Below are 87,061 nucleotides of genomic sequence, written 5' to 3'. Positions count from 1 at the left end.
GGGATGATGGGTTCGCCGATGTCCGTGATTGGGGTCGACCATGGCCATTGGCCGATCGTCCCTGTGTCGTGACGGATCTCCCGTGTCATGACGGATCCACGCGAATCATCGAAAGGTCATGTGACCCGACGGATTACGTGATCACAGCAGGTCGATGAGCCGCCGCGTCTGATCGTCGGTGGTCGCCCAGCTCGTGCAGATGCGCATCAGGGAACGTCCGTCAGCCAGGACCTCCATGAACCCCAGGCGGACCTGCGCGGTCAGGTGGGAGACGGTGGGACCGTCCAGCGCGACGAAGATCTGGTTCGTCGACGACGGGTGCATGATCTCATAGCCCTTGTCCGTCAGGGCCTTCCGGATCGTGTCGGCCTGCCGGTCGGCGTTCCCGGCGATGTCGAGATAGAGACCGTCGTCGAGCAGCACGTCGAACTGGGTTCCGAGGAGCCATCCCTTTGCCAGCAGAGCCCCGTGGCGTTTGATCAGCGCGGTCATGCGGTTCACGGGAGCACCGTGGGGGAATACTGCGGCTTCGCCGAACAGTGCCCCGACCTTCGTGCCGCCGATCGTGAAGGCGTCCGCGAGACGGGCGATGTCGGCTGCGGTCATGTCGCATCCGGTGGCGGCCAGCGCGTATCCCAGACGCGCGCCATCGACGACCAGCGGCAGATGATGGGTGCGGCAGACCCGTGACAGACGCTCCATCTCGTCCAGACCGTACAGGGTCCCGTATTCGGTGGACTGCGAGATGTAGACGCAGGACGGCACGGCCATATGCTCGTTGTTGTCGTCGGCGTCGAAGACGTCGCACAGCGACTCCAGATCGTCGGGGTCCATCTTTCCGTCATGCTCGGGCAGGGTGATGACCTTGTGGCCGGAGGCTTCGATGGCCCCCGCCTCATGGGTGTTGACATGCGCGCTGGCGACCGCCACGACAGCGCCGAAGGGCGGGGCGATGGCGTCGATGATGGTCTGGTTGGCCTGGGTGCCGCCCACGAGGAAGCGCACGTACGCATGGGGCTGTTCGATCCAGCGTCTGATGCGCTCCGTGGCCGAGCGGCACGTGTCATCCGTGCCATATCCGGTGCGCGGCATGAGATTGCCGGCGGACAGTGCCTCCAGAATGGCGGGATGGGCACCCTCGCCGTAGTCGTTCTCGAAGGAGAGGACGGATGTGGTGGGTGCGGGCATGCCCTCCGGGGTGCCTGAGGTGCCGGGGGTGTCTGAGGTGCCGGACGTGGTGGTGGTGGGAGCGGTCAATGGGAGCCTCCGGACGGGAATGGTCGCATATGGTGCGTGGGGCTCAATGGTACGAACCGCTGCACCGATGGTCCGAACCGTTGCGCTGGGCGAGAAACGCGTAGTGTCATAAGGCCTGCCATATCCCGTCGTTGTCCCGGCCACGATCAAGACCATGGTCATCGTCGTGGCGATCGCTGTTATATTGGCGCGCGTCCCGCAGCGACGAACGAAAGCGCATCATGCATCAGCATACCAATCCGGATCCGAATGCCCCCGCTCACGATCGGCAGCATGGCGACGGGGGAGCGGACGCCGTCGCGAAGAGAGTTCGCCGTCATCGATTCGCCAAAGCGGTCGCAGCGGTCGCCGGCATCCTGGTCGTGGTCCTGGTGGCTCAACTCGCCGTCGCGCAGTTCTACTATCGCGAGGATCCCTCATACACTCCCGCCGCCAGCACGATGCCGTTCCGGAACGCCCTGTCCGTCAGCCCCTTCTCCGACCGCGCCTTCGCGAACGGATACGAATACAAGGTGGGATCGCGGACGATCTCCAATCGGGAGGAGCTCGAGAAGGCCTTCATCGATGCCGGAGCGACGGAGATGTATACGCGCATCGCGACGAAACGGCATGTCACGTCCAGTGACATGGTCGATGGCGAATACGATTCGAACGCGAACGTCTACACTCTCGATCAGGGTCTGGCAACGGCCCGGCTGGCGGCCAAACTCGGCATCGACCTTAATCCCGAGATCATGACCGCCTACACCTATATGGACATGGACAGGCAGCAGGCTCCGGATTTCTCGCAGTATCCCTCAGTGGTCAAACTTCAGCATGGCAAATCGTGGAGCGAGCTGACGCTCGACGAGATGGACCGTCCTACGTGCATACGGTCGCTTCGTGGCCGGACGGATCCTGGACACCGGAGCGACAGTCAAGGTGTGGAACATCGGGAACGAGGCCAACTATGGGTTCGCCGGCGTCAGCGTCGGCCTGAAGACGGCGGTCAATCCTGCACTCGCCAAGGTACCGAGCTGGATGACCTATATGCTTCCCATTTTCGCGACGGACTGGCTCGCGAACAACGTGTGGAAATACAACGCCAAACAGATGCAGGCCGTGGCCGATGGAATCAGGGACGCCTACGCCGATCGTGGCAGGTCGAGCAGGGGACTGCAGTTCTCGACCCATATCGCGAGCGTCGTATCGACGGTGAGCGGCGCCGTGAAGTACTACCGCACGCTGCAGAAGAACGGTTTCGATGTCTCGGTGGCGGGAATCAGCTTCTATCCAAGCGCCCCGGCACTGTACCTCAACAAAATCACGATGTTCAAGAAGATGGTGGAACGCATCAATCAGGAGACCGGTCTGCGCGTGTTCGTGGCGGAATACTCCTATCCCTCGGGGAAGGCCTCCGGCCCGTATGCGGGATGGTCGCAGACGGTTAAGGGCTATCCGCATACGGAGAAGGGGCAGGCCACGCTCTACCACGATCTCGTCACGTGGGGCAAGTCGCATGGTCTGGCGGGGATTCGATACTGGGCCCCGGATTACCGGGGATGGGGGACCATGTCGATGTTCGACTATGGAAAGTATGGTGCGACGGCGAAGAAGATACTGACCGACCAGATTCGGTGACGGCCGCCGTTCCGGCCATGATGCCCCATGCGCATTCCGTTCCCTCATGCATACCCATGAGGGAACGGAATGCGCGGGAGGCGCCTGCAACCGTGGTCATGACCGAACATGTCATGGAAACATCGTGAAGAGCAAAGAAAAGACCCCCGGAAACCTAATGTTTCCAAGGGGTGAAGTGGGGTGGCTAACGCGGTTCGAACGCGCGACCTTCTGAACCACAATCAGATGCTCTACCTGCTGAGCTATAGCCACCATGCGGCCTGCCACTGCTGATGAGTGGCACGCAACAGATGGATACTATACCCGATTTGCCGATTCCTCGCGCCGGCGCGTCGCGTCATGGCCTTCTGACCGTATCGTCTTCGGGTTCTCGGGCATTCCGGCAGGACGGGACGCCGCCACCGTCTGCATGGAGGAAACGCGATGTCCGATCATCGGAGGGATGCGCGGTTCACGACATCACGGGAATGACGATTCGGCGTCGACGGTGGAGTGTCGTATGTCAGCATGTCCGGTGCCGTGCTATAATGGAAAGCTGTGTGTGCCGCAGGTGCGCCTTATGTGACAGGTGAATCCGCGGGATATCCCCGAATCCGATGAACGTCCGCAGCAATGCGTCATGGGAGGATGAGGGGCCATCGGGCCGGTGGACTGGGCTGCTTTCTTCCGAGGATGTTGTCGGGTGGAGCGCGGTGCGGCGGTTCCACGAATACAAAGAAAACAACGAATCGGAGAACCAGAGTTGCCTACTATAGAACAACTTGTCCGTAAAGGACGTCAGGCCAAGCCGAAGAAGTCCAAGACTTTGGCCCTTAAAGGAAGCCCGCTGCGCCGCGGCGTGTGCACCCGTGTCTACACCACCACCCCGAAGAAGCCGAATTCGGCATTGCGTAAGGTCGCCCGTGTGCGCCTGAGCTCCGGCATCGAGGTCACCGCCTACATCCCCGGTGAGGGACACAACCTGCAGGAGCACTCCATCGTGCTCGTCCGCGGTGGTCGTGTGAAGGATCTTCCCGGTGTCCGCTACCACATCGTGCGTGGCGCGCTCGATACCCAGGGAGTCAAGGACCGCAAGCAGGGTCGTTCCCTGTACGGCGCAAAGAAGGCGAAGTAGATACCATGTCACGTAAAGGACCTGCCAAGAAGCACCAGCTGCTGCCCGATCCGATCTATGGCTCGACCGTGGTGGCGCAGCTCATCAACAAGATCCTCCTCGATGGAAAGAAGTCCATCGCCGAGGACATCGTCTACTCCGCGCTCGATATGGTCAAGGAGAAGACCGACCAGGAGCCCGTCTCCGTGCTCAAGCGCGCTCTGGACAACATCCGTCCCAGCCTCGAGGTGCGTTCCCGTCGAGTCGGCGGCGCCACCTACCAGGTGCCCGTCGAGGTCAAGCCCGTCCGCGCGAACACGCTGTCGCTGCGCTGGCTGACCGACTTCTCCCGCGCCCGCCGCGAGAAGTCCATGGCCGAGCGTCTCGCCAACGAGATCCTCGACGCCTCCAATGGTCTCGGAGCCTCCGTCAAGCGGCGTGAGGACACTCACAAGATGGCTGAGGCGAACAAGGCCTTCGCCCATTACCGCTGGTAATTCCGAGAGTCGAAAGCGAAGGGACCTTTTATGGCACTAGACGTGCTCACGGATCTCAATGAGATCCGCAACATCGGCATCATGGCGCATATCGATGCCGGCAAGACCACGACCACGGAACGCATTCTGTTCTATACGGGCAAGAACTACAAAATCGGCGAGACCCATGATGGCGCCTCGACGATGGACTTCATGGCCCAGGAACAGGAGCGTGGAATCACCATCCAGTCCGCGGCCACCACATGCTTCTGGAACCGTCAGACCCACGACACCGATCAGAAGTTCCAGATCAACATCATCGACACCCCCGGCCACGTGGACTTCACGGCCGAGGTCGAGCGCTCGCTGCGCGTCCTCGACGGTGCCGTGGCGGTGTTCGACGGCAAGGAGGGCGTGGAGCCCCAGTCCGAGACTGTGTGGCGTCAGGCCGACAAGTACGGCGTGCCCCGCATCTGCTTCATCAACAAGATGGACAAGCTCGGCGCGGACTTCTACTTCTCCGTCGACACCATCAAGAAGAAGCTCGGCGTGACCCCGCTCGTCGTCCAGCTCCCCATCGGAGCCGAGAACGACTTCAAGGGCGTCGTCGACCTCATCCGCATGAAGGCGTATGTCTGGAACGACGTCTCCGGCGATCTTGGCGCCCACTACGACACCATCGACATCCCCGAGGATCTTCAAGACAAGGCCGAACAGTATCGTTCCGAGTTGCTTGACCAGGTCGCGGAGGCCGACGACGAGCTGGTAGAGAAGTATCTCGAATCCGGCGACCTGTCTGAGGCGGAGATTCGCAGCGGCATCCGAAAGCTCACCATCACCCGTCAGGCCTACCCGGTTCTGTGCGGATCCGCGTTCAAGGACAAGGGCGTTCAGCCCATGCTCGACGCGGTCGTGGACTACCTGCCCAGCCCCGAGGACGTTCCCTCGATCGTCGGATACAAGCCCGGCGACGAGTCCGTGGAGATCGATCGCAAGCCCACCGTCGACGACCCGTTCGCCGCGCTGGTCTTCAAGATCTCGACCCACCCCTTCTACGGCAAGCTCGTGTTCGTGCGCGTCTATTCGGGAAGCATCAAGCCCGGCGACAACGTGCTCGACTCCACGAAGGGCAAGAAGGAGCGCGTCGGGAAGATCTTCCAGATGCACGCCGACAAGGAGAACCCCGTCGACGCGGCCGAGGCCGGCAACATCTACACCTTCGTCGGTCTGAAGAACATCACCACCGGTGACACGCTGTGCGCCGAGAAGGCCCCGATCTCCCTGGAGTCCATGACCTTCCCCGATCCCGTGATCGAGGTCGCCGTGGAGCCCAAGACCAAAGCCGACCAGGAGAAGATGAGTCTGGCCCTCGCCAAGCTGTCCGACGAGGATCCGACCTTCCAGGTCAAGACGGACGAGGAGTCCGGCCAGACACTGATCTCCGGAATGGGCGAGCTTCAGCTCGACATCATTGTCGACCGCATGCGACGTGAGTTCAAGGTCGACTGCAACGTCGGCAAGCCTCAGGTCGCGTACCGCGAGACGATCCGCAAGGCTGTCATGAACCAGGAGTACACGCACAAGAAACAGACCGGTGGCTCCGGTCAGTTCGCGAAGGTTCTCATGAACTTCGAGCCGTTGGACACCGAGGCGGGCGAGACCTACGAGTTCGCCAACGAGGTCACCGGCGGCCACATCACCAAGGAGTTCATCCCCTCGATCGATGCGGGCGTGCGTGAGGCCATGGAATCCGGAATCCTCGCGGGATTCCCCGTGGTCGGAGTCAAGGCGACCGTCACCGACGGTCAGATTCACGACGTCGACTCCTCGGAGCTCGCCTTCAAGATCGCCGGCTCCATGTGCTTCAAGGAGGCCGCTCACAAGGCCAAGCCCGTGATCCTCGAGCCCATCATGGCCGTCGAGGTCCGTACTCCCGAGGAGTACATGGGCGACGGCATGGGAGATCTGAACTCCCGTCGAGGCAGCATCCAGTCGATGTCCGACGCCACCGGCGTCAAGGTCATCGACGCCAAGGTGCCGCTGAGCGAGATGTTCGGCTACATCGGCGACCTGCGTTCCAAGACGCAGGGGCGCGCCATGTTCACCATGCAGATGGACTCGTACGCGGAGGTTCCCAAGGCCATCGCCGACGAGATCATCAAGGCCCAGCGCGGCGAGTGACACACCCGTCGACTCACCGTTCCCGTGTCTCCGGTCGGCGTTATATTCTTAGCGCTGACTGGGTTCGGGCACGGTGAGTGGCAAACAACCCAGAAACCCAGTAATATGTAGCGAGTGCCCGGACCGCCGACGTACGGGCAGTCTACAAGACGTCCAGGAGGACAAAACACAATGGCAAAGGCAAAATACGAGCGCACCAAGCCGCACGTTAACATCGGCACCATCGGACACGTCGACCACGGCAAGACCACACTGACCGCGGCCATCTCCAAGGTGCTGCACGAGGAGTACCCGGATCTCAACCCTGAGTACGACTTCAATCAGATCGACGCCGCTCCCGAGGAGCAGCAGCGCGGCATCACGATTAACATCGCGCACATCGAGTACCAGACCGCCAAGCGCCACTACGCCCACGTGGACTGCCCCGGACACGCCGACTTCGTGAAGAACATGATCACCGGCGCCGCCCAGATGGATGGCGCGATCCTCGTCGTCGCCGCCACCGACGGCCCCATGGCCCAGACTCGCGAGCACGTTCTGCTCGCCCGTCAGGTCGGCGTCCCGAAGATTCTCGTCGCCCTCAACAAGTGCGACATGGTCGAGGACGAGGAGCTCATCGAGCTCGTCGAGGAAGAGGTCCGCGACCTTCTCGACGAGAATGGCTTCGACCGCGACTGCCCGGTTATCCGCACCTCCGCGTACGGCGCGCTGCACGATGACGCTCCGGACCATGAGAAGTGGGTCCAGACCATCAAGGATCTGATGGATGCCGTCGACGACTACATCCCGACCCCCGTGCACGATCTCGACAAGCCCTTCCTCATGCCCATCGAGGATGTCTTCACGATCTCCGGCCGCGGCACCGTGGTCACCGGTCGTGTCGAGCGTGGCCGTCTTCCCGTCAACTCCACCGTGGAGATCGTCGGAATCCGTCCCACCCAGACCACCACCGTCACCTCCATCGAGACCTTCCACAAGCAGATGGACGAGGCCGAGGCCGGCGACAACACCGGTCTGCTGCTCCGCGGCATCAACCGCGAGCAGGTCGAGCGTGGCCAGGTCGTGGCCGCCCCGAAGTCCGTGACTCCTCATGACAAGTTCGAGGGTGAGGTCTACGTCCTGACCAAGGACGAGGGCGGCCGCCACTCGCCGTTCTTCTCGAACTACCGCCCTCAGTTCTACTTCCGCACAACCGACGTCACCGGCGTTATCTCCCTGCCCGAGGGCGTCGAGATGGTCCAGCCCGGTGACCACGCCACCTTCACCGTCGAGCTGATCCAGCCCGTCGCCATGGAGGAGGGGCTGACCTTCGCAGTTCGCGAGGGTGGACACACCGTCGGCTCAGGCCGTGTGACCAAGGTTCTCGAGTAGTAGTCGGACAACCGACGCAACGTGGCGGCACCGTTCGCCACGGTCAGCCTAAGGCGCCGCATCGGTTCCTCACCATCATCCTCGATAGGGGACGGAGGAACCGTGCGGCGTCTTTCGCATCTATTCTCCACGCGTCGTGGCATAATGACCAAGGCGTTTTTCCGAGCGATACCGCTCGCAAGCAGACAACAAAAGGTGACTATACGTGGCACAGACTACCAATGACATCAAGAACGGTTCCGTCCTCAACCTCGATGGACAGCTGTGGGCCGTCATCAAGTTCCAGCATGTGAAGCCCGGCAAGGGGCCGGCCTTCGTCCGCACCACGATCAAGAACGTCCTGTCCGGAAAAATCGTCGATCGGACCTTCAACGCCGGAATGAAAATGGAGTTCGAGACCGTCGACAACCGCAACCTCCAATATTCCTACGAGGACGGCGAGAACTTCGTCTTCATGGATATGACCACCTACGATCAGATCTTCATACCGAAGACGCTGGTCGGAGATCAGAGCAAATACCTGCTTGATGGCACCGACTGCGTGGTGAGCTTCCATGATGGGACTCCGTTGAGCGTTGAGCTTCCGGCTTCCGTGATTCTCACGATCACGCACACCGAGCCCGGACTCCAGGGCAACCGGTCCAATGCGGGGACGAAGCCCGCGACAGTCGAGACGGGTGCCGAGATTCAGGTCCCACTCTTCGTCGGCGAGGGCGAGAAGGTCAAGGTGGACACGCGCGACGGATCCTACCTGGGCCGTGAGAACTGACGGGATTCGGCGATGGCACGGTCAACGGCCCGCAAAAGGGCTTTGAACACGTTGTACGAGGCCGATGAGAAGGGACAGGACATCCTGTCCCTTCTTTCGGAGAGGCTAGAGGTCCCGGGAGCGCAGACCCCTCTTCCCGATTACGCGGTCGAGATGATAACGGGAGTCGCGAAGAACATCAGGGACATCGACTCGCTTCTTAACGAGCATTCCACCGGTTGGAAGGTCGGCCGTATGGCGGTGGTCGACCGCAACATCCTGCGCATCGCGGTGTGGGAGATGGTGTATAACGACGAGGTCCCCGACGCTGTGGCCATTGACGAGGCCTTGGGCCTGGCTAAGACGTTGAGCGACGAGGACTCGCCAGCGTTCATCCATGGACTGCTGAGCGCGGTTGAGGCCGATTCCGAGGCGCGGGAGAGGGCGTTGGAGGATGCGAGGGCACGGGAGAGGGAAGCGCTTGCTCCCGCCGTCGCTGTGTCCGACGAGTCCGCAGCGAACCCCACGGGCGGAATCGACGCGGCCGATGGTACCGGCGAGCCCGATACATCGGACAAGGCGGACGAGGAGGCTTCGGCATCGCCGACCGCAGACACGTCGGATGATCTGAAGGAGTCCGGAGAATCCGCGGACGATACCGCCGCGGAGGCCGGTCAGGACGACTCCATCGACTTCGACGATCTTGTTCTCGAGGATCCCCTCGATATCCCCGCCGACGACTCGCGGGACGATGACGAGGAGGATGGCGACGAGAGCGGCCATGACGAGGGAATCGAGTCCTAACCGGCCGATACCCTAGGTGCGAATGACCCGACGGGAGGGATTGTGGCGAACGCACGCGACATCACGACGAATGACCCATCAGACGAGGAAGCCATTCTGGTCCTTGAGGACGGGACGGTGTACCGAGGCGGGGCATATGGCCGTCGTGGAAGGACAACCGGGGAGATAGTGTTCGCCACGGGAATGACCGGATATCAGGAGACGCTGACCGATCCCAGCTACGACCGACAGATAGTCGTGCAGACCTTTCCCCACATCGGCAACACGGGGGTCAATCATGAGGACTCCGAGTCGTCCCGCGTGTGGGTCGCGGGATACGTGGTGCGCGAGCCCAGTCCCATATCAAGCAACTGGCGCTCCACAGGATCCCTCGAAGCCGAGCTCGACGCACAGGGAATCGTGGGAATAAGCGGGATCGACACCCGAAGTCTGGTGAGGCACCTGCGCTCGGCCGGAGTCATGAGGGCCGGCATCTTCTCCGGTGAGGACATCGGCCCCGATGCCTCCGTCGATTCCCTGCTTGAAAGCGTTCGCGCGACTCCGGTGATGAAGGGCATGAGCCTGTACGACGAGGTGAGCACGGGGGAGACCTACACCGTGGAGCCCTGCGGCGACCATGAGGGTGTCGAACCGTTGTTCACTGTCGCGGCCGTGGATCTGGGTATCAAGTCCATGACTCCGCACAGGCTGGCCGAGCGGGGTTGCCGTGTCCATGTCGTGCCGTCGACGTCGAGCATCGAGGACATCGCGGCACTTAATCCCGATGGCGTGTTCTTCTCCAATGGCCCCGGGGATCCCGAGCAGGCGGCTCCCGAGGTCGACCTGCTGCGCAAGGTTCTTGACGCGGGCTATCCGTTCTTCGGCATCTGCTTCGGCAACCAGCTTTTGGGCCGTGCTTTGGGCTTCGGAACATACAAGCTCAAATTCGGCCATCGCGGCATCAATCAGCCTGTGAAGGATCTGACCACCGGCAAGGTGGAGGTCACCGCGCACAATCATGGATTCGCCGTGGACGCGCCCGTTGGCGATCCGGTCGCGTCACCCTACGGCGACGGGCAATACGGCCGAGTCATGGTCTCGCACATTGACCTCAACGACGACGTGGTCGAGGGACTCATGTGCCTCGACATTCCGGCCTTCTCCGTCCAGTATCATCCGGAGGCAGCCGCCGGGCCTCATGACGCCTCGTATCTTTTCGACCGTTTCGTGGATCTCATGCGCACGTCCAAGGAGGAGAGCCTCAATGCCTAAGCGCACCGACATCAAATCAGTGATGGTCATCGGTTCGGGGCCGATCGTCATCGGGCAGGCAGCCGAATTCGACTATTCGGGGACGCAGGCCTGCCGTGTCCTGCGCGAGGAGGGCATCCGGGTCATACTGGTGAACTCCAATCCCGCCACGATCATGACGGATCCCGAGATGGCGGACGCGACGTACATCGAGCCCATAGCCACCCCGATCCTTGAGAAGATCATCGCCAAGGAACGTCCTGACGCGCTTCTTCCGACGCTGGGCGGGCAGACCGCCCTCAACGCCGCGATGGATTTGGGACGGGCCGGAATCCTCGACAAGTATCATGTCGAGCTCATCGGGGCCTCCCTTGAGGCGATCGACAGGGGAGAGGACCGAGAGCTTTTCAAGAAGGTCGTCGAGGACGCCGGAGCCGAATCGGCGCGGTCGTTCATCGCGCATTCGCTCGACGAGGTGAACGCGATCGTCGAGGATTTGGGATATCCGGTCGTAGTTCGTCCGAGCTTCACCATGGGCGGACTGGGATCGGGGATCGCCCACAATCGTGAGGAGCTCGATCGCATAGCCGGTGCCGGACTGCACTATTCCCCGACGAATGAGGTCCTCGTCGAGGAGGGCATCGAGGGGTGGAAGGAGTATGAGCTTGAGCTCATGCGCGACCGCAACGACAACGTTGTGGTCGTATGCCCCATAGAGAACGTCGATCCCGTGGGCGTCCACACTGGTGATTCCGTGACGGTCGCGCCGATCTTCACCCTCACCGATCGTGAATATCAGCGCATGAGGGATATCGGCATCAAAATCATCCGTGGAGTCGGCGTCGACACCGGAGGATGCAACATCCAGTTCGCAGTCAATCCGCAGACCGGACGGATCATCGTCATCGAGATGAACCCCCGCGTCTCGCGCTCCTCGGCACTGGCGTCCAAGGCCACGGGTTTCCCCATCGCCAAGATCGCGACCAAGCTCGCCCTGGGATACACGCTGGACGAGATCCGCAACGACATCACACAGTCCACCCCCGCGAGCTTCGAACCCACCATCGATTATGTGGTCACGAAAGTTCCCCGGTTCGCCTTCGAAAAGTTCCCCGGAGCGGACCCCACTCTGACGACATCCATGAAATCCGTGGGCGAGGCCATGGCGCTGGGAGGCAACTTCCAGGAGTCGCTTGGCAAGGCGATGAGGTCGATCGACAAGCGGCATATGGGGTTCTCATGGGATGGCGACCGCCCCGATGAGGAGGAGACGAGCGCCCTTCTTGAGCGTATGCACACCCCGACCGAGCAGCGTTATCTTCAGCTTCAACGGGCGTTGTGGGGCGGGGCGACGGTCGAGCAGATATTCGCGGCCACCAAAATCGATCCATGGTTCCTTGAGCAGTTCGCGATGATCAACGAGATGGCGATGCGCGTGAGGTCGTCCGAAATCCTCACTCCAGCGCTGCTGCTCGCGGCGAAGAGGGTTGGACTGTCCGATGTGCAGATCGCCCATCTGCGTCATCTGGGCGACGCGGGAGAGGACACCATCCGCGAGCTGCGATGGAACTACGGCATCCGTCCCGTCTACAAGACGGTCGACACATGCGCGGCGGAATTCGACGCGGTCACACCCTATTACTACTCGTGCTACGCGGATGAGTCGGAGCTGCGGCCCCGCGACCGTGAGGCGGTCATCATCCTGGGATCCGGGCCGAACAGAATCGGTCAGGGCATTGAATTCGACTACACCTGCGTGCATGCCGTTCAGGAGCTGGGCAAGACCTATGACACGATTATGGTCAACTGCAACCCGGAGACGGTGTCCACGGATTACGACATGTCCGACAGGCTCTATTTCGAACCGCTGACCTTCGAGGACGTGCTGGAGATATATGAGGCCGAGCTTCGTATGGGACCGGTCAAAGGCGTGATCGTCCAGCTCGGTGGCCAGACGCCCCTGTCTCTCGCCGCGCGGTTGAAGGCCGCCGGGGTGCCGATTCTGGGGACGTCCCCCGAGGCCATCGATCTGGCGGAGAACCGCGAGTTGTTCGGCGATGTCCTGCGCGAGGAGCATATGAACGCTCCGCGCTACGGAACCGCTCTCAGCCTGGATGAGGCGCGCGAGGCGGCTCATTCCATCGGATATCCGGTGCTTGTCCGACCAAGCTACGTTCTTGGTGGCCGCGGCATGGAAATCGTCTACGATGACGACCAACTGCAGACGTATGTCAACAAGGCTCTGTCCCAAGCCAAGGACGACACTGTTGTGTCGGGGCGGTTGCCGTCGCCGCTGTTGATCGACAAGTTCCTGCAGGACGCCATCGAGGTCGACGTCGATGCCCTCTATGACGGGCAGGAGCTCTACATCGGCGGCATCATGGAACACGTTGAGGAGGCGGGAGTCCACTCCGGCGACGCCGCGTGCACGCTTCCCCCCAGCACGTTGTCGGACGATCAGATCCAGCGGCTTCGCGAGGGGACGCTGGCCATCGCCCGCGGGTGCCGTGTCCGGGGTCTTATCAATGTGCAGTACGCCTTCATGGCCAACACCCTGTACGTCATCGAGGCCAATCCCCGCGCGTCCCGCACCGTGCCCTTCGCGTCCAAGGCGACGGGGGTCGCGCTGGCCAAGGCGGCTGCCCGGATCATGGTCGGGGAGACGATATCCCAGCAACGCGCCAACGGTCTTCTTCTGCCCCAGGGAGACGGGGGAGTCATGCGTCCGGGGCAGCAGGTCGCCGTCAAGGAGTCCGTCCTCCCGTTCAAGCGTTTTCGCACGCCTGTCGGGCGCACGGTCGACATCCTGCTGGGGCCTGAGATGCGGTCCACGGGCGAGGTCATGGGATTCGACCGTGACTTCCCGCACGCGTTCGCCAAAAGCCAGCTCGCCGCATACGAGGGGGGACTTCCCACCAGCGGCAACGTCTTCCTGTCCGTCAACGATTCCGACAAGAAGCAGCTTCCCCTTATGGCCATCAGGCTGGTCGAGTTGGGATTCAGGATCTGGTCCACCGAGGGGACCGCGTCGGTTCTCAGACGATACGGCATCGAGTCGCACATCGTTGACAAGATCACCTCGCGTGTGGATTCCGAGGGAGAGCGTTCCATGGTGGTCGACCATGCGTCCGGAAGCGTGGGCAAGAACGTCGTCGAGCTCATCGAGGATGGAACCATCGATATGGTTCTCAACACGCCGAACTCCCGTGGTTCGCGATCCGACGGCTATTCGATCCGCGCCGCCGCCATCGCCGCCGATCTGCCGCACTTCACCACGATGACCGAGTTCTCGGCGGTGCTTATGGCGATCGAGGCGGTTAAACGCAACGATTATCAGATCATGAGCATCCAGGAGCACTCGCAGCAGCTTTTCGCGATGGAAGGCTGAGTGCCAGATGACGGCGAATCCCAAGGGCGCGACGGCGGGCGAGGATTTCGGGCAACGGCTCAGCCGGTCCATGGCGACGTATGGACCGCTGTGCATCGGGATCGACCCGCATAAGAACATCCTGTCCCAATGGGGTTACAACGTCGATGCGGAAGGTGCGGAGCTGTTTTCCATGCGCATGCTTCAGGCCGCCAATGGGCGTGCGGCGGCGGTGAAATTCCAGAGCTCCATGTTCGAACGGTACGGTTCGCGAGGATTCGCGGCTTTGGAGAGGGTTCTCTACGCCGCACGCCAGATGGGGGTGATCACCATCGTGGATTGTCTGCATGGTGGCCTTCCCACGACGATTTCGGCCATTGGGGATGCCTATTTCTATCCCGATTCGCCCATGCGTGCCGATGCGATCACCTTGCTTCCCTATTACGGAGCGAGGTCTCTCAGTGGTCTGATCGCCACTGCTTTGGACAACAACAGAGGGGTGTTCGTCGCGTCGTTGACGTCGAACCAGGAGGGTGCGAGCCTTCAGACGGCGATTCGTCAATCAGGGGACTACGCCGGACATACCGTGGCATACGGCATCGCAAAGAACGCGCAGAAATACAATGCCTCGTCCACGTCGATGGGATCGGTGGGACTGATCATCGGAGCCAACATCGGACAGTGGATGCAGGATGGAGGAGTCGATCCGGCGCAGTTCACCGGACCGATTCTTTCGCCGGGCTACGGATGGCAGGGCGCGGAGGCCGATGACCTGCGCACGGTTTTCAAAGGAACGAAAGGCAATGTGCTGGTGACCGTATCCCGATACATCGCGGCGCATGGACCGGATATATCCGCACTGGCTTCCGCGGCGGAGTCGATTGCGTTGGATGTTCGACAGGCACTGCTGGAGGTGATGGACGAATGAGTGGTGGGCAATCCCGGAGCGCCATGATGAATGTCCGTGATTGGAAAGGCCATGATATGACGGATGCTGACGGAAACGTCGGGGATGCGTCGCGGCGTCTCATCGTTCTGACGGGGCCGACGGCTGTGGGCAAGGGAACCGTCGAGGCTCGGCTGCGTGAGGACCATCCCCAGGTGTGGGTGTCCGTGTCTGCCACGACCCGCGCACCGCGACCCGGAGAAGTCGACGGTGTCAACTACTGGTTCCTCACGGAGAAGGAGTTCCTCGAAAGGGAGCGTGAGGGACTGTTTCTGGAGACTGCGGTGGTTCACGGCCTGGCTCACTATGGGACGCCGCTGCAACCGGTTCTCGAGCACCTTCGCAGTGGTGTGCCCACGATTTTGGAGATCGATCTGCAGGGAGCCCGTCGGGTCAAGGAAAGCTCCGCGCAGCTCGGACTGGAAGTGGTGTATGTTTTTCTCGCGCCGCCCAGTTTCGACGATTTGGCGACTCGTCTTCGCAAACGTGGGACCGAGACGGAGAGCGAGCGCTTGCGTCGGCTGGAGACGGCGAAGGTCGAGCTCGCGGCGGAATCCGAGTTTGATGTCACGATAGTCAACGACGATGTGTCTCATGCGGCCGACGAGCTGTGGGCTGTCATCGCGAAGGAGTATGAACTGCCGCGACAGAACTGATCGGCGGCAGAAACGGCAGAAACCGATACGATGCAGTGACTATGGGACATAAGGCGATGCCCTGCATCTCAGCCCGGGGGGAGAGGGCTGAGATGCAGGGCATCGCCTGAATGGTTATCCACAAGAACTATTTTTGGGCGGGAGCGGACTCGGTGGACGTCGACAGGGTAGTCGCGGCAAGAATCACCACGACCACAGAGAGAATCCATGTCCACCAGGCACCGCTGCCTGTGGAGAATCCGCCGAACCACGGAGTGAAGAATGTGAAGGCGGACATAATGATCTGCACCCACTCGGAAGTCTTAGAGCTTGCCGTAGCTAGCGCCCATAGTGCGACGACCGCGATGATGATGCCCATGACAATCGCCCAAGTCGATCCCTGGGTGAATTCGGCGAACAGGGGTGTGAGCGCCAGCAGCACGCCCAGCACCAGATTCGTCCAGTCCTGCCAGGTTTTCCAATTGCGATTATCGGATGTTTCTGAGGACATGGCCTCTCTCTCCTTTCGAAGTGCTACGAAAATTCGTATCGATACGAAAAATCGTAGCGCAAAAGTGGAAAAAGTCAACCTATGAAGCGCCCCATCACCGATATGCGACGGTGCTCATGAGATGACGGGTGATGGGTCATAAAAGCGTGTCATCGAGGAGAAACGGCGGGCAGGACGAGGCATGGTGGAGAAAGGAGGCGCACGGGCAGGCGCAAAGAACTCAGCTCATTCCGTCGGATTATGCCGCCACCGGGAATCATCGGGAATCTGCGTTGGAGGCGGCGAGGGCACGCCACAGAATGCGTGCCTCCCTGTCCGCCCAGGGGGACGGGTCCTCTCCGCGAGAGGCGCCCACAATCAGGGATCCGAGGATGTTGTCCATGACGGCGGTGACATCGGTGTCCGAACGAAACACGCCAGTGTCGACGCCTCTGCGGACGAAGGCCTCGGCCGCCCGTCTTGTTGGGGACACCAATGAGGATTTAAGTTGTGTGACCAAAGGGTTATCCGACGCGATGATCAGGCCAAGAAGCCGTATATCGATATGTCGGTCAAGTGAATGGGCGAATCGAGACAGGAGAACGGTCAGATTGTCTCGCGAGGGTTCCAGATCGAGCGACAAAGGGATGAGTTCCGACATCATCGTGGACATCCCATCGACAAGTTCGGAGCTGTTGCGGTACCGGCGATAAATCGTCGTCTTGGCCACTCCCGAAGTGTCGGACACCGACTGGATACTGACGGGCCGTGTCCCGGCGGCCGCAAGACGCAGAACGGCGTCGGCCAGTCTTCTGTCCACATCCTCGCTACGCTGACTCCGCGTCCCCATCATTCCCACCCTTTCTGACACGTCTGCCGACATCCGATGAATGCGTCGGCTTACGGGCGCAGAACGGCCCCCTTCGCATCCATCCTTAGAGTAGTGCGAAGAGGGCCGTCCTGCGTGTTATGAAGCGGTGAAAGGCGAAGGCAGAGAGAAGTGTCCCCGCCGTAAACCGCCTATCGTCACCGTAGTCCTGATAGCTTGTCTATCAGTTCGGGATCCCTAGTGGCCCCTTTGTCGGCCGAGCGAGCGAAGGCCGCATAGGCCTTCAGCGCCTGGGACACGTGGCGGTCGCGATGGGCGACATAGCCGTCGCCCTCCTCGAGCTCGCGCCGACGCTGTGCCATCTGATCCTCCGTCAGTTCCACGTTGATGGTGCGATTGGGGATGTCGATGTCGATGAAATCTCCATTGTGGATGAGCGCTATCGGGCCCTTGTTGGCTGCTTCGGGAGCGACATGGCCGATGGCGAGTCCCGAGGATCCTCCCGAATACCGCCCATCGGTAATCAGGGCCACATCGCGGCCGATTCCCTTGCCCTTGACGAACGAGGTCGGGTAGAGCATCTCCTGCATACCCGGTCCGCCCTTGGGCCCCTCATAACGAATCACCAGCGCCTGCCCCGGCTTGAGCGTGTTGTCGAGGATGACCTTGATGGCCTCTTCCTGAGATTCGACGATCAGCGCGGGACCATGGAACTTCCAGATCTCCTTCGGCACTCCGGCCGTTTTCACCACGCAGCCGTCGGGGGCCAGGTTGCCGCGGAGGATGGCCAATCCGCCCTCCTCGACGGCGGGATGATCGATGTCATGGATGGCGCCGTTGACCCGGTCCGTGTCCAACGAATCGAAAAGGGTCTCGTGGGTCCAGGGTTCGGGCGAGACGATGTGTCCGGGGGCGGCGCGGAAGAATTGCCGCACCTCGTCTCCGCATGTGTCGCGCATGATGTCCCAATCGTCAAGCTTCGCCTCAAGGCTGGGATAGTCGATGGAATGCGTGTCCCTGTGGAGCTTGCCCGCTCGATCGAGTTCTCCGAGGATTCCCGGTATGCCGCCAGCGCGATGGACGTCGGATATCTCCCACTGACCGGATGGCGATGCCTTGCAGATGCAGGGGACGGTGTGCGAAATGCGTTCGATGTCGTCGAGCGTGAAGTCCACGTCGGCGCTCTGGGCGGCGGCGAGGATGTGCAGGACGGTGTTCGTGGAGCCTCCCATGGCGACGTCCATCGTCATGGCGTTGTCGAACGCGTGCTTGGTGGCGATGTTGCGGGGGAGGACGGAATCGTCGTCATCCTGGTAGTAGCGGTTCGCGAGGGTCACGATCATCTCGCCGGCCTTCTCGAACAGCTTCTTGCGGTATGCGTGGGACGCCAGAGTGGTGCCGTTGCCGGGGAGGGCGAGGCCCAAGGCCTCGGTGAGGCAGTTCATCGAGTTTGCGGTGAACATTCCGGCACAGGATCCGCAGGTGGGGCAGACCGTCTTCTCATAGGCGAGGAGATCCTCGTCGGAGACGTTGTCGTCGGCGGTGGCGTACATCACGTCGATCAGATCGGTGCTTTTCTTCACAGTTCCGTCGGACAGCGTGGTCGATCCGGCTTCCATGGGGCCGCCGGACACGAAAATCGTGGGAATGTTCAACCTCAGCGCCGCCATGAGCATGCCGGGTGTGATCTTGTCGCAGTTCGAGATGCAGATCAGCGCGTCGGCGCAGTGCGCGTTCACCGAGTATTCGACCGAATCGGCGATGATGTCCCTGCTCGGGAGGGAGTACAGCATGCCGGTGTGTCCCATGGCGATGCCGTCGTCCACGGCGATGGTGTTGAACTCGCGTGGGATTCCGCCGGCCTTCTTCACGGCCTCGGACACCAGACGCCCTACCTTGTTCAGGTGGACGTGGCCAGGGACGAACTCGTCGAAGGAGTTCGCGATCGCCACAATGGGCTTGCCGAAGTCCTTTCCATCCACGCCGGCCGCACGATACAGGGCGCGTGCTCCGGCGAACACCCGTCCGTTCATCAGTTTTGCAGATCGCATTTCAGCCATGCCCCCCAGTTAAGTGCCTGAGCGCGACCGCGCCCGCATGGTGGCCGAATAGTGGAATCCACGATGCCAGACGGCGGGGAATCGCACTCATATGGATAAAATCCCCGTAGTGCACTAAAGTGAGAGGATTGACGGCGTTCATGGCAACGCGTCCATGCGCCTAGGAAGATTTGGAGAGCTACATGGCATTCGGCACCGAACCAACACCCACCGGGCTTGCGAGCCCGTCCATCGACAACCTTATGAAGCACGCTGACTCCCAGTACGCTTTGGCGATTTTCGCGGCCAAGCGCGCGCGTCAGATCAACGACTATTTCACGCAGCTCAATGAGGGTCTGCTGCAGAACGTGGGTCCTCTGGTGGAATACCAGAACCAGGAGAAGCCGTTGTCCATCGCCTTCCGCGAGATTGACGAGGGACTGCTTGAGGAGACGCTCGGCGAGGACGATCCGACCGAGGGCAACTGATTCTATGTGTGTCAGGTGTGGGGCGGTGTTCGCCGGTCCCACGCCGGCCGTCCTGCAGAGACATGCATATAAGGTCTAAAGATCCACGCGCGATCGGGAGCGCCATCGCCGCGGAGTCGCGCGTCGATCCGCGTCGGTGGCGCGTTCAGGTCAAGGTGAGGTGAGGTTGTATGGAGCGACGTTTGATTTCCGCGGAATCGGTCACGGAGGGGCACCCGGACAAGGTGTGCGACCAGATTTCCGATGCGATTCTGGATGATCTTCTCCGGCAGGACCCGCATTCGCACGTGGCGGTCGAAACGTCTGCGACGACGGGACAGTTCTTCATCTTCGGCGAGGTGACGAGCGAGGGTTACAGCGACGTGCAGTCCATCGTGCGTTCGGTGGTCCGCAACATCGGATACACCAGCTCCTCCATCGGACTCGATGCGGATTCCTGCGGTGTTCTGGTCGCATTGACGGCCCAGAGCGCAGAGATCAACCAAGGGGTGTCACGGCTGAACGCCAAGCAGGAGTCGACGGCCTCGCGCGAGGAGCGGTACGAGGCTCAGGGGGCCGGAGACCAAGGGGTGATGTTTGGATACGCCACCGATGAGACCGCGGCGTTGATGCCTCTCCCCATACATCTGGCGCACAGGCTCGCCTGGCGTCTTGCCGATGTCAGGAAGCGCGGGGTCGTGCCCCATCTTCGTCCGGATGGCAAAACGCAGGTCACTGTGGAATACGATGATTCCGGCGTGCCGGTTCGAATCGACACGGTTCTCGTTTCCACGCAGCATGACCCCGAGGTCACGCATGATTGGCTTCTTGACAGACTTACCGCTGAGGTCATCAATCCTGTTCTCGATGAGGTCTGCGGGGATTCCATACGGCACGACGACTTCCGCGTTCTGGTCAACCCGACCGGATCGTTCGTTTTGGGAGGGCCCGCCGCCGACGCCGGACTCACGGGGCGCAAGATCATCGTCGACACCTATGGGGGCGCCGCCCATCATGGAGGCGGTGCGTTCTCCGGCAAGGATCCCAGCAAGGTGGACCGGTCGGCGGCGTATGCCGCGCGGTGGGTCGCCAAGAACATCGTGGCCGCGGGTCTGGCCCGCCGCGTGGAGGTTCAGGTGGCTTACGCGATTGGTGTGGCGGATCCCGTGAGCGTGAACGTCGAGACCTTTGGCACGGAGCGTGAGGGATTGACCCGCGACGATATTCAGAGGGCCGTGCGCGAGGTGTTCGATCTGCGGCCGGCGGCGATTATCGATGAGCTTGATCTGTTGCGTCCGATTTATGGAAAGACGGCCGCATACGGGCATTTTGGACGCGACGACGAGGATTTCACCTGGGAGCGAACCGATAAGGTCCAATCCCTCCGTGACGCCTTGGAGCGATAGGGTGCAGATGACGGCATAAGCCATGCCGGCGTCGATGATGATCAAGGAGGTCATATGACGGCGATGTCAGTGGCGGATATGGCGGGTCTGTTCCTCAGACCGGGGGCGCCGATTCGGATCGAGGCCTTCGACGGATCGAGTCTGGGGTCGGCCGACGCCCCTGTGTGCATTCAGGTCCGCAATTCACGGGCCGTGTACTACATGGCTCAGCATCCGGGTGAGTTGGGGCTGGCCAGGGCCTATCTTCAGGGCGACATCGATTCCCCGCAACTGGTGCCGGGCGACCCCTATGAGGTGTTCAAAAACCTCACCGCCGTCAAACCTTATGTCCGCCGGCCGAATCCGTTGCACATCGCCCGAGCGCTGGCCGCCATCGCGTCGCATGGTGTGCGTGTTCCCCAGCCTCCGGCGATTGAAGGACCAGGACGGCTGAAGCGTCTCAGCGAGGGCCTTGTTCCTCACAGCAAGGCCGGTGACGCGGCGACGGTGAGCTATCACTACGACCAGTCCAATGAGTTCTACGCGCTGTTCCTTGGCCCCTCCATGACCTACACATGCGCGCTGTTCGACTCTCCTGAAACGTCCCTCGAGGACGCGCAGTGGGCCAAGCTCAACCTCGTCCTCGACAAGCTGGGACTCAAGCCTGGCGATCGCCTTCTCGACATCGGCTGCGGCTGGGGGTCCATGGAGATCCTCGCGGCCAAGAGGGGGATCCACGTTCTTGGAGTCACACTTTCGCAGGAGCAGGTGACGTGGGGACAGGAATGGATTCGTCGCGAGGGGCTTGAGGAGCTTGCGGAGATCCGGCTCATGGACTACCGGGATGTTCCAGAATCCGGCTTCGACGCCGTGTGCTCGCTGGGGATGATGGAGCATGTCGGAATCAAGCATTATCCGATGTACTTCCGGGAGATCTTCGACAAGCTCAAGCCCGGCGGCATGCTGCTCAACCACCAGATCACCAGAACAAACTCGTATGTCGGCAAGTCTGCTGGTCCGTTCATCGACCGGTACATCTTTCCCGATGGACAGCTGGCATCCCCCGGAGAGATCGAGACGAAGATCCACGACACAGGATTCGAGGTCGTCCATGAGGAGAATCTGCGCCAGCATTACGCGCTGACGCTGCATCATTGGAACGCCAACCTCCAGAAGCATTGGGACGAGGCCGTGCGGATGGTCGGGGAGCCCAAGGCGCGTCTGTGGGGTCTGTACATGGCGGGATGCGCGCTGAACTTCGAGCTCAACAACATACAGATCCATCAGTATCTCTGCGTGAGACCCGGGGATGATGGAACGGATTCGTATCCATTGAGACCATGGTGGGAAGCCCGCTGAGATCCGATTCTCCTGCTTCCGGAGGCGCGGAGCCGTCCGCCGATGACAGACCGGTCGCGGACCAGCCCGCGCTGGCCGGCTTGGCGCCGCGCCGCCGGAAGCGATCCGGACAATCCTTGAGACCTGCTGGTGTGGATCCTGTCGCGCATGTGGTTCTCGACGTCCAGGCGGTCCATCTTGGCGTGGATTTCGACTATCTGATACCCGAGCGGTTCAGCGAGTCGGCCGTTCCAGGAAGCCTTGTCCGCGTCCGTTTCGGAACGCAGCGCGTCAACGGCGTTATATGGAGCCGGTCGCGCGAAAGCCACCTTCCGCTGTCTGAGCTCAAACCCATCACACGGGTTCTCGCGCCGCGCCTTCTTCCCGCGGATTTCAGGTCCGACATTGAGGCCATCGCCGATGCGTATGGCGGAACGCGGTCCAACATCCTCAGGCTTGCCGTTCCTCCCCGCTCCGCTGCCGTAGATTCCCGATGGGGGGATTCCGCCGACCGGGGGCGCGCGCGGCCTACGGAGGTCGATGACACGATTCGACGGCAGGTCCAGGCGCAGAGGCTTGAGATGGCGGGTCTGTACGACAGAGCCGAAGAGATCCCGACCTCGTTGGATTCGAGGCGTTTCGCGGCTTTCGTCATGGATTCGGCGCCTGGGGTGGACCAGTGTGAGACGGCGGTCGCATGGATTGTGGGGGAGGCGATCGTCCGGGGTGTTCCGGCTGTCGTCGTGCTCCCCACCATGCGGAGCGTCGACCGTGTGGCGTGGATTTTGCGGGGATGGGGATTGACGGTTTTCGGTGCGGGTTCTGCGCCGTGTTTGGACGATGATGGATCGGACATCGTCGTCATGGCCGGCTCCATGCCTCCCGCGCATCGGTATCAGGCCTTCAGGCTGGCCGCCGATGGTCGTGCGCGATGCGTTCTTGGCCCCCGTGCCGCGATGTACGCGCCGGTGTCGGGACGGGCGCTTTTCGTCGTCATGGATGATTGCGCCTATCAGCAGGCGGACGGCATGATGCCCTACGCGCAGGCCCGGGGCGTTATGCGGTTGAGGGCTCACAGCCACGATGGCGTGTTCGTGTCGGTGTCTCGCACGAGAAGCGTGGCCGGTGAGTGGGAGTGCGGGAACGCATCCGGCGTAGGGGCGACTTGCCCGGTGGAGGGCCCCTCATCCGAGATACGCCCCACACGCCGGGCGATCGCGCGTTTCGAGCCGGCTTTTCGGTGGCTGAATCGGGAGAACCTCACCGCCTGGGGGGATCCGACGGTCGGAGCGAGGATACCGCGCACCGCGGCGCGTGTGCTTGAGAAATCGGCGCATCAGGGCCCCGTGCTGCTGTCCATTCCACAGGATATGGCGGTTCCGGTGTTGGGGTGCGTGTCGTGCCACAGGAGGGCCTTGTGCAACCGGTGCATGGGGCCGCTGGCCGAAACGGCGGGTGGCGCGCCTCGGTGTCTGTGGTGCGGCGCTTCGGCGTCGACGGGATGGGCGTGCCGCCATTGCGGTGGACGTCGGATGGCTCCCGTGCGTGTCGGCGCGGCGGGAACGGTTCGTCAGATCTCGGCCCTCTTTCCTGACGTTCCCATCGCGGTGTCCTCGCCGTCATCTCCGGATGGATTGCTTCCGTTGATTGACGACGCCCCCCGTGTCGTCGTGGCCGTCCCTGGATACGAGCCTCGCATCCGTTCCGCGACGGGCGGGGAGGGTGCATATGGAGCGGTCGCGATTCTTGATGCGTGGACGAGCCTGTACGCCCAGGGAATCGACGCGCGTTATGACGTCCTCATGAATTGGATGCGCGTGCTGTCCTACGCGGCCGGTGCGGCTGGGGGCGGCCGGGCCATGCTGATCGGCGAGACCGATCCGCTGCTGGTCAGGGCATTGGAATCGTGGGACGGTTCCCTGTTGGCCGCTCATGAGATGGACGAGCGCGCTCAGACGGGGCTTCCGCCGTCAGTGTGCGCGGCGTCGGTGTGGGGTGCCCGGCCTGCCGTCATGGGTGTGCTGAGACGAATGGGGGCCTGGGGAGGCGATATCGGGGAGCTGCGTCTGGCGGATGGATCCACCGTGCCCTCGGTTTTGGGGCCGGTTCCCATGCCACCCCCCAGAACCTTGGATGCGCGCGAGCTCGAGGAGACCCGCGACCGGGTCAAAGCCGTGGTCAGGGTGCCCCATCGTCTGCGCTCCGAACTGGCACGACGACTGCGTGAGCAGAGCGCATGGCATATGGCCAGACGGGAGCCCGGCGAGCTGAGATTCGCGGTGGATCCCAAGGACTTCCTGTAGATTGGGCGCATCGTCGTCTAGAATCATGTGACGTGTCGCCGGGCGGTCACGATCGCGTCGTGATGCCGTTCGTGATTGCTCCGTATGGCCGGTGAAAGGAAAGGTCGTTCATCATGCTCAAGCTTCTTTTTGCCGGGACTCCAGATGTCGCGGTTCCAGCCTTGAGGGTTTTGGCCCAGGATACCGAGAACTTCGATGTGGTGGCGGTGCTCACACGCCCGGATGCCCCAAGCGGCCGGGGACGCCGTCTGACTCCCAGTCCGGTCAAAGTCGCCTCTCAGGAGTTGGGGATTCCTGTTCTGGAATGCGATCCCACCGAACCGGCCTTTCTGTCCGAGCTTGCGGCCACGGGGGCTCAGGCGGCGGCGGTGGTCGCCTATGGGCGGATTCTGCGCTCCGATGTTCTTGAGGCGTTGCCGCAGGGATGGTACAACCTTCACTTCTCGCTTCTTCCGCAGTGGAGGGGCGCGGCTCCCGTGCAGCGGGCAATCTGGTCGGGGGACACCGTGACGGGCGCGACGGTTTTCCGTATAACCCCCGGATTGGATTCCGGTCCGATCCTCTCCCAGTCCACGGTGTCCATCGGTGCCCATGAGACGGCCGGAGACCTGTTGGACAGGCTCTCCCAGGATGGTGCCAGCCTTCTGCACGCCACGCTGCGGGCCATGGACGAACATGGAATCACGGCGGTGGATCAGCCAGCCGGATCGTATGACCGCGCAGAGAAGATCCGCACGGAGGACGCCCGTATCCGTTTTGATGTTCCCGTTTTCGCGGTCGACCGACAGATTAGGGCATGCACTCCCGAGCCCGGGGCTTGGTGCGTTCTTCACGCCACACATGACGGGGAGGACCGCTCGCAGAAGCTTCATGTGACCAAAGCCGTGCCGGCGCCCTCCGAGAATCCGGACGTTCCGGACTCGCTTGCTCCCGGTCGTGTGATGATAGGACGGCGCAGCGTGTGGATCGGAACATTGACCAGGCCCATAGAGATCCTCATGGTGAAACCCGAGGGACGGCGTGAGATGCCTGCGGCCGATTGGGCCCGTGGCGCGCGTCTCGATCCGGATCCGCGCTGCAACTGATGGCGCGGATTCAGCGCAGGTAGTCGAGCACCAGCCGCAGATCGCGTGTGGTGATGCGCTGTGGCGCGGCCTCCTGCACCGCCTCCTTTGCGCAGAAGGCTATGCCCAGACATGCCGCCTGAATCATGGGGATGTCATTGGCCCCGTCGCCGACGGCGACGGTCTGAGACATGGGAATCCCATCCTGCCTGGCCCAGGTTCTCAACGCGGAGAGCTTCGTGTCGCGTGTGACGATGTCTCCGCGAATCTCTCCGGTCAACATCCCATCCCGGACCTCCAGACCATTCGCCAACCAGTGGTCGACTCCGGCGTCATGCGCCAGCCTGTCCACGATCTCGTGGAAACCTCCCGACACCACCCCGACCTTCCATCCGTGGGAGTGCAGGGTTGCGATAAGGTCCAAGGCGCCTGTCGTGAAGTGGAGCCGATGGTAGACGTCATCGAGCATGACCGTGGGAAGTCCCCTGAGAAGGGACACACGCGCCCGAAGCGCCTGGCGGAAGTCCATTCCGCCCTCCATGGCCAGACGCGTCATGTCCGCGATTTTGGCACCCATTCCGACGGCGTCGCCCAACTCGTCTATCACCTCCTCGTCGATGAGGGTCGAGTCGACATCCATGACCAGCAATCCGGGGTCTGAGAGAAGAGGGGGCTCTGGGGTGGATGGTGTGCCGGCCATGTTGTGCTGGGCGTGGAAATCGTGGAAGGACATGTTGACGATTGTCGGAAAGCGTGGGGACAATGGCGGTATGCATCTTGTTCTCGCAGTGTCGACGGTTCCCCTATGTGGTACCGATGAGGGAGTCATCGGATCGATCACCAGCTGGTTGGTGTCGTTGATGGGGACGATCGGAGGAGTGGGCGTCGCTCTTGCCATCGTGCTTGAATCCGTGTTCCCGCCCATTCCCAGCGAGGTGGTTCTTCCCCTGGCGGGCTTCACGGCAGCCCAGGGCAGCATGGGCCTTGTCCAGGCAATCGTATGGGCCACGGTCGGGTCTCTTGTGGGAGCGTGGGTTCTGTACGGAATCTCCCGAGCGGTGGGGCTTCATCGCATTCACCGCGCGGCCGACGCTCTTCCCGGAGTTGGACGGGATGACGTCGAGAAGGCGACGATGTGGTTCTCGCGATACGGGACATGGTCGGTTCTGATCGGAAGGGTGATACCAGTGGTGCGATCCCTCATATCGATTCCTGCGGGGCTTGCGGGCATGTCCTTTATCCGTTTCTCCGTATGGACGCTTCTGGGGTCGGCGGTGTGGAACACGGTGCTTGTCGGGGCCGGGTACATGCTGGGGGACCAATGGTGTTCGATCCTTGGTGCTCTGGGGGTGTTCGAGGACGTCGTCATCGTTCTTTTCGCGGTTGCGCTGGTCGTCGCCGTTGGATTCCTCGTGCGGCGCATGATCAGGAACCGCCGTGGGACGGGAAGGGATGAGGATGGGATCTGACGCAATGAACATGCATGGCGATGACGGTGGCGTCACGGGGACGGGGGACGCCGCACTCCGGACGGTCGACGGTCTGGCCGAGGAGAACGACTCCCTGAGGTCGCGCAATCATGCTCTGGCTTCTGCGCTTCAACGCGCGGGGAAGGAGCTTGAGAAGGCGAAGGCCCGGCTCGACCAGGTCAATGAGCCTCCCATGACCATCGGAACCATGATGTCGGTCGACTCGGTGCGTTTCGATTCACAGGGAGTGCGGCATGCCACGGCCGAGGTCATGGTCGGTTCGCGTCGGTTGATCGTCGCGGTCTCGGCGGGCGTCGAGCTGTCGACGCTCTCTCGCGGCGATGCCGTGGCGTTGAACGACTCGATGGTGCTGGTGGCAGTCAGGAACGTGGACCGGTTGGGGCAGGTGCGCCGTGTCCAGCGCACTCTTGACGATGGACGCCTTATCGTCACCGACGGGTCGGGTGGCTCCTCCGTGCTCGATCGCGCCTCGTCGTTGTCGGATTCCCCTTTGACCGCTGATGATTCGGTCGTCGTCGATCCCACCGGGCGTTTTGCCGTGGAGGTCGTCAACGGCCATGACGACGCCGATCTGGTGCTGGAGGAGACCCCTGACGTGTCCTTCGACGACATCGGGGGTCTGGACTCGCAGATCGGGCGTATCCGCGACGCGGTGGAGCTTCCGTATCTGCACCGCGGACTGTTCGAACGGTACAATCTTCGCCCGCCCAAAGGGGTGCTCCTCTACGGTCCTCCGGGGAACGGGAAGACCCTGATAGCCAAGGCGGTAGCCAACTCGCTTGCGGGCATGTCCGGAGCGCGTGGGGTGTTCCTGTCCGTCAAGGGGCCCGAACTTCTCAACAAGTACGTGGGAGAGTCGGAGCGCCTGATTCGTGTGATCTTCCGCAGGGCGCGCGAGCGTGCCGCCGCCGGACGGCCGGTCATAGTCTTCATCGACGAGATGGATTCGTTGCTTCGCACGAGGGGAACGGGCGTGTCCAGCGACGTGGAGACGACGATCGTGCCCCAGTTCCTGTCGGAGATGGACGGCGTCGACTCCTTGGACAACGTCATCGTCATCGGCGCGTCCAACAGGGTCGACATGATCGACCCCGCGGTGCTGCGTCCCGGAAGGCTTGACGTCAAAATACGCGTGGACCGTCCACGTCGTTCCGAGGCCCAGGCGATTCTGGGACATTATCTGACGAACGACCTCCCCTTCGACGACGGCGTCCGCCCGGAGGAGCTTGTGGGGCTTCTCGCCTCCGACATCTACCGCGTCGACGAAAACCGGCATGTGTGCGACATCCGTGACGACCAGGGCCGATGGAATCCGGTGTGGTTCTCCGATCTCACATCGGGCGCCATGCTGCGCAACATCGTTGACCGGGCCAAAACCGACGCCGTCAAATCCTCCATAGTTTCCGGATCCGATGTGGCCATAGGGGTGTCCATGCTCGCCGCGGCCGTGCAGGAGGAGTTCGACCAGACTCGTGACGAGGTTCTTGACGCCGATCCCGTGCAGTGGGCCCGTGTCAATGGAATCGGGGATGGCCGGGTGAGCGCGATCAGAAGGCCGGGGGAGGCCGCGTTATGACGGTGCGCCGCATGATGGGCACGGAGACCGAATATGCGGTGTCGTGCGTGGGGGCGCCGCGGTTCGATCCGGTGGGATGGTCGTTCTCGGTGGTCAGGGGCGCAAGCGATCCCGCCACCTCGCATATTCGGTGGGATTACCGCGCGGAGGATCCGGTCAACGACGCCCGCGGACATCGTCTTCCGCGTTCGATGGCCAGGGCGGATATGCTCACCGACGAACCCCGGTCGGTGATGGTCAATACCGTGGTCCCCAATGGTGGAAGGGTGTATGTGGACCACGCCCATCCCGAGTATTCCGCTCCGGAGACGCGCGACCCCTTTGAGGCAGTCGTGTTCGATCATGCCGGGGACGCGATTATGCATGATGCGGCGGCCGAGGCTGGGCGGACAGTTGGACGGCCCATGCGTCTGCATCGCAACAACATCGATGGCAAGGGGGCGAGCTGGGGAACCCACGAGAACTATCTTATGCCGCGTTCCGTGCCTTTTGACCACGTCGTTCCCCTGATGACAGTCCATCTGGTGTCCCGACAGATATTCGTGGGATCGGGACGGGCCGGACTGGGGGAGAGATCCGAGGGTGCTGGGTATCAGCTGAGCCAGCGTTCGGACTACATACACACGCGAATCGGCCTCCAGACCACCTTCGACCGTCCGATCATCAACACAAGGGATGAATCCCATTCGACCGACGACTGGCGGCGGCTGCATGTAATCGTGGGAGACGCCAACCGCATGGATGTTCCCCAGGCGCTTAAGCTGGGAACGACGAGCCTGGTCCTATGGATGGTGGAGAACGGATCCTCCCATGGCGTCGATGTGGAATCGCTTGCGCAGGGGCTTCTTCCTGTCGATCCCGTTGCGGCGCTCCATACCGTCTCCCGCGATCTCACGCTCTCCGCACCCATACAGACGCAGGGTTGCGGGATGATGACAGCATGGCAGATGCAGACCAGGCTGCTGTCCACGGTTTACCGGATCGCCGCCGACGTCCATGGCGTCGATTCCACTGGCCGCCCCCTGTGGCCCGACGAGTCCACCTCCAGAATCGTGGATCTGTGGAGCCGAGCGTTAAGGGATGTGGCTGCGATCCGTCATAGCGACGATGACGCTCGGATGCGGATGGCCGACGAGGCCTCCCGTGTCGAATGGCTCCTGAAGTGGCAGCTTCTGCAGCGGTGGAGGCAGCGGGGGGGTCTGTTATGGACGGATCCGCGCGTGCAGGCGCTTGCGTTGTCATGGTCGGACATCGATCCGAAGTCGTCGGTGTTTTCCCGCCTTCGGGGGGCTGTGGAGAACATCGTCCCTGATGAGGGCCGGGCCGTTCTCGCAGCCGGCCATCATGCTCCGGAGGACACCCGGGCATGTGTGAGGGCACGGCTGCTGTCATTGTTCCCCGATCGTGTGGTGGCCGTGAGCTGGTCATCCGTCACGCTAAGGCTCGACGATGGTGGTCTGGCGAGTTTGGACATGTCGGATCCGAGCGAGGAGTGGTGCCGGTCACGGATGCGTCTTCTCGATGCGGACGCACGGGTGCGGGGAACGGACAGCGTGATTCGCGAACTGGTGTCCGGACGGTAGAATCGGTGGGGTGTGGACGTCCACGGCGTTCCATGCCGAGGATTGTGCGATGTCCCATGAGGGTGTTGCCGGTGGGACATGGAAAGCGGACACGGAGATAGACAATGGATTTACGCGAACTCGCCATGGACATGGCCAACGTCGTTCAGGAGGCCGGGCGCCACGCGCTTCAATATCAGATGACGCCCCACGACCTCGCCGTCGCCCCCCTCACTGTCGATGATGCGCAGTTCACTCCGGATGTGGACCGGAGGTTGATGAGGTACATCGAGGGAAGGATTTCCGAGAAGGCCTTCTACAACGGATTCTGGCGTGACCGGCCGCCGCAGTGCTCGCCGTGGCAAAGGTACTGGTGTGTGGGCGGGGTCGATGGAGGGGTCAACTTCATCCGCAATATGGCTGAATGGACGGTGACGGTCTCCTTGTTCGAATACAACGAGAACCTGTCCGCGCAGCCGATCATCGGAATCGTGCACGCTCCGGCTCTGGGACTGACCTACGTCGCGGCCCGTCAGCAGGGGGCGGTCCGCATACGGACCACTCCTCTGGGCGAGAAGAGGGACAAGGTCATGCCATCCATGGCGTCCTCCCTGAAGGGCTCGGTCGTCAGCTATGGTATGTCGATTTTTCCCAAGGAGTCTCTTCGTGCTTTGGACGTGGTGGCGGCCATCGCAGGGAAGCCGGCGGACATCAAAAGGGTGGGGCCGGTCTCGCTCGATCTGTGCCGTGTGGCCGATGGAACGTATGACGCGTATTTCGAGCCGAATCTGCACAGGTGGGACGTCCCCGCGGTGTCGGCGGGAACGGTCGTGGTGTGGGAGTCCCAGGGGAAGGTGCGTCAGTGGAATGATGACGAGATTCAATGGGGGATCGAAAACGACATCGTCGCATCCAATGGTCTGATCATCGAGGAGCTGAGTCCCTATCTGCAATAGCGGCGTCGTCGCGCGGTTGCTCGTCTGGTGAAAGACCATCGTGGATTGATGGGTGCGCGGCATGATGGATATGTGCGGGGTGTGGACAGGAAGAGAAAAGGGAGGTGCGTGATATGCCGGGAACGAGATCGCAGGAGAGACCACACAATCAGGATCATGATCGGCGTCAGGCCGAGGATGAGGAGACCCAGGACGTCATGGGGCGGACGGGCGACGCCGCCGATGTGGAGGATGTCGATCTGGATTCCGTGCTGGACGACATCTCCTCCGCTTTGGAGTCAAACGCCGAGGAATACGTATCCGGTTTCGTCCAGCAGGGCGGGCAGTGATGCCACAACTGCACGATAGCGGGAGCCGTCGGGTCGGGAATGCGGATAGAAGTCCTGAGTTTGAAGGATTCTCGCGGATATTCGGGATCGAAACCGAGTATGGGATCAGCGTTACCGGTGATTCCCATCATGATGATCCCAGTGCGGTCGCATTGGCGATGTACCGCCCGATCGTGTCGAGGTGCAGATCGACCAACACCTATCTGACGAACGGAGCCAGGTTGTATCTGGATGTGGGCTCCCACCCCGAATACGCGACGGCCGAATGCCGTGATCCGTATGATGCGCTGGTTCAGGATCGTGCCGGCGAGGAGGTCATGTCACGCCTTGCCGTGGATGCCCAGCGGCGCATGGCGGCGCAGTCCGGACGTGCGGTGAAGGTCCATCTTTTCAAGAACAATGTGGATTCGGCCGGTCATTCCTTCGGATGCCACGAGAACTATCTTCTTCGGCGTTTCGTTCCGTTGGATATGGTGGAGAGGGAATTGGTGCCGTTCCTGGTCACGCGGCAGATCTTCTCGGGCGCGGGGCGCGTGACAGCGGACGGGTTTGAGTTGTCCCAGCGCGCGGGATTCCTTGACGAGGCGGTCTCCTCAGCAACGACACGGGCCAGACCCATGGTGAACACCCGCGATGAGCCGCATGCCGATCCCGAGGAGTTCCGACGTCTGCACGTCATCATAGGGGATTCGAACCGTTCGCAGTATGCCACCCGGATGAAGCTTGCGACCACGCATCTGGTTCTGTGCGTGATGGAGGACGCTGCCCGTCATGGCGTGGCGTCGGGCTTTGAGGACTGTGGACTTGAGAGTCCGGGGAAGGCCAATCGCCGAGTCAGCGCGGGTGGCCCCTCGACCGTTGTCGAATTGCGTGATGGGCGTGGGCTTTCCAAGATACGTGACGGCGTCGGGACTCGGTCGAACACAGCGACGGCCGTGGATGTCCAGAGGCGTTATATTGCGATAGTCACGCGTTTCCTGGATTCCAAGGGGGAGAAGGTCGATGCCGGTCTGACGACATCAAGCGCAAGGTCCATAGTGGAGGAGTGGACGGAGCTTGTGGATGCGGCCGCTGCGGGGGACGTCCGCGCTCTGTCCAATCGTGTGGACTGGGCTGCCAAGAAGCGTCTGATTGCGAGATGGAGGGCTCGGGGAGTCACGGATTCACGGCGTTTTGCCGAGCTGGATCTCGACTATCACGATATCGTCAACGGCGCATCATACCCTGCGCTTTTGGCCCGTGGCCTCATGAGGGTGGAAGTCGGCGCGGACGTGGTCGATTCTGCAATCGAGAATCCCCCGTCGGATACAAGAGCGGCGTTGCGCGGACGGTTCATGAGGTCCGCTTTGCGATCGGCGCATCAGTGGAGCTGTGACTGGACACGCGTGGCGATCACCGGTGACGACAGGCATGAAGCCATGCTTATCGATCCATTCGACTCGGCGCCATCGGAGGGCTATCTGCGGGTTCTGGACATGCTTGATGCATTGACGGAAGACACGTCACCGGAGAGACGCTGAACAGCACGGTGAGCGGATAAGCAGAGGGGACGACACGGGCTCACCACGCTTGCGGGCTCGATGCGAAAAATGCGCATCCATACGAAAAACCGTCCGTTGCTGAAACGACTATGGTTCAACAGCGGACGGTTCTTGCGAACCTGGTGTGGGTGGATTCCGCGGAACGCTCCTTTGGAATCCACCCCCGGCGGTGCTACTTGGTCACGGCCTTCTTCAGCAGCGAGCCGGCGGAGATGCGGACACCATAGGATGCGGGAATCTCGATGGTCTCGCCAGTGCGGGGGTTGCGTCCCGTGCGGGCGGCACGCTTGACGCGCTCGGCCGAGAAAAGGCCTGTGAGCTTAAGTCCCTCTCCAGACTGCATCGCTTCGACGAAAACATCCTGGAAGGCGTTGACCGCGGCCTCGGCCTGGGCCTTGGTGAGGTTCGACTTCTGCGCGATCTTGGAGACGAGATCAGACTTGTTGTATGCCATGAAAGCATCCTTCTTGGTCAGGGGCCTTCTCTAAGTTCTCAGGCCACGTTCACCAACCGATGATACCGCAGTTTTCCGTATGGGACATACGATTTCGGGGGTTTCTCCATGTCGTCTTCCAGCATGGGGGACATTGTGCCCGACCGTGTCCCAGATGTCCAGGGCGAGTGCAGCGTTAGATCTCGTCATGGGCTGACAGCCATCTCATCGCTGCCGCGCCGGCCGGTATGCGAAGCCAGTAGAACACCACGCGGTAGAGAAGAGTGGCCGAGAGCGCGATGCCGGCGGGAACCCCGACGCCGCTGAACGACAGGGTGAGGGCCGCCTCCACCGCTCCCAGTCCGCCCGGCGTGGGCACCGCGGAGGCCAGTGTGTTGGCGAGAAGGAAGACGAAGGTGGTCTCCACAGGATTCGTCCACGTGCCGAATGCGGCAAGAGCCATCCAGAATCCCAGAGCCGTGGCCACGTTGAGGATGACGGCGCCAAGAAAACCCAGGACAAGGCGTTCGGGGCGGGCGAGAATATCAATGAAACGCCGTGCGTACACCGCGGCGAGGGGGAGGTACCGATCGGTGATGAGCTTGCGTATGGGTGTGATGATCATGGCGAGGCAAAACGCCAGCGTCACCGTGCCGATGACGATTATCAGCGTGTTCGTGGGAATCGCTCCGGACAGGGTGTTGCTACCCGTGAACAGCCCCACGAGGATGGTGAGCAGAATGGTGGTGAGGCCTTGGACGGCCCAGGTCGCGCTTGTTACCGCCGTCGCCTCGGCGTTGCGCAGGCCGCGGCGACGAAGATGCTGGAAGTTGATGAACGCGGGTCCGACCCCTGCCGGCATCGATACAGCTGTGAGACCTGAGGCGACCTGTGTGAGGAACAGGGCAGGCCAATTCCGCCGGTCCCTGTCGATGAGAACGCCCAGCGTCATGGCGGATCCCATCCAGGCGATGATGCTCAGAAGAACGCATAGGGCCGCGTAGATGGGCTTGGCGTTCGTCACCGCCGCGATGATGTCGTCGGGACGAAGCTGGGTGAAGACGACGGCGACCGCCACCACGGACAAGGCTATGGTGATGAATGATTTGAAACTGAATCGTGAGATGGTGACGGATTGCACGACGTCCGCGTCATCGGGAGCCAGATTCTGCAGCGATGACCTCAATGAGGAGATCAGTTGTCTGGTGCAATCGGGTAGCGAACGTGTTCCGACCGGAAGGGCGGCGCGCTGTATGAAGGGGGAGAGGGAGAGAAGGGTCTCGACGTTCCACACCCGCCGCGCGCAGGCGATGGCACGGTCTGTGCCGAAGCACGATGCGAGCAAGATGATCATCTGTGCCCTGTCGACCATGATGTTGGCGTTGGCGCTTGCGCAGTCGCCATTCTGCCAGCCTGCGATGATGGGGGTCCCGTCCGTGAGGATGGCCAACGACGATGGAGTTATATGACGATGCGTGTATCCGCGCCTATTGGCTGTGTCGAGATACGTCAGATACGCGACCGCCGAGTCCTCGTCAAGCGTGGAGATGTCCCGGGGACGTGGCGTGCCCTCGGCGGGGAACACCAGCAGGGAGGATTCTCCCGAATCCGCTGTTCCATAGACGTCGGGGGTCCGCAGTCCCGCGTGGGACAGCCCCAGAATCATGGAGAGATGATGGTGGTTCGCGTCGAACACGGAACGGTCGCGGCGCACGGGTATGCCGCTGAGCCGTATCCATTGCCAGAGCTGATTGAGGTATCCGGCGACATGGGCCTGGCTGTCCAGCACGGAGACGACGTAACGACCTCCGTCGCGGGTGGTCATGTCGTATAGCCGTGACCCGTCGATGAGGTCGTCATCCAGGACGGCGGTGGGAACGGCGTGGGTGTGCGCGTCGGCGTCTCGTCGTGTCAACGATTCGGGATCCAGTCCTATGGACCGCAGTGTTTGCACTATCTGGCGTCCCCAGATGCCTTGGTTCATCGTGCCTGAGGCGAATCGGAGAAGCGATCCGACGACGCGGCCGACAGTGAGGGACACAAGCGTTCCGGCCACCGAATACCAGAGAACCGCCACCAGAAGCACGGCCATGGCGAGAAGGGCGCTCCAGCCCCATTTAACCGACGACCGTGATCGCTGGGGGCCGGCCATGGTCAGAAAGGCTCCCAGTCCCGCGTAGATGTCGGGGAGAAGCAGTGTCCGTGGGCCGGCCTCCAATGAGTCCAGCGTCGACAGAAGGGAGGTGTCGCCTATTCGGAACAGCGCGAGGGACAATGCCCACGCCGCGCCGTACCCCACGAACAGGGCTATGACGGACATGGCGGACTGAAGCCATGCGCGTCCGATCAGAAGGTGGATGAGCACCGTCACCACTATCAGCACGGTGACCAGCTGCTGGAGCATGGATGCGGGAAGATTCACCAGCCAGTCGACGGATCGCACCGCGGTGTTCGCGTCTGATTCGACTCCGGAGGTGACGCCTTGGAGCGTTGATGCGGTCAGCAGAACGACCAGACCGCAGACCAGCGCGATTCCGGCATGAACGATGTCCCCAAGGCTTCTTGTCAGATGGGCTGGGGTATCGATGATGGTGACGCGGCCTTTACCGGTGTCTGACATCGGCCCGGTATGGGTTGGCATGACGCTGGTCATAAGCGGTCGAAGTCGACCAGCCTGTCCGCGCAGCCCGTGTATCCCGCTGGAGTCAGATGGCGCAGCCGGTCGGCTGTTTTCTCGTCGAAATCAAGGGAGTCGATGAATTTTTCGACGTCCTCGTGCGATATCTCGCGTCCCCGCATCAGCTCTTTCACCTGCTCGTAGGGCCTTTCCATCCCTGACCGTCCGGCGAGTTCCGCCGCGCGCATGGCCGTTTGAATCGGCTCTCCCAGCACCTCCCAGTTATCGTCAAGCTCCTTGTCCATCGCCGCCTCGTTCGGATGGATGGAGTGGAGACCGGCATCGAGGTTGCTTAGTGCGAGGACGGAATATCCTATCGCCGATCCGATGTTGCGCTGGGTGGTCGAATCTGTCAGATCACGCTGCCAGCGGCTTTCTGTGAGGGTCGCTGAAAGCGAGTCCAGCATCGCGCAGGAGATCTCCAGATTGGCCTCCGCATTCTCGAAGCGGATGGGGTTGATTTTGTGCGGCATGGTCGAGGAGCCGGTCGCGCCTTTGACGGGTTCCTGCGCGAACACTCCGCGGGAGATGTACATCCAGACGTCCACGGCGAGGTTGTGGAGGATGCGGTTGATATGGCTGATGGTTCCATAGAGCTCGGCCTGCCAGTCGTGGCTTTCGATCTGGGTGGTGAGGGGATTCCATGTCAGCCCCATCCGCTCCGTCACGAAGTATCGGGAGGCCTCTATCCAGTCAACCTCCGGGATGGCGGCCATATGCGCCCCAAAGGTGCCGGTGGCCCCGTTGATCTTTCCGAGGTACTCCTGCTCCCGCACATGGCGGAGCTGCCGTTCGAGACGGCGGACGTACACCGCCAGCTCCTTTCCCAGGGTCGTGGGAGTGGCGGGTTGGCCGTGAGTGAGGGAGAGCAGTGGCCGCGAGCGGTATCGGTGGGCCTTCTCGTCAAGCTCGTCGACGATGCTCTGGACATCCGGGAGCCATATGTGCTCGACGGCGTTCTTCACGCATCTGGCGATGGACAGGTTGTTGATGTCCTCGGACGTGCAGGCGAAATGGACCAGTGTTTTGAGATGGGGGAGCTGACTGTCGGCTGGAAGCGTGGACGAGGAGGAATCCAGAGCGTCGTCGATGGAGTATTCGACGGCTTTCACATCATGGTGGGTCACCGCTTCATGGGCCGCATGCCGCGCGATCGCCTCGGCGTCGAAATTGTCGGCGATGGAGCGCAGGAACCGGCATTCCTCGTCGGTCAGGGGATGGACCCCCGGGACCAACGGCGTGTTCCCGTTGCCCTTGTACCCGTTGGCCAGAAGAATCATCCATTCGACTTCGACTCGGATTCTCTCCCTGTTCAGGGCCGGCTCGCTGAGAAACTCGACGAGGGGCTGCGTCTGGCGGCGATAGCGTCCATCAAGAGGAGACAAGGCTATGGCGGGGGATATCTCAGTGAGGTTCATGACATACAGGATACTTCGAGCCGTGAACCGCGCCGGCATTCGGGGTCGGACCAGGAGACTCGTCGTATGGGACATGGAATGGCATGGCATGCGCTCGCTACCTCCCCATTCGGCCCTGCCAATATGTGGTGGAGACAAGACCGCCGGACAGAAGGCCGGACACGTTGCTTTCGTGTTCGAGAACCTGGGGTGATCCCCACGACAGGGCATCCGCATACGCGGCTTGATGGTAGTTAAGCCAATGGGTGATCTCTCCCGAGTGGGCCCCTTCCACCTGGGTTCCGGCATCTGTGGATCCTTTGATGGATCGGCCTCTTATGGTGATTTGATTGGAGCCGTTCGGATTCGATCTCCCGTCGAGGGACGCGACCAGCTCGTCCTCCATCTCGATGCCTGTTACCAGGGTTGATGAGGGGATTGGATGGTTGGCGATGGGAGATCCCGCCGTGATGATGTGGTCGATGGTGAACGAATTGGACATGTCCGCCGCCACTGAGGCCGCCACGATTCCTCCCTGGGAGTGTCCGGCGAGGATCACTGAATCCATTTTCTCGATTCCGGCCTGTCTCATCGCCTCAACCACCATCCGAACGCTGTCGGCGCGCGCACGCTGATCGCCGCTCGCGCTCATCGCCTCGAGGTTCTGCTCCCATCCGAAGGGCGAATCGGGCTGCCCGTCGGTTCCTGGTATCAGCACAAGCCAGGTTCTCTCTCCTGATGAGTTCACATATTGTTGGATCGCGATGGTCGCATAGGACAGACCGCTGTCGAGATCGGTGCGTCCGAGCCTCTCCTGAGAGAGTCGCCGCAGATTCTCCAGAACGTCGCTGATCGTTTCCGAGGGAAGAGCCACCTCCTGGGAAGGAGTGACCGATGTGAGCGTAAGGGTGTCGCCTTGTATCAGGTTGTTGATCCGCGATGTCAGCATGGCCAGCGATCGGGCGGCGGCGGACACCATGCCCAGGCCCGTCGATGCGGTTAGTATGCGTGTGCCCATGATGCTATCGGCGGCGGATGCCGTCGTGGCCTCGTGGAGTGCCGCGGAAGAGGACAGAAAATCGGTGGTGGTGATCTTCCCATCGGTCGCCAGTCCCCGAATCGCGCCGATTGTGGCCAAGCCGAGCGTCGCCGCAATCGGAGCGGTTGGATTCACCGCTCCCGCGATTCTGACCATGCGCGATAGCACTGTCCGTGTGGTTTCCTCGGCCTGTGAGTATAGGCCATGCGCCCGAGACACCTGATCACCGAGGAAGCTGAGCCGCTTCGCCAGTGACGCGCAGGATTCCGCGTATTGCAGGCAGAGTGCGGATTGTCTTGCGATGATGTGATCCCATGCCTGGCCATTCCCCGTCACGGCGTTCAGGGCCGCGAAGGATGCTCGGGTTCCGGCGACGGACATGCCCGTGCTCATCCACAGAAGCGCGAGACGTTCGAAGCGGCCGGCCTGCGCGTGGATGGCGCGGATAAGCCCGGTGAACTGTTCGGACCGGGCCGCGCTCATCGACCCTCCGGACACGGATGAGCTCACGCGCACATTCATGGCAGCAGCTCCGAACGCGTTCGTGACCAGTCGAGGCGGACGCTCTCCCTCAGGTCCATTCCCAAGCTCACGCAGCCGTTCAGCTCAGTGAGGAAACGCTCATGGGTCCGCCCTGTCCATGTGGCGGGAACCGCTGAGGTGAGAGCGCACAGATCATCGACGGCCGACTTCGTCATGTCCACAGGCAACGACATTGCCGTATCTACACGGGAACCGATTGTTGGGGGTGTGGTCAACGAGGGAAAGCTCATGTCGTCCATTCCATCGTCCATATCATGCCGGCGCCACATCCGCGACGTCTATGTGGTCGGATGGATGCGGTGGCTAATGGATGGCGGTGGCTACCACGGGCGCACCGAGGAGCTTGATGATCCTGTGGGCGATGATGTGGACGACGATGTGGAGGAGGCGCTGGGTGATGCCGCGGATTGAGATGCCAGCATCTCCTTGATTTTCTTGCGTTGCTCATCGGTGAGGCTTTGCGATGAGGATGACGTGGACGAGGATGATGACGACGAGGACGCCGACTGGCTCGCGCTTGATGAGGTGGTGCTCGAGGATTTCGACGACGCGAGCTCTTTGTCGATGAGCTTGGTGAGGCGACGTGATGTGGCCGCGTTCTTCTCGGCGGGTTCGCGCACCGAGGGAAGAAGCGCCGGGCTGAGCTTGAGCGTGTTGTCGAATCGGGAATCGTTGCGCTTCTGGAGGGCCAACAGCGTCGAAAGATCGACGTTGTTGGAGGCGGCCGAGCGCAGATTTGAAGAGAGCGTCGATGCCGCTTGGGATGACAGGTGGGAGCCGATGGCGTTGATTCCCGTGAACGCCGCGAATCCCATGAGCACAAGGCCAAGAACGATAAGACCCAGTCGTGCGGCCAGACCCGCGCGGGGACGCGGCGTGTCCGCCCGTGTCCCCCCTGTTTTCGCCGCGTGCGTTCTCCACGTCATAGAAGCCTCCTGCTGGTGCGGAGCCATGACAGCAGCTCCCAGAGGGTAAGGATGAGAAGAGCCGCCGCAATGGGCCATACGATGGGCGACTCCGTGGTCGCGGTGGTTTTCACCGTTCGTGTTCTCCAGGAACCGCCGGACGAGGATGCCTTGGCCTTCGCGGCTGTGGCGTTGGATGTCATCAGGACGTGCGTCCCTCCCATCTCATCGGCTATGGATTCCAATTCCGCGGAATCCATGCGGGATATTCCGGCCTTGCCGGTTGTCGGATCGATGACCCAGTCGTCGGTCGACGAGGATGGGCTTTCGTTTGTGGTGGTTCTGGGGATGTGCCCTCCGGTCGTCGAACCGACCCCCAGGACGAACGCGTCATCGAGATATGCCCGGAGCGAGGAGTAGGTGCGACGTGTTGTGGAACTGGTGTTCTCGCCGTCGGTTATCAGGTAAAGGAGTATCTGGTCTTGGGGATGCTGGTCATGAATTGATTTCAACGTTCTGAGCAGAAGATCCAAAGGGGTGTCGAGGCTTGATCCGGACGATGTCGACGTCGGCTCGACCGTCAGTCCTTGCGCCCACTCGCTGATGGCAAGCGTGTCCGGAGTCAGTGGGACGTCGACCGTCGCCGAGGAGCCGAAGCTGATTCCTGCGAAGCTTGAATCCGGGTACAGGCCCGTGATGTCCTTCACCGCGGATGAGGCGGCGGACAGTCTGCTGACGGTTGACGACGATCCGTAATGGGCGTCCGATACGGCCATTGAGCCCGTCACATCAACGGCGATAACGACATCCGTCGTTTTGACGGCCGAACTTGTGACGGTGACGCTCTGCAAGGGTGTGAGGGCTGCCAGCGCCACGGCAAGACAGATGAGTGAGCGCCGCGCGATGGAGCCCGCCGTCACATCCGTGGGGTGATTGCGCGATTTCCGCCACAGGACTATCTGGACAATCGCGAGGAGCACCATGACGGCGGCGATCGCGGAGCCGACGGGCCATCCCAGCGCCGGCGAGAACGTGACCGCGCTCATCGTCTCAGCCTCCATGCCGTGGCCATCCACAATGCGGTTATCACAGCGAGGGCCAGAGTCCACCATCCAGGCGAATCCGTCACGGTGGCGCGCGTGAGTTCCCTGTCTGCGCCGGACCGACGTTTTTCCAGCTCTCTGACGAGGCTCTGCACCGATGTCTCGGTTGTGGCGGACATGAACATTCCTCCGTGCTTCTCGATGAGGTTTTTCATGGAGGACGCCGCATCACCCGAGAGGCTGTCCTGCGGACCCGAGAACATGCCGTCAACCGTGATGGACGCCTGCGACGTGAGGGACAGCGCCTGCGCCAACGTGTATGTCGGGGTTCCGGCCGTCACGTTGTCGGTGGCGAGGAGGATCGAGGCGTTCCTCGTTGACCCGGTTCCGCCTGTGGACGATGACGCTGAGCTTCCGTAGACGAATCCCGGGAGCATGGACGCGCATCCCACCAGCCCGTCTCCGATGAGGGATGTCGAGTCCTTCTTGTTCTGCGTTCCATCGAGCCAATCCGAGATCTCCTGATAGTCCTCGTCGCTCATGTCGTCGATGTCGGCCTGCGACTGCACGACCTTCAAGGTCGAGCTCGCGGTGGATAGCTGGTTCTCCACAAGCTCGTAGTCGTCGGTCAGGGGGAAGACGGTGCGGGATGTGGAGTTGAAGATGCTCAGACCGATGCGCTCTCCTGACGCGTTCTTGGCAACATCCAGATAGGTGTCGATGACCTCGCGGTCGTAAGGCAGCGTGGATCCCGACACGTCAAGGCAGAGGATGATGTCCCTGTTGGACGAGTACTGGGTGGTGCTGTTGACCGTGCTGGGACGGGCGAGCAGGATGATGGAGAGGATGACCATCGAGGATAGGGCCACCAGCGCGACACGATTGAGCCTTTTCCATGTCGACAGCAGCGAGGCCCCCTCGTCGCTGTCCCATGCCTCGGATACGTCGAAAACAAGTGGATCGTCGGTGCGGTGTGTCCTACGGCGGTCCGCCAGAATCAACGCAATGACGATTGCAAGCGCGAGCGCCAGGGCCGATACGCCCACGATTGGCCAGCGGAAGGTGATCATCGTCGCCACCTGTCCACGAGGTTGAGAACCCATTCCGCGGCGTCATCCACTGTGGTGTCGGCGACAAGGGGATTGCGCCGCCGGGCGGAGAACTCGGCCGGATATATGGCGGCTATGGTGTGCCGGAGCATATCGATGCCATCGGTGTGCGATGTCGTGGAGCGGAGTTCTGAGATGTCGGACAAGGTGCGTGATCCCATGGGCGTTCCAGTGCTCTCCTCGGCGAATTCTCTGGCGATGCGTGCCAAAGCCGCATACGCCTCATCGTCGTCCATCGTCCCGCTGTGGTTTTTTCGCACGACATCCTCCACCCGTGATCTCCACGCGTTCTGGTGGGGTGATCTGCTATGGGCGCCTCTTGCGCGGGAGCTTGGCGGTGTCGGCACTGAAGGACGTGATAGGGCGCGCGCCGCTGCGAACAGGCATACGGCGATGGCGATCGCAGTGACGGCGAGGAGGATGAGGGTGGTCGCCGATCCGGTCTGCGCTACGGAGAGTGTGGAGACGTCGAGTGTCTGCGTCATGCCCGCCTCCATGAGGATGCCTCGGAGATCCCCTGCCGTCCTTGGGCCGGCGTCATGACTCTGGACATCTCATGCAGGAACCGGTCGAACATCGTTTCGCTGGAATCCGCACGCACATGGACGGCTCCGACTCGTGTCATGTCGCGGTCGAGCATGGCGGACACATACGCGCGGCGCGCGTCGATGTGCTCGGCCACGGAGGATCCGATCATGAACGAGGGGATCCTCCGTCCCCTTCGGTCGCTGAGACGGTATCCGTGGTCACGCAATGGATTGACTGTGGAGACCCTGATCAGGATAAGTGGGTGGGAGCGTGCGATGCCGGTGAGCATCGTGATGTGGTCGGTGGTGATGGAATGCTCCTCGGTGGCGACGACCACAAGTGAGTGGCGGTCACGGATGCGCGAGAGGTAGTCCAGCATGGAACGTGCGTCGCGTGGATGCCGTCCGGCGCGTTCCACGCCTGAGTCCACGATGGATTCGAACCGCGCGAGACTTCCATGGAATGGCGTTCTCACGATGCGGTGCGAGTCGGCGGTCACAAACGATATGTCGTCGAGGCGGCGAAGGCTCAGAGCGCCCACCATGCACAAGGCGTTCGCGGCGACATCGACGGCCCTTTCGCCGTTCGAGCAGATCCCCGTCATCTCCTCGCCGACATCGAGAATCATCCACACACGAGATGTCGCCATGCGCTCGCGGCTGACGACGACCGGGCGTCCGATGCGGGCGCTCGCCCTCCAATCGATCAGCCTGGCCTCATCCTCGATGGTGTATGGACGGATGTCGGTGACGTCGCCATCTCCCGAGGGGCGTCCGGAGGGATGTTCCCCTTCGAGCATCCCCAGCGCCCTACGCACGGTGGGCATGCTGAGTGACGATCCAAGCCGCTCGATCTTGCGCCGTACGGGATTATCCTGCTCTGCCGCGGGGATCATGGAACGGGAACCGCCTCGACGATCTGGTCGATGACCTTGTCGGCCGTCACCCCGTCGGCAAGCGCCTCAAAGGTCAGAATCAGGCGGTGTCGGAGAACATCGTGGGTGAATCGCCGCACGTCCTCCGGAATGACGTAGTCCCGGTCGGACAGCAGCGCTCCCGCCTGCGCCGTGCGCATAAGCGCTATCGACGCTCGGGGGCTCGCTCCGAGTCGGACGGTTCGCGACAATCCCTTGACGGGGTTGGGGCCGCCGCCACGCGAGGTCCAGGCGAGATTCACGGCGTAGGACATGATGGCCTCGGACACATGCACGCGGCGCGCTGCGGAGCGGAGGAACTGGACGTCCTTGATGCTGATCGGCTCGATCTGGGGTGCCGACGGGATGGCCGAATCGGATTCCCTCTCGGAAAGCATCGACAACATGGAGGTCTCGTCCTCGACGGTGGGATAGGTCATGATGGTCTTCATCATGAAACGGTCCATCTGGGCCTCGGGAAGCGCGAAGGTGCCCTCTTCCTCGATCGGGTTCTGCGTGGCTATCACCATGAAGGGGGAGGGAAGGGGAATGCGCTCCCCTCCGATGGTCGTGGCGCCCTCGGCCATCGCCTCAAGCATCGCCGATTGTGTTTTGGCGTTGGCCCTGTTGATCTCGTCAAGAAGGACGATGTTCGCGTGGATGGGTCCTATCTGCGTGACGAAGCGCTGGGACGCGAAGTCGAAGATCTGCGTTCCCACCAGATCCGATGGCATGAGGTCGGGTGTGCACTGGACCCTTTTGAAACTGCCGGAGACGGATGCCGCGAGCAGACGGGCCGCGGTGGTCTTGGCCAGTCCCGGAACCGATTCGATGAGTATGTGGCCACCCGCCGCAAGAGCGACGATCAGCGCCTCGCGCAGGTCGTCCTGACCTACGAGCGCGGTTGAGAACCGGTCGCGGATCCTGTCGGCGATCGACGTCGCGTATCGCAGGCCGTCCGGGGAGATCTGGGGGGAGCTTGCCGTTGTCGAGGCTCCGAACGGAGGCGTGGGAGCGGCCGCCCCGGCGAGCGGGGACGGGGTTTGTGGACGTGGAGGGGGAAGCGGCATGATGAGGTGCTCTCCTGACGGTTGACGGTGGACGGACAGTATTGTAGCGGCCGGCGCGGCCGGTGCGCTGAGAGCTATGAGGGGAGCTCCCAATCTATGGGGGTGGCGCCCATGTCAGTCAGCGCGCGATTGGTGCGGGAGAACGGTCGTGAACCGAAGAATCCGCGGGAGGCCGACAAAGGACTGGGATGAGGTGACTCGATGACCACCGCGTTCGTAAGCAAAGGGGTGAGGGACCTTGCGTTCCTGCCCCACAGAATGGCCACCAAAGGTCTGGGTCGGCCCTTGTCGTCCGTTCTGTCATTAAGCGCGCGGATGGCCGCCTGGGTGATCTCCTCCCATCCCTTGCCCTGATGGCTGTTGGGTCTGCCGACGCCGACAGTGAGGCATCTGTTGAGGAGCATCACCCCTTGGCGTGTCCATGGCGTCAGATCCCCGTTCGCGGGTCGCGGGACGTGAAGGTCGTCGCAGAGTTCCTGATAGATGTTCGACAGGCTTCGGGGGATGGGGGAGACGTCGGGCGCCACGCAGAAGCTCAGACCCACGGGATGGCCGGGTGTCGGATATGGATCCTGGCCGACGATCAGGACTTTAATCGAGTCGAAGGGTATGGTGAACGCTCGAAGCACCGACGAGGCCGGAGGAAGCCATCGACGTCCCTGGGCGTTTTCGGCCCGGAGAAAGGATCCCATGGCATGCACCTGGGGCTCCACGTCCGACAGGGCGCGGGCCCACCCGGGGTCGATAAGTTCGCTCAGAGGCTTTATGCGCGACGTGGTCATACGTCCACAGTATGTCCTGCCTCGCCCAAGTCGGTGGACGGTTACCATGGTCCTTAACCGCGGGATTTGGCTTTCGGCGCGATTTCGCGTGTATGTACGGTGGATGTGGTGGCGTCCGGGTTCCGGGTTGGTCGCCAAGCCGGTAGACTACGACTGGTAGCGCAGCGAAGGGAAGGCCATCATGGCGCGTAATGAACGCAATAACGGCGTAATCGTCGATAGGGACGCCTTCGACGATCCGCCGGCGGGTCCGGTTGGGACTCACCGTGGGAACAGGCCTTTTCTGGTCAGGCTGTCTCCCGTTCTGATTTCCGTCGTCGTGGCCGCGTTGGTCGGACTTCTCGTCTGGGCGGTCTATTCCGGGCAGATATCGCACGTGGGTTCGCTTTTCGGCTCATCCTCCTCGCAGGCGACCACCGCATCCTCGTCGGCCATGGCTTCGTCATCGTCGTCCGCGTCGGCCACGTCATCGTCCGCGTCGACATCTTCGTCGGCCACGTCATCCACAGCCACGTCGTCATCCACGGCGACGCAATCACAGACAGGAACAGTCGACAAGTCGACTTCCGTCCGCGTCGTCAATGCCACCGGAGTGGCGGGATATGCCGCGACCAAGGCGAGTGTGCTGGAGCAGGCAGGCTACACCAACGTCACCGCGGCCAACCCCACGGACTCCTCGACTCTTCCGGATCAGACGGTCGTCTGGTATCAGAGCTCCTCAGACGAGGCGACCGCGAAAAGCGTCGCGGACTCTTTGGGGATCACGTCGGTCCAGCAGGAGGACGGTCTTGTCTCTCCGATTGTGGTTGTGTTGATCAATTAGTGGGCGTGTCGGCGTTTTATGCGCGGGTGACGCTATAGTGAGTATGGCCGCGAGATGGTGAGCGCGAAATCAGTCGGACTCTTCTGTATATCTGTGCGGTGCTCTAACGAGGGATGATTGCTATGGCACAAGGTACCGTTAAATTTTTCAATGATCAGAAGGGTTATGGATTCATTACCCCTGATGATGGTTCAGAGGATGTGTTCGTTCACTACTCTGTGATTCAGGGAGAGGGACATCGTACGCTCCATGAGAACGACAAGGTGGAGTTTGAGTCCGAGTCGAGCTCGAAGGGTCTTCAGGCGACCACGGTGACGCGCATCTGAGCGTTTCGCTGATTCTGGCGGTGGGGTCCCGGCTATTAGCCGGGGCCCCACCGTTTTGCTGTTCATGCCGTAAGCGCAATCCCCGTGACGTGTGTTGGCACTCCGCCACGCTGAGTGCTAATCTCCCAGTTAGCACTCGAGATAGGTGAGTGATAAGACGGCAGCTGACGGCCGTCCGATGCTTGTCCGTCACGGGTGGAATACACACCCCAAGCCATATGTGGAGGAACAATGGCAAAAATCATTGCATACGACGAGGATGCTCGTCAGGGAATGCTCGCGGGCCTCGATAAGCTGGCCGATACCGTGAAGGTCACTCTGGGACCCAAGGGACGGAACGTCGTTCTTGACAAGTCCTATGGCGCTCCGACGATCACCAACGATGGCGTCTCCATCGCAAAGGAGATCGACCTCGAGGATCCATATGAGCGCATCGGCGCCGAGCTGGTGAAGGAGGTCGCCAAGAAGACCGACGATGTCGCCGGAGATGGAACCACCACCGCCACCGTGCTTGCTCAGTCCCTCGTCCATGAGGGACTCAAGAACGTCGTTGCCGGGTCCAATCCCATCGCTCTGCGTCGTGGAATTGAGAAGGCGTCGGATGAGATCGTCAAGGAGCTGGTCGCCAGCGCCAAGGACGTCGAGACCAAGGAGCAGATCGCCGCGACCGCGACTATCTCCGCCGCGGATCCCGAGGTCGGAGAGAAGATCGCCGAGGCTCTTGACAAGGTCGGTCAGGATGGCGTCGTCACCGTTGAGGACAACAACCGCTTCGGACTCGATCTCGAGTTCACCGAGGGCATGCGCTTCGACAAGGGCTACATCGCGCCGTATTTCGTGACCAACGCCGACGAGCAGACTGCGGTTCTTGAGGATCCGTACATCCTTCTGACCTCAGGAAAGCTGTCGAGCCAGCAGGATGTCGTGCACATCGCCGAGCTTGTCATGAAGACCGGCAAGCCGCTGCTGATCATCGCCGAGGATGTCGATGGAGAGGCTCTCCCCACCTTGATCCTCAACAAGATTCGTGGAACGTTCAACTCCTGCGCCGTCAAGGCTCCAGGATTTGGCGACCGCCGCAAGGCCATGCTTCAGGATATGGCCATTCTGACGGGCGCGCAGGTGGTGTCCGACGAGCTGGGCCTCAAGCTGGAGTCCGTCGACATGTCCGTTTTCGGAACCGCCAAGAAGGTCATCGTCTCGAAGGATGAGACCACCATTGTGTCCGGTGGCGGCTCCAAGGGCGATGTCGATGCCCGCGTCGCGCAGATTCGCGCCGAGATCGAGAACACCGACTCCGATTACGACCGCGAGAAGCTTCAGGAGCGTCTGGCGAAGCTTGCCGGAGGCGTTGCCGTGATCAAGGTCGGAGCCGCGACCGAGGTTGAGGCCAAGGAGCGCAAGCACCGCATCGAGGATGCCGTTCGCAACGCGAAGGCGGCCATCGAGGAGGGTCTGCTTCCCGGTGGTGGCGTCGCTCTCGTGCAGGCCGCGAAGAAGGCGGAGTCCTCCGCTACGATTACCTCGCTCGAGGGCGAGGAGGCCACTGGTGCGGCCATTGTGTTCCGCGCGGTCCAGGCCCCCATCAAGCAGATCGCCGAGAACTCGGGCGTTTCCGGGGATGTTGTTCTCAACAAGGTCCGTGAGCTTCCCGAGGGACAGGGATTCAACGCCGCGACCGACGTGTACGAGGACCTTCTTGCGGCCGGCGTCGCCGATCCCGTCAAGGTGACCCGCTCCGCGCTCCAGAACGCCGCGTCCATCGCGGGACTCTTCCTGACCACGGAGGCCGTTGTCGCCAACAAGCCGGAACCCGCACCCGCGGCTCCCGCTCCCAGTGCCGATATGGGCTACTGACACAGGGCGTGTGATACGGGAGGCGTCCCGGGCTGAAAACAGCCTGGGACGCCGCTTTTTGTTCCGCCGCCTCAACCTTTCAATTCCGTCGAGGCGTTTTCACTAAGATCGCGTGAACAGCATGGATGCCTGCGTCTCAGCCTGTTCATAGACATTGGACGCCTGGGCCAGTGCCTGCTGGATCGCCTCCAATGACTGCTCCATCTGCTGTTGGGCGCTTCTCCATTGATCTGCAACCGACGTGAACTGGGTGGCGGCGCCGCCTGTCCACACACTTTGGAGATCGGATAGATTGGTGTACATGCCAGTGACCGCGTCGCGAATCTGGGTGATGGATGCGTTGACCGCCGCGCTGGATGAGCGTATGCGCTCGGAGTCCACCTGATAGTGGGGCATGGTCGTCCTTTCGGGTTGATCTGATTGTTTCCTGTGGTGTTGCGGACGTCCTGACCGCTAAGGTGGACGATATGGTCAATAGGCGTTCGATGCGTACCCGGTCTGGCGATGTGGTCATACGCCTCGCCATCGTCCTTGTGATGCTGGTGACGATGCTGGCCGAGGCACTTGGCTCAGGATCCTATGCGGCCGGCGCGGAATCCAGCTCGTCCTCATCCTCCTCATCCCCATCGTCGTCCTCGTCTTCGTCGTCCTCATCGGACTCCATATCCATCAACGACTCGATCACCGACACCGAGAACCTTCTGGGATCTGATTTCTCGAAGGTGAGTGACGCTATCACGGAAACCAAAAAGACGACGGGCGTCAGCGTCCGACTTCTGTATCTGGCTCATTTCCCTGAAGGCAAGAAACCCGCCACGTGGGCCGCCAATTTGCTTAATTCCCTTGATCCCCCCGCCAATACGGTGATGCTTGCCGTGGGCTCTGACGATGGGAGCCTCGTCGTCGCGGTGTCGTCGAACTCCGAGGCGTGGCTGCGCCGCCAAAGCACTGTGGACTCGCTGTCGAGCGCCGCCACAAAGCCTTTGATGTCCTCAAGCGACCGTGATTGGGCGGCCTCCGCCCTGGCTTTGATGTCCGAGATATCCACGGTGAAACAGTCGTCCACGTCATCCACGGCGGCATGGGTGGGTGTCGGGATTCTTGCCGTCGTCCTCGTCGCCCTGGCCGTAGTGGCAATAGTGGTCACCAAGCGACGCCGAAAGCGGCATGCCGCGCCTCGTCGTTCCCATGTCAAGATGCCGCGATTGAAGTCGATGCGACGGCCTTCTAGGGGCAGGAAGGCTCCGCGGCACGGTGTCGCAACGTCGTCGTGGCCGCGGCATATTGTTCCGCGCCGATTAACAGTCAAGCAAAATCCAGAGGGTGTTCAGGAAACGTCCAGTGATGGGGGCAATTCTGAGTCACATGAGCAAACCGATTGAAGCATCCATTGTGGTCGTCGACGACGAACCGTCGATTCGTGAACTTCTTGTCGCTTCGCTGCATTTCTCGGGCTTTGAGGTTAATACCGCCGCGTCCGGTTCTGAGGCGATCAAAGTCATCGAGGAAACGCATCCCGATCTTATCGTTCTGGATGTGATGCTTCCGGACATCGATGGCTTCACCGTCACAAGGCGGATAAGGCAGGGCGGCATCGACGCGCCCGTCCTGTTCCTCACCGCCCGCGATGACACGCAGGACAAGGTGATGGGCCTCACGGTCGGAGGGGATGACTACGTCACCAAGCCCTTCAGCCTCGAGGAGGTCGTGGCCCGCATCCGCGCCATTCTCCGCCGAACGCACGGACAGGAGGAGGATGACCCCATCATCCGCGTCGGCGATTTGGAGATTAATGAGGATTCGCACGATGTCTCCCGCGCGGGACAGGCTATTGATCTGAGCCCGACCGAATACAAGCTTCTGCGTTATCTGATGGACAACGAAGGCAGAGTCCTATCCAAGGCCCAGATACTTGACCATGTCTGGCAATACGACTGGGGCGGCGATGCGGCGATCGTCGAATCGTACATCTCGTATCTGCGCAAGAAGGTCGATGGCATCGAAATCACCAATGATGACGGAACCGTCACCAAGGTCGATCCCCTGATCGAGACCAAGCGCGGAATCGGATACATGATCCGAGCGCCCCGGAGAAACTCCGCGCAGTGAAAACCCCGGACAAGACCGCCTTCCATCCGTGGGGAAGGAAAACCGGAAAGCCCAAGCGGAGGAACCCCGTCACACGGTTCCTTCTCACGCGTCTGGACGGTGTGCCTCTGGGCGTCAAGATCGTCGCCATGACGACCATCCTTCTGGTGATCGGCACGGTCAGCGTGTCCCTGTCCATCCGCCAGCTCGTGGGAAACTACCTTCTCAACAAAACCGACACGCAGCTCGTCCAGCAGGCCGAACTCGTCTACAACAACGTGGGTCTTCTCAGCAGCCGGGACAGCAGCCAGTCCACGGCGGGACCGACCGACTACTTCCTCCAGATGCGAAACACGTCGAATACCATCATCGCCACGCCGTTGGTTCCCGTCCTCAAAGGCGGCGTGGTGTCGGTGCCCACACTTCCGGCGAACGGCAGCATGGGCACCGTGCAGCTGGGCACTCCCTTCACGACGACGGCCAAGGTGACGACGTCATCAAGCTCGCAATCCGATCGGGACACGCTTCAGAAGGCCAAGGCGCCGTGGAGGGTTCTGGCGCTGCAGTGGATGAACAAAAGCCAGAGCGGCGAGAGCACTGTCGGAGGTGTCGTCTACATCGGGCTCTCGCTCAGCGACCAGATCGATACGGTCAACACGTTGACCAGATACACCTTGATGGTGGGCGCCGCGATCATCATGCTTAGCGTTATCATCGCCACCGTGCTCATACAACGCACCCTGGCTCCACTGAAGCGGATTGAGAAAACCGCTGCCAAAATCGCCGCAGGCGACCTGAGCGAACGGATTCCGCCGGCACCGGAAAACACCGAGGTCGGATCGCTGTCGGCATCGCTGAACACCATGCTTGCCCGGATCGAGTCGAGCTTCAGGGAGCAGGAGAAGACGACCGAGAAGATGAAACGCTTCGTGTCCGATGCCAGTCATGAGCTGAGGACGCCTTTGGCGGCCATACATGGATACGCGGAGCTGTACACGATGCAGAGGGATCTTCCCGGTGCCCTGGACAGGGCCGATTCTTCCATCCGCCATATCGAGGATTCCAGCACGCGCATGACCGTCCTCGTCGAGGATCTCCTGTCTCTGGCGCGTTTGGACGAGGGGCGGGGAATCGACATGACGAGCACTGTCGACCTCACCGCAGTCCTGCTCGACTCCTCGGATGATCTTCATGCTCTCGATCCCGAGCGATCCGTCGACACCGGAGTCGTAGATCTGTCCCCCGGATCCGGGGGCGTCGTATCGTTGGTCTTCTCCGCCGGCGCGCCTCCCGCCGTGTCCATCTCCGGGGATCCCTCCCGCATCCGACAAGTCATCACGAACATCGTCGGGAACATCCACCGGTACACGCCGGCCGATTCCAGCGTGCAGATGGGGCTTGGCGTGCTTCCGGCGGCCATGTCACCGGAGGAGCTGTCGGCGTTGCCTCCACATGAGCGCTCCCTTCGGCGCTTCCTCGACGCGGTTGAAGTCGGCCGGTCCATGAGGATAGGAACGACCTATGCCGTGATGCGGTTCATCGACCATGGTCCAGGCGTTCCTGACGAGGACAGGCCACAGATTTTCGAGCGCTTCTACACCGCCGATCCCTCTCGCGCACGAGAAAAGGGCGGAACCGGCCTAGGCATGGCCATCGTCCTGTCCGTGGTCAAGGCGCATAAGGGCTTGATCGTCGCGAGCGAATCGGACGGAGGTGGGCTGACCATCACCGTCATCCTGCCCATCGCACCAGTTGAGAGGGATTCCGCGGCGGATGGCGGTGATGCAGCGGTGGCCGTGACAGAGAAATCGAAGAGGTCGGAGAAATCCGATGCCACGGGGCCTCTGCGCTGGGGCGACAGGGAGCGGCGTCGTCACCAGAACGCAGGCGATTGAACGACCTCTGACAGGGAAGCGCAGCGGGCTGCACGGGACGATGCGCATGGTTCCGCCGAGACGACAAAGCCTGGCGCTGATTCCCCCAGCGGTGATGGCGTATGGAGTAGACTGTTCCACGGACAAGGAACATCAGACAGGGCGTCTGGTCGTATGTTGCGGAATGAGGTGTGCACGACTATGCCGAGTGGACGGGTTCGTTGGTATGACGCGGACAAGGGATATGGGTTCATCGCCGATGAGTCAGGGCATGATGTCTTCATGCCGGCCGCGTCCCTGACCGATGCGGGCACGCCTCCACGCAAGGGGTCGCGGGTGGAGTTCTCCGTGGTGGACGGGCGCAGGGGACCTCAGGCCCTTGATGTGAGGGTTTTGGGATCACGCCCCTCGATGGTCAGGGCGACGCGTCCGAAGCCTGACGATATGGTCGCGATTGTCGAGGACCTCATCAAACTGCTGGATGGGGCAGGCGCCGGGTTGAGGCGGCATCATTATCCCGCACCGGCGGAGAGCCGAAAGCTCGCATCCGTGCTCCGTGCGGTGGCTGACGATTTCGACGTGGAGGACTGATGACGACTCAGGAGACGGCTATGGATCCGCGCGACATCGCATTGTCGGCCGTCGTCGCGGCTGCCGAGGATCCCGGGCGCGTTGGCGGTCTGCTCGCGGTCCTGCAACTTGACGACGGTGTCACCGACTACCGTTTCGCCTGTCTGATGACCGGGTATGAGGGCTGGCAATGGTCGGCGACGTTGTTCCATGACACCGAGCGTGAACTGTGGACGGTGGATGAGTCCTCCCTTGTTCCGACGGACGATGCGGTTCTGTCTCCGTCATGGGTCCCATGGAAGGACAGGCTTGAGCCTTCGGACATCTCCGTCACTGATGTGATGGGCACGTCCACCGATGATGCGCGTTTGGAATCCGGATTGCCTCGGAATGCGGAATTGTCGCGGGATGGGGAGAAGGCGGATTCTACGCAGGAGGACTTGTCCTCCGGGGATGGATCTGAGAATGAATCCGAGGACCGCGATGAGGTGGTTGAGGAGTTCTCTCTCACCCGGAACCGGGTTCTCAGTCCCGAAGGGCGTTCGCAGACTGCGGAGAGGTGGTATCACGGATCGCGCGGCCCCCGGTCTCTGTCGACACGGGTGGCATCCGGCAACCCCTGCTCCACATGCGGTTTCCTCGTGCCGATCCGCGGGGATCTAGGTCTTCAGTTCGGTGTCTGCGCGAATATGTGGAGTCCAGATGACGGTAAGGTCGTGTCTCTTGACCATGGTTGTGGCGAGCATTCGCAGATCCAGCCCCCCGCTTCTCCTCATCTGTGGGTGCAATCCACTCCCGCGTATGATGACATTCATATTGATGTCATTGAGCAGAGGCCCCGCGAGGAGTCCGCGCAGATAGAGCTTATCGAGAGTGCGGAGGATGGGGACGGCCCGGTGGACGGCGGTGGCTCGGCGGTCGTTGACGATCCGGCGGCCGACTGACGGCTCAGTGGACGACGGTGACTGAGCATTCCGAGAGGTCTACGACCTGACGGGAGACCGATCCGAGGAATCTGGCATCCATACCGCTTAATCCACGCGTTCCCACGATGATGTGGGCCGCGTACCGCGACGCGTCGATCAACCCCTGCGCGGCGGGGATATGGAAGGCATAGGCCTGGATGTCCCCACCGGTGTGGGGCAACTCCTCATCGACGGTTCTCTCGACGATCTGCTGCGCGTACGACTGCGCCTGTGAGATGGGCGCGACGGCCCGCTCGTAACCTGGAACCGTTCCCAGATCGCGCAGCTGCCAACACATGATGACCCGTAGCGGACGGTGGCGGAGAGCCGCCATGTCTCTTGCGAAGCGCAGTGCCCGTCGTGATGTGGCTGAACCGTCGACACCCACGACGATGGGAGACTCCTCAGAGTCGTATGCGGGGAGAGAGTCGGCGCGACGACTGGAGAATGTCGCGTCGTCCCTTGACGGCGAGAGCGTGCGTGCGATCTGCTGGCGGACGGTCGATGCCTCGTCGGTTGGAGTCTTGACGATGGTCACGGGGACGCGCGCATCCTCGGCGAGCGACGAGGAGAGGGAGCCCGTGAGCCATCGTGTCATGCGTCCCACGCTCCGTCGTCCGACGACGATCTGCTGCGCGGCGGATCCCATGGTCATCAGAGCGCTCGCGCCCGAGGCGTGCACCGATGTGAGCGTCAGGTCGTTCCTGTCGAAATCCATCCCTTGGCAGGCCGTGTCGGCCCACTCGCGCAGCTTCGAGGAAATCCGTACTCTCGTTCTGTCCCATTCATCGTCATCCTGCGGTTCCGGGCCAAGACTCCAGGACCGGGTCCAGCCAAAAACGGCGTTGACGTGTCTGGAATCGAGGGATGCTTCCCGCAAGGCCCAGCGAAGCGCGGCGAAGGACTCCGGGGAGCCGTCGACGCCGACGACGATATCCTTTTTGACAGACCCATCCGAGGTGTCCTCCATAACGGTTTTCAGCGATCCGTCATCCAATGCGTGGCCACGATCCATCGTCAACCTCCCTGAGCGTCCCAACGGAACCAGCATATCCCGTCTTTGCGCAGTGAGCGCAATAGCGGAGGGGGTGGAAATAAAGGTCAGAGCGAATCGGTAGAGTGGGATGGACTGACAAGAGTGGAGGAACAAGCATGTTCGAACGGTTCACCGACCGGGCCAGGCGTGTAATCGTGCTGGCTCAGGAGGAGGCCCGCAACCTTCAGCACAATTACATCGGCACCGAGCACCTGCTGCTGGGGCTGATACGTGAGGGCGAAGGAGTCGCAGCCAAGGCACTGGCCGCCAAAGGGGTCACCCTCGAGGACACGCGCAAGCAGGTCGAGGAGATGATCGGCAAGGGGAGCGCGGCCCCCAACGGGCACATTCCGTTCACGCCGCACGCGCGTCAGGTTCTTGAGCTGAGTCTGCGCGAGGCGTTGCAGTTGGGACACAGCTACATCGGCACGGAACACATTCTTTTGGGCCTGATCCGCGAGGGCGAGGGGGTGGGGACCCAGGTCCTCATCAAAATGGATGTCGATCTGGGGGAGCTGCGCACCACGACGATCGACCTTATTCGTGGAAACACGGGCACCGGGGACGACTCCTCGGCGCAGGACCTCGCCAATGCCGGCGGAGTGCAAGAGAAACGCAGCCAGACTGGATCGGCCATCCTCGACCAGTTCGGAAGGAATCTTACGACCGAGGCCGCCGAGGGGAAGCTTGATCCCGTGATCGGCAGAAGCGCCGAGATCGAACGCGTGATGGTCGTGCTGTCACGCAGAACCAAGAACAACCCCGTTCTCATTGGGGATCCGGGCGTCGGCAAGACCGCGGTCGTCGAGGGGCTGGCCCAGAAGATTAACGCCGGGGACGTTCCTGAGACGCTGAAGGGCAAGCAGGTGTATTCGCTTGATCTGGGCTCGATGGTCGCAGGATCACGGTATCGCGGTGATTTCGAGGAAAGGCTCAAGAAGGTCCTCAAGGAGATCAAAACGCGCGGCGACATCGTGCTGTTCATCGACGAGATCCACACCATCGTCGGAGCCGGAAGCGCCGATGGAGCGCTTGGGGCGTCGGATATGCTCAAGCCCATGCTCGCCCGTGGGGAGCTGCAGACCATCGGCGCGACCACGACCGAGGAATACCGCAAGTACATCGAGAAGGACGCCGCGCTTGAACGGCGTTTCCAGCCCATTCAGGTGCACGAGCCGACGATCGCGGAGACGATCGAGATACTCAAGGGGCTCCGTAGCCGCTATGAGAACCACCATCATGTCACCATCAAGGATTCCGCACTTCAGGCTGCGGCGGAGCTGTCCTCGCGCTACATCCAGGACCGGCATCTTCCCGACAAAGCCATCGACCTGATCGATGAGGCCGGGGCGAGGTTGAGGATCAAGAGGCTGACGGCACCCCCGGAGCTCAAGGAAATCGACGACAGGATCGCGAAAGTTGCGGGGCAGAAGGACCAGGCGATCAAGGACCAGGACTTCGAGAAGGCCGCGCAGCTGCGTGACGATCAGGAGAAGCTTGAGGCCGAGCGCAAGGAGAAGGAGACCACGTGGAGGGAAGGCGAATCGACCGTCAGCATGGTGGTCGATGAGGATGTGATAGCCGAGGTCGTGTCCAGCACCACCGGCATCCCTGTCTTCAAGCTCACCCAGGCCGAATCCAAGAAGCTCCTCAGCATGGAGTTGGTTCTCCATAAGCGGATCATCGGACAGGACGAGGCGGTTTCCGCGTTGTCCCGTTCCATCAGGCGGACAAGGGTCGGGCTCAAGGACCCCAAGCGCCCTGCGGGGTCCTTCATCTTCGCGGGCCCCACGGGCGTCGGCAAAACGGAGCTCGCCAAGGCGTTGGCCGACTTCCTGTTCGACGATGAGGATGCCCTTATACGCGTGGATATGTCGGAGTTCTCCGAGAAATACGCCGCGTCCCGTCTTTTCGGGGCACCTCCGGGATACGTCGGATACGAGGAGGGTGGCGAGCTTACCGAGAAGGTGCGCCGCAAGCCATTCTCCGTGGTGCTTTTCGACGAGATCGAGAAGGCGCATCCAGACATCTTCAACACGCTTCTCCAGGTGCTTGACGATGGACATCTCACCGACGGACAGGGGAGGAAGGTCGACTTCAAGAACACTATCATCATCCTCACCACGAATCTGGGAACGCGCGACATTGCCAAGGCGGCGAACACCGGATTCAATCTGGGGACCAACACGGAGAGCAGCTATCAACGCATGAGGGATCAGGTCTCCAGTGAGCTCAAAAGGCAGTTCCGCCCCGAGTTCCTCAACCGACTTGACGACATCATCGTGTTCCGCCAGCTCACCGAGCCGCAGGTGCGTCAGATCGTCGACCTCGATGTGAACCAGCTCAATGACAGGCTTTTCGAGCGTCACATGTCCATCGAGCTCAGCGATGGGGCCAAAGACTTGCTCGCAGAGAAGGGATTCGATCCCCTTCTGGGAGCCCGCCCCCTGCGCCGTGTAATCCAGCGGGACATCGAGGACGCCATATCCGAGAAGATCCTTATGGGCGATTTGCATGATGGACAGAAAGTGCGTGTCGGCGCTGTCGGCGAGGGGATTCTTGGAGAGTTCACCTTTGCGGGCGAGGATTTCGCCGATCCGGAGCATCCGGATGGGGAACCGGCGGGTTCCGCCGATGACGAGGTCCCGCAGCCGGAGTCACCGGCCGGCGCGTCCGATGATGGGGACAGCCAGTTGGTTTCCTCATCCGCTCTATCCAACGGTTCTTCGGATCACGACTCCGGTTCCGATAAGGCGCAGGAGACAAAGGCCGAGTAACCGTAATTCGACGTCGTCGAGGGGTTCTCCATCATGTGGGCGGATCCTCCGATGACGTCGAATCGTTTTTCCGAACGGTTCTGATGCCGCCGGTGATTACACCGGAGAAGTTCCGGGGAGGTTACCGAACCGGTATCCCGTCGAGGCCGGGGAATCGCGAGGACTGGGGAATCGCGAAACAGGAAGCGTGGAGCGTCAAGGCCCTGAGGGACCTCGTCACTCCACGCTTCCTGCCGTGGACCAGCCCTGACGATTATTCGCTTGGCGCCGATCCTTTCAGCAACTCTTTCAGCAACCTTTTCAACAAGGTCCGCAACAGCGGCACCGAATCTCAGCGCACCGCGTTGAGCCACTGCTCTTTCGTGGCCTTCTCCGCCTCCAAAGCCGCCTTCGTGGAGGGGTCGGACTCATGTGCGATGGCCTCGTCCAATTCGGCGAGTCTGCCGCGCAGCTGCTCCTCGAAGCTGGACTTGCGCGCATCCGCCTCGGGATCGGCGTTTTTCCAGGCCGCGTCCTCGACGGCCTTGATCTGGCGGTCCACGGCATCCAGCCGTCCTTCGATGCGGCGGATATCCTCGCGCGGAACATACCCGATCTGGTCCCATTCTTCCTGAATGGAGGCCAGGGCCTTCCGCGCCTTTTTCGCGGCCTTCTCATCGGCGACCGGGACAAGAGCCTCCGCCTTGGTCAGAAGTTCCTCCTTCTTCGCAAGATTCTCATGCTCCGACGAGGATGTCTGATCGCGATCCGCCTGACGCGCGTTGAAGAAGGTGTCGGCGGCCTCCCTGAACTTCATCCACAGCGCGTCGTCCTCGCTGCGTCCCGCGCGTCCCGCCTTCTTCCATCTATCCATAAGATCGTTGAAGCGACGGGATGTCTCGGCCCATTGCGTCGAATCCTTCAGGGACTGCGCTTCGGCTATGATCTGTTCCTTGGCCGCACGCGCGGAGGCCCGTTCGGAGTCGCGCTCCTGGGCCCACTTTCTGCGGGCCTGATTGAACGTCGTCCGAGCGGAGGAGAAGCGCTTCCACAAAGCGTCCGCATCGGTTTTGTCGATGCGGATGGATGTGCGCTGATGTTTCTGCCATTCCTCGAAAAGAGCTCGGAACTTGTCGGCCGTTTGACGCCAGTTCGTGGACGATCCCAGAGATGCGGCCAGCTGCTCGGCCTTCTCTACGATTACGGTGCGCTCCGCGACGGCCTTGGCCATGGCCTCCTTGCGGGTGGCGGCGATCTCATCCTTGCGCTGTCCAGCCCTGGAGGACAGACGCTCGTATTCGGAGCGCAGCGACGACAGGTCTCCGACGACGGCGGGTTCGCGAACCTCCTCACCAAGCAGCGTCACGGACTCGTCGATTTCATGGGGCTTGATCGAGGCGTTCTCAAGACGGGTGGCGAAAAGGTCCAGTTTGGCCTTGAGATCAAGGAAACGACGCGCGTAGAGGGACAGCGCCTCCTTCGGCGAGGACGCGTCGGGGAACTGTCCCACGGGACGCTCGGAATCGCCATCGGTCACGAACACCGTTCCATCGTCGGCGACACGCCCGAAGGCCGCTGCCTCATCGATCTGCTTGTCCGAATAGTCCGATGCCAGAACCGCAGGCGCGGCGGTCGTGGCTTTCCCGGCCCGTGCCGACAGCGCGGCGGGGGACGGAACATGGGCCTTGCCCGCCATCGCCGCGGGGGATGGCACCGGCGCGGCGGGACGATGCTCCTGAGGCGCGGCGGAAGCCTTCGCGTCGTTGACATCGGCTGTTGATTCGGGGGTGACGTTTTCGTCGGCCATGACCAGCTCCTTACAAGCGTGTGCGGTGAAGGTGGCGGGACGCTGTGGCGTCATTTCCGCAACCTCACCTATTATATGGAACCGTGGCTAAAGGCGCATCAATATCAGGATTTCCGGAATGGCTTCCCTCCGAGCGGGTCGTTGAACAGAAGGTCATCGACACAGTGCGGGAGGTGTTTGAGCTCAATGGATTCATTGGGATCGAGACCCGTGCCGTGGAGGCGGGGGCGAGTCTGTTGAAAAAAGGCGAGACGAGCAAGGAGATATATCTTCTGTCGCGTCTGCAGGACGTGGGGTCGGAGAGCGACACTCCAGTGGAGGAGCGTCTGGGATTGCATTTCGATCTGACCGTCCCTTTGAGCAGATACGTTGTCGAGAATTCGGGCTCATTGACGTTCCCCTTCAAACGGTGGCAGATACAGAAGGTGTGGAGAGGGGAGCGCCCGCAGGAAGGGCGTTTCCGCGAGTTCGTCCAGGCGGACATCGATGTGGTGGGCAATGGCGACCTTCCGGAGCATTACGAGGTCGAGCTTCCTTTGGTGATGGTGTCCGCGTTGGAGAGGCTGCGTGAGCTGGGACTTCCTAAAGCCACCGTGCACGCCAACAACCGCAAGCTGTCGGAGGGCTTCTATCGGTCGCTGGGATTGACGGATGTCGAGGGCGTGCTGCGGGAGATAGACAAGATCGACAAGATTGGTGCGGACGAGGTACATCGTCTTCTTATCGAGAACTGCGGGGCGGACGAGAATCAGGCCCGTGGATGCCTTGACCTTGCGTCGCTGACCGCCGAAGACGGGACGGATCTGCGTGCGGGATTCGCCGGATTGTGCTCCCGCTATGGAATCGAGCCGGGCGACGCCGCATACGACATGGCCGTTGAGGGGCTGGAATCCCTGTCCATGGTGGTGGACGGAGCCTCAAGAATTCGACCGGGATCGGTTGTGGCGGATCTCAAAATCGCGCGTGGCCTCGACTACTACACCGGTTCCGTATATGAGACCTTCCTCGAGGGAGCCGAGCAGCTGGGATCCATCTGCTCCGGAGGGCGTTATGACAATCTTGCGTCGCAGGGCAGCAGGAAGTACCCCGGCGTGGGACTCTCAATCGGTCTCTCAAGGCTTGTCTCCTATATGCTGCGCACGGTCGGGGTCCATGCGTCTCGTGTCTCTCCGGCTGCGGTGATGGTCGCGGTATGGGACGAGGACTCCCGTGACGCATCGAACGCCATAGCCCAAGCGCTCAGATCGCGTGGCATCTCGACGGACGTCGCGCCCAAAGCCGCCAAACTGGGCAAACAGATTCATTACGCGGACAGGCTCGGCATACCCTATGTCTGGTTCCCGGCTGTGGCGACCGAGGACGGAGCTGGCGCGGACGAGGTGCGAAACATCGTCACGGGTGAGCAGACGGCGGCCGACGTCACGTCGTGGTTGCCGGATAGTGTGGTGGCCCGGCAAGGCATCGCACTGGAACGGTGAGGACACCGTCACGGTGCGGTCCGCACGCATGAGCACGGCAAACGGTGGTGGGAACGAGACTCCCGTCACAAGGAACAACAGAGGAAGCAAGGCAATGGGCCAGACGGCATACAGAACACACCATGCCACCGAGGTGACCGAGGATCTCATCGGACGGAAGGTGACCATCGCGGGATGGGTCGATAGGCGTCGCGATCATGGCGGGGTCGCATTCATCGATCTGAGGGATTCCAGCGGTCTGGTTCAGGTCGTGATCTACGACGAAGACGTCGCCCGACCCCTGCGCAGCGAATTCGTCATCCAAGTCACAGGAGAGGTTCGCGCGCGTCCCGACGGCAATGAGAACGACCACCTCGCCACGGGGAAGATCGAGGTCGTCGTCGAGGACCTCACCGTGCTCGCCAAGGCCGACGCACTGCCGTTCCAGGTGTCCACCGCGTTGGAGAACGAGTCCGAGAACCGTCTCCCGGGCGAGGATGTCCGCCTGAGATACCGCTATCTCGATCTGCGTCGTCCCTCGATGCAGCGCAACCTCAAGCTGCGCTCGGATATGACCAAGGCCGCTCGCCATGCCCTGGAGGATATGGACTTCACCGAGGTGGAAACCCCGACGTTCATCAAATCCACGCCGGAGGGCGCCCGGGATTTCGTGGTTCCCGCGCGTCTTGTGCCAGGGTCCTGGTACGCGTTGCCACAGTCGCCGCAGCTGTTGAAGCAGCTGCTGATGGTCGGTGGCGTGGAGCGCTACTACCAGCTGGCGCGCTGCTACCGTGACGAGGACTTCCGCGCCGACCGCCAGCCGGAGTTCACCCAGCTCGACATGGAGATGAGCTATGTCGGGCAGGAGGACGTCATCGCCATGGCCGAGAAGGTCATCGCCTCGATCTGGGCCTCCCGCGGCTATGAGGTGACGCTCCCGATCCCTCGGATCACCTGGCAGGACGCTATGGACCTCTATGGTTCGGACAAGCCGGATCTGCGGTTCGGCAATCCGCTGGTGGAGCTCACGCAGTATTTCCATGACACGCCATTCCGCGTGTTCCAAGCACCCTATGTGGGCGCGGTCGTCTTCAAGGGAGGTGCCGCGACTCCGCGTCGCCAGTTCGACGCATGGCAGGATTGGGCGAGACAGCGTGGCGCCAAAGGTCTGGCGTATGTTGTGTTCGCGGAGGATGGGGAGCTCAAAGGGCCCGTCGCCAAGAACCTCTCACAGGAGGAGCGTGATGGGCTGCGTGAGGCCGTCCATGCGCAACCCGGTGACGCCGTGTTCTTCGCAGCCGGCGCGCGTGAGTCCTCGCAGCTTCTTCTTGGCGCGGTCCGGGTGGAGCTGGCTCGCCGTGCGGGGCTGCTTCACCCCGATGACTTCGCCTTCACTTGGGTGGTCGACTTCCCCCTGTTCAAGAGGACGGATGATCCCGATGACGATGACGTGGCCGTGGGACACTCGCAGTGGACGTCGATGCATCATCCCTTCACCATGCCCTCTGCCGAGTGGATCGACACCTTCGACAAGGATCCGGAGCATGCGATGAGTGACTCCTACGACATCGTCTGCAATGGCGAGGAGATGGGTGGCGGATCCGTTCGTATCCATCGCGACGACATTCAGGATCGTGTTCTCGATGTTCTGGGAATAGACAAGGACGAGGCGCAGGAGAAGTTCGGTTTCCTGCTGGAGGCCTTCAAATACGGTGCGCCGCCTCATGCCGGTATCGCCTTGGGATGGGACCGCACGGTGTCCATCCTTGCGGGAGCCGACTCGATCCGCGACGTCATCGCCTTCCCGAAGGCCGGAGGCGGGCGCGACCCGCTGACGGGCGCTCCCGCACCGATATCCGACCAGCAGCGTGCCGAGACGGGTGTGGACTACGATCCCGACGAGGATAAGGACTGACACGCGCCATGCCAAAAATCCAGCGTGATTCCGAGGATGGCGGCTCGGACAAGGATGCGAGGAAGCGCGTCGCCGAGGTGCTTGACGGTGCACAGAAGGCCATCGAGGGAGCCACGGCGGGCACAAGCGTGGCGGAACGTCTGGCACTGGCCGCCAAATCCTCGGAGCTGCTCAGTTCGGTGTGGACGCTGCCGCCAGCCCAACGCATGATGTTCCACCCCGGCGACCGGCTCGTCGATGTTCCGGCGGACGACACACCAGGTTTTCCCGGTGGCAAGGGCGAGGGGCAGCGCTTCATCGATCTGAGCTCCGGTGAGATCTCCAGATTCATGGGGTTGATGTACGCCAATGGCGTCAAAGGATCGCATCGGCGGCTTCTGATCATCCTGCAGGGCATGGATGCGTCGGGCAAAGGCGGAATCGTCCGCCACGTCTTCCGTCAGGGCGATCCCATGGGAATCCACTATCACGGTTTCGGCGCCCCCAGCGAGGAGGAGCTCCGTCATGATTTTCTGTGGCGGATCAAGCGCGAGCTGCCTCGTGACGGATGGGTGGCCGTGTTCGACCGCTCCCACTACGAGGACATCGTGATGCCTCGTGTGTATGGAACTCAGCCCGAAAGCGTGTGGAGGGAGCGCTACGACGTCGTGAACGACTTCGAACGGTCCCTGGTGACAAGCGGTTGCTCCGTGATCAAGATATTCCTGACCATCAGCCGTGATTTTCAGAAGGGTCGTTTCCTTGACAGACTCGACGATCCGACCAAAAGATGGAAGTTCGACGTCAGCGACCTTGACGCACGAGACCGCTGGGACGACTACATGGCCGCGTGGCAGGATGTGTTCGAGCAGACAAGCACCACCTACGCGCCGTGGTATGTCGTTCCCGCGGACAAACGCTGGTATTCGCGCGCGGTCGTGTCCGAGCTGCTGCGGACCACATTCACCACGATGAATCTCACATGGCCACCGCTGTCCTGCGACGAGGACGAGGCGCGATCCAGACTTTCGGCGTAGGAGATGGACATAGCCGAGGACGGGGATGGAGGAACCATGTCGGATCCACAGGCGCAATCGCCGAGGCCGCAGGGGCTGGATGCGAGGATTCCCCGCCTCGACTCCGGTGACCGGAGCATCGATGCCGACGAAATCTACGAACGTTTCTTCGGATGGGTCCGGGAAACGAAGGGCGTGTCGCCATGGCCGCATCAGGAGGAGGCCATACTCGACCTTCTGTCCGGAGACCATGTGATTCTTGGCACGCCGACGGGCTCAGGCAAATCACTCGTGGCTTTGGGCATGCATTTCGCGGCGATGTGCACGGGCCGTCGGTCCTATTACACGGCGCCCATCAAGGCGTTGGTCTCGGAGAAGTTCTTCGATCTCGTCGAGATCTTCGGCAGGGACAACGTGGGCATGATAACCGGCGACACGCATATCAACGTCGAGGCGCCAATCATCTGCTGCACCGCGGAGATTCTAGCCAACCAGGCGTTGCGTGAGGGCGTGTCCGCGGATGTCGGATGCGTGGCGATGGACGAGTTCCATTATTACGGCGATTCCGACCGTGGTTGGGCGTGGCAGGTCCCGCTGCTGACGTTGCCCAGAACGCAGTTCCTTCTTATGAGCGCGACGTTGGGGAATGTCGACGCTATCGCCGACGGACTCGAAGACTCCACCGGAGCCGATGTCGATGTCATTGACGACGCCCCCCGTCCTGTGCCATTGAGCTACGAATACACGGACAAACCTTTGGCATCCACCGTCGAGCTGGTGGTCGGCAAAGGGCAGACGCCCGTCTACATCGTTCATTTCTCGCAGGATGCGGCTCTCGAGACGGCGCAGGCGTTGTCCAGCAGCGGTGTCTCTACCAAGCAGCAGCGCGATGCGATAGCCGATGTCATGCGAGGAGTGCGGTTCAGCACCGGTTTCGGAAAGATACTGCAACGTCTGCTGCGCACGGGGGTCGGCGTCCATCATGCCGGGATGCTTCCTCGATACCGCAGGCTGGTGGAGCAGATGGCCCAACGTGGGTTGCTTCCTGTTATCTGCGGCACGGACACCCTGGGCGTGGGCATCAATGTGCCGATACACACGGTCATACTCACGGCGTTGACGAAATTCGATGGCACCCGTATGCGACGTCTCAGATCGCGCGAGTTTCATCAGATCGCCGGGCGCGCGGGACGAATGGGGTTCGACACCGAAGGACTTGTCATCGCCGAGGCCCCGGAATATGAGATAGAGAACGCCCGTGCTGTGGCGAAGGCCGGAAACGATCCCAAGAAACTGCGCAGGATCAAGCGCAAGAAGCCGCCGGAGGGTTTCGTCACCTGGAACGCGGACACGTTGGACAGACTTGTTGCGGCGCCCCCCGAGACGTTGACCTCGCATATGGTCGTCACTCATGCGATGGTTCTCAACGAGGTGGCCCAAGGCGGGGACGCGCAGGGGCGATTGAACGATCTCATCGATAAGGCGTGCTCCGCTCCGGAGCGTCGTGAGAGGCTTCACGACCGCGCCCGGGAGATTTTCTCGACTCTTGTCGACTCCGGATTCATCGAATGCCATGAGCGTGACGATGGCGTTCCTCAATGGGAGCTGTCGGTGGATGTTCCGGACAACTTCGCACTGGACCAGCCGCTGTCTCCTTTTCTGGTGGCGGGATTGGAGCTGCTGGAACCCGAATCGCCCACGTACGCATTGGATGTGGTGTCGATGGCAGAGGCGACGCTGGAGGATCCGCGCCCGGTGCTGAGGGCGCAGGAGAGGCAGGCCCGCGACGAGGCGATGGCCGCGATGAAGGCCGATGGCGTCGATTATGACGAGCGTATGGAGCGCCTTCAGGAGATCACGTATCCCAAACCTCTTGTGGACCTGCTTGATCAGGCGTTCCGCATGTATCAGGCGGATGTTCCCTGGGCGGCCGACTATGAGCTCAAGCCGAAATCCGTGGTGCGGGACATGGTGGAGACGGCGTCGGATTTCAACGGTTATGTTTCGCGGTATGGGATCGCTCGGTCCGAGGGGACGGTTCTTCGGTATCTCTCCGACGCCTATCGTGCCCTGGCCCGTACTGTTCCGGAGGAGAAGTACGATGACCGTCTTCGGGACATCGTTGCCTGGCTGCGCGTTGTTGTGCGGTCCGTGGACTCGAGTCTTGTGGATGAATGGGAGGGTGGCGCGTCGGATTCCGATGGGGCCGATGTCAAAGCCCCCGGCGGAGTCCAGGATGTTGTCCATGACCGCCGTGGTGTGATCGTTCTGGTTCGTAACGCGTTGTTCTCGCGTGTTCGGCTCATGGACCTCGACCGTCCCGATGAGCTGGGAGAGCTCGACAGACCGTGGGGATACGGTCCCAAGGAGTGGGAGAGGGCGTTGGACTCGTACTACGACGAGCATGAATATGTGAACACCGACGCCAAGGCCAGGGGAGGGAATCTCTTCATTCTTGACGACTCGTCGGAGCTCCGCGGACATCGGTGGCGCGTGCGCCAGGTGATTGACGATTCCGATGGGGACCATGATTGGGCCATAACCGCAAGTGTGGACCTTGATGCCACACAGGAGAGTGGCGAGGCGGTGTTCGACGACTATCATGTCGGCAACGACATCGAACAGACGTTCGATACGTCCGACTAGAGTGGGGGCCATGACCGAGGATCTCTTCTCCGCCAGTGGCGGTGGCGATGAGCTGACCAGACCGTTGGCCGTGCGGATGCGCCCGCGCACACTCGATGAGGTTGTGGGACAGGACCATGCGTTGTCCCAAGGGTCGCCGTTGAGACGGCTGGCCGATCCGGCCTCGGCGGGCGCCTTGACATCGCCGGCGTCCGTCCTCCTTTATGGACCTCCCGGTGTTGGCAAGACGACGCTGGCGAATATCGTCGCGCGCCAGTCCGGACGCGTGTTCGAGGAGCTGTCCGCCGTGACATCGGGTGTCAAGGAGGTGCGTTCCGTCCTGCAGCGCGCGCATGAGCGTTTGGTCACCAGCGGACGTGAGACGGTGCTGTTCATCGACGAGGTTCATCGTTTCTCAAAATCCCAGCAGGACGCCCTTCTGCCAAGCGTGGAGAACCGCGATGTCACCTTCATTGGGGCAACGACGGAGAATCCGAGTTTTTCGGTGATAGCGGCGTTGCTCAGCAGGTCCGTGGTGGTGCGACTTGATTCCTTGGGACCAGAGGATCTGCGCACGCTCGTTCTTCGGGCGGTGAGGGACGAACGAGGTTTGGCGGGTCGGGTGTCGGTCGATGATGACGCCGTGGATGAGATCATCCGCATGTCGTCAGGCGACGCAAGGAAGGCTCTCACGATTCTGGAGGCGGCGGCCAGCGCGGTGGATGGCGATGGACGCATGATCGACGTCGGCGTCGTGGGCCGTGTCATGGACGTCGCCACGGTGAGATACGACCGCGATGGCGATGACCATTATGATGTAGCGTCGGCGTTCATCAAATCCATGAGGGGATCGGATGTGGACGCGTCCCTGCATTATCTGGCACGTATGCTGCGGGCGGGGGAGGATCCGAGGTTCATCGCGCGCAGAATCATGATCGCGTCAGCGGAGGAGGTCGGCATGGCCGCTCCGCAGATCCTTCAGGTCACAGTGGCCGCGGCGCAGGCGGTCGCCATGGTCGGCATGCCGGAGGCGAGGATAATCCTGTCGGAGGCTGTGATCGCCGTGGCCACTGCTCGCAAATCCAATGCGAGCTACGAGGCCATCAACAAGGCGCTAGCGGATGTGGACTCCGGCCATATCGGCCCTGTTCCACGTCATCTGCGCAACGCTCCGACCGCTTTGATGGCGAGTTGGGGAAACCATCAGGGATACATTTACGCACACGACGTTCCGGGGGCCGTCGCGGCGCAGCAGTATATGCCCGATGATCTGCTCGGAACCGAATACTATCACCCGCACGACCGTGGATATGAGAGGGAGGTCGGCGCGCGTCTAGCCGTCGTCCGGTCCATTCTGGCGTCAGCGTCCGCCCACGGTGAGCCTGGAAGCGCATCTCCTGGGAATAAGCCTGGTCGGAATAAGCCAAGGGATGAGGATGATGGCGACGCCGGATCCAGTTCAGGTTCCGATTCCTGACGGCTTCAACTCCGCCCTGTTTGCGGATGCACTACGGAAGACGCCTGCAGCATGTCCTACAGAACCATTCCGACCGTGAAAAGAGCGGCTATATAGGCCACGCAGATGGTGACGGCCACACGGTCAAGCGTGGTGATGCGCATCGTGCGCCAGTGGGTTCTTTTCGCTCCGGCCTCGTAGCAACGGGCGTCGAGCGCGAGACTGAGGTTGTCGGCATGACGCAGGGTTGCGGCGAAGACGGGAATGGTCACTGCGACTAACGCCCTGACTCTCCGCGCGGGGCTTCCTGAACCCACATCGCCTCCGCGCGCGGCCTGCGCGTCGATGATCGAGCGCGTCTCTGTGCCCAAAGTCGGAAGGAACCGTAGCGCGAGGCTCAGGACCAGCGCAAGAACGTCGGCGTGCAGGCCCCAGCGATTCAGGGGGGACAGCATCGAGTCCACGGCGTCCGTGATCCGTGTGGGGGGAGTTGTCAGAAGCACCAGGGCTCCGATCACCACCACCATGGCGAAACGGCAGGAGTAAAGCACCGCGGTCACCAGTCCCTCGTCTGTGATCAGGATGGGGCCGAACGACAGCAGAGGTGTTCCCGTTCGCACCACAAGAACATTAAGCAGTCCGGTGATGATAAAAAGAACCAGAAGAACGCGGACCGACCGTCCCAGACGACGCGGGGGCACCCCCGACGCGATTGCGAGAAACGTCGTCAGGACCGCGGTGAGGGCCAGCTGCGCCGGTGTGGACACGGTGAATGCGGTGAACATGAGGGCGAGCGAGCCCAGAAGCTTCACGCGGGGGTCGACACGCGCCAGCACACCCGAGCCCGATCGGTGCGGACTGGGCGCGGACGTCCCGGCATCGTTATCGGAGATGTCCCAGTCATGCGAATCGTCCATGTCGTATGAGCGGACAACATCGTGTTGATGGACGGGGGGATTTTCGGGGAGGCTTGGTTCGTGCACCGGAAGGCTGACCACATGCGAGGCCCCGGCGATCTGCCTGTCGTCGTGGGTGATCAGAACCACCGCCACCCCCTGTTTCGAAAGTCTGTCGAGAAGAATGTCCATGCGTTTGAGCGCCTGTTGGTCCAGCCCCGCTTCGGGCTCATCCATCACCACCACCGTGGGATGGCATGCGATGATTCCCGCGATGGCGACCAGTCGTTGCTGACCGCCGGACAATGCGAACGGAGAGCGGTCGGCGAGACCGGAAACGCCCATCAGCGCCAGAGCCTCGTCGACTCTGGCATCGACGGTCTCACGTGGAAGCCCCTGGTTGCGTGGACCGTAGCCCACATCCTCACGGACCGTGTCCGCGAACAGCTGCCGTTCGGGATGCTGCATCACATATCCCACCGAGCGCCGCAGGGAACGGCTTCTGCGATCGCGGCGCTTGGCCATGTCATGTCCGACGACGGTCAGCGATCCCGATGTGGGCGCAGTCCCGAAGCCGCAGATCAGACGGGCCAACGTCGTTTTTCCCGATCCATTGGGACCAGTGATGGCGACGCGCTCACCTGCGTGGACATCGAAGCTGACGTTTCGCAGAACGACTCGCCCCGTGTCCGCGTAGCGCAGCCCCACGTCGTGCGCTTGGATGACGGGGGGGCAGTCGTCGTTCGTCCGCGGCGGATCGTCATGTTCCCGGACGTGCCCTGGGATTTGCATGGATGTGTCCGTATCCATCCGCAACGATTCCCCTAAGAGCGGCGGCGCAGGTCTGCTCCCGTTGATCATCGCGTCGGAGACTATGATGCCGTGGTCCACTCGTATGAGCCGATCCGCGCGGGCGGCCTCGTAAAGGTGATGGGTGACGTGGATGATGGTGACTCCACGTCTCTGCAGGGAGTCGAGGATTCCTAGAACGGAGGATCGTGCCTTGACGTCCAGCATCGCCGTCGGCTCGTCGAACACGATCATGTCCGGAGTCATGGCGAGCGTTCCCGCGATGGCCACGCGTTGCTGCTGTCCTCCGCTCATGCGCGTGGGATCCGAGGATTCATGCCCGCGTAGCCCCACGCCCGAAAGGGCCATGTCGATGCGCCCGCCGATTGCCGAGGGCGGGGTCGCGAGGTTCTCCGGCCCGAAGGCGATGTCGTCGGCAACGACGGTGGTGACGATCTGATCCTCCGGATTCTGGAAGACGGCCCCGATGGAGCGCCGCGCGCGGCGATACAGGTCCGGATGGATCCCGGTACCGTCGCGCACGGCCATGCCCAGAAGGGACACGAGGCCGTGATCCGGGGCGGACAGACCGGAGACGACCCTGGCGAGGGTGGATTTTCCTGATCCGTTCGGACCGACAAGACAGACGCGTTGCCCCCGCGGGATGGTCAGGTCGATGTCGCTGAGCGCCCAGGTTCGTCCGGCGTCATAGCTGAATCCGACACCGTGCAGCTCGACGGCGTTCTCATCGTTGGACAAGATTCGACACCGGCTTGTAGATCAGGAACGTGACCACCGAATGCAGAGCGAACTTCAACACATTGAAGGGGAGAAGAACGGGTATGATCATCGCGGCCACGGCGTCCACGCTCATCTTGGCGTAGATCATCGGTGTGATCAGCAGATTGCCGCCGATCGCCACGGCCAGAGCGGCGACGGACCCCACGACGAGGGCGAGGGCAGCGCCCTTGCGGGTGTGCATCCTGCGATAGATCAGCGACGCGGGAACGCTCAGCGCAAGAGCGACGGCCACCGCCATCAGCGTCCCCCAGGAGTTCGCGAACAGGTGGGGGGCGAATCCCAGCACGCTGACGATCGCCGCGGCCGAGGGACCGAAGATGAATCCCGCTATCAGGCAGACGATTCCGGAAGGATCGTATTTCAGCCATGGCGCCGCGGGCATCAACGGGAACTCGACGAAGCTGAGTGCCATCGACAATGCGACGAAAAGCGCGTATATCGCGATGAGGCGTGTGGACCAGCGTCCCGAGTCGCCAACCCCTGTTCCGTGGGAGTCGGGCCATTCCTCCGTGGAATGGCTGCTGGCATGTGTGGTCTGCGGGACATCGTCCGAGACATGATTGATCGTGCTCATAAGTGAGCCTCGTTTCTTTCATCCGGACTGTAACCGTTGGCTCCGGACTTCGACCGGAATCAACCGCCTGAGGCGGGTCGCGGGCTTCGCATGAACATGACATGGGCCATGCATGCGCCACCGCCAGTAAGGATTTTCACCTTCCCTGAAACTTGCACGACAACATATACACCGTGTTGTGGACGCATGCAAGATCCGTGACCGATCCTCGGAACCGCCTTCTGCCGCGTGTGTGGGGATGTCGAGACATGGGGGGTGTTGGACATGGTGGTGCTGGGGCGATGGGGGTGCGCGCGACGCATCCTGTCAAGGAGGGTGGGACAATGGAAGCCATGAGCTCAGATATGGATGCCCCTGTCAGACGCCTCAAGAACGGCGTCCCCGTCATCGACCACATGGCGATGGTCATAGTCACATACAAGCGCCGCGAGCTTCTATCGACGCTTCTCGAGTCCATCGAGCGACTCACCTCTCCGGTGTGGCGCATTGTGATCGTTGACAACGAGGCCAGCGCTGAGACGGAGGACATGGTCGGGGATTTCCGCGGGCGTATCGAGCGTCTGTGGGGGCCGTCCGACCGCGACTCCTGTGGCGGCACCGACCGCGTGGTCTATGCGCCGCAATCCGAGAATCGCGGGGGAGCCGGGGGATTTTCAGCCGGAGTCGATATCGCGTATCGGCGCGGAGCCGAGTGGTTCTGGGTTATGGACGACGATGTCGCCGTGGTTCCCGAGGCCATCGAGAAGCTCGCCCCCTGGACTTTGAGCCATGACGTTATTCAGGGAAGCCGTTACGACTATGACGGTGGCCCGTTCTATTGGCAGTACGATTTCCTCGTCCCCCTGGGCATTCCCAATCCGATTGCGCCCGCGGCCTTCGGCCCTGCGGGATACCGTGTGATGGACACGCTCTGCTTCGAGGGGGGGCTGTTCCGTCGTTCGGTGGTTTCGCGAATCGGTCTTCCCGACCCCCGGTTCTTCATCTATTGGGACGACACCGTGTACGGATATCTGGCCAGCAAGGTGACGTCCCCCATCGTCATACCCGACATGATTCTCCGGCGGACCAGGGAGATCGGCAACTGGGACATCGCCGGCGTGAGGCAGCTCAACTCCACGTCGGATATGAACCGATACCACATCATGCGCAACCGCGGCTATATGGCGAGGTATTTCATGGTCCACGGCGATTTCCGCCCGCTGTTGTTCGCGCTGGGAACCGTGGCGACCTTCGCCAAGGAGCTTATCCGGCTTGTGGCCGTGGACCGGTCGAGCATCATCACGGGCATCCGATGCCTCGCCCGTGGGTGGTGGGACTCGCGAAGGATTCTGCACGACGGCTCGTGGACGCCCATGCCGCCCTTGGAGGATTGACTCTCCGGAGGTGGATGGAACACGGTGTGGTTGGTCCACGGCGCGTTACAATATCACGGTATCGTTTCGTGGCATTCAATAATGCGTGCATGACATCATGGGGAAAGGTCGATGATGATTAAGACAGCTCAGGCGTTCGGCGTCGATATTGGTGGTTCGGGAATCAAGGCCGCTCCGGTCGATCTGACCAAGGGCGAGTTCGCTGAGCCGAGGCTGAAGATTGCCACGCCTTCCGAGTCCACCCCGCAGGCGGTCGCCGACATCGTGCGTCAGGAGCTTGAGCATTTCGAGGTCTCTTCGGAGATTCCCGTGGGAATCGCCTTTCCCGCACCAATCAAACCCGGGAAGACTCTGGATTTCATGGCCAACCTCGACAAGTCCTGGATTGGCGTGGACGTCACGGAGATCTTTTCCCAGGCCTGCGGACGTCCCGTCACCGTGGTGAACGACGCGGATGCGGCGGGCATTGCCGAGCAGCATTTCGGAGCCGCCCAGGGTCAGGAGGGGCTCGTCATCGCGACCACCCAAGGAACGGGAATCGGAACGGCCCTGATCTACAACGGTGTGCTCATCCCGAACACGGAGCTCGGCCATATCGAGCTTCCCGACGGCAAGGGCGACGCTGAGAAGTACGCGGCGTCATCCGTGCGCGACAAAGAGGACATGAGCTACAAGAAGTGGGCCAAAAGGCTTACGAAATACTATGGCCTTCTTGAGAAGTACTTCAACCCCGACCTCTTCGTCGTGGGAGGGGGAGTCAGCCGCGTCAGCGAGAAGTTCCTCCCCTACATCGACATCAAGACGCCCATCGTCGCGGCCAAGCTGCACAACGACGCGGGAATCATCGGCGCGGCCTATTACGCCACGACCAAAACGGCCTGATACCCATATGGCATCATCAGCGTCCCGTCCCATCGCGTTCTCATCGCGTATGGGGCGGGACGTTCCGAATGCGATAGCGCTCGCCGAGGTCCGCGTACGCCGTGAGGGACGGGCTTTGAGAAGTCTCAACGACTCCAATCCCACGCGTCATGGGCTGGCGCCCGATTGCCTTCCAGGACAATACCTCGCAGATCCTCGTGGCCCGCTGTCGTCACGGACGGCCATCGCGGGGTTCCTGTCCTCACGCGGGGACGAAGGCCGGGTCGATCCCAATCGCGTGTATGTTCTCGATTCCACGTCGCAGGCGTATGCCTGGCTGTTCATGCTGATGTGCGATCCGTCGGACTCGGTGCTCGCCCCGAAACCGGGATATCCGCTGATCGAGTCCATCGCGTCCCTGACCTGCGTCAACGTCGAGGAGTACCAGCTTCGCTATGACGGTTCATGGACGGTTGACGTCGCCGACATCGAGAGGATCCTGCGTGGCCCGCGTGGCCAGCGCATCCGTGCTCTTGTCGTGATCAACCCCAACAATCCCACTGGCTCGTACCTGCACGAGGGCGAACGTGACGCCATCCTCGCGCTGTGCCGCGAGTTCGGACTCGCGTTGATCGCGGATGAGGTGTTCTACCCGTATTCCTTGGAGCCGTTGCCGGGGCGGCGTCGTCTGGCGGGGGAGGATGGTGTGCTGACCTTCGGATTGGACGGATTGTCGAAAAGCCTTGCAGCCCCGCATGCGAAGGTTGGATGGATACAGGTGTCGGGGCCCCGGGACGCTGTGAATGAGGCTCTGCCGCTGCTCGACCGGGTCGCGGATGATTTCCTTCCCGTGGGCGCCTGCGTGGACGCGCGGATCCCCGGTCTTCTCCAAGGTGTGGATGCGCAGACGGAACGTGTTTCGGAACGGACCAGAGGCAATCTGACGGCGCTGCGTGGGATTCTCGACGACGACCGAGACGGTCTGGTGTCGCTTCTCAGACCGGAGGGCGGATGGAACGTGCTGGTGCGCATCCCCGCGACGATCGACGAGGACGATGTGGTCCTCACGCTTCTGCGCGATTATGGAATCACCGGACAACCGGGATACTTCTTCGATATGCCAGCGAACGGCTACCTCGCCCTGTCCCTGCTTCCGGAGCCGCGCACGTTCATCGCGAATGTGACCGCGTTGCTTGATGTGGTTGGTAGGCTGGCGGGACAGACCCTTTGAGACGCGCCTCGATGGTCTTCTGATAGCGCCGTAGGCCGTCAGCCACGCTCTCAAGCCCGATCAGATGTCCGGAGTCCAGAACCAACGCCTGATTGCCCGGATCGTCGAACGTTCCAGCCAGATCCAGGTCATGCGTCGAAAGGATGGCCTGACGGCCGCAGCGCTTGATGATTCCCGCGATCTTCTTGGCCTGAGGTCCCTCCAGACCGCGCGTGGGCTCATCCATAACGATGAGACGCGGATTCCCCGCGAGCGCCATGGCTATGGCGAGCCGACGCGTTCCGAGCACATCCAGAGAGGACACACGTGCCTTGCGCCGGTCGGAAAGAAGGCACAGGCCCATGATGTCGGCTGTGCGCATGTCCACATCCTCTCCGCGGGGATATCGTGAGCGGACCCTGCGCGCCACGGCTGATGCGGCGGTGTCATCCGCGTCCAGCCCCGTGGCTCCATCGATTCCGACGAAGGCGACATCCCTGGCTGTAGTCCGTCTATCCCGTCGCCGTGTCATGGTCCATGTCCGCGAGCCGTCGGGCGACGACGCATCAAGGCAACCGGACGATGGAGCGAGACGTGCCGAAAGAAGTCGGAGAAGAGTCGTCTTTCCTGAGCCGTTCAAGCCCAGGACGACGGTCAACGGCGCCGAGACCCGGCAGGTGACTCCCTCCAGCGCCGTGGTTCCGTCTGGATAGCGCAGCCCCATGTCGGAGAGATTCCATATCAACCCCCGTCCATCATCACGCGCATCTGTGTGGTGGGCGCGGTCATGCAGGTGGATCCAAGGCAGACGCATGAATCCATCATAGAGCGCGACTGCGCAGAACGATCCATCCAGGAGGGGATTCGGTCACAGCCAGGGCAGAAACCATGACTGAAGGGTGTGGAACACCGCCGGAGCGGAACGTATCAGCGAATTGTCCCGACCAATGACGAGCATCGACCACAACGCGGCTCCGATGGTCCAAAGCACGAGAAGGAGAACGGCCCCTCGAAGGAGGACGACTTCCATGCCCCTCAAGCGGGCTTGCCGCATCGTGGTGAGTCCCTTTCCCGCCTCCCCGCTTATTCCCATTCCCATACTGGTGCCTGCATCCATACGGGTGCCTGCATCCGAGAGCAGACCGGTGAGGGCGCATACTGCGGGAAGACTGAGAATCCAGCCAAAATCTGACATATAACGCCATCCCAGACCACCTTTGAGGATGTCCAGAAGAACCATCGCAAGTCCCAGAAGCGTGCACGCCACCAGGAAGGGCCACATGCCATTCGTCCTCCACCTACGGCGCATCGCGGGAGCCGCGAGACACAGCATGATGGCGGGCGCCGCCACGAAAAGACCCATCGTGAGAGGCTCCGTGTAGCCCCAGTAGGGAAGCGGGGTCGGAGAGGTGGCCAGCCATGGGAAGGTGTCGATCGTATGGAAGGGAAGGAACAGGTAGTAGCCGAGCATGGGAAGGATGTTCGCCAGAGGGGTCGAGTACGAGGTCATGTCCACGACGGTGAGCTGATAGTTGACGCCGAAGTCGATCGGGGAGCCGAAACGCACGAGGTTGTACCATCCCAGCGGTATCGCGACGAGCAACGCGGGGAGCGCGGAGACGGCGGCCAGTGTCAGGAGACGGCGTGGCAGTGGCCGCGCCGCGCGCTCCGGGTCGTGGGACGCGATGCATGAGAGCTGCCGATGGAATATCGGTATCGCGAGCAGTGCGAAAAGGACGAAGGATGGACGGCTTCCCAGATTCGCGGCCATAAGAAGCGATCCGGCCGCCACGCGCGGAAGGCTCACCGCCGGCGCGTCGCCCCAGCGCGCGGTGAGACGTCCCATGGATCCGCTGTCGGTTGCGGCCGTAAACCAAAGAAGAAGCCCCGCTGTGCTCAGTACAAGCGAGAAGGCTAGGGGGACGGAATAGAAGTCGTTTTGATACCAGAGATATGCGGCCCCCGACCCGATGACGCTCACCGTGATCGATATCGTTGCCGCCGCCACGGACGCATGGGGACGGATGCGGCGCAGCAGAAGCAGAACAAGTCGGATGTCGAGAATGAGAAAAACCGTGAGCAGGATCGGGACGGCCGCGGAGGATGCCAGGGACCCTCCACCGTCGATCCATAGACGGGATATGAGGTGGTAGGGGAGGAACAGAACCACGGCGGGTATGACTCCGAAATACGAGTACCAATGCCCGTTGTGGAAGGCATAGTCCCAGTAGATGGGCGTCACGCCCTCATTGAGAAGCCTTTCGCGGACTTGGGGATCGTATGGGTTGGAGGCGGAGACCAACTCGTCGGGGACGGGAAGATCAAGCCAGGCCCGTCCTTTCGCCAATGATTCTGCGACATGGCCATACTGATTGAAGTCGTACACATATCCTCCCGGAGCGTGGAAGGACAGAAGTCCGGGGAAAAGCAGCTGACGGACAACTGCGGCCAGACACACCGCAACAAGCAGAAGGCATGCGCCGATGAGTCCCCCGCGTTGGAGTCTGCTGCGCGGATCGACCTCGATGGACCACCAGCGCGAACCGGGTCTCCAGACGGCCACAAGAAGCATGATGACCGCTATAATCGCCAGTCTGGCCGGACTGACCTGGAATGGAACGTGGACGTTCGCCCTGATGGCCGATATCGGGACCACGGTTCCTTTCGGCTCCTGGATCCAGAGTTTGATGGTGTGCGTCGCGGTGGTTTTCAGGTAGCGCGATCGCGGCACCGTTATGTCGATGGACCGGGCGCGTCCCGCGGCGCCGTCGGAGTCGAGCCTGACGTGAACGGTGGAGACGAGGTCGCCGTCGTCCTTGTCGGCACTCGTTGATCTTGAGGACGTTCCGCTTGGATCGATCCGCGCATACGGCGACGAGCCGTCCGCGGTGACCTCAAGCCATGCCGTCGTCGGATCGGTCACCTTAAGGGCTCCCGATGACGTTCGAGACAGTCCGGATCCGAGTGTGTTCGTCGCCGAGCTTGTGTCGGTGCTTGCGGACAGTGTGCTCCAGAACGGGAGATTGAAGACGCATATCTCCACGATCAGGATGACCAGCACCGCGAGGATCGGCATTTTGGGCGTTCCGCGGCGCTTCGACCGGCTTGGGGAGAGCATCATCACACCGTTATTCTATAAGCGTTATGTCGACGAGCCTTGGGAGGATGTGTGGCATGCCTCGATTGACCAGTTTCCCCGATGGACGTGGGCCGGAGCGCGGGATGGGTCGTGTGTGGCGGCGATTCATGGCGGGATGCCGCCGAGCTGCTGGCGTGTTGGGTGATGTGGCCCGACGGGATTGTGCGGAGAGCCCCGTTGGTGAGGACCCGTTGGCGCATGCCGTTGAGCGTGCCATGCGAGTTCCGGTGTGGGCGCGTCGACGAGTCTATGACGGTTTGCGTGGTGTCCCTGACGGTGTGAGGTTGGGGTGGGCCCAGCTTCCAGGAGCGTCCTCGCGTGGGTTCTCCATCGGAGCGTTCGACCGACGTGGTCGATTCGCGCAGATGGCCTTCGCGGATGGACAGGGAAGGGTGTTCCTTGGCTCCGATCCGAATATGGACACATGGGGAACCCAGCCGGATTTCCTGTTCACCAAGGAGGCCTCGACGGCTCGGCCGGATACGCCGCACGGCCGTCCCCACGATATCGTCGGCGGCATGGTCGGCAGGGATTCCACCGGCGACATGATATGGCTGGCCGCATGGAGGCGCACCGGTGGATCGTACACTCTTGAGCAGTTGCGGGAACCCCTTCCCGAGGCGCTTCGCACGTCCCTGGAGTATCGCGATGCGGTCGCCTTGGGATTCCTCGTGGCCTATCTTGTGCCACGCCATAGCGGATCATTGTGGGGATTTGGATCGGGAAACATCTTTCGAAGGCTTAATCGGGAGTCTCCCATGGGCGCCATCCGCCGCAGCGTCGAGGATGCGCGCGTGGCGAGATCGCGCGGGCTGCGCGTGTCCGGGTTGGAGGAGTATTTCATCGATCTTATGGGTCAGGCGGGCGCTTTGGACCCCATGTCCGCGCTGGAGCCGGTGCATGGAGCGGAGCCCCTTCACCTGTTCGCGTCAAGCTATTCGGGAAGCTACATTCTGGGATGGAACTCATCCCTTCCTTTTCCCGCCATTCTGCGCTCCCTGCGGATCGAAGGCAACCTCAACCGTTTTGCGGCTGTCAGCACGTGTCTGGAATATGCGGCGAGAGGTGGTTCAGGGCCGTCCGAAGACACCGTGACGCATGAGGAGGCGGCCCGCATCGATGCCGCCTTGCTTCTTGACCCGGCGTTGATCGCGTTGCGTCCCCGCGGGGACGAGCCGCTTGATCCTCTGCACGATGATGGGATAGCTCCGGTCATCCGTCTGGTGTCGGTCGCGTCGCGCACGTCCCGGATGATTGCCCAGGAGGATCCATCCACGCCTGATGCTTACCGGCATGGAGCCAGTGCGGGATCCTCCGAATGGGTGTACCGCCAGACCATGGCCAGAATTCTTAGGACGCTTCGGCTCCCATATCGATTCGATGTGGAGTTCCGCGACGATCTCCGCGGTGGAAACGTGGCGCTGGGATTCACCACCGCGGGGTTGTCGATGATGCCTATGCGTAGGTACGATGACTCCTCGCGACGCTGGATCGACCTCACCGAGGAGGAGAGAGCCGCCATGAGTGCCGACTACAACCTTCGGGTCGGGCTGATCATGGCCGCCATCGGCTTCGGGGCCGATCGGGGCGTGTCATCCGTCTCGTTGCACATTGACTCCCTGGGACTTGAGGAGGCGGTCGCGGAGCAGGACTGCGCCATCGAGAGTCTGATGAGCCAGGCTCTGGCTGCCTTTGAGAGCATGCGGACCACGGACCACGGATTCCGCGGTTCGAAGGCCGATCCCAAGGATGGGGATCTCCACGGGGATTCCGTGGTCTCCTCACAGGTGGGTGACGCCATCCGGCGCGGCGATCTTTCCTCCGATCAAGATTCCGCGGATTCCCATGACGACCATGGCGCCCATGATTCCGGGGACGGCGAGGGAGGAGTGGACCGGCGCTTCGAGGAGCTGGTCAGAGACGCGCAGATCGACGAGGTCGCTTTCAGCGTTCCGACGGACAACGGCCCGGATGGGACCCGGACGGATGGGAAATCGTCCGATGACGGAGATGTCGACCAGGGGGGAGAGATGGGACCGGGGACATCCTCAGCGGATGGCGCGGAGGACCCGCTTGCCGCTCTGCGGCGCAACCCCACTGTGCGCAATGTGGTCACCGTCACATTCACCCGGCGCCGTTTTATGCGGATGCTCAGAACATACGGTTTGACCGATCCCCGACGTTTCTACCAATCGTTCGAGGCGTCGATGGATGTGGACGAGCATGGGGGACTTCGCCCGGTGGATGCCGATTTCGATCTGCGGGACGCACGTTTTGCGCCCGCCGGAGCGCAGGAGGAGCCGGAGTTTTCGGATGTCGCTCTTTCCGATGGCGCGCGTGGGGTTCTGGGTGTGTCCGGCATCACGGGTCTGTCGATCCAGCGCGTCGATCTATTGCAGCGGGCCGTGACGGATTTACATCATCTCGCGGCGAGCGGGGATCGGGACAGCGTCTCCCGCGCGCAGAAGGCGATACGAATCATCGATGCGGTGGGAGATCCCGAGCTGCGCGAGATGTCGTCCGAGGTGGGCGGGGCCATCATCGATGGTCAGGACACGCCCGATCCGGTTTTCAGTTTGTCGAAGGATCTTGACTCCGACCGCGTCAAGGCGCGCGATCTTCTTTTCTCCGGACACGCGGACGAGGCCGTGGATCATCTGGGCAAGGCCGTGTTGCGGGTCGATGAGGTCTTCGCGTCGGCCCCCGGCGTCCCGCGTTATTTCAACTCATACGCAGAACGCGTCGTATACAACCGTCTTTTCGCCACTCCGGACGAGCGCACCGTTCTGATTCCCGACAATCTCTTCTACGCGCATATCGAGCTTGCCGATGTGCTGTCGCAGATGGGCAGGGCCGAGGCCGCGCTGTCCCATCTCAACGCCCTGGTCGCCTACGCTCCCGCCTACCCGCTGTCCCACATGAAGCTGGCGATACAGCTGGCACGTCGTGAGGATTGGGATTCGGCGAGGGCGGCATGTCTGAACGCCCTGCGCGTCTGTCTCGACCGCGATGACGCCGCGTTCGCCTATTACCGCTTCGCCTACGCCGCGTGGATGCGCGACGAGTTCTCTGTTGCGGCGGCCGCATATATGGTCAGCGGGTCCATCGCGCCCGGACACATATCGGCTTTGGATGGCGAGCTTCAGGAGCTTATGGCGCGGATGAGGTCCCAGCATATCCGCGTGCCCGTGGATCTTCCGGATGCCCAGGACGTTCTGGAGAAGCACGGTGTTCCCGTGTGGCCGCGCACGGAGGTATCGCACATCGTCCGCTCCGCCGCAAGGGTATGTGTGGATGAGGGGCTTTTCGTCCCGGCCCGCACGCTATCCTTGGCGGCGGCTCGGATGGAAGATGCCGATGTCGCGGGTCTCGATCTTGTGCAGATGCAGTTCCTTCGTTCGTTGAACGCCTGACGGTTGGCGGGCGCCGGACGTGATTGCTGGAATGACCCGCATGGTTGCAATGACCTACATGGGTGGAATGGATGGAATCCGATGGTTATGAGCTATTCCGGGGGGAATGCCGAAAGCGGTGCGCAGGCTGAATCCGGCGGGCGCGTTGAGGTTGGCGCACAGAGTCAGATGTCCCATCCCGATGATGGCCGTGTGGTTTCCGACGATTGGGTGGCGTCGGTCACCAACAGCGATGCGGATGCGATGGCGCTGGACGATATCGACGTGGCGACGCTTTCCGCGTCGGCCGCGCAACGCCTGTGGTTCAAAATCGCGGCATGGGTGGAATCGGATCAGGTCTCGTACTACGTCCATGACGCCCCCGTGTCGTCGGATGCCGCGTATGACGCGCGCATGCGCTGCCTGCAACGTCTTGAGGCGGCCTTCCCCACACTCGATTCCGATCAATCGCCCACCCGGCGCGTGGGAGGGACCATCTCGCATGATTTCGCGTCCGTCGAGCATCCCTCTCGAATGCTCAGCCTGGATGATGTTTTTTCGGTGGACGAGCTTCGTGACTGGTATGAGGGAGTCGTCCATGACATCGATCCGTCGCCCGGCGCGCGCGTGCCGATGACCTGCGAGGTGAAGATCGACGGTCTCGCGTTGAATCTGCTGTACCGTGACGGCGTTCTCGAGCAGGGACTCACCCGTGGGGATGGCGTCATTGGGGAGGACATCACACCGAATGTGCGCACGATAGAATCCATTCCGCGCGTTCTGGGCGGGCCTCGGGAGGATATTCCCCGATTTGTGGAGATCCGCGGCGAGGTGTTCATGCGATGGGATGACTTCCGCACGCTTAACGAGGAGTGCGAGGACGCGGGCCGTCCTCCCTTCGCCAATCCCCGGAACGCGGCGGCGGGCTCCCTACGGCAGAAGGATCCGAGGATCACCGCGACGCGTCGTCTCAGCTTCTACGCACATGGCATCGGCCTGCTCGATTGGGGGAGCGCCGAGATCCACCGCGGACATGATCAGGTGGAGGACCAGTCCCAGGCCTACGACCTCTATTCACAATGGGGGATTCCGGTGTCCCCGCACAACCGACGCGTGACGACATTCGACGAGATCGTGGGGATGATCGACCACTACGGCGAGCATCGCGCGCAGATCGAGCACGCTCTTGATGGCATCGTGGTCAAAGTCGATGACCTGTCGCTCCAACGACGTCTGGGGACGACATCGCGCGCTCCCCGATGGGCCATCGCCTACAAATATCCGCCGGAGGAGGTCAACACCGAGCTTCTGGACATACGGGTGCAGGTCGGACGTACGGGCCGGATAACCCCCGTCGCGACACTCAGACCGGTGTATGTGGCTGGTTCCACCGTTTCCCGGACGACGCTCCACAACGCCTACGAGGTCAAGAGGAAGAATGTCCTTATCGGGGACACCGTGGTCGTCCGCAAGGCGGGCGATGTCATTCCCGAACTGGTGGGGCCCGTGCTGGCGCAACGCGAGGGACGTGAGGACGCCCTGCGCGAGTTCGTGATGCCCACGCGCTGTCCGTCATGCGGAACCGAACTCGCACCCGCGAAGGAGGGTGACAAGGACATTCGATGCCCGAATGTGGAATCGTGTCCCGCGCAGCTGACCGAACGCGTGATCAGCCTCGCGGCGCGCAAGGCCTTCGACATCGAGCATCTGGGTGAGCAGAGCGCGGTCGCGTTGACGAATCCCGAGCTCGACAGACCGGATTCCGTCGATGCGTATGCTCCTGGCCTTCGCGAGATCGTCGTGGGCCCAGGTGAGGAGCCGAAACCCTATCATCCACAGGAGGGACTTCGCCTGCCTCCCGTCCAGCATCCCGTTCTTGAGAGCGAGGCCGGCGTCTTCGATCTGACCGCCGACGCCCTGCGAGATGTGCGTGTGTGGCGGGAGATTCCCATCATCGAAACGGAGTATCGGATCGACGCCAAAGGCCGCCGCCGTCGTGTGTCGCACAGAAGGGGGGGATCGGGATTATGGCGCCAGGTTCCGGCATTCTGGACATCTCCGTCGCCCGCGGCCAGAATCACTCAGTCGGATTCCACCGTGAAGAGAACAGACGCGGAGAGAACAGACGCGGAGAGAACAGAAGAGAACGGGACGGAAGCGCAGGTCGCGGAACAGGCGGAATCGTCATCCTCCGGAGCGTTGTACCCGGGATATGTCATTCCGGATGACGCGCGGGTGGTCGACCATGTCCTGCGCTCGCGCCGTGGGGGAGGGATGGTCGACGAGCCGATCATCATACGGCCCGGCGAAAATACGAAGGCCATGTTGGACGAGATTGACAAGGCGCGGCATGCCGATCTGTGGCGTGTGCTCGTCGCGCTGTCCATCCGCCATGTGGGTCCGCCAACGGCAAGGCTGGTGGCCGCGCGTTTCCGCTCCCTCGACGAGGTGGAGGCGGCGACGGTGGAGGATCTGTCGCGCATCGACGGAATCGGACCTGAGATCGCCGAATCCATCGCAGGGTGGTTTGCCGCGGCCCATGCTGGCGGCGACTGGAGGGGACGTGTGCTGTCCGCGTGGAAGGCCGCAGGCGTGGGCTCCGAGGTGAACAAGAGCGATGTCGGCGCGCAGACGCTTGCCGGAATGACCATCGTCGTCACCGGATCGTTGGAGGGGTTCAGCCGCGACTCGGCGAAGGAGGCGATCGTCGAGCATGGGGGACGTGCCGCGGGGTCGGTCAGTTCGAAGACGACCTATGTCGTCGTCGGGGCTAATCCAGGCTCCAAAGCCGCCAAAGCCGAGGATCTGCGAATTCCCATAATCGACGAGGACGGCTTCCGGACACTTCTGGAGACGGGATCCGTGGACGCCTGACGGGGGGAATCGCCGTATGGGTTTGTGTCCGGCCGGCTCTGGCATGCCGCGTGACGCCACGATAGGGTGTATCGGGTAATGGATCCAAGGAGGCGGCTCGGATGGTGATGACGGATACTCACGATGGCACAGCTGATAGGGAAGAGGAGGTCGCGGTCGAGAAGGCCATCCGCGCGCGTCTTGCGAAAGTCATCGATCCGGAGCTGGGACGGTCGGTGGTCGAGCTGGGCATGATCGCGGGAGTGCGGGCGGTCGCCGTGGCGGATGATCCTCATCGCTTCGATGTGACCGTGCATGTCGAGCTCACCATCGCCGGATGCCCGCTGTCGCGCACCATCACGGATCAGATCATGGGTGCGGTGGTTTCCTACGCGCCGGCCCGGCTGATTCCCCATATCGAAGTGTCGACGATGAGCCAGGACAAGCTCGCCGATCTCGTGGCGTCGCTCAAAGCCGAAAGACGAAGCAACCCCTTCAACCGGGAGACGTGCGCAACGCGCATCTTCGCCATCGCCTCCGGTAAGGGAGGAGTGGGCAAGTCATCAGTGACGGCCAATCTCGCCGCGACCTTCGCGGCTCTCGGATACAACACGGCAGTGATCGACGCGGATGTCTATGGATTCTCCCAGCCCACACTCTTCGGCGTGCATCAGCAGCCGACCAATGTCAACGGAATGCTCATGCCTGTGGTGTCCTGGGGGGTGAAGCTGATATCCATCGGTATGTTCGCCGGATCGGATAGGGCGATTCTGTGGAGGGGGCCGCGGCTGCAAAGGTCATTGGAGCAGTTCTTGTCGGACGTGTGGTGGGGTGAGCCCGATGTGCTGCTGCTGGACATGGCTCCGGGAACGGGGGATATGGCCATCTCCGTGGCGCAGGCGCTTCCGAACGCGGAGCTGGTCGTTGTGACCACCCCGCAGCTTGGCGCATCCCAAGTGGCGGTCAGGGCCGGACTCGTCGCGTTGCAGGTGCCGATGAGGGTGCGCGGGGTGGTGGAGAACATGAGCTGGTTTGACCATAGGGGAGAACGGATTGAGCTTTTCGGACACGGTGGGGGGGGTCGGGTCAGTGAGCAGCTCTCCAAGGATCTGGGTCATCCGGTTCCCCTTGTGGCGCGACTGCCGTTTGAGCCGGCGCTTCGTGAGATTGACGAGGCTGGAAGACCGGCGGTGCTTGATCCGTCCGGCAGGTTGGCCCATTCGGAGTTATCCGAGGCTTTCCAAGGACTTGCCCGCACTTTGATGGATCCGATTGACGAATCGTAGGGTCTCGCGAACCGGCGGATTGCTGAATCGCCGGGTGGTTGTCGGTGGATCTGGACATTCGCATGGCGGCTTCGCTGCACACAAAAGGGGATCCCGGCGGAAGTGCATCCGCCGGGATCCCCAATAAAAATCACATTGCGCTCACATCGGTGTTTCTCATCCACGCTGGTGCCGCGGGATGTGCTGGTGTCGGGCAATCACCCGACACCAGCGTAAGAATCAGATGTGGAAGTAGAGCTCGTACTCGAGAGGAGTCGGAGCCAGACGGGCCTGATCGATCTCGCCGTGCTTGAGGTCAAGCCACGTCTCGATAAGGTCCTCGGTGAACACGTCGCCGGCGGAGAGGAAGTCGTGATCCTCCTCAAGCGCGTTCAGGGCCTCGGTAAGGGAGCCAGGAACCTGTTTGATGCCCGCGTGCTCCTCCGGAGGAAGCTCGTAGAGATCCTTGTCCACGGGAGCCGGAGGCTCGATGTGGTTGAGAATTCCGTCGAGGCCGGCCATCAGCTGTGCGGAGAAGGCCAGGAAGGGGTTCGACGAGGGATCCGGAGCGCGGAACTCGATGCGCTTGGCCGCGGGGCTGGTTCCAGCGAGCGGGATGCGGATGGCCGCGGAACGGTTGCGGGCCGAGTAGACCAAGTTGACGGGCGCCTCGAATCCGGGAACCAGACGATGGTACGAGTTCAGCGACGGGTTCGTGAACGCGAGAACCGAGGCGGCGTGCTTGATCAGGCCTCCGACGTACCACCGGGCGATGTCGGACAGACCGCCGTAGCCCTTCTCGTCGTAGAACAGCGGTTTGCCGTCACGCCACAGCGACTGATGGCAGTGCATTCCAGTGCCGTTGTCGCCTGCGATGGGCTTGGGCATGAAGGTGGCGGCCTTGCCCGCGAGCGCGGCGGTCTCATGAACGATGTACTTGTACTTCATGAGGTCATCGCCCGCGTGCTGCAACGTGTTGAAGCGGTAGTTGATCTCCTGCTGTCCCGCTCCTGCGACCTCATGGTGCGAACGCTCGAGAATCAGTCCGACCTTCTGAAGGTTGGCGACCATGTCGTCGCGCAGATCCTGATTGTGGTCTGCCGGAGGAACCGGGAAGTATCCGCGCTTCACGCGGTTCTTGAACCCGATGTTCGGGGTTCCGTCATCTTCGGTGTCGACGCCTGAGTTCCACGGCGCCTCGATTGAGTCGACCTCATAGAAGGAGCGGCGCATGCTGTTCTCGTAGCGCACCTTGTCGAAGATGAAGAACTCGGCCTCGGGTGCGAACGACGCGGTGTCGGCGATGCCGGTGGACTTCAGATAGGCCTCGGCCTTGCCCGCCACCTGACGCGGGTCGCGCGAATAGGCCTCGTCGGTGATCGGATCGACGATGGAGAACGCGACGTCGAGGGTCTTGTGCTTGCGGAACGGATCGATGAACGCCGTGGAAACATCCGGAACGAGCTTCATATCGGACTCGTTGATGGCTTGGAATCCCTGAACTGAGGAGCCGTCGAACGGCATTCCCTCGTCGAAAGCGTCCTTGAGGAATTCGCTTGCGGGCACTGTGAAGTGCTGCTGAACGCCGATCAGATCGGTAAAGCGTACGGAGACATACTCCACGCCCTCCTGATTGATCAGGGCCTCAGCATCCGCCTTGGTTTCGAGTGCAGTCAATGGACCGCTCCTTTCATGAAGAGCCTACGCCTCACAAGTCTAGAAGCGCCCCTGCTGTTGACTCGCCCTGCTGGGTTACGAGCATGTTTCGTTGCGTGGCCGCTTGGTGTCCGGGTTGTGGTCGGCTCAGCGTCCACGCATGGTG

At 61.8% G+C, this 87,061-nt stretch carries 66 protein-coding genes, 1 tRNA gene, 2 pseudogenes and 1 riboswitch; of the genes and pseudogenes, 42 read left to right on the top strand and 27 right to left on the bottom strand.

Annotated features, from left to right (window positions below; translation table 11 throughout):
- Positions 1-141: 141 nt before the first annotated feature.
- Together Q1X90_RS05830 and Q1X90_RS05825 are read right to left on the bottom strand one after the other, a co-directional pair.
- Complete coding sequence (locus Q1X90_RS05830; RefSeq protein ID WP_300767962.1) at positions 142-1,188, bottom strand: aminotransferase class I/II-fold pyridoxal phosphate-dependent enzyme; 1,047 nt, start codon at positions 1,186-1,188, stop codon at positions 142-144.
- Between the two features lie 469 nt (positions 1,189-1,657).
- Positions 1,658-1,885 carry a hypothetical protein gene (locus Q1X90_RS05825; protein ID WP_300767947.1) on the bottom strand — a complete coding sequence of 76 codons (228 nt, stop codon included), beginning with the start codon at positions 1,883-1,885 and terminating at the stop codon, positions 1,658-1,660.
- A 251-nt stretch (positions 1,886-2,136) separates the two neighbouring features.
- Here Q1X90_RS05825 and Q1X90_RS05820 point away from each other — a divergent pair.
- Positions 2,137-2,877: pseudogene (locus Q1X90_RS05820) on the top strand (glycosyl hydrolase 53 family protein); the annotation flags it as partial.
- 176 nt (positions 2,878-3,053) lie between these two features.
- Here Q1X90_RS05820 and Q1X90_RS05815 read toward each other — a convergent pair.
- Positions 3,054-3,129: transfer RNA gene (locus tag Q1X90_RS05815), tRNA-His, on the bottom strand.
- Between the two features lie 490 nt (positions 3,130-3,619).
- Between Q1X90_RS05815 and rpsL the strand changes: the two genes are divergently transcribed.
- The 10 genes and pseudogenes from rpsL (at position 3,620) to gmk (ending at position 15,749) form a co-directional block, all read left to right on the top strand.
- Complete coding sequence (rpsL, locus tag Q1X90_RS05810) at positions 3,620-3,991, top strand: 30S ribosomal protein S12 (RefSeq protein ID WP_003813881.1); 372 nt, start codon at positions 3,620-3,622, stop codon at positions 3,989-3,991.
- A 5-nt stretch (positions 3,992-3,996) separates the two neighbouring features.
- Positions 3,997-4,467, top strand: a complete 471-nt coding sequence (rpsG, locus tag Q1X90_RS05805; protein WP_300767550.1) for a 30S ribosomal protein S7 — start codon at positions 3,997-3,999, stop codon at positions 4,465-4,467.
- A 30-nt stretch (positions 4,468-4,497) separates the two neighbouring features.
- Positions 4,498-6,627 carry an elongation factor G gene (fusA, locus tag Q1X90_RS05800; RefSeq protein ID WP_300767548.1) on the top strand — a complete coding sequence of 710 codons (2,130 nt, stop codon included), beginning with the start codon at positions 4,498-4,500 and terminating at the stop codon, positions 6,625-6,627.
- 171 nt (positions 6,628-6,798) lie between these two features.
- Positions 6,799-7,998: an elongation factor Tu gene (gene tuf, locus Q1X90_RS05795; protein ID WP_300767546.1), complete on the top strand. Its 1,200-nt coding sequence runs from the start codon at positions 6,799-6,801 to the stop codon at positions 7,996-7,998.
- A gap of 205 nt (positions 7,999-8,203) precedes the next feature.
- Complete coding sequence (efp, locus tag Q1X90_RS05790) at positions 8,204-8,767, top strand: elongation factor P (protein WP_300767544.1); 564 nt, start codon at positions 8,204-8,206, stop codon at positions 8,765-8,767.
- 12 nt (positions 8,768-8,779) lie between these two features.
- Positions 8,780-9,349 (top strand): annotated as a pseudogene (gene nusB, locus Q1X90_RS05785) (transcription antitermination factor NusB); the annotation flags it as partial.
- Positions 9,350-9,592: 243 nt separating this feature from the next.
- Positions 9,593-10,801, top strand: coding sequence for a glutamine-hydrolyzing carbamoyl-phosphate synthase small subunit (carA, locus tag Q1X90_RS05780; protein ID WP_300767541.1), 1,209 nt, complete (start codon positions 9,593-9,595; stop codon positions 10,799-10,801).
- The gene (carB, locus tag Q1X90_RS05775) at positions 10,794-14,168 is read left to right on the top strand and encodes a carbamoyl-phosphate synthase large subunit (RefSeq protein ID WP_300767540.1); all 3,375 of its coding nucleotides are present in this window, start codon (positions 10,794-10,796) and stop codon (positions 14,166-14,168) included. Before carA ends, carB begins: the two co-directional genes overlap by 8 nt.
- 70 nt (positions 14,169-14,238) lie before the next feature.
- The gene (gene pyrF / locus Q1X90_RS05770) at positions 14,239-15,075 is read left to right on the top strand and encodes an orotidine-5'-phosphate decarboxylase (protein ID WP_300767960.1); all 837 of its coding nucleotides are present in this window, start codon (positions 14,239-14,241) and stop codon (positions 15,073-15,075) included.
- 56 nt (positions 15,076-15,131) lie between these two features.
- Positions 15,132-15,749, top strand: a complete 618-nt coding sequence (gene gmk / locus Q1X90_RS05765; protein ID WP_300767538.1) for a guanylate kinase — start codon at positions 15,132-15,134, stop codon at positions 15,747-15,749.
- A 127-nt stretch (positions 15,750-15,876) separates the two neighbouring features.
- Here the strand turns inward: gmk and Q1X90_RS05760 are convergent, their stop codons facing one another.
- From Q1X90_RS05760 to ilvD, 3 genes are all read right to left on the bottom strand, one after another.
- On the bottom strand, positions 15,877-16,239 hold the full coding sequence (locus Q1X90_RS05760; protein WP_300767536.1) for a hypothetical protein: 363 nt from the start codon (positions 16,237-16,239) through the stop codon (positions 15,877-15,879).
- A gap of 256 nt (positions 16,240-16,495) precedes the next feature.
- Entirely contained in the window at positions 16,496-17,071 is a 576-nt protein-coding gene (locus tag Q1X90_RS05755; protein WP_300767534.1) for a TetR/AcrR family transcriptional regulator C-terminal ligand-binding domain-containing protein, read from the bottom strand.
- 173 nt (positions 17,072-17,244) lie between these two features.
- Entirely contained in the window at positions 17,245-19,107 is a 1,863-nt protein-coding gene (ilvD, locus tag Q1X90_RS05750; protein WP_300767532.1) for a dihydroxy-acid dehydratase, read from the bottom strand.
- A 182-nt stretch (positions 19,108-19,289) separates the two neighbouring features.
- On the opposite strand from ilvD, the gene rpoZ reads away from it, so the two are divergent.
- The 5 genes from rpoZ (at position 19,290) to fmt (ending at position 25,664) form a co-directional block, all read left to right on the top strand.
- The gene (rpoZ, locus tag Q1X90_RS05745; protein WP_300767529.1) at positions 19,290-19,574 is read left to right on the top strand and encodes a DNA-directed RNA polymerase subunit omega; all 285 of its coding nucleotides are present in this window, start codon (positions 19,290-19,292) and stop codon (positions 19,572-19,574) included.
- Positions 19,575-19,744: 170 nt separating this feature from the next.
- Positions 19,745-20,959: a methionine adenosyltransferase gene (metK, locus tag Q1X90_RS05740; RefSeq protein WP_300767526.1), complete on the top strand. Its 1,215-nt coding sequence runs from the start codon at positions 19,745-19,747 to the stop codon at positions 20,957-20,959.
- Between the two features lie 54 nt (positions 20,960-21,013).
- Complete coding sequence (locus Q1X90_RS05735) at positions 21,014-22,297, top strand: class I SAM-dependent methyltransferase (protein ID WP_300767524.1); 1,284 nt, start codon at positions 21,014-21,016, stop codon at positions 22,295-22,297.
- Positions 22,279-24,579 carry a primosomal protein N' gene (locus tag Q1X90_RS05730; protein ID WP_300767522.1) on the top strand — a complete coding sequence of 767 codons (2,301 nt, stop codon included), beginning with the start codon at positions 22,279-22,281 and terminating at the stop codon, positions 24,577-24,579. Before Q1X90_RS05735 ends, Q1X90_RS05730 begins: the two co-directional genes overlap by 19 nt.
- A 113-nt stretch (positions 24,580-24,692) precedes the next feature.
- Positions 24,693-25,664, top strand: coding sequence for a methionyl-tRNA formyltransferase (gene fmt, locus Q1X90_RS05725; protein WP_300767520.1), 972 nt, complete (start codon positions 24,693-24,695; stop codon positions 25,662-25,664).
- A gap of 10 nt (positions 25,665-25,674) precedes the next feature.
- On the opposite strand, the gene serB is transcribed toward fmt, so the two are convergent.
- Positions 25,675-26,343 (bottom strand): phosphoserine phosphatase SerB, encoded by a 669-nt coding sequence (gene serB / locus Q1X90_RS05720; RefSeq protein WP_300767958.1) that lies wholly within the window; start codon positions 26,341-26,343, stop codon positions 25,675-25,677.
- A gap of 70 nt (positions 26,344-26,413) precedes the next feature.
- On the opposite strand from serB, the gene Q1X90_RS05715 reads away from it, so the two are divergent.
- From Q1X90_RS05715 to Q1X90_RS05690, 6 genes are all read left to right on the top strand, one after another.
- Entirely contained in the window at positions 26,414-27,112 is a 699-nt protein-coding gene (locus tag Q1X90_RS05715) for a DedA family protein (protein WP_300767956.1), read from the top strand.
- Between the two features lie 4 nt (positions 27,113-27,116).
- Positions 27,117-28,709, top strand: a complete 1,593-nt coding sequence (gene arc, locus Q1X90_RS05710; protein WP_300767954.1) for a proteasome ATPase — start codon at positions 27,117-27,119, stop codon at positions 28,707-28,709.
- Positions 28,706-30,292, top strand: coding sequence for a depupylase/deamidase Dop (gene dop / locus Q1X90_RS05705; RefSeq protein ID WP_300767517.1), 1,587 nt, complete (start codon positions 28,706-28,708; stop codon positions 30,290-30,292). The genes arc and dop overlap by 4 nt, the downstream gene beginning before the upstream one ends.
- Positions 30,293-30,396: 104 nt before the next feature.
- A complete protein-coding gene (locus tag Q1X90_RS05700; protein ID WP_300767515.1) occupies positions 30,397-31,227 on the top strand; it encodes an inositol monophosphatase family protein in 831 nt (276 codons plus the stop codon).
- A gap of 113 nt (positions 31,228-31,340) precedes the next feature.
- Positions 31,341-31,556 (top strand): ubiquitin-like protein Pup, encoded by a 216-nt coding sequence (locus Q1X90_RS05695; protein ID WP_300767513.1) that lies wholly within the window; start codon positions 31,341-31,343, stop codon positions 31,554-31,556.
- Positions 31,556-33,076 (top strand): proteasome accessory factor PafA2 family protein, encoded by a 1,521-nt coding sequence (locus Q1X90_RS05690; protein WP_300767511.1) that lies wholly within the window; start codon positions 31,556-31,558, stop codon positions 33,074-33,076. The genes Q1X90_RS05695 and Q1X90_RS05690 overlap by 1 nt, the downstream gene beginning before the upstream one ends.
- A gap of 193 nt (positions 33,077-33,269) precedes the next feature.
- Here the strand turns inward: Q1X90_RS05690 and Q1X90_RS05685 are convergent, their stop codons facing one another.
- The 12 genes from Q1X90_RS05685 to Q1X90_RS05630 all read right to left on the bottom strand — a co-directional run bounded on the left by Q1X90_RS05685 (position 33,270) and on the right by Q1X90_RS05630 (position 45,536).
- Positions 33,270-33,551, bottom strand: coding sequence for an HU family DNA-binding protein (locus Q1X90_RS05685; protein WP_022860490.1), 282 nt, complete (start codon positions 33,549-33,551; stop codon positions 33,270-33,272).
- A 175-nt stretch (positions 33,552-33,726) separates the two neighbouring features.
- Positions 33,727-36,171, bottom strand: a complete 2,445-nt coding sequence (locus Q1X90_RS05680) for a lysylphosphatidylglycerol synthase transmembrane domain-containing protein (protein ID WP_300767435.1) — start codon at positions 36,169-36,171, stop codon at positions 33,727-33,729.
- A gap of 8 nt (positions 36,172-36,179) precedes the next feature.
- Positions 36,180-37,625: an adenylosuccinate lyase gene (gene purB, locus Q1X90_RS05675; protein WP_300767433.1), complete on the bottom strand. Its 1,446-nt coding sequence runs from the start codon at positions 37,623-37,625 to the stop codon at positions 36,180-36,182.
- Positions 37,626-37,722: 97 nt separating this feature from the next.
- Positions 37,723-39,153, bottom strand: coding sequence for an alpha/beta hydrolase (locus tag Q1X90_RS05670; RefSeq protein WP_300767431.1), 1,431 nt, complete (start codon positions 39,151-39,153; stop codon positions 37,723-37,725).
- Positions 39,154-39,161: 8 nt separating this feature from the next.
- Positions 39,162-39,416, bottom strand: coding sequence for a hypothetical protein (locus tag Q1X90_RS05665; RefSeq protein ID WP_300767429.1), 255 nt, complete (start codon positions 39,414-39,416; stop codon positions 39,162-39,164).
- 90 nt (positions 39,417-39,506) lie between these two features.
- Positions 39,507-40,112 (bottom strand): DUF6466 family protein, encoded by a 606-nt coding sequence (locus Q1X90_RS05660; RefSeq protein ID WP_300767427.1) that lies wholly within the window; start codon positions 40,110-40,112, stop codon positions 39,507-39,509.
- The gene (locus Q1X90_RS05655; RefSeq protein WP_300767425.1) at positions 40,109-41,137 is read right to left on the bottom strand and encodes a VWA domain-containing protein; all 1,029 of its coding nucleotides are present in this window, start codon (positions 41,135-41,137) and stop codon (positions 40,109-40,111) included. Before Q1X90_RS05655 ends, Q1X90_RS05660 begins: the two co-directional genes overlap by 4 nt.
- On the bottom strand, positions 41,134-42,237 hold the full coding sequence (locus tag Q1X90_RS05650) for a VWA domain-containing protein (protein ID WP_300767423.1): 1,104 nt from the start codon (positions 42,235-42,237) through the stop codon (positions 41,134-41,136). Before Q1X90_RS05650 ends, Q1X90_RS05655 begins: the two co-directional genes overlap by 4 nt.
- Positions 42,201-42,728, bottom strand: coding sequence for a hypothetical protein (locus tag Q1X90_RS05645; RefSeq protein ID WP_300767421.1), 528 nt, complete (start codon positions 42,726-42,728; stop codon positions 42,201-42,203). Before Q1X90_RS05645 ends, Q1X90_RS05650 begins: the two co-directional genes overlap by 37 nt.
- Positions 42,725-43,666 (bottom strand): DUF58 domain-containing protein, encoded by a 942-nt coding sequence (locus Q1X90_RS05640; protein ID WP_300767419.1) that lies wholly within the window; start codon positions 43,664-43,666, stop codon positions 42,725-42,727. Before Q1X90_RS05640 ends, Q1X90_RS05645 begins: the two co-directional genes overlap by 4 nt.
- Positions 43,663-44,754 carry a MoxR family ATPase gene (locus tag Q1X90_RS05635; RefSeq protein ID WP_300767417.1) on the bottom strand — a complete coding sequence of 364 codons (1,092 nt, stop codon included), beginning with the start codon at positions 44,752-44,754 and terminating at the stop codon, positions 43,663-43,665. The genes Q1X90_RS05640 and Q1X90_RS05635 overlap by 4 nt, the downstream gene beginning before the upstream one ends.
- Before the next feature lie 74 nt (positions 44,755-44,828).
- Complete coding sequence (locus Q1X90_RS05630; protein WP_300767413.1) at positions 44,829-45,536, bottom strand: uracil-DNA glycosylase; 708 nt, start codon at positions 45,534-45,536, stop codon at positions 44,829-44,831.
- Between the two features lie 181 nt (positions 45,537-45,717).
- Between Q1X90_RS05630 and Q1X90_RS05625 the strand changes: the two genes are divergently transcribed.
- The 3 genes from Q1X90_RS05625 to groL all read left to right on the top strand — a co-directional run bounded on the left by Q1X90_RS05625 (position 45,718) and on the right by groL (position 48,542).
- Complete coding sequence (locus tag Q1X90_RS05625) at positions 45,718-46,359, top strand: LytR C-terminal domain-containing protein (protein ID WP_300767411.1); 642 nt, start codon at positions 45,718-45,720, stop codon at positions 46,357-46,359.
- 122 nt (positions 46,360-46,481) lie between these two features.
- Positions 46,482-46,685, top strand: a complete 204-nt coding sequence (locus Q1X90_RS05620; protein WP_300767409.1) for a cold-shock protein — start codon at positions 46,482-46,484, stop codon at positions 46,683-46,685.
- A gap of 231 nt (positions 46,686-46,916) precedes the next feature.
- Complete coding sequence (gene groL / locus Q1X90_RS05615; RefSeq protein ID WP_300767406.1) at positions 46,917-48,542, top strand: chaperonin GroEL; 1,626 nt, start codon at positions 46,917-46,919, stop codon at positions 48,540-48,542.
- A gap of 102 nt (positions 48,543-48,644) precedes the next feature.
- Here the strand turns inward: groL and Q1X90_RS05610 are convergent, their stop codons facing one another.
- Positions 48,645-48,938 (bottom strand): WXG100 family type VII secretion target, encoded by a 294-nt coding sequence (locus Q1X90_RS05610; protein WP_300767404.1) that lies wholly within the window; start codon positions 48,936-48,938, stop codon positions 48,645-48,647.
- Positions 48,939-49,009: 71 nt separating this feature from the next.
- Here Q1X90_RS05610 and Q1X90_RS05605 point away from each other — a divergent pair, with 71 nt between their 5' ends.
- The 5 genes from Q1X90_RS05605 to Q1X90_RS05585 all read left to right on the top strand — a co-directional run bounded on the left by Q1X90_RS05605 (position 49,010) and on the right by Q1X90_RS05585 (position 54,018).
- Entirely contained in the window at positions 49,010-49,924 is a 915-nt protein-coding gene (locus Q1X90_RS05605; RefSeq protein WP_300767402.1) for a TPM domain-containing protein, read from the top strand.
- Positions 49,908-50,651, top strand: a complete 744-nt coding sequence (locus Q1X90_RS05600; protein WP_300767399.1) for a response regulator transcription factor — start codon at positions 49,908-49,910, stop codon at positions 50,649-50,651. Before Q1X90_RS05605 ends, Q1X90_RS05600 begins: the two co-directional genes overlap by 17 nt.
- Positions 50,652-50,779: 128 nt before the next feature.
- Entirely contained in the window at positions 50,780-52,525 is a 1,746-nt protein-coding gene (locus Q1X90_RS05595; protein WP_300767953.1) for a HAMP domain-containing sensor histidine kinase, read from the top strand.
- Positions 52,526-52,705: 180 nt separating this feature from the next.
- Entirely contained in the window at positions 52,706-53,095 is a 390-nt protein-coding gene (locus Q1X90_RS05590) for a cold shock domain-containing protein (protein WP_300767397.1), read from the top strand.
- Positions 53,095-54,018, top strand: coding sequence for a DUF3027 domain-containing protein (locus Q1X90_RS05585; RefSeq protein ID WP_300767394.1), 924 nt, complete (start codon positions 53,095-53,097; stop codon positions 54,016-54,018). The genes Q1X90_RS05590 and Q1X90_RS05585 overlap by 1 nt, the downstream gene beginning before the upstream one ends.
- 4 nt (positions 54,019-54,022) lie before the next feature.
- Here Q1X90_RS05585 and Q1X90_RS05580 read toward each other — a convergent pair whose 3' ends face one another.
- A complete protein-coding gene (locus Q1X90_RS05580) occupies positions 54,023-55,009 on the bottom strand; it encodes a universal stress protein (protein WP_300767951.1) in 987 nt (328 codons plus the stop codon).
- Between the two features lie 182 nt (positions 55,010-55,191).
- Between Q1X90_RS05580 and Q1X90_RS05575 the strand changes: the two genes are divergently transcribed.
- Complete coding sequence (locus tag Q1X90_RS05575; RefSeq protein ID WP_300767391.1) at positions 55,192-57,852, top strand: ATP-dependent Clp protease ATP-binding subunit; 2,661 nt, start codon at positions 55,192-55,194, stop codon at positions 57,850-57,852.
- Positions 57,853-58,183: 331 nt separating this feature from the next.
- On the opposite strand, the gene Q1X90_RS05570 is transcribed toward Q1X90_RS05575, so the two are convergent.
- Entirely contained in the window at positions 58,184-59,638 is a 1,455-nt protein-coding gene (locus Q1X90_RS05570; RefSeq protein WP_300767389.1) for a DUF349 domain-containing protein, read from the bottom strand.
- An 83-nt stretch (positions 59,639-59,721) separates the two neighbouring features.
- Here Q1X90_RS05570 and hisS point away from each other — a divergent pair, with 83 nt between their 5' ends.
- The 5 genes from hisS (at position 59,722) to Q1X90_RS05545 (ending at position 68,107) form a co-directional block, all read left to right on the top strand.
- Complete coding sequence (gene hisS, locus Q1X90_RS05565; RefSeq protein ID WP_300767387.1) at positions 59,722-61,116, top strand: histidine--tRNA ligase; 1,395 nt, start codon at positions 59,722-59,724, stop codon at positions 61,114-61,116.
- 94 nt (positions 61,117-61,210) lie between these two features.
- Positions 61,211-63,010: an aspartate--tRNA ligase gene (gene aspS, locus Q1X90_RS05560; RefSeq protein WP_300767385.1), complete on the top strand. Its 1,800-nt coding sequence runs from the start codon at positions 61,211-61,213 to the stop codon at positions 63,008-63,010.
- Between the two features lie 8 nt (positions 63,011-63,018).
- Entirely contained in the window at positions 63,019-64,026 is a 1,008-nt protein-coding gene (locus tag Q1X90_RS05555; RefSeq protein WP_300767383.1) for a PPK2 family polyphosphate kinase, read from the top strand.
- Between the two features lie 36 nt (positions 64,027-64,062).
- On the top strand, positions 64,063-66,651 hold the full coding sequence (locus tag Q1X90_RS05550) for an RNA helicase (RefSeq protein WP_300767380.1): 2,589 nt from the start codon (positions 64,063-64,065) through the stop codon (positions 66,649-66,651).
- 10 nt (positions 66,652-66,661) lie between these two features.
- Complete coding sequence (locus Q1X90_RS05545; protein ID WP_300767378.1) at positions 66,662-68,107, top strand: replication-associated recombination protein A; 1,446 nt, start codon at positions 66,662-66,664, stop codon at positions 68,105-68,107.
- A gap of 56 nt (positions 68,108-68,163) precedes the next feature.
- On the opposite strand, the gene Q1X90_RS05540 is transcribed toward Q1X90_RS05545, so the two are convergent.
- Entirely contained in the window at positions 68,164-70,530 is a 2,367-nt protein-coding gene (locus tag Q1X90_RS05540; RefSeq protein WP_300767376.1) for an energy-coupling factor transporter ATPase, read from the bottom strand.
- Positions 70,517-71,146: an ECF transporter S component gene (locus tag Q1X90_RS05535; protein ID WP_300767374.1), complete on the bottom strand. Its 630-nt coding sequence runs from the start codon at positions 71,144-71,146 to the stop codon at positions 70,517-70,519. The genes Q1X90_RS05540 and Q1X90_RS05535 overlap by 14 nt, the downstream gene beginning before the upstream one ends.
- Positions 71,147-71,152: 6 nt before the next feature.
- Positions 71,153-71,303, bottom strand: a riboswitch (FMN riboswitch).
- A gap of 175 nt (positions 71,304-71,478) precedes the next feature.
- On the opposite strand from Q1X90_RS05535, the gene Q1X90_RS05530 reads away from it, so the two are divergent.
- The 3 genes from Q1X90_RS05530 (at position 71,479) to Q1X90_RS05520 (ending at position 74,611) form a co-directional block, all read left to right on the top strand.
- Positions 71,479-72,519: a glycosyltransferase family 2 protein gene (locus Q1X90_RS05530; RefSeq protein WP_300767372.1), complete on the top strand. Its 1,041-nt coding sequence runs from the start codon at positions 71,479-71,481 to the stop codon at positions 72,517-72,519.
- Between the two features lie 114 nt (positions 72,520-72,633).
- Positions 72,634-73,401, top strand: a complete 768-nt coding sequence (ppgK, locus tag Q1X90_RS05525; RefSeq protein ID WP_300767949.1) for a polyphosphate--glucose phosphotransferase — start codon at positions 72,634-72,636, stop codon at positions 73,399-73,401.
- Between the two features lie 7 nt (positions 73,402-73,408).
- Entirely contained in the window at positions 73,409-74,611 is a 1,203-nt protein-coding gene (locus Q1X90_RS05520) for a pyridoxal phosphate-dependent aminotransferase (RefSeq protein ID WP_300767370.1), read from the top strand.
- On the opposite strand, the gene Q1X90_RS05515 is transcribed toward Q1X90_RS05520, so the two are convergent.
- Together Q1X90_RS05515 and Q1X90_RS05510 are read right to left on the bottom strand one after the other, a co-directional pair.
- Positions 74,550-75,404: an ATP-binding cassette domain-containing protein gene (locus Q1X90_RS05515; protein ID WP_300767367.1), complete on the bottom strand. Its 855-nt coding sequence runs from the start codon at positions 75,402-75,404 to the stop codon at positions 74,550-74,552. The genes Q1X90_RS05520 and Q1X90_RS05515 overlap by 62 nt on opposite strands.
- A gap of 54 nt (positions 75,405-75,458) precedes the next feature.
- A complete protein-coding gene (locus Q1X90_RS05510; RefSeq protein ID WP_300767365.1) occupies positions 75,459-77,711 on the bottom strand; it encodes a hypothetical protein in 2,253 nt (750 codons plus the stop codon).
- A gap of 53 nt (positions 77,712-77,764) precedes the next feature.
- Between Q1X90_RS05510 and Q1X90_RS05505 the strand changes: the two genes are divergently transcribed.
- The 3 genes from Q1X90_RS05505 to Q1X90_RS05495 all read left to right on the top strand — a co-directional run bounded on the left by Q1X90_RS05505 (position 77,765) and on the right by Q1X90_RS05495 (position 85,260).
- The gene (locus Q1X90_RS05505) at positions 77,765-81,142 is read left to right on the top strand and encodes a tetratricopeptide repeat protein (RefSeq protein ID WP_300767363.1); all 3,378 of its coding nucleotides are present in this window, start codon (positions 77,765-77,767) and stop codon (positions 81,140-81,142) included.
- An 87-nt stretch (positions 81,143-81,229) separates the two neighbouring features.
- Positions 81,230-83,995: an NAD-dependent DNA ligase LigA gene (ligA, locus tag Q1X90_RS05500; protein ID WP_300767360.1), complete on the top strand. Its 2,766-nt coding sequence runs from the start codon at positions 81,230-81,232 to the stop codon at positions 83,993-83,995.
- Between the two features lie 101 nt (positions 83,996-84,096).
- Positions 84,097-85,260 carry an Mrp/NBP35 family ATP-binding protein gene (locus tag Q1X90_RS05495; protein WP_300767357.1) on the top strand — a complete coding sequence of 388 codons (1,164 nt, stop codon included), beginning with the start codon at positions 84,097-84,099 and terminating at the stop codon, positions 85,258-85,260.
- 219 nt (positions 85,261-85,479) lie between these two features.
- Here the strand turns inward: Q1X90_RS05495 and glnA are convergent, their stop codons facing one another.
- Complete coding sequence (gene glnA / locus Q1X90_RS05490) at positions 85,480-86,916, bottom strand: type I glutamate--ammonia ligase (protein ID WP_300767355.1); 1,437 nt, start codon at positions 86,914-86,916, stop codon at positions 85,480-85,482.
- Positions 86,917-87,061: the final 145 nt, after the last annotated feature.

Source organism: uncultured Bifidobacterium sp. (assembly GCF_949292005.1).
Lineage (GTDB): Bacteria > Actinomycetota > Actinomycetes > Actinomycetales > Bifidobacteriaceae > Bifidobacterium.
The sequence above is the reverse complement of the archived record's forward strand: the minus strand, read 5'-3'. Positions and strand labels throughout refer to the sequence as shown.

Excerpts from the sequence above, each read along its gene's own strand:
- Q1X90_RS05830 (WP_300767962.1), bottom strand. The coding sequence starts at position 1,188 with ATGCCCGCACCCACCACATCCGTCCTCTCCTTCGAGAACGACTACGGC.
- Q1X90_RS05825 (WP_300767947.1), bottom strand. The coding sequence starts at position 1,885 with ATGTCACTGGACGTGACATGCCGTTTCGTCGCGATGCGCGTATACATC.
- rpsG (WP_300767550.1), top strand. The coding sequence starts at position 3,997 with ATGTCACGTAAAGGACCTGCCAAGAAGCACCAGCTGCTGCCCGATCCG.
- fusA (WP_300767548.1), top strand. The coding sequence starts at position 4,498 with ATGGCACTAGACGTGCTCACGGATCTCAATGAGATCCGCAACATCGGC.
- tuf (WP_300767546.1), top strand. The coding sequence starts at position 6,799 with ATGGCAAAGGCAAAATACGAGCGCACCAAGCCGCACGTTAACATCGGC.
- carB (WP_300767540.1), top strand. The coding sequence starts at position 10,794 with ATGCCTAAGCGCACCGACATCAAATCAGTGATGGTCATCGGTTCGGGG.
- pyrF (WP_300767960.1), top strand. The coding sequence starts at position 14,239 with ATGGCGACGTATGGACCGCTGTGCATCGGGATCGACCCGCATAAGAAC.
- gmk (WP_300767538.1), top strand. The coding sequence starts at position 15,132 with ATGACGGATGCTGACGGAAACGTCGGGGATGCGTCGCGGCGTCTCATC.
- Q1X90_RS05760 (WP_300767536.1), bottom strand. The coding sequence starts at position 16,239 with ATGTCCTCAGAAACATCCGATAATCGCAATTGGAAAACCTGGCAGGAC.
- Q1X90_RS05755 (WP_300767534.1), bottom strand. The coding sequence starts at position 17,071 with ATGATGGGGACGCGGAGTCAGCGTAGCGAGGATGTGGACAGAAGACTG.
- ilvD (WP_300767532.1), bottom strand. The coding sequence starts at position 19,107 with ATGGCTGAAATGCGATCTGCAAAACTGATGAACGGACGGGTGTTCGCC.
- rpoZ (WP_300767529.1), top strand. The coding sequence starts at position 19,290 with ATGGCATTCGGCACCGAACCAACACCCACCGGGCTTGCGAGCCCGTCC.
- metK (WP_300767526.1), top strand. The coding sequence starts at position 19,745 with ATGGAGCGACGTTTGATTTCCGCGGAATCGGTCACGGAGGGGCACCCG.
- Q1X90_RS05735 (WP_300767524.1), top strand. The coding sequence starts at position 21,014 with ATGACGGCGATGTCAGTGGCGGATATGGCGGGTCTGTTCCTCAGACCG.
- Q1X90_RS05730 (WP_300767522.1), top strand. The coding sequence starts at position 22,279 with ATGGTGGGAAGCCCGCTGAGATCCGATTCTCCTGCTTCCGGAGGCGCG.
- fmt (WP_300767520.1), top strand. The coding sequence starts at position 24,693 with ATGCTCAAGCTTCTTTTTGCCGGGACTCCAGATGTCGCGGTTCCAGCC.
- serB (WP_300767958.1), bottom strand. The coding sequence starts at position 26,343 with ATGGCCGGCACACCATCCACCCCAGAGCCCCCTCTTCTCTCAGACCCC.
- Q1X90_RS05715 (WP_300767956.1), top strand. The coding sequence starts at position 26,414 with ATGCATCTTGTTCTCGCAGTGTCGACGGTTCCCCTATGTGGTACCGAT.
- arc (WP_300767954.1), top strand. The coding sequence starts at position 27,117 with ATGAACATGCATGGCGATGACGGTGGCGTCACGGGGACGGGGGACGCC.
- dop (WP_300767517.1), top strand. The coding sequence starts at position 28,706 with ATGACGGTGCGCCGCATGATGGGCACGGAGACCGAATATGCGGTGTCG.
- Q1X90_RS05700 (WP_300767515.1), top strand. The coding sequence starts at position 30,397 with ATGGATTTACGCGAACTCGCCATGGACATGGCCAACGTCGTTCAGGAG.
- Q1X90_RS05695 (WP_300767513.1), top strand. The coding sequence starts at position 31,341 with ATGCCGGGAACGAGATCGCAGGAGAGACCACACAATCAGGATCATGAT.
- Q1X90_RS05690 (WP_300767511.1), top strand. The coding sequence starts at position 31,556 with ATGCCACAACTGCACGATAGCGGGAGCCGTCGGGTCGGGAATGCGGAT.
- Q1X90_RS05685 (WP_022860490.1), bottom strand. The coding sequence starts at position 33,551 with ATGGCATACAACAAGTCTGATCTCGTCTCCAAGATCGCGCAGAAGTCG.
- Q1X90_RS05680 (WP_300767435.1), bottom strand. The coding sequence starts at position 36,171 with ATGCCAACCCATACCGGGCCGATGTCAGACACCGGTAAAGGCCGCGTC.
- purB (WP_300767433.1), bottom strand. The coding sequence starts at position 37,625 with ATGAACCTCACTGAGATATCCCCCGCCATAGCCTTGTCTCCTCTTGAT.
- Q1X90_RS05665 (WP_300767429.1), bottom strand. The coding sequence starts at position 39,416 with ATGAGCTTTCCCTCGTTGACCACACCCCCAACAATCGGTTCCCGTGTA.
- Q1X90_RS05660 (WP_300767427.1), bottom strand. The coding sequence starts at position 40,112 with ATGACGTGGAGAACGCACGCGGCGAAAACAGGGGGGACACGGGCGGAC.
- Q1X90_RS05655 (WP_300767425.1), bottom strand. The coding sequence starts at position 41,137 with ATGAGCGCGGTCACGTTCTCGCCGGCGCTGGGATGGCCCGTCGGCTCC.
- Q1X90_RS05650 (WP_300767423.1), bottom strand. The coding sequence starts at position 42,237 with ATGGGTTCTCAACCTCGTGGACAGGTGGCGACGATGATCACCTTCCGC.
- Q1X90_RS05645 (WP_300767421.1), bottom strand. The coding sequence starts at position 42,728 with ATGACGCAGACACTCGACGTCTCCACACTCTCCGTAGCGCAGACCGGA.
- Q1X90_RS05640 (WP_300767419.1), bottom strand. The coding sequence starts at position 43,666 with ATGATCCCCGCGGCAGAGCAGGATAATCCCGTACGGCGCAAGATCGAG.
- Q1X90_RS05635 (WP_300767417.1), bottom strand. The coding sequence starts at position 44,754 with ATGCCGCTTCCCCCTCCACGTCCACAAACCCCGTCCCCGCTCGCCGGG.
- Q1X90_RS05630 (WP_300767413.1), bottom strand. The coding sequence starts at position 45,536 with ATGACCACGTCGCGCATAAAGCCTCTGAGCGAACTTATCGACCCCGGG.
- Q1X90_RS05625 (WP_300767411.1), top strand. The coding sequence starts at position 45,718 with ATGGCGCGTAATGAACGCAATAACGGCGTAATCGTCGATAGGGACGCC.
- Q1X90_RS05620 (WP_300767409.1), top strand. The coding sequence starts at position 46,482 with ATGGCACAAGGTACCGTTAAATTTTTCAATGATCAGAAGGGTTATGGA.
- groL (WP_300767406.1), top strand. The coding sequence starts at position 46,917 with ATGGCAAAAATCATTGCATACGACGAGGATGCTCGTCAGGGAATGCTC.
- Q1X90_RS05610 (WP_300767404.1), bottom strand. The coding sequence starts at position 48,938 with ATGCCCCACTATCAGGTGGACTCCGAGCGCATACGCTCATCCAGCGCG.
- Q1X90_RS05605 (WP_300767402.1), top strand. The coding sequence starts at position 49,010 with ATGGTCAATAGGCGTTCGATGCGTACCCGGTCTGGCGATGTGGTCATA.
- Q1X90_RS05600 (WP_300767399.1), top strand. The coding sequence starts at position 49,908 with ATGAGCAAACCGATTGAAGCATCCATTGTGGTCGTCGACGACGAACCG.
- Q1X90_RS05595 (WP_300767953.1), top strand. The coding sequence starts at position 50,780 with ATGACGACCATCCTTCTGGTGATCGGCACGGTCAGCGTGTCCCTGTCC.
- Q1X90_RS05590 (WP_300767397.1), top strand. The coding sequence starts at position 52,706 with ATGCCGAGTGGACGGGTTCGTTGGTATGACGCGGACAAGGGATATGGG.
- Q1X90_RS05585 (WP_300767394.1), top strand. The coding sequence starts at position 53,095 with ATGACGACTCAGGAGACGGCTATGGATCCGCGCGACATCGCATTGTCG.
- Q1X90_RS05580 (WP_300767951.1), bottom strand. The coding sequence starts at position 55,009 with ATGGAGGACACCTCGGATGGGTCTGTCAAAAAGGATATCGTCGTCGGC.
- Q1X90_RS05575 (WP_300767391.1), top strand. The coding sequence starts at position 55,192 with ATGTTCGAACGGTTCACCGACCGGGCCAGGCGTGTAATCGTGCTGGCT.
- Q1X90_RS05570 (WP_300767389.1), bottom strand. The coding sequence starts at position 59,638 with ATGGCCGACGAAAACGTCACCCCCGAATCAACAGCCGATGTCAACGAC.
- aspS (WP_300767385.1), top strand. The coding sequence starts at position 61,211 with ATGGGCCAGACGGCATACAGAACACACCATGCCACCGAGGTGACCGAG.
- Q1X90_RS05555 (WP_300767383.1), top strand. The coding sequence starts at position 63,019 with ATGCCAAAAATCCAGCGTGATTCCGAGGATGGCGGCTCGGACAAGGAT.
- Q1X90_RS05550 (WP_300767380.1), top strand. The coding sequence starts at position 64,063 with ATGTCGGATCCACAGGCGCAATCGCCGAGGCCGCAGGGGCTGGATGCG.
- Q1X90_RS05545 (WP_300767378.1), top strand. The coding sequence starts at position 66,662 with ATGACCGAGGATCTCTTCTCCGCCAGTGGCGGTGGCGATGAGCTGACC.
- Q1X90_RS05535 (WP_300767374.1), bottom strand. The coding sequence starts at position 71,146 with ATGAGCACGATCAATCATGTCTCGGACGATGTCCCGCAGACCACACAT.
- Q1X90_RS05530 (WP_300767372.1), top strand. The coding sequence starts at position 71,479 with ATGAGCTCAGATATGGATGCCCCTGTCAGACGCCTCAAGAACGGCGTC.
- ppgK (WP_300767949.1), top strand. The coding sequence starts at position 72,634 with ATGATTAAGACAGCTCAGGCGTTCGGCGTCGATATTGGTGGTTCGGGA.
- Q1X90_RS05520 (WP_300767370.1), top strand. The coding sequence starts at position 73,409 with ATGGCATCATCAGCGTCCCGTCCCATCGCGTTCTCATCGCGTATGGGG.
- Q1X90_RS05515 (WP_300767367.1), bottom strand. The coding sequence starts at position 75,404 with ATGCGTCTGCCTTGGATCCACCTGCATGACCGCGCCCACCACACAGAT.
- Q1X90_RS05510 (WP_300767365.1), bottom strand. The coding sequence starts at position 77,711 with ATGATGCTCTCCCCAAGCCGGTCGAAGCGCCGCGGAACGCCCAAAATG.
- Q1X90_RS05505 (WP_300767363.1), top strand. The coding sequence starts at position 77,765 with ATGCCTCGATTGACCAGTTTCCCCGATGGACGTGGGCCGGAGCGCGGG.
- ligA (WP_300767360.1), top strand. The coding sequence starts at position 81,230 with ATGAGCTATTCCGGGGGGAATGCCGAAAGCGGTGCGCAGGCTGAATCC.
- Q1X90_RS05495 (WP_300767357.1), top strand. The coding sequence starts at position 84,097 with ATGGTGATGACGGATACTCACGATGGCACAGCTGATAGGGAAGAGGAG.